Here is a 102,048-nt window from a genome sequence, read left to right on the forward strand (position 1 = left end):
AGTCATCAGTGCCATGCCCATGGGGCGATTCTTTTTGAACAGTGTCTTTGTGGCTTTAACAAGTACATTCTTCCAAGTTTTTATATGTGCAATGGCAGGATATGCCTTTGCAAGGATTGATTTTAAAGGTCGAGAAGTCCTTTTCTATATTTATCTAGGCACTTTGATGGTGCCATCACAAGTGACTTTAACACCGCTATTTATCATTATGAATCTGTTTAAATGGACGAATACTTATCAAGCACTTATTTTACCGGGTATGTTTAGTGCTTTCGGTACTTTTCTGATGAGACAGTTTTTTAAAGGGATTCCAAAAAGTTTAGAAGAAGCGGCCTTCATGGATGGCGCTGGGTACATCACCATATTCTTCAGGATCATTATTCATTTGGCAAAACCAGTATTTGCAACACTTTGGATTTTTGGATTTATGGCATCATGGAATAATTTTCTGTGGCCATTGATCATAACCAGTGATACTGCTCATATGACATTACCACTGGGACTTGCAGCACTTCAAGGCAGATGGACAACGGATTGGAACGTACTTATGGCAGGTACTGTGATCAGTATATTCCCAATTTTATTTGTCTACATATTCACACAGAAGTATATTATCAAAGGCATGACTCACACTGGGTTAAAGTAATGGAGGGCAAACAAATGAAGAGATTTTTTATGAACGGTCATTCTAACCAAAAATCTGATATAAATCAAAGCACTCAATATCCAAAGTGCTTTATCGGATTACTGATCTTAGTGATGTTAATGGGTATGTTATCAAGCTGTACACAGAAGGCAGTGGACACAAATGAACCTACAGCAGAATCAACTAGCCCAAGTGCATCCGCGGCAACCAATACACCCGAAGCTGAAAGCACTAAAGCACCCATTGAAATTAAATACATGACTTTTTCAGCAGCACCTGATCATCTTGAAGACCTCGACGCCATGATTGCTGAATTTGAAAGTCAAAATACAGACATTAAAATCACTTACGAAACCTATTCTTTTGCAGACTATTTTACCAAATTACAGACGGTAGTAGCGTCTAAAACAGCACCGGATACGTTTGAACTCAACTACGAAAATTTCGTCACATACGCTTCTAAAAAAGCACTCTATAACATGGACGATCTCATGAAGGCAGATACCGATTTCGACAGTAGCATATTCAACAGCACAGCACTCAATGCCTTTAGATACGATAACAAACAATACGGATTAGTCGAAAGTTTTTCGAATGTGGTTTTCTTCTACAACAAGGACTTGTTTGACAAAGCAAATCTTGATTATCCAAATGAATCGTGGACTTGGAAAGACGAACTCGCTGCCGCTCAAAAATTAACAGATGCAGATGCCGGTATTTTTGGGACTTATGCGCCTGTTCAGTTTTGGGAGTTCTATAAAACCATTGAACAAAATGGTGGCAAAATCTTCAACGCCGATAAAACCGAAGTCCTCATAGACAGTAAAGAAAATATCGAAACCTTGCAATGGATGATTGATAAAATCGAAAAATATCACGTATCGCCAAGTGATGCTCAAATGAGTGGTCAATCTGATGGGGACTTGTTTAGGGCAGGGAAAATCGCAATGCTCAGAACCGGCATTTGGATGTTTGATTCATTCAAAGATGCAGACTTTGCATGGGATATCGCACTAGAACCTGGCAACACACAAAAAGCACACCATTTCTTTGCAAACGGCGTGGCCATTTCTAAAGATACTAAAAATGCAGAAGCCGCATGGAAATGGGTAAAATTCCTAACTTCTAGTAAAGAAGCCGCTCAGATCAGAGTGGACTCAAGTTGGGAACTTCCAGCATTAACAGATGAAACCTTGCTCACCTCATATTTAGAAAAAACGCCTCCTGAAAGTAGAGACGTGGTTTTTAAAGCACTGGATACTTTAGTGGTCCCACCAGTTATCGGCAATTGGAACGAACTCACCGATCTCGTTGGCAAAGAACTCGATCAAGCCAAATTAGGTCAAAAAACACCTGAACAAGCGCTTAAAGATGCCAAAACAGCCATTGAAGGCATCCTTGAATAAGCACTAAAACTCATGCGATCCCTTAAAGGCTGTCAAAGACATTGATGTCCTTGGCGGCCTTTTTTAGCAATCTATTTTGGAGGCACATAAATGCATAAAACATACTATCCAACAGGCAATGAATATGTATCATTGCCGATGATTAATGAATCCTGTGAAATTGAAAGTATCAATTATTTGAGTATGAGAGACCGTGGTCTAATCGAAATCTGTGGAGATCCCTTTTTAAAACCTGTCATTTTAATAGAGGGCGTAGAAAAACCTCTGGAAAACATAAAGTGGGCAAGAGCACATTATTGGATTCCCACTTTTACTGCAAACATAGGCACACTTCAAGTAAAAGGCGCATATATCGCGCCACTTGAACGCAAAGGCTTTATTTTAAGATGGACACTTACAGATGAGACTAAAACCATTGACGGCCATATCGGTATCAAAGGACATTTCTCAAAAGTACTCCACAGCATTAATGAGTCCAAGATCATCGAAGGTAAAAAACACGTTTATCACAGTTTGTGGAATCAAAATCTGATGTTTGATTTTAGAACGGGCATCACTTTATTTTCATTTGGATTTAAGACCGATGATGGGTTTGATCATATTCATTATACAGAAGAACCCATGGACAGTCCTTTAAACAGTGCCATTAACTTTGAACTCTATAAAGCTTTTTCAATCGAAAAAGGCCACTCTCAAACCGTTGACATTTACTGCGGCTTAGGCCTTGAAGAAGTGGGTGCCGCAACACAGGCTATTGAATTTCAAAGAGAAACAACGGATGGACTCAAAGCAGAACTCTGCGAGTGGTTAAAGGCAAGAACTCAAATCATAGGGGACGACCACTTGATGACGCTACTGAATTTAAATCAGTTTTTTAATTACTTTTATGCCTCTGGCAAAACCCTAGATACAGAAGAAATGATTCTATGTACTTCCAGAAGTCCAAGGTATTACGTCAGTGCCGCTTATTGGGATCGAGACAGTTTGCTCTGGAGCTTTCCAGCATTTTTAATGATGGACTCTAAAATCGCAAGGCATGCACTGGAGTATGTGTACTCTAAGCAAATCCGAAATGCAGGGATACACAGCCGTTATATTGACGGGACAATACTTGAGCCTGGATTTGAACTCGATGAACTCTGCGCCTTTATATTGGCCTTAGGACAATACTTAGAGCACACAGAGGACTTTACGATCTTAGAAGAATTTCAAGTAAAAAAGGGCATTCAAATGCTCTATGAAAAATTAATGCTTGAACGTCATCCAGAGATTGAGCTCTATAAAACTTTTCTCATGCCAACAGATGACATGCATACTTATCGTTATTTAACTTACAATAACGTTTTAGTCTGGAAAGTTTTTGGTATTTATGAAAAACTCTTTAAATACTACGGTCAGAGCGAACGTGCTCAAGAGGTCATAACGCGCATGAACGCTTTAAAAGAAGCCATCTTTGAGCATCTCATTGTCATAAAATCAGATCAAAAATGCTTCGCATGGAGTGGTGATCTGAATGGTCATCATGATTTTTACGATGAACCGCCTGGCAGTTTGACATTACTTGCTTATTATGGATTTGTAGATGCAGAAGATGCTATTTTTAAAAATACGCTTAATGCGCTCTATTCAGATGCGTTTCCACATTATTTTAAAGACACTACATTTGAAGAACTTGGATGTTCACATGCAGACCATCCTTGGATATTAGCCATCAGCAACAGTCTGCTCAATGGCAGAAAAGAGATCGCCTACGACATGCTCAGAAAAACGAAAATGGACCATTATATCGCATGTGAGAGCATAGATGAACATTCAGGCCTTCCCACCACAGGTGAACACTTTGCAACCTGTGCTGGATTCTTAGCCTATACGATTTACAAATCATGGAGGACAACAAATGACAAAACGATATCCTGGAATTGGAATAATCGGGAGTGAGAGGCTCTCGGGCATCTATGGCATGAATGAAGGGATCATCGATGCAAAAGGCACTGGTATTCAGCATCTATTTTACGACACTTTTGATGTGGATTTAATTCACAGCGCCTGCACACTCATTAAAATTGGTGACACGCTTTACTACGGTAACCGTAAAGAAACCAGATCCGCACATCAGGTCCATATGCACCCTAGCATTTCAGAAATACGAGAAGGCTTCATCATGACAGATCTCTTTAACCAAGACCAAATTCAAATTACAAATCAAGCTTATGGGTTTGATGAGGCTAAACTAGGGTTTGAAACGACTCTTAAGAACAGGCGTCATGAGCCCCTCGATATCGAAGTCTATACCTATCTCATATTGCGAAATACAGCACACGTATCGGCTAAAATTATGGAAAATCAAGTGATCGCTAATATAGGGACGGCATTTATAGGTGTTAAAGTAGGCTCTGAAGATGGTTCTGAAGACGGCTCAAAGGCATATCTCATAGAAGAAAGCCCCACTGGATTTTTATACAGAACCACCAATGCAGTGCATTACGATGAAAAATCATCACATCCTCTTGAAACTTCAAATATGGTAGGCGTGCTCATCGGCCATCCGATGCGCATTATGCCCAATGAAACCTATACCTTTATGTGGGGGATCGTCTTTGAAAAAAGTGAACGCGCAGTAATGGATGCACTGAAGGTCTATCCTGTTCGTACGGCGCAAAGTATGGCTCAAACTTACTGGAAATCCTATTTAGAAAGTGGATACCCCTGTGAGCGTAAAGCCTACGAGGACATCGTCAATATAAATCAAATCGCCATCAAATCTGCAACGATTAAGGGATTTGTACCTGCCGATTTAACAGGTCATTATTTTTCTGAAGGGTTGCCCTCTTATTATGCACGAGATTCTATGATGGTGGCACGCGCTTTTCTGCTCTCGGGTCATCTCAAAGAAGCTAGAGAAGTCATGGTTTATCTCTACAATCGAAAGCGCAAAGCTTCAGGTGAATTTTATCAAAGATATAACGGTAATGGCGAACCTTCAGAAGGTGCTAATAATAGCGTCTTTCATCAGCTGGATTCCATTGGCTATTTTATGAAAAATGTCTACGATTATTACAAAATTACAGGAGAACTTTTAATCAGTCCCAATGCTATTAAGAGTCTCATGGACGCCTTATTGAATTGTGAAAAGAAAAAGGGGATGATTGGCCCAGAAGGGGGCGTTAACGAGGGTGTCTATGGTCCCGCGTTTATCACCTCTTCCAATATGTTCATTTATGGAGGTGTGAAAGCCAGTATTGAATTAATAGAAGATGGCCTTTATAAATCCCAATTGGAAACGCTGTGCAAAGAAATCCTTGAAGGAATTGAAAACACTTACTTAGAAGGTGAAGGTTACCAATATGGCTATGTGAGTTATCACGACGATCTGGTTAAGAAATACGACACACCTGTTTATTTTGGGTTGCTCTACGGTTTTGAAAACACTGAGCATATGAAAAGCACACATCAATCCCTTTTAAAAAATGCCGCTTATTTTGAAGATGGCATAGGCTATAGCGAACAAGAATATCATCACGGTCCTTGGATTTTTAACACTGCTGCCTGTGCTGAATATGCGTTTCTAACAGGTGACCTCAACACGTACGAAAAAAAATACCATTGGATCACTGAACACAGCAACCGTTATGGTCTGATGCCAGAAGCCATCTCAGCAGATGATGAAAACAGTTGTTTTATCAACCCCTTAATCTGGCCGTGTGCCGAATTCGTATCTGCAAGCTTTATCAGAACAATAACATCACCAACCCTAACAAAAGAATTATGAGGTGAATACAATGATGCATCCGTTAAATCAGCTCTTTGATTTTTTATATTATGAATGGATGAATGACACAGAGCACAGTGAATCCATTTTAAAAACAGCATTATCAGAACCCCCTATCGAAAGTACACTTTTAGGGCAAGGCGTTTTACTATTTATGGTCTCTGAATTCATCAGGAAAAATCATCGCGTAGAATATCTTCAAAATCCGAAAGTTCAAGCGATCGTGCACGTGCTACTTGAAAGCTGGGAAAAAGACACTACCACGTTGTTGACTCTTGGAAGCGTCTATGGAGGCCTTCGCAACATAAACTTGTATTTAAAGCAAGATCAAATCAGTTTTACTTTAAAGAAAATGAAAGCCTATGTCTTTGAAAATTATATTCGAAAAGGACAACTCTGTAGCAATATTGAAAAAACACAGACAAATCCCGAAATGTTACTGGTTTGTGTCCCATTTGGCCTATTTGAACCCGAAGACTTGGTCTTTGTCGAAGCGGTAAAAGCCATTCAAAGCCATTCACATGATGAAAAACGCACTGAGACCGAAATGCTACTTTTGGCTTGGTATTATTTAGACCAAGGGACACACAGGATTACAAGGGATATTCTCAAGCAAATTGCTGAACCTTCTTCATTGTATCAACTCATCTTTAAAAAGCTTGAAGCACTGGGGAAGGTCAATGAAAGATTCATCCTACATGTGCCCTATGGCAATGGCAATCGCTATGAACCCAGAGAGGATGAACGGTTTCCAAAACAGATTAAAGTAGGAGACCCAGTGACCTTTAAAGTCATTGCTTTCCCATTGAAAATGGATGATCCTGTGGTACTCGTTTGCAAGGATACTAAAATCACGGGAAAAATCATAGATCAAAAATATTGGCAATTCCAAGCAGGTCCCTTTAGGGCAGGCGAGACCATCTCGTATTATTTTCACTTTGATAACACACCTGATGTCCTTACTGAAATTTTTAAATTTGAAGTATCGGCTGAAAAACATTTGCACTTGAGCGAAGTCATCGGAATCCAGTTTAATAAGCCTACAGTGACACCAAAGACGACAGCCTCTTGTTCTGAAACATCGGGTGTCTTACAAGACCATGTAATGCTAAGGACAAATGATTTAGTACTCAAATTCCAAATTGGAGATCACGGTGTTCTAAGCCTAGATGCCAGTATGCTAAACACAGACTCCATCAAGTGGGAATCTCCTCCTAAAAATCCACTCATTTCACTTGAAAAGGGCGCATACCGATTACAGCTGAATTTGGTAACCAATGCTTTTGAATACACACAAGCTGATAAGATCCTCTTAAAAGCCACAGATAAGAGTTGGCTCAAGTACACTCAAAATCAAGGACAAATCATGACCTTTACAGGTGAGTTTAAAAATCAAAAAGAAAAATTCTATGGCTTTGGAGAACGCTATAATGCGCTGAATCAATCCGGTCACACACCTGATAACTTCGTCTATAACCAATACAAAGAACAAGGGCTCAGAACTTATATCCCGATGCCTTTTTTCACAAGTGATCATGGTTATGGGCTGCTTCTAGACACCACTGCCTATTCCACATTTGACATGGGTGAAAAAAACCCCGACTCTTATTCGATAGCAGTAGAATCTAGTGAAATGGCGCTAAAAATAATCCCAGGAGATTTTAAAACCGTCATTTCAGAAAATGCCCGCCTATCCGGTTATCCTGTGATGTTGCCAAAATGGGCTTTCGGACCATGGATGTCTAGCAACAACTGGGATAGCGATGATGAAGTGCGCAAACAAGTCTTAAAAACCATGACACTGGATATTCCCGCCACAGTTTTGGTCATTGAAGCTTGGAGTGATGAAGCCACATTTTATCTCTTTAACGATGCAAAGTACAGCGAAACAGCAGGGGGAAATGCGCCTAAATATGAAGATTTTGAATTTCCAAGTTGGGGCAGATGGCCTGATCCCAAAGGCCTTGTAAAACATTTACACGATCACAATCTCAAATGCATACTTTGGCAAATCCCAGTGATCAAACATATTTCAAGTCTGCACCATCTTCAAAAAGAAGCTGATGAGCAGTATTTCATAGAAAAAGGTTTTGGCGTTTTAAATGAAGACGGCACCCCTTATCGAATTCCAGAAGGTTGGTTTAAAGACAGTTTACTCATGGATTTCTCAAATCAAGAAGCGACGAATTGGTGGTTTAAGAAAAGACAATATCTCATTGACGACCTCGGTGTAGATGGTTTTAAGACAGATGGCGGCGAATTTGTATTCGGGAGGCATCTGAAATTCAGTGATGGTCGGACTGGAAGTGACATGCGCAATGCTTATCCCAACGCCTATATAGGTGCTTATTATAAATTTGCTCAGCAAAATAGTGGGATTACGTTTTCAAGAGCTGGGTATCGTGGGGCGAATCAATTTCCTGCACATTGGGCAGGAGATGAACGTTCTAATTTTGACGCCTTCAAAAGAAGCATTCTTGCTGGATTATCCTCTGGTATTTCAGGGCTGCCATTTTGGGGTTGGGATTTGGCGGGCTTTAGCGGCGATGTTCCCACCGCTGAGCTCTTTATAAGAGCCACTCAAATGGCAACCTTTTGCCCTATTATGCAGTATCATGCAGAGAGCAAAGGGGAGCTCAATCAAGATCGAACGCCATGGAACATCTATGAGCGCTCCGGTGATCTGCGTGCCATAACGTTCTATCGCTATTATGCAAATTTAAGAATGAACTTAATCCCATATATCTACAGTGAAGCTCTAAAAGCTTCTCGAACAGGGCTTCCGATGATGCGCGCCATGATCGTCGATTTTGAATCGGACCCTAACACCCATGAATTATGGGATCAATATATGTTTGGTGAAAATCTTTTGATTGCTCCTGTCATAAACGAAGGCGAAAAAGCACGCAAGGTCTATTTTCCAGAAGGCAACTGGATTAACTTTTTCACAGGAAAGGAGGTAAAAGGTCCTAAAAACGTTCAAGTTCCAGCATCCCTAGAGGCAATTCCCGTTTATGCCAAAGCGAATACAATCATACCGCTTAATCTAGGCGATACCTTCGAATGGGGAGACACCATCTCCAACGAACTCAATGCTTATAAGCATCTTTGTTTTAGAATTTTTGGAGAACCCAAAGCGGTATATTCTTTCGAAGATGATTTGAATACTAAAATCAGTATTCAGATCAAAAAAAGGGCGATGCTTGAAATTGAGGTAGACTCTAATCTAAAACCCCTCTGTTTAATTTTTGACGAAACTGTGACAAAGCTTAAGGTGAACGGGGTCATAAAAGCGTGTAACCTATTGGCATTTGAAACCCACAACATAAACATAATCGAAATCTAAACGGTTAAACCATGATTTCAACGATTGAAAGGCGGTTATTATGCAATTGAAAATGAAAATGAAAAAAATCATCGCATTGTTAATGGTCGTGTTACTTATCTCAAGCTATTCGCTGGCATTTGCAATTGACGGCGTTTGGCATAAACCCTACGGCATTGACTGTATTTATCTCACTGAAGAAACTGAAAGACTACCGAGAGACCCACAGGCAGGTGAAAATGTTTACGTAAAATTGAGCACTTGGCCACAAGAAATGGGGCAGTCTACATGGATTACATGGCAAAAGAATGGCGTCGCTCAAACACCAATAGGAGGAGACTGGAAATACAACAGTGGTAACAATACTTACTGGGAAGTGCCAATGGGCAGCTTTCAAAAAGGCGATCAAATTGAATACACTGTGCACGCCAATAAAGACGGTGCAAATGAAAAAACAATAGGGCCCTTTAACTTCACCGTTACAGGCTGGGAGCATCTGTCTAAAATCAACGCCTTCACAGATTACAGCAGTGGCATAGAACTCACTGGACAAGCGAACACGGGCACTTTCACGCCTAAAATGAACATTACTTTCCAAGCCGATGATATCTTTAGAGTGAAATTATCCCCTATGGGTAATACAATCACGGATACAGGGCTTAATAACTATACGGTAACCGACCTAGGCAGTCTCATAGAAATCACCACTTCAAAACTAAAGTTAAATATCCAAAAAGACCCTTATAAGCTTAGCGTCTATGATGCTACAGGTACTCTGATCACCTCTGAGTACGATCCTAATATCAACAGAAACATCGCATGGCTTACAGATGGCGTTAACAAAATTGATAAAGTTGAAGAGAACTTCGTAACACCATCAGATGAGGCCTTTTATGGATTTGGCGAACACTATGACCAGATCAATAAAAGGGGGCAAAATGTAGATAATTACATTTACAATCAATATAAAAATCAAAACGAAAAGACGTATTTGTCAGTGCCTTTCTTCATCAATTCCAAAGGCTACGGCATCTACAATAATTCGACTTATTACGCTCAATTCAGACTTGCAACAGATCGAAGTGACCTCTACAGCATTAGAACCAATACGGGTTCCAAGTCAGATGCCGTCTTAGATTACTATTTCGTGTATGGTGACGATTTGACCGATGTTGCAGCCAATTATACTGAAATCACCGATAAACCTGTCTTACCGCCTAAATGGGCATTTGGACTCTGGATGTCTGCTAATGAATGGGATAGACAATCCGAAGTGTTAAATGCACTTGATCTTTCATCGCAATACAACATTCCTGCCAGTGTAGTCGTGCTTGAACAATGGAGTGATGAGAGTACTTTTTACATTTTTAACGATGCCCAGTACACACCAAATGATGGCAGTACAGCTCTAGGCTACACCGATTACACCTTCCCCTCTGCGAGCAAATGGCCTGATCCTAAAGCGATGACCGAAGCCATTCACAATGCAGGGATGAAACTGCTCTTATGGCAAGTGCCTATAGAAAAGGCCATGGACGTCGCACATACACAAAAAGATAATGACGAAACTTATATGATCAGCCAAAATTATGCGGTCTCAGATGGCCTCGATGGGCAATACAGACTCCCAGATGGCAAATGGTTTTCGCATAGCTTGCTTTTAGACTTTACCAATCCGAGCGCTGCCAATTGGTGGCTTGATAAGAGAGCCTATCTCCTTGACGATATTAAGATTGATGGGTTTAAAACAGACGGCGGTGAAATGGTCTGGGGCAGAGAGGTCACTTTTTCAAATGGTAAAAAAGGGGACGAGATGCGAAATGTCTATCCTAACTTTTACTACGGTGCCTACTACGACTTCGCCGCATCAAAACGCCCAGAATCCATGACATTTTCAAGATCAGGAACCACTGGTGCACAAAAATATCCAGGCTTCTGGTCGGGGGATATGGAATCCACTTTCTATGGTTTTAAACAGGCTTTAAATGCGGGATTAACTGCCAATATTTCTGGCGTACCTTTCTGGAGCTGGGATTTAGCAGGTTTTACTGGTGATTTCCCATCAGCTGAACTCTATAAGAGAAGTACTGAATTATCTGTATTTTCACCCATTATTCAGTTTCACTCAGAAAAAGCAAATCCAAGCGTTTCAGAAGAAAGATCCCCTTGGAATGTGGCATCAAGAACGGGGGACAGTTCCGTCTTGACTCATTTTAGCAAATTTATGAACATCAGAATGAACCTCATGCCTTACATCTATACAGAAGCAAGTCATACCAGTACCAGTGGCGTTCCAATGATGAGAGCAATGGTACTTGAAGCGCCTGATGAAACTCAAACACATGAGCTCAATGAACAATACATGTTCGGCGAAAACTTACTCATTGCACCTGTGGTAAATGAAGGCGAAACCAATAAATCCATTTACTTACCAGAAGGCGAATGGATTGACTTCTTCTATGGCAGTCAAAGACCTGGTGGACAAACAATTCATTACTATGCAGATGTGAACACGATCCCTGTTTTCGTAAAACAAGGGGCTATCATACCGATGAATCTCAATGCAGATTACGAACTGGGGGGAGTGATTGGCAACGACCTCACAACCTATAACAACCTCACTTTTAAAGTTTTCCCTCATGGCACATCCCATTATCAATGGTTAGATGATATTGGTGGCGGCATGAAAACGATTTCTGCCACAGAAAATTATGCAGCTCAAACGGTGAGCATCACTTTACCTGAAATCACTCAAAAGAGTACTTTACAAGTCTTCACCACAAAACCAACCTTTGTTAAAATTGAAGGGACTGCATTGACAGAGTACACCACTCTCAATGCTTTAAAAACAGCAAATGAGGGCTGGTTTTACAATGCAGAAGCTTTAATGACTTATGTTAAAACTCAAAGTCATACAGGGAATGCAACGGTTTTATTAGAGGGTGTTCAAAAAAATTACTACGAAGCAGAATATGCCACTCAAACCGCAGTGGGCACCAATACAGATCACACGGGATATACAGGCACAGGCTTTGTGGATCAATTTGAAACCGTAGGCGATGCCGTGTCATTCCAAGTAAATGTAGACACCAGTGCCAATTATGCACTTGATCTCAAATATGCATCAGGATCAGCAGAAGGCACAAGAGCCTTGTACATCAACGGCGTTAAAACGGCAGATTTGACATTTCCCCAAACAACCAATTGGGATACTTGGCAAACTATCACTGAATCCATCAATCTCAATAAGGGCATAAATACCATTAAAATTCAATACGATACAGGCAATGCGGAAGGGATTAACTTAGATCACATCGCACTTAAACAAGGCGACGAGCCTTTGGCGGTGGAACAGCTTGGCAACCTAAAATCCGTTGAATTGACAGGTGATTTATTGACACTAACTGTTGAAACTGGCAGTCCTTCTTATGACGATATTTTAGAACTTCAAGTTTGTGCGAATGACATTTTAAAAGTCAACTATAGACCCAATGGTATAGCGCCAAGTGCAGATACGCCTGTACTTACCCCCAATAAATCATGGGAGACTGTGGGGGCAACGTTTGATACAGTCTCTGACCCTATGGTCATCACCACTACCGAGATGAAAATTGAAATTTCTAAAAATCCAGTAAGAGTAAAAGTGCTCAAACCAGATGGCACGATTCTCTTTTACGAGCCTCAATCAGGCGGTGTCAATAGCAAGAGCATTCGCTTCGTGAGAAATGGCACTGACGACCTCTACGGTTTACATGGTTATGATTTCCTAGGCGGATCTGGAGATTTGCTCAGAAATGACACCACTCAAATTGCAGATGCGGGCTATCAAGGTGACGCCGGTGCGCCACTGATCTGGAGTACCAATGGCTACGGCATTTTGCTCGATGCAGATGGTGCCTATCCAGTCACTGAGACGAGTTCGAAGAAAATGGAAATGTACTATGGCGACTTTGACAAGAGAAGATATGAAAAAAAAGATGTGGAATACTATGTCATGGTGGGAGACCCTAAGGATATCATGAAGGGCGTCAGTGAAATATCCGGTAAAGCACCACTTTTACCCAAATGGGCACTTGGCTTTATGAATACAGAATGGGGTATCGACGAAACAGAACTCCGAGATGTGGTCAACACTTATCGCGCTAAGAACATCCCCATAGACAGTTATTCAATAGACTATGACTGGAAAAAATGGGGTGAAAGCAATTATGGTGAATTCAACTGGAACACCGATAACTATCCCTCTGCTGCAACGACCACCCTTAAGGCCGATATGGATTCAAAGGGCATTCATTTAATCGGTATTATGAAACCAAGAATTGTTATTGAAACAACTGATGGGACAACCACAACGCAAGCGATCGATGCTGAAGCAGGTAACTACTGGTATCCAAGTGGTAGTCAATACGATGATTACTTTAAAGGCATACCTGTTAGGGATTTAGATTTTTATAACGCAGATTTGAGAACATGGTACTACGAGCATCTGAAACCCGCCATTGACAAGGGCATCGCTGGCTTTTGGAACGATGAAATCGGCCGCGTTCAAGCGGGGAGCTATGACTTCATGTTCGGTCCATTTCAAGGCCTTCATATGCAACAAGCCATTTATGAAGGTCAACGTCAATACACAGATAAAAGAGTATTCTCAACGAACCGAAATTTCTACCTTGGCGCACAGCGATATGGCTACACCACTTGGTCAGGTGATATCGGCACCTACTATACCAACCCAACTGCAGATGTGGGCATGCAAGAACAGAGAGAAAGAATGCTCGCCACCGTCGCACTCGGACAAAGCAAATGGGGGATGGATACTGGTGGTTTTAACCCATCAAGTTTAGAACCGACACCAGAACTTTATTCCAAATGGATGCAATTCAGTGCTTTTGCACCTATATTTAGAGTTCATGGTAACTTAAACCACCAGAGACAACCTTGGTACTATGGTCGTACCGCCGAAGAAGTGGCCAAAGAGGCTATTCAACTCAGATACAAATTAATGCCCTATATTTACGCTTATGAATGGGAGGCTTATCAAAATGGGGTTGGTCTTGTAAGACCTCTGATCTATGATTATCCAGATGATCCTGCAGTAAAAAATCACGTTTTATCATGGATGTTCGGTGAGCACTTATTGGTATCTCCAATGATGGAGGAAACAGGGAGTTCAATGAATATTCTGCTCCCTGCTGGCAATTGGATTGACTACTTTAGAGGCACTAAGTATTCTGGTAACCAGACCCTCACTTATGCCCTTGACGGCGAAACATGGACAGATATCCCACTATTCATCAAAGAGGGTGCCATTATACCCAATCAGAAAGTGCTCGATTATACAGGCGAATCAACCGTAGATCAAATAGAAGTTGATGTATTTCCGAGTACAACCAGATCCAGCTTTACCTATTATGATGATCATGGGGACAACTATGATTATGAATCGGGGACCTATTTAGAACAACAAATGGAAGCACAAGATCAGGGTTCAAATGGCTTTGAATTTAAAGTTGCTGCAAAATTTGGGACTTATAATTCAAGTGTAAATCACTACATGATCAAACTTCACGGGAAAGCAGCAACAACAGTGACGAGCAACGGCACCGCTTTATCTTACTATTCAAGTTATGATGCCTTGAACAGCACTTCTGGAGAAGGTTTTGCCACTGGAAAAGATATATATGGTGATGTCACCTATGTCAAATTAGAAGCTGGCGCAGTGTCAGATAAAGTGCTTATGGCAACGGGAAATGCCCTCGTCACAGACACTAAACTAAAATATGAAGCCGAAAACGCTTCACTTTCGGGCAATACCACTACCACGACGGCAAAAATAGCGACAAATCATATCGACTATTCAGGTACTGGATTTGTGGATGGCTTTGAAAATCAAGGTGCAAAAGCGACTTTCTATGTAAGCACAAGGCAGGCTGGTGATTATGATATCGATTTACGCTATGCCAACGGCGACAGTTTCGATAAAAGCCTGAGCCTCTTTGTAAATGGCATCCGTATCAAACAAACCACATTGCCATCAACCTCAAATTGGGATACTTGGAACACGAAGACAGAGACACTCCCATTAACTGCAGGCAATAACATCGTAAGTTATGAATACTACAGCGAGAGCGGTGATTCAGGCAATGTCAACTTAGATTCAATTGAAGTGCCATTTGAGCCATCGGTAATCAAAGTGGAAGCTGAAGCCTCTCTATTACTCGGCGGTGCCAGTGTCAATCAAAATCACTACTATTATTCAGGTGAGGGCTTTGTGGAAGGCTTTAACACGGTAGGGGCTTCCATTACCACACAAGTCCATGCAACCTCTGCAAGCAGCTATAAACTCAATCTGAGATATGCAAACGGCACCGGTTCTACCCAAACCTTAAGTGTAATCGTAAATGGCATTGACTTAGGCGACTTATCGCTTGAAAGTCCCTCTATGGATTGGAACCATTGGCTCAGTGAAGAATATGATGTAAACTTACAAGCTGGTATAAACACTATTGAAATCAAATATGACAACACCAATACAGGACAAGTAAATTTAGACCGCCTATTGATTGCTCAGGCTTCCGTATTGACACCAGAATCAGAGCGAAACCTCCTAGACAATGGTGACTTCGAAAGAAGTACAAGCTATGCGAATGCATGGGCAGAGTGGCATCCGTCTGGACAAGCAATAGCCTTTGGTGTAGATGCAGGGACGACGATCATTCCGATAGAAGCTGCATATACAGGTTCCATGAGGGCGTATTTCCACAGTGCAAGTGCTTATGAACAAAGCATTAAACAATCCAACCCAGTGGCAAATGGTACTTACAAAGTAGAAGCTTGGGTTAAGATGAGCAATAACACACCGATCGCGGGGCGAATGGAAGTGACCAATTATGGTGGCAGCGACCAATATTATAACATCTCCAACACAGGACAGTGGCAGTATATCAGCCTAGATAACATCGTGGTCTCAAGTGGCAGTTTAGAGGTGGGCTTTTACGTAAACTCTTCTGGAAACACCACACTGCTCATAGACAATGTCAGTGCGACTAAAAAATAAGACTTTTTAAATGAAAGATTAATATCTTTATATGCCCCAAAACTCTAAAAATAAGTTATGATAGAGGTATCATACATGGAGGATCAGACCAATGAAAAAAGAAGATATTAATCAATTTGAACAATTCGTAGATGAAGTCATGAAGACCTATGAAGGTCAGGGCATTGGCGTGATAGGCTTTGATCAAAATTCTATTCTATATGAATATTATCAGGGGCATAGAGATGTTGAAAAGGAATTACCCATCAATCGCGATACCATATTTGGTATCGCCTCTATTACGAAATCTTTCACTGTGATTGCCATACTTCAACTTGTGGAGAAGGGCATCCTTGATCTCAATCAGCCCATTACGACTTATATTGAATCCATAAAACTGCCTGAAGGTCGCATCCCAACTGTTGCTCATCTTTTAAGCCATGCAGGCGGGTTCTATCCACAAGAACGATTCTTGATGAAAGATGTGGCCAAAATACTGGGCATTACAGAGGGTACAGAACTGAGTAAAAATCATGAACTTGCAAATAAAGGCATCGAAATGCTCGTGGAACGCATAAATGAAATGAAAGATTTCACTGGTGCATTAGGGCAGTACCATAGTTACAGCAACTTTAGCTTTGGCCTTTTAACAGAACTCGTTCAGCGATATGGTGGAGAAGCGCACTACACAGACTACATGGAAAAGCATATTTTGGAACCCTTAAATTTAAGAAATACATTCTTTGACTTCAATAAAACGCACAATGAAAAAAACATCACCAGACTCTATGAAAAAGTGGTCGATCATTTGAATGTCACAGAGGATTATGAGGACATGGGATTTGTACTTCTCGGTGGTGGGGCACTTAAGTCAACACTTAATGATATGATGGCATACACAAGACTTTATTTGAATGAGGGTCACTACAATGGCAAATCGATATTATCTGAAAAAGCCATCCAAAGCATGACCATTCCAAGAGTGTCCTACAAGCCTTTTGAAGGATATGGTTACGGCCTTGTTTCTGGTAAAATCGGCGAAACCCTATACGCAGGTCATAGCGGAGGCCTCACTGGAGTTTCCAGTTACTTTGCCTTTACTAAAGCAACACAAAAGGGTATCGTCATTCTTTGTAACACAAGCAACGTGCCTGTATCCGCCATCGGTATTGCAGCCATAAAGCTTTTAAACGGTCAAACCCCTGACTGGCATCAAATGGATATTATGGGCACTGACTGGCCAAAAAATGTCATTGAAAATACAATCGGCATATATGAAAGTGCTGAAGGCACACGCATTGAAATTAAAAATGATGAAACTGGAATCGCTTGGTGCTCAGGAGAGGAACGTCTCCAAATGACTTTAATAGATGAGGATGCGGTATGGGTTCATAATAAAATAATCGCAAGCTATACCCCTATTTTACGTGATGACCAAGGAAAGGCAACTGCCGTGTATTCAGGATCACGTATCATTAAACGAAAGGTTTAAATATGAATCATAACGCAGAAAAACTTCAAATACAAATTGCTGATTTAAGTGCACTGTACAGCATTATTGAAATCATGAATAAAGTAACCCTGCATTTACACGATCAAGGCATAAATCAATGGGATTATCCTTGTGAGACAGCACCCATTGAATCCGATATTCTGGAAAAAAGTGTTTATCTTGTACTTTTAGACCAAAAACCTGTTGGGACTTTTTCAATAAAATCTACAACTTTATTAAACTCAACCGTGATAGAACCCGAAAATCTTTATCTGTATCGAATTGCACTTTTACCCGAAGTACAGGGCCAACACCTTAGCAGACAAATCATACAATTTGCTTGTAACCGCGCCCATAGCACTAAGATGACTTTATACCTTGACTGCTGGGCAGGGAATCAAAAACTGATCGACTTCTACACAAAAGCAGGTTTTAAGTCACTGGGCATTTTTCCAGAAGAAGATTATAGCATCCATATCTTTATGTGTTCCAGTGAAATAGGCGTGGCAATAAAAGAGACAGGTCTTTCCATAAGCCTTGAGTACTTAAAAAATTTCACACGATGTGGCTTGATCATAGGCCTTTTAATTTCTATTTATTTTTTTGCAAATGGCCTTTTAGAGGGCAAAATAAGTATTGCAACCAGTAAAACTGAATATGAAGGGTTCCGTGCATTGTTCATCATTTTCGTATTTATACCAGTAGGAATGGCACTAAATGGGCTCGTTTGGGGATTGATTTCATACTTCCCCTATCTGTTAGTGAGAAAGATAACGGGCCTCCTCTTTTTCAAAGCAAAATGAACCCATTATAATTCATTTATTTTTAATTTCTCCTAATGATATGCTCATTTATGTCGATATACTTATTAGAAAAGGATGGTGACATTATGAGAATCTCAACACAAATGCAAAATGAGAGCATGTTACAAATGCAAAGCAGTGAATATTATAAGAAAGCAACTCAAACAGAGAACGATACCAAGACCAATAAAGACAACAACGAAATTAGTCTTGGCAACGATTTAGTTGTCAAAAAAGACAAGGATACCCTCATTCTTTCTAAACTCGGAAAAGACAAATCCAAAGAGGTATTACAAGAAATTCCATTAAACTCCAAAGCTGGCGCTGCATTAAGTGAATACATAAATTCAAGTGATACAGCAACGGCCAAAACAGAGTATGAAAAGGCACTTGACGAAATTAATAATGCGAACAGAACGATGAGCCTTGCAAATTATCTATAAGCATAAAAAAACAAATAAGCCATTTAATCACTCATGATTTAAACAAGTAGGATCTATATTGAAATATAGGTCCTATTTTTCATTACTTTTAGGCCCATTGTTTCAAATGTTAATTTGCTGTATTATATTAATATATTGAAATGTGAGGAGCTTTTTTATGTACAGTAGAAGTAACACAAGAAGTTTATATTTTTCAGATCGAATTAAGAAAACTATGGAAAGTATATTAGAGTACCCATTTGCAATCATTGAAGCACCTATGGGATACGGTAAAACAACTACGCTTAGAGCGACTCTTTCAAGGCCAGAAATAACCCTGTTGTGGCAAAAAATCCACGATGACTCTACGACTAACTTTTGGAGCGATTTTTCAAATTTATTCAACCCTCTTGATCCTGAACTTGCACAGAATTTGGATATGCTCGGACTTCCAACAGACAGTTTATTACTTAATCAAGCCGTCAATTTCTTTGTTAAATCCACCTTTAAATCTAAAACCGTAATTGTCTTTGACGATTATCATCTATTAGAAAACCGTACGATTAATCGATTTATTGAATATCTAGTGACAAATGAAATTGAAAACTTATTCATTGTTTTATCGGCGAGGTTTAGTGAATTTGAAAGGTTAGAAGAATTTGAGCTCAAAGGCTATCTCAAGCATATTTGTAAAGAAACCTTTGAGTTTAGACCTGAAGACATTATGGCGTATTATAAACTCTGTGGTCAATCTATTAAGTCAGAAGATGCCCATCGCCTTCATACCTATACGGAAGGTTGGATTAGTGCACTGTATCTGTTGATGTTAAATTTTGATGCAGACGATCAGTACTTGGATTCTACGAATATCTATTCTCTCATTGAAAAAATTATTTACTTACCCCTTAGGGCAAGGTATAAAGCGTTCTTGTTAACCCTGTGCATCTTTGAAAGATTTACACTTAATCAAGCTCAATTACTATGTGACGACGCACATGTAGACACCCTAATTCAGGAATTAGTGCTCAAAAATGCCTTCATCACATATGATGCAGATGAAAAGTATTATTACATGCACAGTATCTTGAAAAGTTTCTTAGAAACACAGCTCGAACATAAAGGGCCCCACTATAAACAAAGTTTATATATAAGAGCAGCCCAATGGTCAATTGATAACGCACAATATCTTACGGCTATGTATTTTTCTAATTTGGCTGAAGACTACACCACTTTGATGAAATCTATAGAACTGGACAGAGGCCATAGTTTCAATAGTGATCACAAAGAACTTATGATCAATTATATTGAACACTGTCCATTAGAAATCAAAAATCAATTTCCTCTTGCCATTTTGATATATCTGCGAAGATTATTCACCTACAATAAAATGGATTTATTCAAGAAAAATGTGGGTGAGCTTGTCGCTAATATACAGACGATGTCTGAAAGTGATCAAGTCTATAAAAATCGGATTTTAGGTGAATATGAATTAATCATGAGTTTCACAGGTTATAACGATATTGAAAAAATGTCTGCATTTCATCAAAGAGCGTGTACACTTTTAACAGAACCCTCAGTCATTTTGGATAATAAAGCGAGCTGGACTTTTGGATCCCCTTCAGTTTTATATATGTTCCACAGAAAAACGGGAGAGCTCAAAAGAGAAGTAGATGTGATCAAGATCGCCATGCCTTACTATTACAAGCCCACAAGAGGACATGGTATGGGTGCTGAATATATGATGGCAGCTGAGCGATACTATTTACTTGGGGATTTTGAAAACGCTGAAATACTCACACATCAAGCTTTACAGACTGCTACAAATTCACTACAACACGGTATTATGCTTTGTGCAGTTTTTCTTCAAATTAAGTTATCTCTTATAAAAGGCGACTTTTTAGCCGTACAGATATTATTAAAAAAAGTAAGAGATGAAATCAATAAACAAAAGCTATACCTTTTTATGCACACTTTAGATATGTGTGAAGCCCAGATCTTTGCATCTCTAAATATAAAAAAAAGGGTTCCGCTATGGATATCAAGAGGAGAGCTCACCAGTACAAGATTGTTTTTTCCGACACTGCCTTATTTGAATATGATTTACAGTAGAGTGCTTATAATCAATGGAGAATATCTAAAACTCTTGGGCAATGCAGAACACTTTTTAAATATCGCTTCTGTTTTTCCAAATATATTAGCACAAATATACACACATATTTATATTGCGGTTGCCAATAAGCAAATATCTAGACATGGTGAATCACTTGATGCCCTAAAGAAAGCATTAGAGCTCGCTATACCGGATCAAATTCTAATGCCCTTTGTTGAAAATTCTGATTTTATAAAACCTATACTTGAAGAACTTCGTACTCAAAGCATATACGTCTATGAAATTGAAAACATCTTAGAGTTGTATAAAGTTTATCAAAAATCCCTAAAAGGGATCATCAAAGAGCACTTTACAGAAAATGCGCCTCAATTATCGGAGCGCGAAACAGAAATTGCATTACTTGCATCCAAAGGTTTTTCTAACAAAGAAATCGGAGCAAAGCTTTTTATATCACCAAACACCGTTAAATCACAACTCAAAAGTGTATTTGAAAAGCTCAATGTGAATTCACGTGCATTGCTTAATCAATATTTCGAGGCATGACGAATTTTATAAAAAGATTCAAAAGATCACCCTATGGGTGATATAAATTCAAATAGGTCCACTATACAATAATAGGTATAGTGGATTTTTTTTATAGCATTAATTCTTGTAGCAGGTGCACTTTGCTTGCGATAAAGCGTTAGACGAGAAGGATTCAAAATAATGTAAGTTAGGAGGATGTGATATGAGTTATATTCAATCCGTTATGCCCAAAGAAAACTATTGCATTGAGGTATTTCTAGACAACGGGAGCTGCATCATCTTAAATTTAGAAAGCAGATTAAAAACCGTTCGATTTGGAATGCTCTCTGATAAAGCGCTGTTTAATCAAGCGACCACGGATGGAAGCTATATTCGGTGGAATAATATGTTGGAAATATCTGTAAATGAAGTTTTTCAATTGGCACAAAAGTAAATTAAAATTGGAGGTATGGGAATGAACGATCAGAAACACAAGAAATTTTTATCGATCTATTTGATCATGATGATGCTAATCGGATTGTTTAGCGGTGCAGGATTACAACCTACATTTGCGGGGGCACCTGAAGGTGATTTTGGGTTTGATTCAAGCACAGGGACAATCACTTCGTATAGTGGGGCAGGAGGCGATGTTGAAGTGCCTTCAACTATTGGAGGCGTAACCGTTACAGCAATTGAAGGCTATTCATTTCAGAATAAAACCACAATTACAAGCCTTGTCATTCCAGCTTCTGTAAAAACAATTGGAGATATGGCCTTTTATGGCTGTAGCAATTTGAAGACCATTACATTAAACGAGGGGTTAGAAACACTCGGTACTTATGCGTTTTCAAACACTGGAATAGAAGATATTATTCTGCCAAATAGTGTGGTATCTATGGGCAGCGATATTTTTAGGGATTGTACTGCTTTAAAATCAGTTGTACTATCAAATGGTTTAACGACACTGCCAAACCAAGCATTTCTTGACTGTAATGGCCTTGAAACCATAGTACTTCCAAAGGGCATCACAGATATAGGCACATATGCTTTTGGCAATTGCTATGCTCTAAAAAACATTAAATTGCCTTCAACATTAGAATCTATTGACGCCAGCGCATTTTCGAATTGTACTGCGCTTATAGAGATCACACTTCCAGCAGCGCTAAAAACAATTAGCGGTTATGCTTTTGAGGCAACAACTTCTCTTAAAGCTATCTATTTTGAAGGCAACTACCCAACAGTTGTAAATGGTTACTTTAGTGGATTAGCAACTGGTGTTCATTTCTATTATAAGCATGACAATACTGGATTTGCAGTTGGCAATAGCCGATATGTGCCACTGTATCGTTTGACAACTGAGACAACCAGTGGTTCTAGTATATCCGTAGCGCCTAATTTAAATCCTAATATCGATCAAAAATGGTTTACAGAAAGCACGAGTATCCAATTAATAATGCTTCCTGAAGCGGGAAAACAATTTAAAAGAGGTTCATTACACTACATGGACGGTACAATTTCAATACCTATTGATTCTACAATTGTTATGCCCAATAAAGATTTGCATATCCTCGGCGAATTTATGCCAATTGCTACAACCTCTTATGATGTCACAATAGGCTCAGTCACAGGTGGTAGTATAACCAGCAATCTATCAAATGCCTATCTAGGTGAAATCATAAATCTCGTGATTACGCCTGAATCCGGTAAAAATTTAGTTGCTGATTCTTTAAAATATATGGCTAATGGTACAGAACAGCTCATAACAGGTACTAGTTTCATCATGCCAAACGGTCCTATAACGATCAGCGCATCATTCGCATCATCAGATTTCATTTTTGATACTTCAACTGGAACCCTAACAGGTTATGTTGGTGCTGGAGGTGCTGTAGTCATTCCATCGACAATCTCTGGCATGCCTGTTGTTGCAATCGGTGATAATGTATTTGAGAATCAATCTAATATCACAAGTGTAACGATTCCAAATAGTGTTAAATCCATTGGTAATGCCAGTTTTAGAGGGTGTTCAGCATTGATTGACATTACTATCCCAGAAGGGGTTACAACAATGGGGCATAATGTATTCACAAATTGCTATGCATTACAAAGTGCCGTATTTCCCGAAAGTCTTACCACTCTTGGAGCAGGCACATTCTATTATGATAATAGCTTAAAATCATTTGATTGGCCCGCATCACTGACGACAATCCCAAGCAGTACATTCTCTTATTGTTCTGGTCTTAAGGATATAACAATACCTGAGGGCGTTACAGAGATTGGGCAAAGTGCATTTTATTATACTGGCTTTGAAAGTATTACTTTTCCTGCATCACTTATCACTTTAAACGCTTATGTTGTCAGTGATATAAGCAACTTAAAATCCGTTATTTTTAAAGGCGATGCACCTACTGCCACTACGCTTTCATTTGATAATTCAAATTCTGAATTAACGCTTTACTATCTAGAATCTGCAAGTGGTTTTACGAATCCATGGCTTGGACTGGATACAGCAGTCTATAATCCAACAGCAACCTATACTTTAACTTATGATCTAAAGGGTTCAATTGGTACGCTTCCAGCAACTATTACGTCGCTACATTTTGGAGATACTTTAGCGGTTTCAGCACAAGGTGATCTTACGAAGGGGACTGATACTTTCAAAGGCTGGAACACAATGCCTGATGGCACTGGAGACAGCTATGCAGTTGGCAGTATGGTTACAATGAACAATAAGGACATGACGCTTTATGCAACTTGGTTAACAAATTATTCTATTGCCATAGAGACTACAGAACACGGAAAAGTGGAAATACTTCTTGATAAAGCTATAGAAGATACAACTATTTATATTGTTATTACACCTGAAAATGGGTATAGACTCAAAGCGGGTTCCCTTAAATACAACGATGGCATTAAAGATTATATTATTACAGAGTCAAAAATGCCTCCGAAGCCACAAAAAAAATTATCAAAAGTTGAAATCCCGCCAAGTGGATACGCTTTCCAAATGCCAGCAGCAAATGTCACTATTTCAGCGGAATTCGAGGATGAAAATATATTATTTGATTTTGATGAATCCACTGGGACGATTACAAAGTATCTAGGTTCTGAATCCAACGTTATAGTACCCTCTCAAATCAATGGAGCAATTGTAAAGACTATTGGAGAAAGAGCATTCGTTCAAAAGAATATAAAAACAGTAACCCTCTCAGAGGGCATCACAAAAATTGACAATTTTGCTTTTGCAGGGTGTTTAAATTTAAGAGGTCTTACATTACCAGAATCATTAACTGAAATTGGAAATGGCGGTTTTGTGGATTCCTGGTCACTAAGTGCAATAAAATTTCCAGGCGCAGTCATTAAAATTGATTCAGAAGCATTTGCAGGGGCACAAGAATTAAAAATTGCACGTTTTGAAGGTAATGCACCCGCTGAATTCGCATCAGATGTATTTAGTAATGCAAATCCTGATTTTAAAATCATTTACGATTCCAACAAAAATGGTTTTGATACAAATGGCTTTGAAAACTACAATTGCTATACTGAACAATCCATTAATGGAAATGATGCCGTTGCATCTGATCTGAGCACTTTAAATATTATATATACATTATCCTTTGATAGTGCAGCACTCGCTAATGATGAAGTAGGTGGCTCTGTATCAGAAACAAGTGATAACGTTCAACATAACCTCTATTTGCCAGTAGTAGGCGTAACCTCAGGTTCAAGTATTGTTTGGCAGTCAAGTAATCCAGATGTTATTGCAACAAACGGTAAAGTAACCTGCCCAGCATTTGAAAGTGGAGATGCCAATGTCATTTTGACTGCCACTGTGAGCAACAACGGCGTAAGTGATACCAAAACATTTGACCTAACTGTCATTAAAAAAGATCATGTAGCAACTTATGTATCTATTGGCTTTAACAATAACGGTGGCACCACAGAAGCAAATCCAGAACTTGTTACAATTGAATCTGGTAAATCAGTTGAATCACTTCCAACAGCACCGACTAAAAGGGGTTATACTTTCTTAGGATGGAATACTATGGCTAATGGTTCTGGTACAGCATTCTTAGAGAAAACCATCGTAACTGCTAATATAACCGTATATGCACAATGGCAAGTCGTTGATAATGGTCATTCTAATCATAATGACGACAAAGAAAAGGATAATTCTCCATCGACACCTGCAACGCCTGCAACACCTGCAACACCTGCATCTCCAGCATCTCCTGCAATGCCAGCATCTCCTGCAACACCTGCAACGCCTGCTACTGGAAAAAATAATACAACTTCTATCACTGAAACATTGACTTCAGAAGCCAAAGTAGATTCAAACGGTAAGGCAACAGCATCTGTAACAGAAGCTCAAATGAGCGAATCTGTGAAGAAAGCTTTAGACAGTGCAGGAAAACTCGGCAACGGCACAAAAGCTCAGGTCGAAGTAAAATTGACAGCTACACCTGATGCAAAAGTTATCGAAACTTCAATGCCTAAAACGACTTTTGACAACATCGTAAACAGTGAGATAAACACCTTAAAAATATCGTCTTCAATCGCCAATTTAACTTTTGACAGTCAAGCTCTAAAAACTATGTCTCAAAATGGTGTAGGAGATGTCAACATTACAATCAGTAAAGTAGACACAAGCACTTTAAATGAAACTACACAAAAAACAATTGGGGATAGACCTGTATTCGACTTTACAGTCACAAATGACGGCAAAAAAGTTTCTCAATTTGGCGGCAATGTCACTGTGGAAGTGCCTTATACACCTCTAGCAGGTGAATCAGCAGATGGATTAGTCGTTTACTATGTCAACGATAATGGGGAACTCGAAATGATCACCAGTGGCCGTTACAATGCTGAAACTGGCACCATCAGTTTTACAACAAATCACTTCTCTCAATACGTCGTAGGCTATAATAAAATTGAGTATACGGATGTATCACCAGAAGCATGGTACTCTAAAGCTATTCATTTTGTTTCTGCAAGAGGCATAGCTTCTGGTACAGGAAACGATCAGTTTTCTCCAAATAGTAAGTTGACAAGAGGTCAACTGCTCGTTATGATCATGAAAGCTTATGATCTAAAAGCAGAAGAAAACTCAAAAGACAATTTCTCAGATGCAGGAAACACTTATTACACGGGTTACCTTGCAGCAGCTAAAAAACTGGGTATAACAAGTGGCGTAGGGCACAATCAATATGCACCTGAAAAAGAAATTAACCGACAAGAAATGTTTACAATGCTCTATAATACTTTAAAAATATTAGACAAATTACCACAAGTCACAAATGAATCTGGGCTTGAAAAAATGAGTGATCAGGCTCAAGTGGCACCATGGGCAAAAGAAGCCATGACACTATTCGTAAATGCAGACATTGCAAGTGGCAGTGCTGGTAAAGTACTCCCTAAAGATTCTACGAGTAGAGCTCAGATGGCACAAGTCCTATACAATTTAATGACCAAATAAAGTAACTTTATAAGCTGTATTTTATTTTCATACAAACGGCCACAATACAAATGAGTTTAAAAAGTATTGTGGCCGTTTTTTTTACAGCTTCGAAGGATCAAAATCATCGCATAATTTATACTTATTCTTAGGTCTACCCAAATTACCGTAAATCGGAATAATCTCTAAAAAATCATTTTTCTCAAGATATTGAATATAGCGATGTACCGTCTTATAGGCAAGATTGACCCCTGCTGTGATATCCTCAAAAGTGACCTCCGCGTTTTGCTTCACCAGAAAGTCTGTGACATGTCTAAGCGTGGCTTCACAAATGCCTTTTTCTAAGTAAACTTCTTCTTTTTTAGCAGTCATCTTTTTTTGAATCTCATGAATTTGAAGATTGACTTTAATCCGTGAAATTAAGTCAGGTGCTTTTATGGGCTTTATCGAGAAGTCCGTTGCACCTACTGCGATGAACTTGTCACAAGTCTCTTGCTGTTCATCCACTGTTAAGACTAAAATGGGCAGATCCGCCTTTAAACTTCGCAATTTTTTTACAGTGGTTAAACCATCCCAACCCGGCATATGATAATCCACAATAACCATATCGAGCAATTCATTTTTTACAATTTCATAGCCTTCTTGTCCACTGGTAGTAGTCATCGCCTCATAATCACAAAAATCACAAATCTCTTTTAAAGTAAATAAAATATCGGGTTCATCATCGATGATCAAGATTTTAATAGGTTCTAAGCTGGACATGTTATTTCTCCTTTTTCTATAATGGGTAACTTCACAATAACTTGAGTGCCTATGCCATATTGACTTTCGATTTGAATAGTACCCTCATTTTCATCGATGGTTTGTTTGGCAAAGGGAAGCCCTAGACCCGTGGTGTTGTTGGTGGAGTACCCGATTTGCCAAATCTTATTGAGATCAACTTCAGCGATGCCCATGCCATTATCTTGAATGACGATTACGACATCCTCTAAAGCCTTAAATATATTGAGCTTTATTACTTTTTCGTTTGTGACACACGGCGCTAAAATGGCATTCTCTATTAAATTAACCAGTGCTCTTGCGACTCTGATCTTATTGACATAGAGTGCAGGGATATTGTCTTCAATAGCCGTCGTAAACTGTATATGCTCATCTTCAACGGGAATCTGTGCCCTTATATAACTGATCAGTGCTGAAACCTCTATCCACTGTCTGGAAGTCCCATATAAAAAACTGGAAATCATTTCACTCATTTTGACAACAGCTTGATCAATTCGATTGCCATAGGTTTCTATTTTATCCACATCTTTAGCTAAAGCCAGTAATGAGCTGAGGCCTCGAATGGTTGCAAGTGGCGTTTTTAAATCATGAGCAAGCGCATTGATTTCTTGATAGATACGATTGTCCATAATCTTGTTTTGCATGGTCTCCAGTGCTATGGCCCTTTGATAATTTTCCTCTGCAATGCTGAGATTTGTCATATACATTCTAAAAATCATTGCCGTCATAAAGGAAGACAAAAACATAGGCACAATAAAGGCGAAACCAATGGAATTTAAAATATAGGTGTTTTGCAAGTAGTCACTGGCAATCTTAATGCTGATTGGAATGTCACTGGTTCCCGTCCTGAGACCTGCAAAAATCGGCATTACATTTAACCATTGACTAAAGAAGAAAACCTGAAAACCTATAAAAATCCTTGGCATCATGATTCTTGCTTTATGCTTCGTCAAATAGACCAACCCTAGAGTGATCCATAGCGCAACTAACGAGGTCACCAGCTCTGAAGGTTGATGGAGGAGGGTAGACCAAGCGGTTTTACCCAAAACAAAGCAAAAGCCTAAAATCAAATTGTGCACCTTTAAAGAAAAAGCAATCCTACTGTTGACATATGCCAGCAAACATTCGAAACTTAAATAAAAAAGCAGATTAGGAATGGTGTAGAGGATACAACTGGCCATTGCCGCCAATATTAAAAAGCCACTGTCGCCAGAATGAATAGACTGTCTAATCTGAACGATGATATCAAAAAAATAGGTTTCAGTTAGCTCAGGTAAAATAACCGCCAATGCAAGTAAAATGAGAAAGCAACGCATATATTTGGGAGATTGAGCTGTTTTAATAGACATGGATTGCCTCCCGCTATCTGAAGGCCGCAGCCAGCGGCTTCGTTAAATCGTTAATCGAATTTATACAGGAGATTGGCGTTTCTTTTTTGCCCGCAAGTTCTGTTAAAAATTGATCATAATTGCCACTGTTTGTGGTGATAATATAATTTGCATACTCACAAGACAGTGTTAGCAAAGCATCTGTTTCCTCATTTCTACGCGCTTTTCCACCAACGTAGACGACAATTAAGGGCAGCTTTTGACTAACGCCCTCGTCAATTAAAGTTTTCACACGCTCACATTCATCATCAATTTTTTTATCATGTAAGTTCAGCCCGATTTCGCTATAGCCAACGACGATTACAATGGAGCTGATTTCAGTTAGATCACTTGGCGTTGCCTCGGGCATAAAAAGATTGTTAAATCTGAGTTCATTGGCTAAATCTTGTAAAATATAAGTGTCTGTACTCTGCCCAGCCGATGTAATCAAAAGCATATTATTTGAAAAGGGCTTTGAAAGGTATGTACTGGACAAATGATGGACTTCATAAGCCGATTTTAAGTAGTAAATAGAACACCATACAATGGCCATGCCGATCATCATCATTACGGGTTTTCTGAGCACTTTGAGTTTTAACATATCAATACTCCTTGCTTAAAGAAACATGATTTAAAGGTTCTACACCACTGATGTTTGTCACATAACCACTGACGTTTCGATTGATGCCAATAGTCGGAAGTGTGTGTACTAATGGAATCGCAGGCGTGTCGATACTGACAAGCTCTTGAATTTCTCGGTACAAACTGTTTCTAAACGCTTTATCTGTGGATTGGCGCGCAAGTTTAAGCAAATTATCGACTTGGGGACTGTTGTAAAAGGCATAATTGCTAATCGTTCCAGCAACGGTATTCTCCGAAGAAAATAGATTGTAAAGAAAGTTATCTGGGTCGGCCACATCGCCATTCCAACCCGCTAAAATCATATCATAGTCACCATTTTGACCCCGCTTAAGCACTTCTTCCCACGGTTTGGTCTCAACGATGACTTTAATATTTGCAGTGGCAAGGCTTTCCTGAATAAAACGGGCTAAAATTGCAGGCTTTGGAAAATAAGATCTCGGTTCTTCCATGACCAATAACTTGATCTCAAACCCATCCCCTTTTTCAACACCTTTTAAAAGATTTCGAGCCAATTCAATATCAAAAGTTGTCGATTTTATATTTTCATTATAACCCCACAAGATAGGGGGGACAAATGTCGTTGCCGCTCTAGAAGAACCATCAAATGCAACCTGTATCAGCATTTTTTTATCAAGGAGATGTGCAATGGCTTGTCTGACCGCTTTAATCTTTAAAGCTTCATTATTCATATTCATGGAAAGGTATCCAATATTAAAAAAAGACCGATTGGTTAATAAGATCTGATCCGAATTCTTAATAAGTGCTATATCTTCATAAGTCAGATTGTCTGCGATCAAAATTTCACCACTTCTCAGCTGACGAATGCGCTCTTTAGGATCGGAGATGGTTTTAAAAACAATATGACTGACTTTGGGTTTTTCAGCCCAGTAATTGTAATTTCGCTCTAATGTGATTTCACCGTTTTCAGCCCATGATTTAAACACAAAAGGCCCCGTTCCCACAGGTTTATATTTTAAATCTTCATTGTATTTCATAATCGCCTCTGGACTTGCAATTCCAAATGCAGGCATCGCCAATGTACTCAAAAATGGCGCATAGGGTTTGGAGAGCACAATTTCAACAGTGTCGCTTGAAAGTGCTTGAACACTCTCAACAATGCCAGGAAAGCCCCCAAAATTCATATTCCAGTAGACGAAATGTCCTGCATGATAAGGACTGGTGGAATCCATCCACCTGTTAAAGTTAAAAACCACCGCATCCGCATCCAGTTTGGAACCATCATGAAAAAAGACGTTTCTTCGGATTGTAAAATGCCAGACGAGGCCATCTTCACTCACGGACCAATTCTCAGCTAAGGAAGGCTTTATCGTCACGCCGGTTTGATCATAAGTCACCATATTATCATAGAGGTTAACTGTGACACGAAGCGATTCTTGATCTGTAACAACTGCTGGGTCCAAAGCGATTGAGCCACTCGTACGCCCAATGGTCAATACACGATCCGCCTTTGGAAAACTGTTAGAGATCAAATTTATGATATTAGAAGCATCTTCTTTGACAATATGACCGAGCACATATATGATCAAAGCGGTAAGAATGCCTATGCCGATCCATTTCAAGTCTTTCAAAGGGAAATAACCTCCTGCGTGGTAAAATCAACCTTAAAATTTACAATATACGTCTCTATTATTCTAACAGAGATCAATTTTCTTTTAAAGAAATTTAATATATTTGTGAATTATTTGAGAGAAATAAGTGATAAAAAAGCTTATTTGTTACCAAATTGTTATAATCTCTCTAAGGCTTATGCCAAGATTATATTAAGGGGGATTAAAATGTTCAAAAGAATTTTAGCAATTACATTAGTTATGATGATGATGTTCAGCTTAACAGCTTGTGGTGGTCAATCGACACCTGCTGCTGGAGAACCAGCAGGAACAGATGCAGCTCCTGCAGATGCGCCAGCTACTGCCGAAGCCGCTTTCCACATCGGTATTGTTACGGGTACTGTATCACAAGGTGAAGATGAACTCAGAGGCGCAGAAGCAATGATCGCAAAATATGGCGATGCAAGCGATGGCGGTATGATCAAGCATGTTACTTATCCAGATAACTTCATGCAAGAACAAGAAACCACTATTTCAACAATTGTTGGACTCGCAGATGATCCATTAATGAAAGTAATCGTTGTCAACCAATCTGTACCGGGTACAAGTGCTGCATTCCAACAAATCCGTGAAATGTATCCAGATATCCTTCTTCTTGCTAATTCACCACAAGAAGATACTGCAATGATCGAAGCTGCAGCTGATCTTGCAATTGATCCAGATAACGTCAACAGAGGCTACTTAATGATTCTTGCAGCTAAAAAAATGGGCGCTAAGAGCTTTGTTCATATTTCTTTCCCAAGACATATGAGTATTGAACTTTTATCGTTAAGAAGAAATATCATGGAAGAAGCTTGTAAAGATTTAGGTCTTGAATTTATTTCAGAAACTGCACCAGATCCAATGAGTGATGTTGGTGTTCCTGGCGCGCAACAATTTATCCTTGAAAAAATGCCTGCATGGGTTGAAAAATACGGTAAGGACACTGCGTTCTTCTGTACTAACGATGCACATACTGAACCTCTACTCAAAAGAGTTGCTGAACTGGGCGCAATCTTTGTAGAACCAGACTTGCCATCTCCTATTATGGGTTACCCAGGCGCATTTGGAATCGACTTAAAAGAAGAAGCAGGCAACTGGCCAGCAATTTTGAGCAAAGTTGAAGAAGCTGTCGTTGCTAAAGGTGGATCTGGTAGAATGGGAACTTGGGCGTACTCTTACGGTTACACGGCTACTGAAGCTTTGACTGAGTTTGGTAAAAACGTCGTTGAAGGCACGATGTCAAAAGATTCGTTTGATGACGTCATGGCATGTTTCGATCTTTACACACCGGGTGCTGAATGGAATGGTTCTTACTATCTTGATCGTGTAAGCGGCGAAGAAAAAACAAACCATATCATGGTATACCAAGACACATATGTATTTGGACTTGGTTATTTAGGAAACTCTAAAGAAGTCGTTCCAGAAAAATATAAAGAAGTAAAATAAACACTAAAATAATGTAATGCACCTCCATTGGCAAAGTTGATAACAAAGCAGTGATGATTTGCCACGGTTTTGCCAATGGGGTGTTATTTAAACCATTAACGCATCGCATAATTGCACGTAAAACAGAACAGGGGACGAGAGGTGAATACATTGTCAAACGAAAATATTTTACTGCGCGTAGACGGCGTAGGAAAGGAATATGATGGCAACAGAGTTCTAAAGGATGTCAATTTCACACTTGAAAAAGGAAAAATTTTGGGCCTTGTAGGCGAAAATGGGGCAGGCAAATCCACGTTGATGAAGATTTTATTTGGCATGAATGTGATTGCTGAAACTGGTGGCTACGAAGGTTCTATTTATTTAAATGGAGAAATGATTAATTTTAAAGATCCAGTTGATGCACTGAAAGCGGGAATCGGAATGGTGCATCAGGAATTTTCACTGATTCCAGGATTTACAACCGCTGAAAACATACTGCTCAATATGGAAAAAACCAAAAGTAGTGTCCTCTCTAGACTTTTGGGCAAAAGACTCGAAACCATAAATATGCCTGAGATTCGAAGAAGTGCTCAAAAAGCCATCGACACACTTGGCGTTAATATAAATACAGAAACTTTGGTTTCAGAAATGCCAGTAGGTCACAAACAATTTATAGAAATTGCCCGAGAAATTGATCGTGATGACGTTAAATTGATCGTTCTGGATGAGCCTACTGCTGTGCTCACAGAATCTGAGGCCGAAATACTACTGCATGCCATGCGCAAACTTGCGGATTCAGGCATATCGATCATCTTCATCTCCCATAGACTACATGAAATCACGTCAGCATGTGATAAGATTGTGGTTTTAAGAGATGGTGTCGTGATCGTTGAAAAGCCTGCTGAAGGGGTCAACATCAGACAAATTGCAGAATGGATGGTCGGTAGAGAAATAGAGAAAACCGCTGAAGTCATTCATCGAGATGTGGAGACACAAACACAGAAAAATGATGATATCATCTTTGAAGCCAAAAATCTCTGGGTGGATATGCCTGGGGAGACCGTTAGAAATGTCAACTTCAAGGTGCGAAGAGGCGAAATACTTGGTATTGGCGGCTTAGCAGGCCAAGGTAAATTGGGGATTCCCAACGGCATCATGGGTTTGTTTGAGACTGGAGGCTCTATGATCTTCAACGGCAAACCACTTGCCATTAACAACACACTTGAAGCTCTGAAAGAGGGGATTGCCTTTGTTTCAGAAGATAGGCGAGGGGTTGGTTTACTCCTAGATGAACCGATTGATTGGAATATCGCTTTTAATGCCATGCAAGTACAAAACAAATTTCTCAAGCGCTATTTAAACGGTCTTATCAGTTTTAGAGATGAAAAGGCCATGAAAACAGTTGCTCAAAAATATATCAATGAACTTGAAATCAGATGTACCAGTGAAAAGCAGCTCTCTCGAAATCTATCTGGTGGCAATCAGCAAAAAGTTTGTCTAGCGAAAGCATTTGCAATGAATCCAAGTTTACTGCTCGTGTCTGAACCGACGCGTGGTATCGATGTTGGCGCGAAGAAACTGGTGCTCGATGCCCTGAGAAAAGACAATGAAGAAAATGGTACTACTGTAATCATTATCTCATCAGAACTCGAAGAACTCAGAAGCGTTTGTGATCGAATCGCCATCGTGTGTGAAGGTCAAATTTTTGGCATTTTGCCACCTGAGGCTGAAATAGCTGATTACGGAATGCTCATGGCAGGTGAATATAAAATAAGTGAAGGTGGTGATAAACAATGGCAGAGGTAAATAAATTTATCAAAAACTTTGGATGGCCGAGAATCATCATTGGATGCTTTTTGCTCGCTTTGTTTATTGTAGCGCCAATCTTCGGTGTCAGAATAGACACTTCTTTAAACGATGTCATTGTAAGGTTTGGGATGAGTGCCGTTATGGTCTTGTCCATGGTGCCTATGATCCAATCCGGTTGTGGCCTCAACTTTGGAATTCCAGTTGGACTCGTGGCGGGTATGCTCGGTGCGGTTACAAGTATAGAGCTTGGATTCGTCGGCATCTCAGGGATACTTGTTGCTTTTCTTGTAGGTATTTTAGCCGCTATTGTCTTTGGTTTTTTATACGGTCAACTCCTAAATCGCGTTAAAGGCGATGAGATGATTATTGCCACCTATGTGGGCTATTCATTCGTTTTCTTTATGAATATGATGTGGCTGATCTTGCCCTTTAGAAATCCAACAAGTGTTCAAGGCTTTAAAGGTGAAGGGTTACGTGTCACCATAAGTATTCAGGAATACTGGTTCCATAAAATTAGTGACTTTTTAGCCATTCCGATCAGCAAAAACTTTATATTGCCCACAGGGATGATTCTTTTCTTTGGTTTTATGGCACTGCTTGTCTGGGCGTTTTTTAAGACCAAGACAGGCACCGCTATGACCGCTGTAGGATCGAATCCCGATTATGCAAGAGCTGCTGGCATCGATATTGATAAAATGAGAGTTATTTCAGTTGTGCTTTCAACTATGATTGCCGCAGTGGGTATTATTGTCTATCAACAGAGCTTTGGTTTCGTCCAAATGTACAACTCACCACTTGCGTTTATATTTCCATCTGTGGCTGCAGTGTTACTTGGCGGTGCTTCTGTCAATAAAGCCAGCATTGCAAATGTTATTATAGGCACATTCTTATTTCAAGGGATATTGACCATGACACCTTCGGTCATCAACAGTGCGATCAATATTGATGTTTCTGAAATCATTCGGATCATCGTTTCAAACGGTATGATCGTCTATGCACTGACACGGAAAGCGAGGTAAGCGATGAACATGGATAAAAATAAAATGGGCAAGCTCTTAACAGCGAGTGCAGTCCCTATGCTGTTCCTCATAATATGCTTGTTTGCGATTCCGCTATCACAATTCTCGGGCTCGTATCTTTTAAACAACATTGTCACTCGACTTGTAAGAAACTCATTCCTCGTATTAGCGCTTCTTTTACCTGTAATGGCAGGAATGGGCATCAATTTTGGTATGGTTTTAGGCGCAATGGCAGGTCAAATCGGTTTAATCTTCATTACGGATTGGGGTGTGGAAGGTGCACTTGGATTAATCCTTGCTGCGATTATTTCAACACCGATTGCCATGGTCCTCGGTTATTTTGGAGGGCGTGTTCTAAACCGTGCCAAAGGGCGTGAAATGATTACTTCTATGATGCTGGGGTTATTTATCTCTGGTATCTATCAATTCTTTTTACTCTATGTCTGTGGTTCACTGATCCCTTTCAAAACACCAGGCATGCTCTTATCAAGAGGTTATGGCGTTAGAAATGCGTTGACCTTAAATGTCGCTAAAGGCTTCGATAAACTCCTGTTCATAAAAATAGGGGGCGTCGGTATCCCTGTGGGCACTTTTATGATCATAGGACTCATCTGTCTTTTCACGGTTTGGTTCAGAAAAACCAAACTCGGTCAAGATATGAGAGCTGTCGGTCAAGATATGCACGTTGCCAGTACTGCTGGTATTGCCATGGAGAAAACAAGAATTCAATCTATTATGATTTCAACCGTTTTAGCGTGTTATGGTCAAATTATATACCTTCAAAACATTGGAACACTCAATACGTATAACGGTGCAGATCAAGCGGCTCTCTTTGCGGCAGCAGCATTACTCGTAGGCGGCGCAACCGTATCAAAAGCAACTATACCAAACGCTATAATCGGTACTGCACTTTTTCACCTCATGTTCCTCGTGATGCCAATGGCAGGGAAATACATCACAGGTCAAGCTATGCTGGGCGAATATTTTAGAATGTTCGCTTCCTATGGTGTCGTTACACTTGCACTTGTGCTTCACTCATGGAAGAGACAAAAAGATAAGGATATGGACCGAAGTCAATTCAGAATAGCGGTAATTAATCCTCCAGAAAGCTGATATTTGCGTTAGACGAATTTCATAACAGCACACTAAATCCCCCTCATATGGTCTGATGGGGATTTTTTATAGCATTTGGCGTCAATGCGTATTCGCTTTGATCATTGACGATCCCTGATATGTTTAATATAATTTACTCAACTTTCCAAAGCAAAAACCAGTAAAGGATTAGGGTGCATTCTATTGAAACATACGATCAATCACAACAAAGAACTCTTTCAAAACAAACTCCAGAAATCGGTTAATAAGAGACTCTTTTTACTCATAAGCATTGGCTGCCTTTTATTTTCCGTTGGGGTTTATATTATGAACTACAGCGTCAACCAGTCCAACGCAACGCAGCATTTAGAAGCGCTGGAATCAGAATTTATCAGAATCCACGATCACACAACTGAGTATCTTAAAAGCGATCAGGCTACTCGGCTCTTTAAACGTGTTCTCACACAAGACATCGGCCTGAATACACTCACACATTCTTTTTATGAGTTTGGCGTGGAAAGTGAAATTAAGAGCGATATGATCCTTACAGACAAGCAAGGCAATATCCTCTACACCTCTTTTAAAGAAGATGAAATCAATCTTCATATCAAACAATTCAACAAAGTGGTCTGTGAAAATGCGATCACTAAAGCAAAAAACGGGATCTACAATGCCATTTACTATTTAGGGCAAAATTATGCCAGTTATATATTTGCCGCACCTGTGTATGAAGAAGGGGAACTCATCGGCTTTTCCAATATTTATTTATCTGGGAATGAGTGGAATTATCGTCTCGCTGATTTTAATTTTAACACCGTGATCACAGATACCATGGGGAATGTCGTTATCAGCAGTCGCAAGAGTTTAATTCATAAGATCAACAAGTTCACCCCCGAGATCAGCAATCATATCTATAAGCAAAATAACGATCGCTATTGGGTCGCTTCAAAATACTTGAGTCGGTATAACGTTGTCATTTATTCACTCGTGTACTATCCAAAGAATTCATCCTTTTTTATAATCGGGTTAATGGTCATCATCCTCCTCGGCATCTCATGGTATCAACTGGCAAAGAAGATGACTCTAGCCATGGCAGAAAAAAACGCCGCTGCGGTCAATGAACTGGTAAAAGAAATTAAAATCATCCGAAAAGAAGATCGTGAATACCGCATCAAAATGAATACCAATGATGAATTCTCGGATGTTGCCGTTCAGATCAATCGAATGCTGGATAATGTCAAAGAACTCAATGAGAGAAATACCAACTTATTAGAACTCAACAATATTATAGAGCTCAAGCAATTAACGGCACAGTTTAACCCGCATTTCTTGTACAACACGCTTGAGACCATAAGATGCCTTGATTTTCAAGACCCTTCAGAACTTGATAAATTGATCACAAGGCTCACACAAATCTTGAGATACAGTATCGATAACAGTTGTAAAGACACACGCCTCATAGAGGATATGAAATATATTGAGGATTACCTTGAAATACAAATGGTCCGATACGGCGACCGTTTTAAATACAGTATCTACATTGATGAGTCCTGTCACCGTTTTATTGTGCCTAAACTTTTACTACAACCTTTGATCGAAAATAGCATCAAATACGGTTTTTTAAAGCGCATGGAAATCGAAATTCATATCAATATCTTTTTAAAAGATGATATACTACACTTGTACATTGAAGACAACGGTCTTGGTATGTCTAAGGAACAAGAACAATGGCTCCGTGAATCCCTAAAGCAAGTTGAAAACACCACTGCTCATAACGGCCTTCACAACATTGCTCGTAGACTCTATTTAAGTTATGGTGAAGGTAGTCGGATAGAACTTTATAATATGATTGGTGAAGGTCTCGGGATCATGATTTATGTGGTTCCAAATACCAGGAGGTAAACCATGTATCAGATTTTAATTGTGGAAGATGAAGATATCATCCGTAAAAATTTAGTTTATTACATGCCTTGGAATGAACTCGACTGCCTTGTTGTGGCAGAAGCGCGTAACGGTATTGAAGGCATAGAAGCGATTAAAAAACATCAACCCGATATTGTCATCGCAGACATCAACATGCCCATAATGGATGGGCTTAAAATGATAGAAGAAACCTGCGATCGATTTGAATATGTCTCTATTCTACTGACCGGTTATTCTGATTTCAACTATGCAAAAGAAGCCATAAAACACGGTGTTATAGAGTATCTGTTAAAGCCTCTTGTTACAGATGAAATGAAAGAAGCTATCGCACGCGCAAAAGTACAATGCGATATCAGACGCGCATATCTTGGAAAGCAATATAAGACGGACGAACTCAAAAATACAGCTTTGCTCAAGGATTTTTCTGTGGATGCCACAGAGGATAGCGTTGTCAAAGATATGCTTCAATATATCTACGATCATTATCATGAAAAGATATATATTCAAGATTTAGTCAATCATCTCAATTACAGTGAATCCTATCTCAATGCTAAATTCAAGGAAGCCATAGGGACTACTTTTATAGAATATTTAAACCGCTATAGAATTCAAAAAGCATTAAAATTGTTAAATGAAGGTGCCCATAAGATTCAAGAAATTGCCTGCAGTTGCGGTATAGGGGACTATAAGTATTTCGGGATCGTCTTTAAAAAATATATGGGGTGCTCACCTAAAGAGTATTTAAGTGAAATCAAATCATATTCATCTTAAGGACAATGATTAATTTATGGAGGTGTATAATGCTATATAAATGAGCGCCATTCTTTTCTGAAGGGGGCTCATTTTTGTATGGAATATTATCTATTTGGCTTTTATTTTAGGTATCTGATCCTCTTGAGGATTGATATGATTAAAGTAATCAAATCCTAAGGGGGAAAATTTTATGAAAAAAATGTTAATGTTAGTCGTTTTGAGTTTACTCGTCATCATGATGACTGCTTGTGGCGCTAAGCCAGCAGCAGAAGCACCAGCACCCGCGCCTGAAGCAACTCCAGAAGCAACTGCACCAGCTCCAGAAACGCCAAAAACAGGTGGCAATCTCGTGGTTTACTCTCCAAACAGTGAAGGTCTTATGAACGCAACAGTGCCACTATTCGAAGAAAAATACGGCATCAAAGTGGAAGTGATTCAAGCGGGTACAGGGGAACTTATTAAGAGACTTTCATCTGAAAAAGACGCACCCTATGCAGACGTTATGTTCGGCGGCTCTTTTTCACAGTTTTATTCTAATGCAGAATTATTCCAAGATTACATTTCACCAAACGATGGCAATGTCATCGAAGCTTACCAAAATACAACAGGTTACACAACAAGCTATGTTTTAGATGGCAGCTGTTTAATTGTCAACAAAACGCTATTAGGCGATATCGAAGTAAAGGGCTATAAAGATTTATTAAATCCAGAATTAAAAGGCAAAATTGCAAGTGCTGATCCAGCAAACTCATCTTCTGCATTTGCTCAACTTACGAATATACTTTTAGCAAACGGTGGTTATGATAACGATGGTGCATGGGCATATGTCAAAGACCTTTATACCAACATAGATGGTAAAGTCATGGGCAGCTCAAGTAAAGTCTACAAAAGCGTCGCAGATGGTGAGATGGTAGTTGGTCTTACTTATGAAGATCCTTCTGCTGGTCTAGTGCGCGATGGAGCCGATGTGGCGATCGTTTACCCAGAAGAAGGTACTGTCTATTTACCTGCAACGGCTGCAATCGTAAGCAACTGTGAAAACCTTGAAAATGCAAAATTATTCATCGACTTTATCATCAGTGAAGAGATTCAAAATATATACGGTACCACTTTAACCAACAGACCTGTAATCGAAGGCGCTGAAGTGGGCACTTATCTAACACCTATTTCTGATATTCATGTGATTACTGAAGATATTCCATATGTAAATGAAAATAAATCAAGTATCGTTGAAAAATACATTGATATTTTCACAAGCATTGGTTCCAATTAGAGATTGGTTTTAGGAGGACAGCAGTGAGTAAAATAATAATCAAAGATGCTGTAAAAAAATACGGTGACAATGTGGTCGTCTCTGGCCTCAATGTGGAAATAGGGGACAACGAACTGTTTACCTTACTCGGCCCTTCTGGCTGTGGTAAAACCACCTTGCTCCGTATGATCGCTGGTTTTAATTCCATCGAAGGTGGCGATTTTTACTTCAATGAAAAACGAATCAATGATATGGCACCAGAAAAGAGAAACATCGGCATGGTGTTCCAAAATTATGCGATTTTTCCTCATCTAACTGTTCGAGAAAATGTAGAATTTGGACTTAAAAACCGTAAATATGATAAAGCTTTAATGACAGAAGAGACAAACAAGTTCTTAAAAGCCATGCAAATTGACGCATTTGCTGACAGACTTCCTGAGAAACTCTCAGGAGGTCAACAGCAGAGAGTTGCACTTGCAAGAGCACTTGTCATCAAACCCGATGTGCTTTTAATGGATGAACCCCTGTCCAACCTCGATGCAAAACTCAGACTTGAAATGCGTCGCTTTATCCGAAAGATCCAAAAAGAAGTGGGCATTACCACTGTCTATGTGACGCATGACCAAGAAGAAGCCATGGCCATCAGTGATAAGATCGCCGTGATGAAAGATGGTGTGATTCAGCATTTAGGAACACCAGAAGATATCTATAAAAGACCTAAAAATGCTTTTGTCGCTAATTTTATCGGGACATCGAACTTTGTAAATGCAAAATTAAAAGCAGGTAAAGTGTGTTTTTCTGACGAATATGAAATTTCCATAGAAGCCCTTAAAGATAAAAAGGACCAAGATTTAGTGGTTTCTGTAAGACCAGAAGAATTTGTCATCGTTCAAAATGATCAAGTGGGCATCCGAGGCATCATAAAAGACACTTCATATCTTGGCATGAACACACATTACTTTATAGAGCTCAGTGAAGACAATACGGTTGAAGTCATTCAAGAATCAGCAGATGCACTCATTCCAGATAATACGCCGATTTCTTTACAAGTAAAGTCTCATAAAATAAACATTTTTGATGAAAGGGGAAGTGAGAATCTTCTAAGGTGTGATTCATTTGAAAGCGCATAATAAATTTCAATTAGACATTTGGGGATTTATTACTTTAAGTGTTCTGGTTCTATATGGTTGCTTCTTGATTTATCCCCTTGGTAACTTAATGAAGCAAGCTGTTTATAATGCTGAAACTGGCGTTTGGACACTGGATTACTTTGTGAAGTTCTTCTCCAAAAATTATTATTTCACCACATTGTTTAACAGCTTTAAAGTATCCCTTGCCGCGACATTTTTTTCGCTTGCACTCGGTGCGCCTTTAGCTTATATCTATACCATCTACGAAATCAAGGGCAAAGCCATTTTGAACATCGGCATCATCATTGCATCTATGTCCGCACCTTTTATCGGTGCTTATTCTTGGATATTGCTATTAGGCCGAAGCGGTGTCATCACAACATTCTTTAAAAATATGAACATTGAAACACCTACCATTTATGGTTTTTTCGGCATTTTATTTGTATTGACACTACAGCTTTTCCCACTGGTATTCTTGTATGTAAGAGGGGCGCTTAAGAACATCGACAGTTCCTTGATTGAAGCCAGTCAAAGCATGGGCTGTAGAGGGGTAAAACTCTTTGCAAAAATAATTATGCCACTTATCGTACCGACATTATTAGCCTCTGGGCTTTTAGTCTTCATGAGATCTTTCGCAGATTTTGGGACACCTATGCTCATCGGTGAAGGCTACAGGACATTCCCCGTGACACTTTACAACGAATTCATCAGCGAAGTGGGGGGAGACGATGGTTTTGCCGCGGCCATCGCCATAATTGCCATTATGATCACCACAGTGGTTTTCTTACTTCAAAAGTATATCGGAAGTCGAAAAGCTTTTTCCATGAATTCGCTTCATCCTATTGAAGCCAAGAAGATTACAGGCATTCAAAACATCATTGTGCATATAGTGGCTTACATTCCCGTTTGCATCGCTATATTACCACAGCTCTATGTTTTCTATACGTCTTTTAAAAATACCAAGGGCATGATCTTCGTGGAGGGGTATTCTTTTAACAGTTATGTCAGCATGTTTGACAAGCTTGGCAGAAGTATTCAAAACTCCATTATCATACCGCTGCTCGCTTTAATTGCGATTATACTTTTAGCGGTACTGATTTCATATCTTGTGGTCAGAAGAAAAAATACACTTACCAATACCTTGGATATCATCTCCATGATACCGTATATTGTACCAGGTACAGTCGTGGGTATTTCATTACTCACTGCCTTTAACCAAAAGCCACTTTTGCTCAGTGGCGGTATTTTAATCATGGTGATTGCACTGGTCATCAGGCGTCTACCTTATACCATCAGGTCTTCTGTTGCCATATTACAACAGATTCCGATGTGTATCGAAGAAGCGGCCATATCACTGGGCACACCTAAAATGAAGGCGTTTTTCAAAGTGACAGTGCCTATGATGCGTGCGGGTATTTTATCCGGTGCCATATTGAGCTGGGTCACTATGATCAGCGAATTATCCACTGCGATTATTCTTTACACTGGTAAAACCAAAACACTTACTGTGGCCATCTATACGGAAGTTATACGTGGTAATTACGGGATCGCTGCTTCACTGTCAACCTTGCTGACGCTATTTACAATTTTATCATTACTGCTCTTTGCGAAGATTAGTAAAGGCAAGGATATCAGTATTTAAGCCGTAAATTCAATAAACGCTCTATAAGTTAAAGTGCATCTTTGGGATGCACTTTTTTTTGCATGCCCCTATATTTATCATTCCCATTTGGATGGTATTAATGTATAATTGAGGTGATCTCCATTGACACACTAGAAAATTCAGCGAGGTATATATGTTAGAAAAAAATTTATTGCAACGTAAAAACATATCTAAAGCACTTGCCAATGCTTTAGATTACCCACTTACATTATTGATTGCACCGATGGGGTATGGCAAGACCACCGCTACAATTGAATTTTTTAAAACGGCTGACAAAACCCCTTACTGGTTCCATTTTGAAGCAGATGAGCATTCTCCTAAATTCATCTGGGATACCTTTTCGAGGCAAATTAAAATGATCGATGAGGCTCTAGGGGAACTTTTTAGAAACTTGGGGTTTCCATTCTTAACCCCTCAAAGAAACGAAGTTTTTTCAATATTACAAGCGATCACTAAGACAAAACCGATACATATAATCATCGATGATTATCAATTCAATAAGTCTACGACTTTTGACGAATTCATCGAACTATTAGTGCGTGCCGACATTTACAATCTCCACCTTTTAATCCTTTCACGCTCAATGCCTAACCTTAAAATTGAAGAACTTAAGTTAAAAAACAAGTGCTGTTGTATCACACAAAAAAGCTTTTTATTGTCCTCTGCTGATGTGGGTAAACTCTTTCGCATTAATCACATTCCAGCTGGAAAAGATATTATTTTAAAAGTTCACGAGCAGGCTGAAGGGTGGATTTCAGTTGCACTTTTACTGATGCATAAATATCAAGAAACTGGACAAGTGGGTTCAGTTGAACCTATTGAAACCTTAATAGAAAGTACCCTAATGACCAAGCATCAAAACGAACTTGAAATTATAGCACTTTTAGGTATTCTTGACAGCTTCTCCATGTCACAACTTGCGTCTATATTAGGACAAAACACCGCAGCACTGCTTATCAACAAGCTTCAAAAGACAGGCACCTTTTTAAGGTATCATTCAGAAAGTAAAAGGTATACGATCCATCATATCTTTCAAACTTATTTATATGAATATGAATTTCAAAGATTACCGCAGGCACTTCAAAGAACATATTATGCTAAAACTGGCCTATGGCTCGTGGAAAACAACTTCATAATTGAAGGCATCAAATGTTTGACCAAAGCAGAAGAATATGTACAAATACTAAAAGCCTTTGAAAAAGGTTCTATAAGGAAAATGTACGATCACGACCCCGATGCGATTATCCATATCATGGAGCAAATGCCTCAAAAGCTCAAATTTGAACATTTGCTCGCTTACTTATGTTACTTACATTTTCTAATATCTTCTCATGATATTCCCCATGGGGCAAGACTGCTACATGAACTTGACGCTAAAGTAAAAAATGATGAAATCAATTTTGATTGCACGGGACTGAAGATAGAGGGTGAAATCGAATTTTTGAAAAGTCTAATGGCTTATAACGATATTGAAACCATTTTTGCCAGACAAAAAAAAGCCTACGCGATTCTAGGCGGCAGTTCAAAGACCACTAAACTTGACAAAATGCCATGCTCTGGTTCGTTTAGTGTATTATATTTATATTATAAGCAAGAAAATACTTTTAAACAGACCGCTGAATCTATTCAAGACAATATTAAGTATTATGAATTACTTGCAAATCGAAAAGGGACTGGCCTAAAATATGCCGTTATGGCCGAATACTTTTTAGAAATAGGCCATATCGAACAAGCGGAACTCTATGCTCAAAAGGCCATTATAAAAGCGGAAAAGCTCCCACAGTTTGATGCCTTAATCTGTGGTACCTTTACGCTCTCAAGATGTGCCATTGCAAAAGGGCAGATTGATAAAGCAAATGAACTGATGAATCGTCTTACGGCAGAGCGGTCACCCAAAACCACGTCATTATTCTATTCATCAAGAAGTCCATACTTTTTAGCAATGGATGCACTGCGTTTAAAAACAGGCCAATTCGAGGTGCTCAGTGAGCCACTCAAAAATAATGAACTCAGCGCTCATCTGTTCTTTTTCCAGAGCAAAGGCCTTGGCTTTATTCTCTACGGCCAATATTTATTACACGAAGGCAAATACATTGAACTTGAATTGCTCTGCGAGGAAATGAACACACTGTTTTCAGAATTTAATAACCTCATGGGATACATTCATGCCTACATTTTAGAAGCCATTGCAATGGCTCAGATCTATAATTTGAATCAAGCAATGATCCCATTCAAAAAGGCGATTGCCATTTGTAAAGGGGATCATATTATCACTTCATTTGCTGAATATGGCATATGGATATGCCCCTTATTAGAGCACTTTATCACGATAGAAGGTGAAACGCCTTTTTTAAAGGAACTCCTTTTAAAATCACTTCAATATGCGGAAATCCTAAAAAAATGCCGTCATCAAAACATGCCCTTGCGTTTAACCTCAAGAGAACTTGAGATTATGGCACTGCTCAAAACGGGAAAGAGCAACATTCAGATGGGTACTGAACTCTTTATCAGTGAAAGCGCGGTCAAAAAATTGCTCTCCTCCATTTATAGTAAACTCGGTGCTAAGAATAGAACACAGGCCATTAAGCTTTACAACGATCAGCTTGAAGAATACACCGACATGCGCTCTTAATGATTTTCTTCAAATTGTAAAAGTATACTTTCGGACAGTACTCATTATTTTTAAGAGAAGGTATAATTATCTTGTATCTAAAACTTAGAAGTACATATTGAAAGGAGACTTATCATGAACGCAAATTTAACACCAAGCATTCAAAAAATGCTGAAAATGGCTCAAGAAAATCCAGCTTTTAAAAATGGATTATCTGCATGTACAACAAAAGATGCTGCAATGACATACTTAAAGTCAAATGGTATTATGGTCAGCAGTGACGAACTTCAATCATTTGCCACAAGCCAAGCAAGCAGAGCGGATGTGAATAATAATGTAGGCACTTGTTATGTACACATTTAAGCACTAAATCATCCAAGGAAAGGGAGGGCATAACATGCTCTCCTTTTTCAATCCATACAGAATAATCGAGGTCATCAAAATGAAAAAAGACACCTATTTCATACTGGAAAACGAAAATTGCAAAGGGGAGACATTCTTTTACGCACCACTTAAGGCCTATTGTGAGCTGATAGACAACTCTCAAAGGGAAGAAAGTGTTCAAAAACACATTCAAGTGATTTCAGAAATTGAAAATGCGACTATAGAGTGTGTGCATCTTTTGCCCCCTAATTTATTTCTCACACTGACCAATAAATGTAATCTTAACTGTAAATACTGTTATGCAGGTGCTCTTGATGGAGAAGCGTGTGATGTCACAAAACCCATTTTAAAAAATGCGATTGATACTTATTTGACAAAGATAAGCGAAAGACACCTAGAGCACTGTCATATTGGCTTTATGGGCGGTCGTGAACCCACTTGTGCTTTTGAACTCTTAAAATTTGCTGTGAACTATGCAAACGAAATCGCTGAAAAAGCGCATATTACCCCCACTTATTCTATAGTGACTAACGGCTTTTACAGCCAAGAAGTTTCAGAGTTTATCTGCAATCACATCCATAAGCTTTCCCTGTCGTTTGATGGTCCTGAGTTCATCCAGAACTTTCACCGACCAGCGCCAAGTGCAACAGACAGTTTTAATCGAGTCTTCCAAAATGCCTTAAGTTTAAAAAAATCCAAAGTAAAATGGCAAATTCACGTCGTGGTAACCGCATATAATATTAATCATTTGGAAGAAACTATGGCTTTTTTTAATGCACATTTTCAGGGTACACAAATCGTTTTTGCACCTATGGATCAGGCTGATCACAAGGGCCAAGTCATGCCGCCAAGCCCTGAACTTTTCCATGAAAAACTTGAGCAAATTCAAAACAGATACTTAAATGCCGCAATAACAGTGGAACGCGATTTAAAGACACTCAAAGACTACGCTTGCGCTTCGGTCTCCAATCAAGACTGGTATATCTCTGAAAAAGGCATTATAGAAACTTGTATGCGTTCATCACATTCAAAAGATAATCTCTTTACCATCGGTTATTTTGATGAAACCGAAATTAAATTTAAATTGCTTCCCCAAAAAATAGAAGCCCTGAAGCAATTTGATCTCAATCAGCAAGAAGATTGTCAAATCTGTTTTGCAAAATACCTCTGTGGAGGGGGCTGTCCGTATTTAAGAAACAACGGGGCTTGGCATTGTGATCTCATAAGGGTCTATGCGAAAACAGCCATTATTCAGCAATATTACGAAAAAGATCTGAAAAGACATTTATGCGCTTTACTCGATTTTGATAAAGAATAAACCCCTAATTTCTTTAATGGACAAATCGGTGCATAAAACCACAGGAAAATTCGAATAGGACACTCTATAATAAGGGTATGGTTTTGCACATACCAATATTTGCACATACAATTAGAGGAGGTCTTATGAAAAATAGAAGAACAACAAAAGCACAGTACATCGAAATATCGGGGTCATCGTATGAAATCGGTGCACAAATGGGTAAGTTATTACCTCAAAACGCGGGGATCATAGCGCCGTCAGAATCCATGCCAAAAGTCATTTTGGACGAAGCACTTGCGTTATATGATGCGTATTGTCCAGGCCTTACAGATGAACTCAAGGGCTACGCAGATGCCACAGGTGCAACACTGGGTCAGCTTATCTTTTGCGCTATGACATATCTGAGACCGAGCTGTAGCGAAATGGTTTTCTTACCAGATCTAACAGCAGAGGCACATGTACTTTTAGCACGCAGCTATGAATTTGCACCACAATTTGAAGACTTTAGAGTTATTAAGCTCTCGCCAACAGGGAAGTATGCGCATATTGGCGGTTCAATTGCCGATTTTGGTCGAAGTGAAGGCTTAAATGAACATGGCCTTGGCGTATGTATGACATCCTGTGGGTTTCCCGTAAGCAATCAAAAAGAAATGCGCTCCCCAGCATTTAAAGGGCTCCAGTTTTGGGCAGTGATCAAAGCACTTCTTGAAAACTGCAAAGATGTAGAAGAAGCACTTAACTTTGTTCAGAAGATGCCCATTGCCTATAATATCAATCTTTTAATGGCAGACGTATCGGGGAGGGCAGTTCTCTATGAAACTTTGGATGGTACCTCTGCTTATGTAGAAATTCATCAAGCAGATCACTCTAATCCCAATTATCTTCACGCCACCAACCATCCTGTCTTAGAACCCATGCGTTCCAAGGAACCTTTTGCCATGAATAATTCAGTTGTACGATATCAGACAATTGATGCATTTATCAATCAAAACGATAAACACAGCGCCGATCAGATTAAGTCGTTCTTACTAACGGACTATCCACAGGGACTTAACTGCCGTGGATTTGATGAGTTCTTTGGAACGATAAAGAGTGTCGTCATGGACCTAAATGAGCTCAGTTTTGAAATATGCTGGGCAGGACAAGCACTCAACGGCTGGCAAAAGTATGCGCTTAAAGGTTCTAATAAGGAAGAGACCGCTCCCCCGATCACTTATGAAATTGAATACGACAACGCACCCTCTGCCAGTGGCTTTTTCGATCGCGTGCCCCTCAAATAATCTAAAATGCGCTTACGGATAATACGCGATCCAGAATAGGGTATAGGATGCAGGGTATAAAATATAGGGTTCAGTATTAGGATTCATGCGAAACTGACTTTTGACACTCTGACGATTTAAGGTATAATAATTATAGTAAGCATCTAAAAAGATTTCTATATTTAACATAGGAATCTTTTTTGTGTCTTTCAATTTAATGTGGAGATTAATTATGGAATGGATTCAATCGCTAAATACAGCCATAGATTATATTGAGGCTCATCTCCTTGATACTTTTTCTGTAAACGATGTCGCTTTAAAAGTACATATTTCAACCTACCATTTTCAAAGGACTTTCAGCATGCTCACTGGCATTAGCATGGGCGAATACATCCGCAACAGACGGCTTTCATTGGCTGGTCAAGCCCTCACACAAAAGGGCTCTAAAGTACTGGACGTGGCGCTTACTTACGGCTATGAAAACGCAGAGAGCTTTTCTAAAGCCTTCGAAAGATTTCATGGCATCAAGCCAAGTCACGCTAAAAAACAAGGGGCTGTGTTAAAATCCTATAATCGCATGCTGATTAAACTGGCCATAGAAGGTGGGAATATCCTTGAGTATCGTATTGAAAAAAAACCTGCATTCAAAGCGGTTTTAACCCCACATGTATTTGAATCAGATACCTGCATGCTTGAAATTCCTGAAGTATGGCAGACTTTTATGAGACAATTCAACGCACATGGCGTATGTGGCGAAATGGGCGTCCGGATATTCGATCAAGAAGCGTCGAATAAATTTACCTATGGTATTGGATGCCATGAAAAATGTGTAAATAACGTTCCCAGTGGCTTTGCGGTTTATGAGATTCCCGAGTTCACATGGGCTGTTTTCCCTTGCACTGGCCCCATGCCTGAATCGATACAAAAGATGTGGTGTCGTATCTATACTGAATGGTTGCCTCAAGCTAGGTACCAGTTTTTTGATGAATACGACATTGAATATTACACCGAAGGGGACATTCATTCAGAAAATTATGAGTCTGAAATTTGGATTCCTGTGGTTAAAAAATAGGTCTAGCGGAGAGTGAAGGTGCGTGGAGGGATTAATGCATAAGAACAAACACAACAATACAATGAAGCGTATCGGTATTTTAGCGGGTATGGGCCCAAGATCCACAAGTCCATTTTTGGAAATGGTTTTAGATGAATGTCAAATTCAATATGGTGCAAAATACGATATCGATTATCCACATATGATGATCTATTCGTTGCCAACGCCTTTTTATATCGACCGTGAAGTGGATGAGACTGCCCTTAAAAATTATATTAAAACAGGTTTAAATAATCTCGTTGAGGCTGGTGTTGACATCGTTGCAATACCTTGTAACAGCGCACACAAATATTTTGAAGCAATTACAGAGGGTGTTACCGTGCCCGTCCTTAATATCGTGGATGAAGCCCTAGACGCCATCCCTGAAAACTCAAAAGTTGCAATACTCTCAACAGAACTCACCTTCAATTCAGGCATTTATCAAAAGGGAATCTCTGCCAAGATGTGTACTCTAATACACGAGAGCGAATGGCAGCAATCCGTAAATGCCATCATTATGAAAATTAAAGCAAATGAAGACATTAAAGAGATTATAGGGTTATGGCATAGGCTAGAGCGCCAATTGCTTGATGCTCAAATTGATTTTGTCATTTTAGCGTGCACAGATTTGAACGTCCTGTTCGATAAAATAGATTTAAAAATTAAAATCATTGATACTTCTAAGAAACTCGCTCAAGCCTTAGTGAAAAATTACCTATTATTAGAATGATCGAATTCCAAATTTGAAAACCAAAATGAATCAACTTTTAGATGGGAGGACTACTGATGGCACTTTCTAAACGCTTCTTTTTATCACTTTTTATTCTGGCAATCCTTTGTATCCCCGTGGCTTGCTCAAAAAGTATTCCTGAAGAAAATGATATACACGAAACTTATTTGAAAATTAATGACACGATCAAAAGTACTGAATTTATAAATTTCGATTTCTATGACCTGTTAACAGAACTCTCACTTGAGCCAGCAGAAGTTTTTATAAACGAGTTTAATGTCAATATTGATCAAGATGGCTACATAAACAGCTTTAACATTTCCTATGCTGTAATCGATTCGAGTCAAGTTATGACAATGATGTACCGCCGAAAAAATGATTTTTTTAAGATTTTAGAAACTACTTTAGACGCTCAACCTGTCATTATAAACGCAAATGTTGAAGTTTTTAAATTTGCTGATCTTAATCTTAAAGATTTAGCTCAACACTATGCCCACTATGATTCATGGGAACTACAATTTAAAAAAATAGCCCGAGGTGCAGAATTTTTCATTTACGGCTATCCGATTGAAAAAGAAGATGAGCCCTATACTGTAACTGTCGATGATTCACTTTTTTAACCTGGAGGCATTTTTATGATCATTGAAACGAAGCAAATCAATTCTAAATCTATCGAATGGACACTAAGAAGTGCTCAGAAGAGTGACGCGATGGCGCTAGCAAAACTACGTCTTCAAATTGACAGTGAAACAGAATTTCTAGACCGCGAAGTAGGAGAGGGCGTCTTAACAGAAGCAGATTTTATAAAAATTATTGAAACAGACAGTTTAGATGCAGGGCATCTTTTTCTCGTTGCAGAATTTGAAGATGAACTCGTTGGCTTCACAAGATGTGAACGCAAAGTTTTAAACCGTTTTAACCATCAAGCTGATTTTGGTATCTGTATTTTAAAAGACTATTGGGGATACGGTATAGGCAGACATCTGATCCATGCAGTGTTGACTTGGGCCGATGAAACGCACATCGAAAAAGTGGTGCTCTCTGTAGTTGAAGCCAATGAATCCGCTATCAAGCTCTACCAAAGTGTTGGCTTTAAACAAGAAGGCCTTCTCATTAACGATAGAAAACATGCAGAGGGTCGCTATTATAACACGGTTTTAATGGGGCGTATGAGATCGAATTGATAGGAATGAAGGCGAAAATTTTAGTTGGAGGTCACATGCGACTATTGGGAATGCCCACACTGATTGAACTTGATACACTTGAAGACAATGTTAAACTTTGTAAATCTCTCGGCCTTGACTTTGTTGAAATCAATATGAATCAACTTTTATGGACAATATCGCTTCTTTTTCTAATTTTATAAACGCGCAACTCGAGGGCCAACCTCTTCAACTATCAAAGCGTATACTCAGTCCGCTTCGCTACCTTCGTAACACTTGCACAATCCTATCGGATTGCATTCAGTGGGCGTTTGGACTCCCACTGAATTAGGAATATGTCCCCCCACTTAGAGAAGTGGGGGGACATCTCCTCAAGGGTTATATAGAGAATACAGGCATTTATGATGCACCTTTCATTACAACGGCACTGAATAGATTACTTGAGAATAAACACATCAACCTCACTTGGGACATCGGTCACGATCACTCAAGCGGATTTGCCGATCAAGCCTTTCTTGAGAAAAATATCAAGCGTATTCAACATTTCCATGTTCATGATGCCATTGGCAAATCAAATCATTTAACGCTTTTTGAAGGTGAGATTGATATAGAATACTTCCTGACTTTATCAAAACAAAATGAGGCCACTGTTGTCTTCGAAACAAAGACCATTGAAGCGTTAAAAGAATCAATCTCAAGATTGAAGGTGCGTGGGGAGATTCCCCTATGGCATGCTTGAGTATGCCATAAGGCAGTTATCGATGCTTTAAAAAAAATAGCTCAAGCCTTAGTAGAAAATGATCTATTATTAAGGTAATCCAGTTCCAAATTTGTTATAATAAATAAGCTAAGTATTGGAAGAAGTCTTGACAATATAGAAAGGCAGGGTGAACCCGCTTATGACACGGAAAAAATTTTACATACTTTTATCGTTTGAGTTACTCTCGATCATACTTTTAACTGTAATGAATCATTTAAACCTCAACTCAGCCACTTTTAACGCTTCTGAAATCAAAGTCCTATTGGGAGGCTTTATTTTATTCTCTGGACTCATCCTTATAATATACATTGGAAAAACAAGATTTGATCAATACCTCCAAGATTTCAGTCCAGCATATGCTCACTTTTATAAACTTATTATGGCAGAACTTGATGCACATGAAATATCTGAAGAGACCCAAAAAATTATTGCTCATGACCTCATTTCATTTATAAAAACCCGATCAGAGAACGAGGCTGATTATGCCTATTCCAAATTTTTCAGGCGTGATGATTACGACTCTACTGAGGATCCAAGTTTTCAAATATTGAGTCATCAAATCATCTCTGAATACAAGAGAAAAGAAAAGCTTATTGGCTTTTTAAAATTTATAAGTCTAGTGGCCTTTTGCCCTGTGATCTTCGCCTCTATTTTAAATCGATTTAATTTTGGCCCCTCATTATTCGAAGTTACAGCCAATCTTAAAGGTTTTATCTATATCCTTTTTGTTGTGTTGGTGCTCCTTCCGCTCGAAAAATGGACTTCCTTTAAAGATCGAAAAGAATTTGCCTTTTTCTTAAACATCATTTTCGTAATTGCATTCTCTAAAATCAGTTCTTCTTCGTTTTCAAACCTCTTTTTAGAAGGGCTCATGAATAATCAGATAAAACTCATCCCCAATCTATATTTTTTAATAGGGTATCTGAGCGTCTCTCTATTATCCTATGCAACACAATATGCCATTCGCAGAAATATTATTAGATCACTTTTAGGCGATGGATACTTGGAAGTAACCATATGATCCGTTTAAATCAAGGATGACACACTGGAACTGGGAAAAGATAACACGCAGCGATAACCATCACGATTTTGATTTGGCGTATGAGAATACAGTAAAACAGAGCGAATCCTTTATCTTTAAGAAAATATTTAAAAAAACGTCGTATTAGGGGGAAATATATTATGGGGTATAAAGGCACATTGAGATCACTAGAGGCTACAATGAGAGCAGCAGAAAGAGATTCCAAACGTAGACAACGAGAGTTTGAAAACAGAGAAAAGCAATTGCAAAAAATGCAAGAACTTGAACGCGCTAAATTTGAAGTAGATCAATACGAAAATGATTTAGAAGTTAAGACCTCACTTCACAAAGAAATAACTGGCTATAATTGGAACGACATAGGGCATATTGAAAAACCAGTGGAACCTTTGTATTTGAAAAATAGAGAAGAAAAGGCGAGATATGCATTAGATACATATAAGCCTAGATTCATTGATAAGATATTCAAAAAAGAAGAAAAAAAAATCGAAAAAATGAAAATAGAACTGAAAAATGCTATGCTTTATGACAAAAATGAATATGATGAAAATTATGAAACGTGGCAGAAAAAGCTTGAAGAATACGAAAATCTACATGCTATTTATCTAAGAATTTCAAGCGGCGATAGAACAGCATTTAAAACTTGGGTTGATTTATCAAGTCCTTTTGAAGAAATTGAGGCATTAGGAACATCCATAGAAATTGATTACATGAGCGATTCAATTAAAGTGTATATAGATACTTGTCCTATTGATATTATACCACAGGTATCCAAGTCGCTGTTAAAGTCAGGAAAGTTGTCCGAAAAAAGTATGTCAGCAAGTAAACGTAACGCACTTTATCAAAATTATGTTGCTAGCGAATCCATTCGAGTTGCAAGGGAGCTATTTGAAATGATTCCTGTGAATGAAGTTGTGATTAATACAAAAATGAACTTACTCAATAAGTCTACGGGTTACCACGAAAATTGTATAATATTGTCCGTTTTTTATGTGAGAGAAACACTCAAAAAAATAAATTATGAACTCATTGTGCCTTCAGAGGCACTATCAAATTTTATTCATAATATTAATTTTAATAAAACTACAGGATTTGATGCAGTAGATGCTATTGAAAAATAATGCATTTAGAAGAGGGCTTCTATTGTGGCAGAATTGCAGAAAGAGGTGAACAACGCGAGGGCCAATTTTACATGTACGTAATTCGTGATGAAAATGACGCTTTTATCGGAAGGCTTAATCTGCAAATGATGCATTCCGAGCATTCAACAAAAGCTGAATTAGGCTATAGAGTGGATTCCGAAAAACAAGGCAAGGGATATACAAGCCAAGCAATAAAACTTATTTTAAAAGAATTTTTGAGCACTACAACGTCAACGAAGTTATTGCAGGCACTTCAAAAGACAATATCCCTTCACAACGCGTACTTGAAAAAAATGGATTCAAGCAAATTGGAGAAGAAAAAAAGGTGATGAAGGTCAATGGTAAATGGGTTGATGGGTTTTTATATGCCATTCAAGAATAATTAGACAGAAAAAGAGGTGTTTCAAATGATATCCATTTACGATTGGAATACTCACAGAGGAGGAACCAATGATATTAACAATGGAAAATATGATAAATATTATTCAAATAATTATAACGCTGATTATTGCAATTCCAACTGGTGGATTTGCTTTATATCAATGGTATAAAGCAAACAAGGTAAGACGAGCAGAATTTATAAATCAAATAATTGAGAAACTGAGGTTTGATAAGGATTTTGTAGAAATTGTTTATCTTATAGAGTACAATCATGACTGGTATAATGGTGGGTTTCATAATGGAGCAGATGGTTTAGAATTTAAAATTGATAAACTTCTATCATACATGACTTATATTTGTTATCTAAAAAATCATAGAATTATTAGTAAAAACGAATTTTCAATATTAGAATATGAAATTTATAGAACCTGTGAATCACCAAGTATACAAGCGTACTTATGGAATTTACATCATTTCTCAAATAAAAGATCCCAAAGGTGTACTTTTGATGGATTGATAAAATATGGTAAAAACAAAAAGATTATCTGTATTGACTTCGATAACAAAAATAGCACTATTTTCCAAAAACATTTAAACTTTTGAACAACTATATATTTTATACAATCTTTGGGAAATACCATTTAAAAAAGGCTATCGTATGTACTACGTATAACTCCGAACTTACGCCATTGCCTATTGTCATGCCTTTTGCGAAAGAGCGTGCAAAAGCCCCGCCAACTTGCCGCTGTGGCGTCAAGCACGGCAACGTCGTAAGTCCGTCTCTCGTTAGGCAAAACATTTTTCAATGGGTTTTGGATAAGACAATGAGTTCAAAATATAGTATAATATTTAATAGAAAGAGGTGAATGGAATGGATACTGCCAAAGATTATATCCATAAGCTGATAGATGAATTATCAGAGAAAGAGCTACCCGAAGTTCTTGATTATATTGAATATATAAAATCTAAAAAATTGAAAGAGAATTATCAAGATTTACAAGATGCAAGCCAGTCAAGTATGTCATTTTGGGAAAATCAAATAGACGATGAGGTGTGGAATAATGTATAAACAAGGGGATATACTATTAGTACCAATTCCATTTTTAGATTTGACAGCAACTAAAAGAAGACCAGTCCTCGTTATATCTAATGCTATTTATAATAGTCGAACCGAAGATATTATTGTATCTGCAATTACATCAAATATAAGAGGAACTGATTTTGAAATAGTATTTGATGCTGAAGATATGCTAGAAGGAAACCTTCCAAAAATTTCATGCATAAGACCAGATAAAATATATACACTATCAAAGAATATTATTGTAAAGAAATATGGTGTGTTATCCCAATTAAAGGTATCAGAAGTAAGCCTGAAATCGGAAGAGATAATAAGTAATTAACCCGCAAGGGTTTTTCTTTTAATAAAGAGTACATAAATAGAGAAAAAACATTAAAGTTAATTTCAAACGAAAAATGCAACGCCTAACATTAAAATAATGTTTCTAAAGCACACAAAAAAATAAACCTCAAGGAGGCATAAAATGTGATTTAGGAATATTGTGTCTCCCAAAGATGCGTCACCATTACCTCAATGTGCTCTTTAGGTTTTTTAAAACAGATTTTGAATAAACGCCTTACAAAAGGTAAAAATGAGATTGTGAATCCATGGAAAAATTGATACAATTACATAGATTCCCATTCCCCATGAAAGTACATTCAATCATTTGGACGTGTAAGAATCTATTAAGTTTCAAAAGCTTAACCTGCACCAATATGTGGTGTAGCCTCTTGCATGACAGTATCACAATTAGAAGGTTCTAAAGGGCATTTTGAACACCTAGAAAAATCAAGGCGCATAAATTTGACTAGAAATGGCCACACGATGAGTATACTGACATAAATTGACCAGACACCTTTAAAAAGTGCAGGTTATCAAATCATTACCCATTAATAAGTAGGTTAGATTTAAGTGAAAAAGTGGGGCATTTCAAGTTCTACTTGACAATCAGTACTTGCAACCCTAACACTTAATGGTATGGCTGAAATGCTCAAACGCAATTATTGGACGAACCGAGTGGGAACCATAGACAGTACAACTTCGATAAAGTGAATATAACCGTTTATGCAGATGATTTTTTCATAACCGTAAGAAAGAAAGAACCGCTAGACATGAACCTATTCAAGTATCTATGGAACTGGACAAAACGAAGACATCCCATGAAGTCAAAAACAGGGAGAATGAAACGATACTTCGCTCAAATTGGTGCAAGAGATTGGATATTCAAGTCAGAGAGCGCACAGCTATTACTAGCAAGTGATTTCAAAATAAGCAGACACACTTTAATCAAATATCCATATCTCAAAGAGTATGAGGCATATTACCAGAAACGGAAGGCACTGAAAATGGTTAGTTATAAATAACTTAAGCCGTATGACGTGAAAGTGTCATCTACGGTTCATGGAGGGAAGAGGGTGTAAATCCTCTGACTTACCCGACTTTCAACGTTAGTATTTGAGAAAATAGAAGAGGAGTTAATCATGGGAAAATATACAAATTATATTATACTTACAATATTTATAGTTTTTTTGGGGGATATATTGTATCTGTCAACTGGCAGTGCACTTTTATCAAACTGGGGGCCAGTAATCATCACAGCTATAATAGTCGGTTTTAGGTTAGCGAAAAGTAATGATAGTCATGAAAGTACTAGGAGAAAGAGTTTACAAATCTCATTGTATGGTGGAATACTTAAGCTAGTACTTAGTATTGTAAAAGTGAAGGGATTAACAATGTTAGCGGCAATACTAATACCATTAATTTATTCATTGATTATTTACTTATTCATACTAATAAGTATTAGGGGCTTTAAGTTAAAACAGTAAAAATATTAGTAAACACGTTGAGATATCACCTAGCATATAATAATGTTTCTGATGCGCACAAAAATAACACCTCAAGTCACACTTTTCAGTACATCAGGAACGTCCTGTTGGATGAAACCGCATACCATTACCTTGAATCAAGCATCGTGACAGGAAGAATGAAACGATACTTCGCTCAAATTGGTGCAAGAGATTGGATATTCGTCAGAGAGCTCAAAGCTTTTGCTGGCGAGTGATTTCAAAATAAGCAGACACACTTTAATGAAATCCCCATATCTCAAAGAGTATGAGGCATATTACCAGAAATGGAAGGCTTGCTGACCGCTGAAAATGGTCCCTTATAAATAAATTGAGTCGTATGACGTGAAAGCGTCACGTACGCTTCTTAGGGGGAAGAAGAGGAGGCAATATCAAGTCTACGATTAGATTGAATAATGAGTATATAGGTGGATTAACTGGATTAGAAAGTTTTACTTATGTAATAATTTTGACATATCTGCATGAATCAAAATTTGTACGAGATAAGCATTTAGAAAGACGTCCAAGGAATTCTCCAGAGATGCCTTTGGTAGGCATATTTTCTCAAAGAGCCAAGGATAGACCTAATCCTATAGGGGTAACTGCTGTGAAGATTGTCGAGGTAGCTTCCGTCTATTCCGTCGCATAACATAAAGTAAGGTTTTTTGAATCACACAAAAACATCTCAAGTCACACTTTTTTGCACCTCAAGAATCTATTAAAAGTTGTAAGAGTGCTGGAGAAATTATTGAGATAAGGTAGGTTGTAATTATGATAATTAGTGCAAGTAGGAGAACAGATATTCCCTCATATCATTCAGATTGGTTTGTTGATCGCCTTAAAGAAGGTTATTTGTATGTTAGAAACCCTATGAACTTTAATCAGATATCAAAAATATCACTTAAACCTGAAGATGTTGAATGTATAGTTTTTTGGACTAAGAATCCAGAACCGATGTTTAAATACTTAAAAGAATTGGACGATTTTAATTATTATTTCCAATTCTCTTTGACATCATATAATAACAAAATTGAAAAAAATTTGCCTCCTAAAAAATTTCTAGTTCCAGTATTTAAACGATTATCTGAGATTATTGGTAGCGAAAGCGTTATTTGGAGATATGATCCCATTCTGTTGAGTGATGATATCGATATAGAATATCATATCCATAATTTTAAATTTCTAGCTGAAAAATTGAGTGGATATACAGAAAAATGTGTGATAAGTTTTTTAGATGAATATCCTAAAATAAAAAAACAATTAAAAGACAATTGTATTAGAGCACCCAGAGATGAAGAAATAAATGAAATCGCTTTAGAATTTTCTAAAATAGCCTTAGAAAATAAAATCATTCTCGAAACTTGTTCCGAAAAAATCAGCTTAGAAAATTATGGAATTTCACACGGAAAGTGTATTGATGATGCGTTGATCAGAAAAATTTCTGGATTATTTGGAGAAGTTTACAAAGATGGGAATCAAAGAGAAGAATGTGGATGTGTGAAGAGTATTGATATTGGTACATATAATACGTGTTTGAATGGTTGCATATATTGCTATGCAAATTATACAAAAAACATTAACTTGGAAAATCATTTTGGTTCACCTTTATTACTTGGTGAAATTGACGGCAATAGTAAAATAACCGAAAGAGAAACTGAGAGTGTGTTCACTACTCAAATAAGTATAGATAACTTCTTATAACATAAAGTAATGGTGGGACCAGAGCTTGAAATAAAAGTAGGTCAAGGCAAAGAGAGAGGTTCGAAGATTTTGAAAGATATAATTGTGGAGGAAGAAAACAATAATGATAAAACCAGCAAGACTAAAAAAGGGCGATAAAATTGCAATCGTCAGCTTATCATGGGGCGGTTTGGGCGATGAAGCATTTATTCACAAGTACCCTATTGCGAAACAAAGATTAGAAAATGATTTTGGTTTACAAGTCGTTACTATGCCTCATGCCCTTAAGGGAAGTGGTTTTGTAGCAACGCACCCAGAACTTCGTGCAAAAGATCTAATGGATGCCTTTGAAGACACTTCTATTTCTGCGATTTTTTGCGCTATCGGCGGAGACGATACCATACGTACACTTCCATTTATCAATTTTGAGACCATTCGCAATAATCCTAAAATATTTATGGGCTATTCAGACAGCACGATTAACCATTTCATGATGTATAAAGCAGGGCTTGTTTCTTTCTATGGACCCTCTGTTATGTGTGAATTCGGCGAATATGTAAAAATGTTTGACTATACCGTATCTGCTGTAAAGGATGTATTGTTTGGTGAATGGGCACATTATTTGCTTGCTTCAAGCCCTGAATGGACTGATGATTATGTTTTATGGAATGAAAACAATGTCAATATCCCTCACAAACTAAAAAAAGATACACACGGATACGAGATCATTAACGGTAGAGGCACTGTTAAAGGACATCTACTGGGTGGCTGTATCGATGTTTTTATGATGGCCATTGGAACAAAAATTTGGCCATCCATCAACGAATGGACAAATGCAATCCTGTTTATTGAGACAAGCGAGGATAAGCCATCTCCTGATTTTATTAAGTGGACTTTTAGAAATCTTGCAGCACAAGGGATCTTAAATGTTCTAAAAGGGATTATCGTTGGAAAACCACAAGGCGAAAAGTATTATGAAGCATACAAAACTGCAATTACTCAGGTGGTCTATACTGAAGAGCATTTGCATGAATTGCCTATAATTTATAATGTGAATTTTGGTCATGCCAAGCCGATCGGCATACTGCCTTATGGCATTATGGTAGAATTAAACTGCGCAGATAAAACGATTGTTTTTTTGGAGAGTGCAACGCTAGAGGTGCTATAATGCAAAAGATCAAACTTGTCTGTTTTGATTTAGATGATACTTTGATAAGAGAAACGCACTCTGTTATGATACCTTGTATAATCAATAATAAGGAAATGGAACATAACCTAATTCAGCAAAAAGAAATATCTGGAACATTGGATTATATTACCGCTGATTTTTTACGTGCAGAACTACTATGTGGCCTTGAAGAAACCAAGATAAAGGAAGGCTTTTTACAATTGGCAAAGCCTTTACAAAATATATCTGAAACAATATCACAACTTCACCAAAATAACATTAAATGTATCGTCGTAACGGTTGGTCCAATTCAAGTTGCAAAAGTTGTTAGCGCACTTTGGGGATTTGATTCATATTATGGTAGTGAATACGAAGTGCTGGATGGCATGTTTACAGGTAAAATAACTAAATATGTAAATTCAGAACAGAAAATTGAATGCCTAAAAGATTACTGTAGCAAAACTCATATTGATCCCAGTGAATGTATTTCTGTTGGAGACGGCGCCACAGACATTCCCGTATTCAAATTTTGTGGAAAATCAATCGCTCTAAATGCGTCAGAAAAAGTAAAAAAAGAAGCAACCTATTGGATAGATACAAGTGATTTGTTGGAAATATTAAAGGTAATTATATAACTCTTCAAACATAAAGGCTGTAGTGAGGTGAATTTTATTGCATAGATTTAAAGAACTTTTTATGACGTATTATGATTTTTTCAGGGGCGAAATTACTTACGAAGAATTTCATAGTTTTTTTAGAAGAAAAGATATGTTGCTCATCCAGTTTGTATGTCTTCTATCATTTCTGTTAATTATGGGTTATATAAATGATATGCCCTTATACGTGGCAATTGGTGCCTCCATAGTATTGGCTTATGGGATTTTGCTCCAAACAAAAGCGAAGACCATCAAAGAGCAGTTTATGTACAGTGCACTGTGGGCGATTTCGAGCTTTATTATTATTGTTCTAATTTTAATTATTGCAGTTGAAGTGTTTGGATTTATGAATTAACAAATGTTCAGTGATATCATAGTTAGGCAAAAGAATCAATTACCAACAAATAGTATGGAGGTTGCATATGAGTAAAGTGAAAATTGAAAATCCTAAAATATTCATATCTTATGCATGGGGAACGGAAGATTATCAAAATAAAGTTTTATCATTGGCAACAGAATTATCGAACGACGGGGTTGATGTACAACTTGATAAATGGTCTTTAAAAGAAGGAAATGATACTTACGCTTTCATGGAACAATGCGTTGCAGATACGAGTATTACTAATGTCTTAATATTGCTTGATAAGCAATATTCAATAAAAGCAAATTCTAGAAGTGGAGGTGTTGGAACCGAGACACAAATTATTTCGCCAGAAATATACAATAAAACTCAACAGGATAAATTTATTCCAGTTATTTTTGAGCGGGATGAAAACAATGAAATACACAAACCCACATATCTCAAAGGATTACTACATTTTGACTTATCTCTCAGCGAACAATATGATAATGAATATCAAAGATTAGTAAAGCGATTGTATGGAGTTGAAATTTTTCAAAAGCCTGATATTGGTAAAAAACCATCTTGGGTCGAAACACAGGTTACAGTAAGCACAAAAACTAGAAATGCCCATAGTATTTTAAAAACTAATATAACCTCGAGAGTTAAAAATGAGCAATTTGCTATGTTTCTCTCAAATATTAAGGATGAAATTGTAAGTTACACTTACAAAAATGATTTGCCTAGATTAACGTCAGAGGATCATTTATTGGCTTACGAAGGCATAAAATCAGTGCGTGACGAGTTCTTAGAATTGATGAGATATATTTCATTTGTTGACAATGCTGAGCATTATGTATCTAGTATGCTTGAAGAGACAATAAATACTGTTAAAAAAGATAATGGAATATTAAAAAATATTAAACTCACTCTTATACATGAAATGTTTTTATATATTATAGCAATTTTTTATAAAAAGCAGAATTTCGAAGGAATTTCTTACATTTTAGGGAAAACATATTTTGCGGATGATTACTCAATTAAAGCTGATAATTTTAATATTTTTTACTTTCATAATGAACAATTAGATGAGGCAGTTAACAAACGTGATGATAAAAAATACTACTCTGGCACAGCTCAATATTGGATAGAAAATATAAATATCGAAGTATGCTCGAAGAATGAATTTACCGTTGCGGATTTACTTTGCTATAACTATTCAATTTTTGGTGCAGATTATCACTATAATTGGTTTTGGTTTCCAATAACATATATCTATAGTGGCAATGATATGTCATTGCTGCGTACTTTAGCAACTAAGATGAAATCATTAGAACATTTTACTAAAACAACTAAGATCTTCGGTTATAATACTGTTCAAGACTTTAAACAAAAAATTGTTGAAATTGAAGCGAAAATTGAAAAAGGTGAACTAAATAAATACAGATATTCAGATTCGTTTGATAATGCACCTTTACTATGTGACTATATAAAGACAATAGAATTAGGTACATTAAAATAACTTAATATCTGAATTAGTGTATACAATTGATTCCATCGCCTAACACGTCGGTTACCTAAATCACTCAGATGTCACAGCCCTTGCAGTGCAAGGACTTCGCCACTTTTCCTAAGGGAAAAGGAGTGACTTCGGTAACCGCGGGAACGATGCAAGACGTTATCTGAAAAATTTTAGGAGAATTAAATGCAAAATATAAATAATGAATATGAAAATATTGCCAAGAGCAAAGGGGAAATCATACAGTCATATACAGAATTACTGGAGAAAGTATCTGATTTAGCTTATGATTTTCCAAAACATATATTGTATTTTAGGGGTCAAAAATATGATTATACTACCCTTGATGGAAGAACCACATTGTATCCATCGATATATAGAGGTTTTCTTTCAAAAGATGAAATTAAAGGACGATTTAAAATATTAGAGGGCTCATCAAAAGCACTTATTGATGTTTCCAAGAAATATAGTTTAAAAGGTATCTCTGAAATGAGAAAAAAGAAACAAATTTTGTGGAGTATTTTACAGCACTATGAAATATGCGATACCCCTTTACTCGATATTACTCATTCTCTGAGAACAGCATGTTCATTTGCACTAGAAAATAATGACGACTATGGATACGTCTATGTGTTAGCAATGCCGTATTTGACTAATCGGATTACATATAATTCGGAAGAAGACTTGCTGCTGGTTAGATTGCTAAGCATTTCACCACCTGCTGCTAAGCGCCCATTTTATCAAGACGGCTACGTTGTTGGAACGCCAGATGTCACCGACAATTATGAAAGAAAAAATGAATTAGATGTTGTAAATCGCTTAGTCAGTAAGTTTAAAATCAACAATAGTCAAATGTTTTGGGGAAATGTTTTTTCTCCTTTGAGCAATGAATTTATGTATCCCAGTGATGATACTTTTAGACAAATTCAACAAGAAGTAATTGAGTTAAGAAATAGAGGCTTTTATGACAATACCATTGGTGACTTTCTAAAATTGTGGAATGAATTAGAACGAGTCGTTAAAGGGCGTTCTAATTCAACTGAATATGCTTCAATAAATGTAGCCTATAAATTACTTAGTGATTCTAGCGAGCTGTTAAAAAAATATCACTCACAGTTTGACAAAGTAAGACAGTTTAGAAATGATTTAGTTCATGGAAAGACTAAAGGAATTGATGAACTAGAAATTGAGAAAAACATTATCATTTTACGAGATTTATTAGATGTTATTGATCAGCAAAGTTGAAGATAAATGTATGCTCTGTATGCGATGCTGTAATTTTTGCCCTGAATCAGCGATCCTGACTAAAGAATAACCAAAATACAACTCAAGCGAGGACTAAATCATTGAAGAAAATATATATCATCGGCATTGTAGGTGCAGGCAAAACAACATTTTCAAGAAACTTATCCCGAAAGCTTAACATCCATCCCTATGAAATAGATGAAATCGCCTATAAACAAACTGAAAAAGGTAGACTTAAGCAAAGTGATGAAGAGCAGATTGCAACATTCAAAAGGATTAATGAAAAGCACATCTGGATAATAGAGGGCACTTATAGACCTAGTTGTCAGTACTTATTAGAAAATGCGGATACCATAATATTTCTAGATCCACCACTGTATGTGAGAAAGATAAGAATCATCAAGAGATTTCTAAAACAGCAACTGGGTATAGAAACCAGTCCTTATAAATCAGACCTAAAAATGTTAAAGGCCATGTTTAAATGGACTCATGATTTTGAAAAAAATAGAAAGGATTTTGAAATGCTGCTAAAAACATATGGGTCGAAATTAATCGTCATTCGCTCGCGACGTGAACTCAAAAAAGTCTTAGAACAAGATTGCTGACAGGGACGTGCCCATAAATACATATGGTTATGCACATTTTAATGCATTTTTAATTTTTATTTGCTCTGTAAGTTTGGTACAATTGATATAGCTTTAAAGTCTCAAATTCCACAAGTTGAACGCCCCTCTGCCCTATGATGCGTTTACGGAAATTATCCGATACAACATACGATAGAGGGTTCCTGTGAAACTGGATTTTGACACTCGAACAACTTTATGAAGACACAGATATCACCGACTCGGAAAGCAGGTTAAATACATGAAAGACAAGCATTACAACACTTTTACCATGATAGGCCTAATTGCGTTAATCTGCCTGAGTACTTATTTATCGTATAAAGTGGTTCATCTTAATAGGGAATCTAGAGCTCTGTATGATACCGTTCATGAATTAGCTTATAGAGTAGAGGCACTTTCAGAGCAAATAGATCAATTAGAAAAGAAAGATCAACGCGTTCAAAATGCAAATTACAATGTGACTACAGTGGAGAAGGCAGAGACAATCCTTGGCAGTATTCAGTTTACTGCCAAACTCAATAAAATCACTGAAAATCAAAAGATCACCCTATTATACCGTCCTTCCAGTTCATCGGAATGGTTAAAACAGCCTATAGTGGTCAACGAAGGTCACCTAGAATCCAAATTTGAGTTGCCCTATACAGACGATTACGAACTTCAGATTATGTTCGAACAAGAAGGGGAAACTTTTTACGAAACACTTCCAAATTTGGACCTTCATACAAAATTAGACCATATGTTTTCTAGACACATCAACATGCATAAAGTCACAGGCAACAAAATGGAGTTTGATGCGCAAATTGTACTCTTTCAATCCGATTTTGGTGTGAAGCTGGATTCTGCTCTATGTCACATTTACTACAAGGATCAGCTTCAAAAAACTTATGATGTGATCCAAGAAACAGAAGCGGGAACTCAAAAAGAACCGCAATTACAAATGGAGCACCAAGATGCAGACTTTTGGTTTATCAACAAGAGTTACGCATTTGAAAATATCAATGATTTTAATCCTGAAAACATCAGAATCGAACTCCTATTAACCGATACTTTTGGAAACACGTATTTGACAAATTTTGAATGATACCCCCGATTAGAAAAGGTGGCGCAAATGAAAAAGTTAGATGTTACCAAAATGATATGGATTGCTTTTACAATTTTACTTTTTGTTTTATATCTGAGCAGCAATGTCGCACTCAAAGAAGCACGCAATCTCAATATCACTTTAAATGAAGCATTATTGACTCTGAAAACCAGCTCTACGGCTCAAACAGATCAACTCAATGAATCTGTGATCAAATTACAAGACGAATTAGACGCACTTACAACAGAACACAGCACACTATCACAATCCTATGAGGCACTGCTCATCAAATTGCCTATTATCGATGAATTTGAACTTTCATTAATCGAAAAAATGGGGATTACAGATCCCAACCAACTCTCTGAAGACTTAATGAATAAACCTGAGCTGATTCCATATGAAGGTGTATTGGGTGGCACAATGGCGTTTACTCAAGTTTACCTCATCAGTGATCAATGGGCATTTGCAAAATTTGAAGATGGACATATCATGGGGAGCGGGCTTTATCAGTATAAAGTAGGCAGTGATCATAGCATCACATGGGAATTGGTCAAGGCTAATCTTTATTAAGTTTAAGAGGTGAACGCCACAATTACAGATTGATATCAATAGAATCTAAGGAGTTTATTAAATGACCAAGAGACCCACACTCATTTCTTTTATTGCGTATATTAGCATCATCGCGGGTATTGCATCCTTTTTAGGCATTTTCTTTATGGGCTTCAGTACTCAAGAACCAATATCAAACAAGTTATTACTTCTAGACTTAATCTACAGTATACTATTTATGAGTACGGGTTATTATCTCTTAAAAGATCGAATCCTCGGATGGCAATTAGGACTCTTTAACCAATTACTTAGCGTCACAAAATGCTATGGCGCTTTAGTCTACATATTCATCAATATAAGTAGAATAGATTTTGATACAAATCACATTGGAGAGTATCTATTTAGATATGCCATTAATGCCCTCATAAGCATGGGCCTTGTTTATTATTTTCTAAATTTGAAAACGCTTAATTTTTTTAAGATTGACGGTAAAATTAAAATTTTAACACTTCAGTACGCCATTTTACTATCCTTTGTTTTCATTTCCATTCAAATTGTGACACATACTATTTCACTTTAATAAAGAAAAAAGCGACGGATTTTCAATAGAAGCGTTCAATAATGTTAGATTGCCCTTAAATTCGGGTAACATTGTAATATCCATCTTTCTCAAAAAAATCGAAACTGAATTGTTAAAGGTCTATCAAATTGTGTTGGGGGTGTCAAAATGAAAAACAAGCTTGTCATTACGGATCGAAAAATTCATAAAGTTAGTGTTGTCAATCAAAGTATTGAGCATTTGTGGTGGCTTTGGACCACTCATGAAGGCCTGAGAAAATTATTTGGTGCAGATAATAGAGTTGAACTAGAACCCTTTGGCGCCTTTGAAATTTACTTTAATGAGAATGAGGCTTCTGGGAATCAAGGCTCAGAATCGTGCCAAATTTTATCATACCTGCCCTACGAAATGCTTTCATTCACGTGGAATGCGCCCCCTTATAATACAGTTGTCAGAAATCACGCTTACAAAACTTGGGTCGTTGTGAAATTTAAAGAAGTCAATAATGGCTATACGGCTGTTACGTTGACGCATTTGGGGTGGCCAGCAGGTGAAGCTTGGGATGAAGCACTTACTTATTTTGAAAAAACGTGGGGAACAGTGATGAAGCGCATGGAGACCATTAGCGCAGATACTGTAGATCCCTCTTCATTTTTTATCAAAGATCAAGATGGCAAAATGATTGCCATTACTTGAAATAACGCAAGACGAAAGGAATTTTGATGAATCATATGCACAGCACAGATATAAAAACAATCGCTGATACCTTTAAGACGGACCTTGAGAAAGGATTAACCCCTCAGCAAGCACAAGAAAATCTTGTTACCTTTGGAGAAAACAAATTAGAAGCAACTTCTAAAAGAACACTTTTTAATATGATTATGGATCAGTTTAAGGATTTTACAGTCATTATTTTAATCATTGCATCCATTATATCCATTGCACTGGGTGAAATGGTGGATGGCATCGTCATCATTGGTATCGTCATCTTGAATGCCGCACTTGGCACTTATCAAGAAAATAAAGCAAGTAATGCCCTTGATGCACTAAAGTCCATGGCTTCGCCTAAGGCGAAAGTCTTGAGAGATCAATCCACTCAAGAAATTGATTCCAATCTTTTAGTCCCAGGAGATATCGTATTGCTGGAGGCAGGGGATTATGTGCCTGCTGACCTGAGACTGCTTGAAAGCGTTAATCTTAAAATAGACGAATCCGCTCTGACAGGTGAATCCGTGCCTGTTGAGAAAGACACGCATGCATCCGTATCTGAAAAAGCACCTATCGGCGATCGGATTAATAGTGCCTATTCAGGGACTATAGTGACTTATGGTCGAGGTAAGGCCATCGTCGTCAATACCGGAATGAAAACTGAAATCGGTCATATTGCCACTATGCTCAACGAAGCGCCAGACGATTTGACGCCACTTCAAAAAAAACTTGCTGAATTTGGAAAGCTTCTCGGCATAATCTGTATCGTCGTCAGCGTTGTCATCATGGGCCTTGGACTGCTTAGACATGAGGATTTACTTGAAATCTTTATGACTGCTGTTTCACTTGCCGTAGCCGCAATTCCTGAAGGTTTGCCCGCGGTGGTTACCACTGTATTGGCACTGGGCATGCAAAGAATGGTAAAAAGAAATGCGATTATGAAACGCCTAAGTGCGGTCGAAACACTTGGGAGTACAACTACAATCTGTTCTGATAAAACAGGGACTTTGACTCAAAATAAGATGACCGTTCAGAAAGTATACGCCAATCATAATGAGTACGATGTCAGCGGAACGGGTTACACTTTAGACGGTGCTATCGAGGGTGATACCGATAATCTCAAAATGCTCCTATTAAGTGCAACGCTTTGTAACGATGCCCTCATACAAGATGCAAAATGTATTGGGGACCCCACAGAGGGTGCTTTGGTTGTGCTTGCAGAAAAAGCAAAATACAGTCATGTGGCGTTAAGAGCATCTATTCCTAGAATAAACGAGTATCCTTTTGATTCCGTAAGAAAATTGATGACCACGGTCCACCAGATAGACGAGCAACTTGTAATGCTTACAAAAGGGGCACCAGATGAATTAATCGCTAGATGCTCAGAAATTTTGATAAATGGTAAAAAAGAAATTTTGACGGATGATTTAAAAGTCAATTATTTGGATCAAAATAAACGCTACGCTGAACAGGCACTAAGGGTTATTGGATATGCCTATAAAACGCTTCCACAAGACTATACATTAGAACAAGAAGAAAGTGATATGATCTTTTTGGGGCTTACAGGTATGATCGATCCGCCTAGAACTGAAGCGATTGATGCAATCGCCACTTGTAAAAAAGCCGGAATCAATGTGGTCATGATCACAGGAGATCATATCATCACAGCCAGTGCCATCGGTGACAAACTTGGCATCTTAGATCAAGCGCATCGCGCCATAGAAGGTGCAGAAATCAATGAACTCAGTGATGAAGCGCTCATGACTCTGGTTAAAGATGTCAACGTGTATGCACGTGTTTCTCCTGAGCACAAAGTTAGAATCGTCAATGCGATACAAGCTACAGGTCACGTTGTGGCCATGACCGGAGACGGTGTAAACGATGCCCCTGCACTAAAAAATGCGGATATCGGTGTTGCCATGGGCATTACAGGCACGGATGTAAGCAAAGAAGCTGCCGATATGATTTTAACGGATGATAACTTCGTGAGCATTGTCAGCGCAGTGGAAGAAGGGCGTATTATTTACAGCAACATTCGCAAATTTGTAGGCTTTTTACTCTCCTGTAATGTAGGTGAAATATTAATCATCTTCATCTCCATGTTGGCCAATTGGGGGGTGCCACTGGTGCCGATCCAATTACTTTGGGTAAACCTCGTTACAGACTCTTTTCCCGCTTTTGCTTTAGGGGTGGAAAAAGGCGAGAAGGGGATTATGGATCATCCCCCTCGAGATAAAGATGAACCTATCGTCAATAAAAAGATGGGTGTCGCTATTATTTTTCAAAGTATTGGACTCATGTTTGCCGTCTTATCGGCATTTAAAATTGGAATGTCGATTGCGATTCAATCGGGAGCAAACGATCCTTTACTACTTGCCAGAACGTTTGCCTTTATGACACTTATTTTTGGAGAGATGCTACGTGCGTACTCCGCTAGGCGCGAAGATCAGTATTTGTGGCAATTTAATCCCTTTGGCAACAAGTATTTAAACATCTCTGTGTGCATTGCGATAGGCCTTTTATTTGTGGTGGTCTATACGCCGTTTTTACAAAATATATTTAAAACGACCTCCATTAGTACTGAAAACTTTTTGATGATCTTAGGCCTGAGCTTTATTCCAACAGTCTTTGGCGAATTTTCAAAATTCATTATCAAGCGCATGAAGTAGACAGTAGACCCGTGAGGTCCCCCTATTAGACGAAAACTAAAAATAGCTTTGAGACGTCACAAAATCTCAAAGCTATTTTAATGAATTTTTACTACTTTTTTAAGAACTTAATCCAATCAAAAGATTATAATGTAATGAGTAAAGCGGATCAATAACGCACACGATTTCGACCGTTTGTTTTGGATTCATACAGTTTGTCATCTGCATACTTAATCATTTTATCAGAAGTATCACAAGCTTCAGAAAAACTCGCCACACCAAAAGATGCCGTTATTTTTATGGATAGCTCTTGATAAATAAAAACATGTTTAAAGAGTATATCCCTAAGTTTTTCGGAAATTTCGATAGCCTCTTTTACATTGGTTTCAGGCAGTAAAATGATGAATTCCTCACCACCCCAACGTGCGACAGAATCTATACGCCTCACATTTTTTACAATGATCTGTGAGACTTCTGTTAGGATTAAATCACCACCACCGTGACCATAGATATCGTTAACGGCCTTAAAGTGATCTAAATCAAACATTATAATAGAAATGCCCTTTTTATATCTGGCATGTCGCTCTATTTCTCTTTGAAATAATTCGGTGAAATAAGTTCTATTGTAAAGTTTTGTGAGACCATCTGTACGAGAAAGTATCAGCAATTCTTCAAGAAGAGAACTCTTTTCAGAGATATCTCTTAAGACGGCAGTCATTTCTAATTTTCCATTGACATAAATTTTGGAAATAGTGACCTCAAGTGGCACTTCAGAACCATCACGCCTTAAACCGGTTATCGCAGAACGCTCTTGCATAGGTCTTGAAGTAATTGTAGATTTTTCAAAATGATGCACATAATCCACGTGCTTCTCTCTAAACCGAGCAGGGATTAAATCCGTTAAAGGCGATCCCACTGCAGTTTTAGAATTTATCCCGAAGATTTCACAAGCAGCTTTGTTGATCATCATGATATTTTGCTCATCATCTACGGAAATAATACCATCATAGGCAGATTGGACAACCGCTTCATATCGGTTATTGACTTCGCTTAACTGTTTTTCAAGTATTTTTTTCTCAGTAATATCAATACAGGTGTTGATAACACGCGAAGGAGGACCCTCTTCAATTAAAACAGGTGAAAAAATAGAACGCCACCACTTGGTTGAAAATTTATATTCATAAATAAGTTCTATTTCTTTAGAGAGCATTGATTCAAGCGCTTCATTCATGAGTTTAACAATTTCATGAATATTATAACTTGGGAATATTTTTTTGATCTCTTGATTTAAACTTTCTTCAACAGTCCCTTTCATTAAATTTTCATAGATTTTATTGGCCGATATCAATACAAACTTGCCATTTTCGGAATCTTTTTCGTAAATTGCAAAGCCTGCACCGATGCGCTCAATAGAATCCTTTAAAAGTTCATGATTTCCATTGTTAAACATAGGGCGTTCTCCTTTTTAGAATTAACAGTTCAAGTTTATTTATCCCTATTAATACCCAAAATTATTGCTACTATGCGATTATAACCTTATTGGATAATCGTTATTCATGCACACATCGGAGGTTCAAAATGAAAAAAGTATTACCACTATTTTTAGGACTTTTACTTTTGGTTGTATCGGTATATCTTTTTATGCCCGTACTTTCCTTTAATTTTTTACAATTGCCATTTATACTGCTCATCGTCTTTTTTGTGCTTTTTTTAACCACGCTCATCGGCGTGAAACAAGCTGAAGACGTAGGATTTAAGCAAAAGATCACTGGCGGTTTATTTATCATTGTACTTGTTTACATGCTTGTTGCACTCATCGGTTCATCATCATTTTTCACTTGGAAGACAAAGCTAGGTGAACTCAACATTAAAGAAATCAGCACTTTCGATGAATCTGTTCCCAATGTCGATATGCAGAATCTCGTGATTCTCGATGAAGACGACGCAAGGCGTGCTTCTGAAAAACTAATTACTGAAAAAGACCCTTCCATGGGCAGTTTGTTCCAAATCGGAGAAGGGACGTTAAGTGTTGTCAACGATAAACCTTATTGGGTATTTCCTATGGAGTACAGAGGCTTCTTTAAGTGGATTTCAAATCGCGGCGAAATTCCAGGCTTTTTAAAGGTCAGTGCCACCAATTTCAACGAAGCAGAGTTCGTCTCTTATAAATTTGCAGTTTCACCTACAGGCTACCTTGGCGATGATTTAAAAAGATCGCTTTACTTTCAATACGGTCAGTACGGCTTAACCGATTTCTCTTTTGAAATCGATGATGAGGGCAAAGGCTACTGGGTTGTCACAGCTTATACGCATGACACCTGGATTTCGACAATGAAAGTAGCTGGGACGATCATCGTTGATCCTGTCACCAAAGAGATGGTCTATTATCCTGTGAATGAACAGCCAAAATGGGTGGACCGTGTGTACTCCATGGCCACGTTTGACACTCAACTCAATTGGTACGGTAAGTATATAAACGGTTGGTGGAATCCTTCTGATGAAGGTAAACTCACAGATACTGAGGGCAAAGGCTATGTCTTCAAAGACGGTGAAATTTACTTCTATACTGGCCTTACCAGTGTAGGTAAAGACAGTGCCACAACAGGCTTTGTCATTTACAATCCTAGAACTGGGGAAGCTTACTACAACCGAATCTCAGGTTCTATTGAACAAAAAGCGATTGGTCTCATGGAAGAACTTGTTCAAAATGCAGGCTATAAAGCAAGCTATCCTTATCTACTCAACATCAATGGTGAAGCCACTTATTTTTCTACCCTGAAAGGGAATAGTGGGAATGTCGTTGGTTATGGGTTCGCTTCGGTACAAAACTATAAAGCCGTTGCTTGGGGCAAAACATTAAGGGAAGCGCAAACAGAGTATAACAGAGCCTTGTTAAGAGAAGGGGGGACAAATGCCTTATCTGACCAGACGCTTGATTTAAAAAATGCAAAAGGTTTAATTTCAAGAATAGGAACGCTCACAGAAGGGTATTATATCATTAAGCTTGAAAATGATGATATGCTTTACGTTGTGAACTCTGAGCAATTTCCAATGGTTTCGTTAAGTAGTGCAGGAGACCAAGTTACGATTTCACATCTTAAAGTAGATGATACGGGTAAAATTGACGCCATAGATTATGTAAATCATAGTATCAAGTAAATTTATTTTAGGAGGAATGGCTATGAGTAATGATTTAATTAAGCATCATAGAGTGCCTACATTATTGACATCACGACTAAGATTAAGAGCTATAGAAACAAAAGATGCACCTTCTATATTCGAAATGAGATCTAATCTGGAAAATATGAAATTTGTTAAAATGTCACCTTATGAAAATACCGAACGCGCCCTTAAATTTATAAAAAATGTTGAAAGTGATATGGATCATGGCAAGGTTTTTTATTGGGTGCTTGAACTCGAGGGTTCACTTGATGTCATTGGCACCATATGCTTATGGTCATTTTCTAAAGATCGCAAAAATGCTGAAATTGGATACGAGCTGCTGTCCACTATGCAAGGGCAGGGCTATGCCGATGAAGCCTTAAAAGCGGTTATAAAATTTGCTAAAAATGAGCTTATGCTCAAGCAAATTGATGCCGTCTCACATGAGGACCACAGCGCCTCATTAAAATTACTGACCAACAACAATTTTACTCTATTAGGATATTTGAATGAAATTGATCCCTCCGTAAAGCATGGTGAGAAAATGAAACTCTATTCCATTACATTGTAATGGATAAGGGTTTTGATATTGAACTAAACTAAACTAAGAGCCTAAGCGTCATTATTACGCATAATGACGCTTAGGCTTTTGTGTGATATTTACCAAATGCGTATTCATCTATTTAACGCATCCATTTTACAATTACAATTATGGCTCAATATATGGTAAACTAGTAGTGCACAAACCAAGTCTGGTTAGAGTGTCAAAAGTCAAAAGTTGAGCAATTCTCTACCATTTAAACTAACGACAGCAGAGGTATAACCATGAGATATGAAGGCACTGTGTATAGACCCCCAAGTGAATCCGATAGCTTAATTCTGCAAGTGACCATTGGCTGCGCTTATAATAAGTGTACATTTTGCAGTATGTATAAAGACAAACAATTTAGAATGCGTTCTGAAAACGAAATCTTTGAAGATATTGAAGTTGCCAGAAAAATGTACCCTTATGTGGACAAATTCTTTTTAGCGGATGGCAACGCACTTGTGATGCCTACCGAAAAACTCAGCCGTATTATCGAGAAAATTAAAACGCATTTTCCGGAGTGTAAAAGAATTGGCATCTACGGATCATCTTCGGATATTCTTTTAAAATCAAGTGAAGACTTAAAATATTTAAAGCATCTCGGGGTAGGCATTATCTATATGGGCATCGAATCTGGATCAGACCAAGTTTTATCCCTTGTTAAAAAGGGGGCCACGGCCAATCAAATCATTGAAGCAGGACAGAAAATTATGTCACAAGGCATTTTACTTTCAACAATGATCATCTCTGGACTTGGCGGTGAACCCTTATGGGAAGAACATGCCCTTGAATCTGCTAGAGTCATTAATGCGATTGATCCCGACTACATCGGCCTTTTAACGCTTTTGGTCGACCCTCATGCGCCACTTGCAGATGAAATTGATCAAGGCAAATTTGAAGTCCTAAAACCCATAAATGTTCTTAGAGAAACCCTTTTATTGGTGCAAAATATTGACGTGAGTCATGCGCTCTTTAGGAGTAATCACGCCTCTAATTATGTGGCTTTAAGAGGCGTTTTCCCCGAAGATCAAACAAGAGTTTTAGGACAAATTGAACGTGCGATAGAATGCTATCGAGATGAAGATTTATCGGATCACAATAGAAGACTTTAACAGGGGCATCTGTAAAATGGATTAAGCATCCATCTGCTGATCAAGCACTTGCTTCCACGGCAATCGATATACCATGATAATGCTTATCATCAGAACAAGTGAGACCAAAAGGCCACCTTCTGGTCCAAATGCTCCCCCTGTAATAAGGTCTGCACCCACTAAATCGGTCTGAATAAAGCTGCCTGCATCCATTGTATTGCCACTTACTTCTAACCCGAATAGACTGCCTTGTGCCCAGTTCCATGCACTATGAGCCCCACAAGCGCCCCATAAATTTTCAGTTTTGAGCGCATATAGACCGAAAAAAAGACCTACTAAAATGATATTGATGATCGCTATATAACTCACATGCTCATTTAGCAGATGCAAGGCACCAAACAGGGTAGAGGAAAAGATCAGTCCAAACGGCAAGTTATATCTTACTATGAGTACATTCATCAACCACCCTCTCGTCAGTATTTCTTCACTTGCACCTTGTATGAGCCATCCTGGTAGAACGATTAATATACTTGGAATGGCTAAGACACCCACGGTTATACTTGGATTCTGTGATACTTTTGCCTGTCCCGTAACAAACATCAGGATCATAACAGCGGTAAACATCACAAGACCAATAATAAAACCCTTGATGTAGTTTATCAACATATTGTTTCTATAGAATCCAAGAGTTCTAAATGTACGTTTTTCAACAAAATGAATCCAAATAAACATCAGCAATATGGACATACCACATGTCAGTGTCAAAAGCAGGGCTGTACACAATGCAGCATTAGATATGTATGCTTCTACAGAAATGAAAAGCATAAAACCCAAAATCTGCCCTATAAATATAATGACAATTGCTAAAATAGGGGCCAAAATAAAATTGGGTAAAAACTTTGAACTTGAAGTACTTTGAATGAGTTTGAGTTGATTTTTGTCCATAATATACTCCTTTAATTTTTAGTATTATAACCCTTGATGAAATAGGATTGCGCAAGGGTTACGAAGGTAGCGAAGCGAACTGAGTATACGCTTTGATCCTCAGTATAAGTATATCATTACTATAGATTATTTTCGATATTTATAAATTTAACCAATGTTAGGAGAAAAACATGAGTAAAATAGCAGTACTTGCTGAAAAACCATCTGTTGGGCGAGATATCGCCCGTGTACTGAATTGCAACAAAAAAGGAAATGGTTGTATTGAAGGGGACAAGTACATCGTCACTTGGGCACTTGGCCATTTAGTCACCCTTGCGGACCCAGAAACCTATGACCAAAAGTACGCCAGCTGGAAACTTGAAGATTTGCCAATGCTACCAAGTCCCTTAAAACTTGAAGTGATTAAGCAAACGGGTGGACAATATAAAGCCGTCAAAGAAATCCTTCTGAGAAAAGATGTCAGTGAAATCGTCATCGCAACAGATGCCGGTCGTGAAGGCGAATTGGTTGCAAGATGGATCCTTGAAAAAATAAATTTTAAAAAGCCCATTAAACGCCTTTGGATTTCTTCTGTAACGGACAAGGCCATCAAAGAAGGCTTTTCAAAGTTAAAAGAGGGGAAAGCCTATGAGTTGCTTTACGCTTCAGCAAGAGCGCGTTCTGAAGCAGACTGGTATGTCGGTATGAATGCCACGCGCGCATTGACGTGTAAATTCAATGCACAACTCTCCTGTGGTAGAGTCCAAACGCCAACCCTTGCCATGATTTCCAAAAGAGGCGATGAAATTCAAAACTTTAATGCCAAGCATTACTATGGCATCAGTGCCGTTTCAAACGGTTTAAAACTCACATGGTTTGATGAAAAGAACAATGCGCAGAGTTTTGATGAAAATCGAATCCAAACGCTCATAAATACTTTAAAAAACAAAAATGGCACGGTTCAAAGTGTTGAAAAATCACTTAAGAAGACCTATTCTCCCGGATTGTATGACCTGACAGAACTTCAAAGAGATGCGAATAAATTATACAATTTTTCTGCTAAAGAAACATTAAATCTGATGCAAAAACTATATGAAGAACATAAAATTTTAACGTATCCACGTACAGATTCCAGATACATTTCACAAGATATCGTCGCTACTCTGAAAGATAGGCTTAAAGCCTGTGGTAATGGCGATGTGGCAAAGATTGCCTTTAGGCTGACTAAAGAACCTATCCTCGTTTCAAAAGCCTTTGTGGATGATTCTAAGGTTTCTGATCACCATGCCATCATTCCCACGGAACAAGCCGTAAATCTCTCAAAACTGACCAGTGATGAACGCAAAATTTATGATCTTGTGGTCAAACGCTTCATTGCGGTCCTATTGCCACCCTTTGAATATGAGCAGACAAGTCTTGTCGTGACCATTGAGAAGGAAAAGTTCAGAGCAAAAGGCAAAGTCATCTTAAAACAAGGTTGGAAAGAAGTCTACAACAATTACTATGAAGACGATGTCGCCGACGATTCCCTTAAAGAACAAATTTTACCGAGCCTCAAGAAAGGGGATACGCTTAATATCAACGGTGTTCATCTGACAAAAGGCGTCACTTCACCACCGCCCTTATTTACTGAGGGCACGCTCCTTACAGCGATGGAGCATCCAATCAAAAATATGCCCTACGGCATAGGCACTGTTGCAACCCGAGCGGATATCATCGAAAAATTGCTTAATAGTTTTTTGATTGAAAAAAGCGGAAAGTACCTCCAAATTACCTCTAAGGGCAAACAATTGCTTCAGCTCGTGCCACCAGTGCTCAAATCAGCAGAACTCACCGCAGATTGGGAACAAAAACTTGAACTAATTGCCACAGGCAAGCTCAAAAAAGAGCAATTTATAAATGATATCAAAATGTTCTCAAAAGAGAGTGTTCGAGATATCAAAAACAGTCAAGAAACTTTTAAACACAACAATCTCACCAGAGAAAAATGTCCTGACTGTGGTAAATTCATGCTTGAAGTCAGTGGCAAGAAGGGCAAGATGCTCGTCTGTCAAGATCGTGAATGTGGTTATAGACGTGGTATATCTAGGGTAACCAATGCAAGATGCCCGAACTGCCATAAAAAACTAGAACTCAGAGGCACAGGGGAGTCACAACTCTTCGTCTGTCCATGTGGCCATAAAGAAAAAATGTCCGCCTTTAATGAACGCCGAAAAGAAGCTGAGAATAAAGGCAATCAAAAAGACGTACAGAAATATCTTCAGGAGCAAAAGAAGAATTCCGAATACGTCTCACCGCTTGCAGATGCACTATCAAAGTTGAAACTTTAAGGATAGGTATTGATGGTCAATACTTTTAACATCAAAATGGAGTGTCTTGAAAGTCCAATGTACGATTGGGCCTATACCCACACCAAGTATCAATGTGCCAATACCGACCTTCGCACCTAACATAAAACCAATAATAAGGACTGTGACTTCGATACTGCTTCGAATGAGCCCCACCTTTTTATTGGTTTTTTTAACGAGTCCAACCATTAAGCCATCTCGAGGGCCACTTCCAAAGCCAGCGCCCATATAAAAGAAGGTCGCAAGCGAAATGACAAACATGCTAAGCACCACCATGATTACGCCACCTGAAAGTGTTGTCATTTTGGGAACGATGTTATTGCTTAATAAAAAATCTACGATGGAACCAATGCCAAGTACATTGACCACTGTACCAAAGCCAATCTTAATCCCCATAAAATAATTGATCCCCAAAACGATAATCCCAACAGCAATGGTCGCTTGTCCAAAAGTAATTCCAATCACATTGGATATGCCTTGATGAAAAGTTGCCCACGGCGCAATGCCGATATCCGCTCTCATGGAAATCACAATACCAAGTGCATAAAGAAAAATGCCAAAGAAGAGTCTCATAATTCTCATGCTCATTTTTTTAACGTTCATTCATTACCTCCGTTTAATCTAACGCTTGCTTGATCATTCAAACTTTAATTTATTATAAGGGCTTGCGTATAGAACAGTCAAAAATAAAGTAGAACAATTTTACTTTTTTCATATAGAACAGTAGAACAGTTTGTATTATAATAGAAGTGTGCCCTCAAATTCATCGTAATCGTCAGGAGAGACCTATGAAAATAACCCTTGATCGCAATAGCAAAACGAGCTTAAAACAGCAGTTATATGATGAGTTTGAAAACCGTATCACCTCTGGGATACTGACATCCAATACGCCACTGCCCTCTATTAGAACAGTGGCAAAATCATCTGAAATCAGTCCTATGACCGTTGTAAAAGTCTATGAACAACTTGAAAATAAAGGCCTAATCTATAAAATTCAAGGCAAGGGCAGCTTTGTAGCAGACAATAAGTTCATATTAGAAGAAAAAACAGAGCTGATTAACGGCCAGTGGCAAGATAAAATTCAAGATTATGTGGTTCGAGCGGGCTTTACGCAGAGAACACTCCGCTATAAAAATTCAACAAGCTACAATCTTGGAACGGCTTCCTTACATGAAAGATTTTTACCCACACAATATATAATGGATCACTTCCTAATGCAGTATGACCTAAAAAAAATGATCAAGCACCCTCCAGTAGAGGGGTATCCCGCTATGATCGAGAAAGTCTGTCAGTATGTAGTGGACAAAGGGATTGAATCCAGCTCTGAAAATGTGGTCATCACAAGTGGCTCTCAATCTGGTATCAACTTGATTGCACAAACCTTCATTGCACATGGTGATGTGGTTGTAATTGAGTCTCCCTCTTTTCCAGGTGCGATAGACGTCTTTAAAAGTAGGGGCGCTCAGATTTTAGAAGTGCCAATGACGCCTAAAGGCATCGATGTCAATGCCCTTTTGGTGATTTGCGAAAAACACCCCGTTAAACTGCTCTATACCATGCCGAATTTTCATAATCCTACAGGGTATTCTGCACGATTTGATGTGCTTCAAGAGGTGATCGCACTCGCTCGGGAACACAACTTTTTAGTGCTTGAGGATGACTCGTGGGGGGATCTATACTACGATCGCTTGGAACGGCCACTTAAGAGCATTGACGACGAGGGGAGAGTATTATACCTCGTTGGATTCAGCAAGACATTAGGGCCTTCATTAAAGCTCTCTGCGATTATTACGGACCCCATACTGAGGCAAAAATTAGTCAATGCCAAATCGAGTATTGATTCTAGTGCACCTTTGCTCAGTCAAATTATTGTGTCATCATACCTTGGCGCTGTGGCGCATAAACAACATTTGATTTGGGTGAGACATGAGTTGAAAGCACTTATGACACGTGTAAAAGCACATATTGATGCCATAGCGCCCCCATATCTCAAAGTGGCTTATCCACATGGCGGATTGGTCCTCTGGATGACTTTACCACCTATTTTTGACTGCAAGCTCTTGTATTACAAACTCATGACCGACGAAAGCATTACAGTGCTTTTGGGTGAACATTGCTATAGCAGCATCAACGGCAATAATCAATTTAGAGTTTGTTTTTCCTATGAAGAAGAGGCTCACGTCATCGAGAGCCTCACTAAAATAATCCATATGATAGAAAACTTATATCCACTTATGCAGAGGTGTTCACAGTCTCCAAACACTTAAATCACGCTCTTTTTCACCTTATGCCCTTGATACTGTGAAATAAAAATAGAAAGGACGATTAGAGATAGCCCTACCGTTTTAAGCATCGTAATGGACTCATTTAAAAACAAACGCCCAATCAGCACTGAAACCAATAATTCCAATGTAGAAATGATCCCCACGATGGAAAGATCTATTTTTTGACCAAGACCTCTGAAGTATGAAAAATAAGCAAATGCAGCTGGAACAAGTCCCATCGTCACAGACAAAGCCATGATATCCAGCTTTGAAAACAGCGTTACAAAATCATGGCTAGGGACGAATGGCGTTATCGCCACTGTTCCAAATACAAAACTATAAAAAATAACCGTCAAGGGATCATAACGCTCAATTGCAATTTTACTTGTGATGGAGAGCATCGCATAAATAACCGCCGAAAGCAAACCTAGCAAGATCCCTTTTTGATTCATATGAAGTGCCGCCAGATGACCCCCTGTTATTGCCATAAACGCGCCTAACAAGCAAACAACAAGGCCTATTTTTTTAAAAGGGTTTAAAACTTCTTTAAAAATCAGCCACGATAGTATTGTGATTAAAACAGGGGCTACATAGAGTAAAACCGCTGCTGACGCCACGCCAATAATCTCAATCGTTTTAAAGTAAATCAGATTAAAAGCAGCCTGAGTGAAAATACCCATGAACCCCATCATCAGAAGCCCTTTTAAATCCACTTTAAAGCAATTTCCAGACTTAAGTGTCATTATAACCGCCAAAATCAGAGCCCCATAAAACAGTCTAGTAAAGACGATCGCTTCAACGGAAAGGCCCATACCACTTAGAATTTTAACAAAGAGACCGATTGTCCCCCAGAATACAGCGGCTATTGCAACGCTGATATACCCATTATTAAAAGATGTCATCTTAACCTCATTTCTCAACCCGCATGCCATTTACAGTGATGTGTGGTTTATTTTATGCCGCCTATTCCTTTAGCAAAATATATGCCAATGCGCTTGGCCTCCGTTCACCCAATGTTTTAATAAATCTGTTTTACACACATTCCAAATGCTCAACCGGTTCCTTCCCAGTTCATTAGAACTAAGTCTCTTTTGACTTATTTTCTATTTGCATCGTCTTAAAAACAGTACATTTAAGTTGTTTTTGACTTGAATATATTTATATTTAAGTTATAATTGACTTGAAAGGAGTGATCACATGAAAAATATAGCGCATCATGACTGCTTTTATAAAAGAATTTTAGAAACATCACACGATGAAATATGGGTTTCTGACCATGAGGGTAAAACGATATATTGCAACAAAGCTTTCGAGCGAAATTATGGGATGAAACGTGAAGAAATAATGGGGAAGACCGCTATGTATCTCGTGGAGAATGGCTATTCTGATCAAACGCCTATAACAGAAGTTTTAAAGTCTAAAAAGCCTTGCACGCTTCCACAAAAAACCGTCACAGGCATAAATTTAATGATCACTGCAACCCCCGTTGTCAATCGTCAAGGGGATATCGAATTTGTTGTGGCAAACACCAGAGATATCACAGAACTTGAGCAACTCAAACGCGATATGACCACTCAGACAGATCAATTGGATCGATACAAGCAGGAAATTGATGTGATTCGCAAACAAAATGTTTTTCAGCCATCACTCCATCAATTTAAAAGCCATACGATGACAAGATTATATGAAACGATAGAGAGAATCGCCGCTACAATGGCGACGGTTATGATACAAGGAGAGTCGGGCACAGGTAAAACGGAGATTGCTAAATTAATCCACCAGAGAAGCCATCGCGTCGAGGGCCCCTTTATCACCATAAATTGTTCTGCTATACCCAATGAATTATTTGAATCCGAGTTCTTCGGATATGAATCGGGGGCTTTTACAGGGGCAAAAGCTAAGGGTAAAAAGGGCTTGGTTGAACTCGCGGATAAAGGGACACTCTTTTTAGATGAGATCGGCGAAATTCCCATCCTCATGCAATCTAAATTACTTCAATTTATACAAGAACAAAGCTTTACAAAAGTTGGCGGTGACAAATTGTGTTCTGTAGACACTCGGATCATTGTCGCAACGAACCGAAACTTATTAGAACGCGTTCATGAAAAACTGTTCAGGGAGGATCTCTATTATAGGCTCAGTGTCGTTTCAGTAGAGCTGCCACCTTTAAGAGAACGCAGAGAGGACATCGATAGCTTGGTACAGTACTTTCTAAACAAATACGCCTCAGATTACAGTGTCGAGAAAAAAATGACTGCAAATGCGCTAAAGCACTTAAAACATCACACATGGCAGGGCAACATACGCGAACTTCAAAATTTGATTCACAATCTCGTCTTAATGACCACAGGGACCGTCATTCAAGTCTCAGATCTACCACCTTCAATGCTGGTGGATATTGCCCCTAAAATGGATGACATCGATCTGGATCATATTGTTTCACTGTATGAAGGTGCCATTGTTAAAGCCTGTTATGACGCCAGTAAAAGTTCTTATAAACTTGCCAAGGCTCTAAACATCTCTCAAAGTAGGGCCATCAGATTGATTAAAAAATATGTTAAACCTACAATAGAAGATTAAAAAATAGAAGATTAAAAAATAGAAGATTTAAAAACACCCTGTTCTCTAATCGGATTTTGATTAATCCTTTTTGAACAGGGTGTCTTTATTGTGAAGCATTCGTTTTATTGGTTTCTAATTTTTTCATAGAGTTCAGAGAGGTATTCATATCGCTCCATTTTATAAAGCAAATCCGCTTCTAATTGCGCTTTACTTGCCATCAACTTATTGAGTTTCACAAAGTCATGAGCATATGTCATCATTTCAGATTCAAGTGTTTCAAGTTCACTTTCAAGTGCTTCGATTTCAGATTCAATGATTTCGAACTCTTTGTTTTCTTTGAAAGTAAATTTGAGTTTAGCTTGTCTTGGCTTATCTTCAAATGTCTTTTTCTCTGCACCTTTTGACTCATTTGGCGAGATCGGGGATAAGACCTGATAAGCCTCTGACTTTTTAAATTCTGTAAAGTCAGTATAGTTTCCAGTATGTTCAATGATTCTGCCATTGCCTTCATACGAAAAAATACGATCACTGGTTCGGTCGAGGAAGTAACGATCATGGGAGATTGAAATAACAGCGCCATCAAAATCATCAATATAGGATTCTAACACTTTCAAGGTATCGATATCCAAATCGTTCGTCGGTTCATCCAGAAGCAGTACATTAGGCGCTTCCATAAGAATTCTCAAAAGGTAAAGACGTCTTTTTTCACCCCCTGATAGCTTGCTGATATAACTCCATTGTAAATCGCTATCAAAGAGGAAGCGTTCCATCATTTGCGCTGCTGAAATCTTGTAGCCTGTACTGGTCTCAATATACTCCGCATGTTTTCGAATGTATTCCACTGCTCTGAGATCGTCTTCTAGGTCGTCCGTACCTTGTTCAAAGTAACCGATCTTAACGGTAGGCCCGATATCGATGAGCCCTGAATCTGGCTCGAGAAAGCCTGCGATCATCTTAAGCAGAGTCGATTTTCCAGCACCATTATCACCAATGATCCCAATGCGATCGTTCCTGAGAACCGTGTAAGACAGATCATTAACGACAATTAAATTTCCGAATTGTTTATTTAAGTGCTCGATTTCGATGACTTTTTTACCCAATCTGGATTGTCCTAGGGGAATGTCTAGACTGTCCATATCTAAATTTTTCTTACTATCTTCAAGAATCTCAAATCTTTGAATACGCGCCTTTGCTTTAGTGCTCCTCGCTTGAACACCTGCACGCATCCAAGCGAGTTCAGTCTTGTATAAATTCTGTCTTTTGCGCTCGACGATATTTTCCATGGCTTGACGTTCGATGCGCTTTTCAACAAAATAACTGTAATTCCCCTGATAGCTGAATAGGACGCCCTTATCGAGTTCAATCGTCTTATTCACAACACGATCTAAAAAGTAACGATCATGGGTAATCATTAAAAGAGCCCCTTTTCGATTTTCTAAATGTTCCTCCAGCCAATCAATCGTGCTGTTGTCCATGTGATTGGTGGGTTCATCGAGAATCAAAAGATCACATGAAGTTATGAGCGCGGCGGCTAAGGCAACCCTTTTTTGTTGCCCTCCTGAAAGAATGGCCATTTTGTCATGAAAACGGTGAATGCCAAGCTTTGTGAGTATCATTTTAACTTTGCTTTCAATCTCCCAAGCGTCATGCGCGGTCATTTCTTCCGTTAACTTTGAAAGTCTAAGTTGAGATTTTGCATCCTCTGGGTTTTCATCTAAAGCTTCTAAAACCGCTTCATATTGCTGAACGATTTTAAGCACTTTCGTATCACTTTTAAAGACTTGCTCTATAACGGTTGCTTCAGGGTCAAATTCTGGATCTTGCGGCAAATACTCAACCGTCAAGTCCGACTTCCTGAGAATATGCCCCGTGTCGGGTGTGTCTAAACCATATAGAACCCTTAAGAGTGTCGTCTTGCCAGTACCATTTACACCGATAATCCCTATTTTATCACCATCATTGATTGAAAATGAAATATTCGTAAAAAGTGGTTTTTCACCATAGCTCTTTGATAAATTTTCTATTGTTAGAATTGTCATTATTGCCACCTTGTCGTTTGCTATTTTATAAACTCCTTTTTATTATAATCATAAAATAGACAATCGTCCACAAAAGAGCGCTTAAAATACTTGATGATTGTTTGGCAATACGTTATGATATATAGTAATCGAAAGTACGTTCGGGACATTCAGGTTTATTTATAAGTGCAGGAGGATCAGGTGAAAAATAAAGTATTTATGGCCTATTTAGCGGTTTGTTTTTTCTGGGGCTCGACATATTTAGCCATTAAGATAGGTGTTACAGATATGCCCCCGATGTTTTTTGCGGGATCTCGTTTCTTAATTGCAGGCAGCATCATGTTAACCTATGCCAAGTTAAAAGGGTTGCCGTTTCCTAAAGGATTCAAGTCCATTAAAGGGTTATCCATTGTGGGCATTTTGATGCTTTTAGGCGGTAACGGTCTTATTGTCTATGCTGAACAATGGGTTGACTCAGGGGTAGCCTCTATGATGGTTGCCACGATGCCTCTCTTCATAGCACTTCTTGAGCGCTTGTTAATTCGCAGCGTCAAGCTTAGCAAATTGGGCTACTTTGGCTTATTAATTGGTTTTTATGGCGTCTATAGATTAATTACACCTAGTGGCTTACATCAGGGCATGAATCCCACATATGTCGGCATTATTTTACTTGCCACTTTTCTATGGTCCTTAGGCTCTGTCTATTCTAAAATGGTGGTATCAGAGGGTTCTATCGTTAACAACATCGGTATTCAAATGCTTTCCGGTGGCATCGGCCTCATGATCATTTCCGTATTAGCAGGCGAACTTTCAAGACTTACGCTGTCACGTTCTAGCTTAATGGCTTTAGCGTACTTAATCGTCTTTGGATCCATCGTGGGGTATAGCAGCTATATTTATGTCCTTGCACACTGGCCCGCAACGAAAGCAGGTACTTATGCCTACATAAATCCTATGGTCGCCATGATTCTTGGTTTTTTCATTCTAAACGAACCCGTTACCATTCAAATGGTAAGTTCTATGATCATCATATTATTAGGCGTATTTGCTGTTCAGCGCTCAAAAATACAAGTTTAAATGTTTTTAAACTTTATAGTCCGTTAGAGTATCAATTTAATTTTGGAGGAACCTATGATTTTCAAACCTAATCAAATCAAGAATATCGCCATTATCGGGATTATACTCATTTTACCAGTTTTCATCAGCATGGTACTCCCAAATGTGGACCAGCGCATCATCTTTGGATTACCAACGATTATATTGGTCATGTTCTTAATCAAATGGCGCAGTAAGTTGCAATACGAAATAGATAACGATCACCTTGTCTTAGTCAGCAGAGATGGACGTAAAGTCATTCCAATCGTTGAAATAAAAGAAATTCACCTGCGTCACTGGCTTATATCTCCTGTGACTCAATACTTTGTTCTACATCAAGATAAAGAAATTGAAATTGCAAAGGACTTAGTCAATGAAAAAGGGGAGACTGTCATTGATGTTTTAATCAAACGCTATGGCATAGATGTCATTAAAAAAGGCAGCGTTAAAATGATTGTGAAGAAGTAATTAATTGGAGGTGCAAAATGAATTATCCCTGGCTTAACGATTATTGCAGTCAGAAGAAGGGCTGCGAGCATGATTTTAAATTAGAGTGGGGAGTAGACCGCTATATGCTCCGTGGTAAAATGTTCGCCATGGTGGGCGGCGATAAAACAGGCAAACCCATCATCACTCTAAAAGGAAATCCTATGGAGAACCTCGCTTTACGTGAAACTTACCCCGATATCATTCCAGGTTATTATATGAACAAAGCGCACTGGAACTCTGTTTACCTTGAAGGGTCTGTCCCAGATGAATTGCTTAAAAAGCTAATTGATGAATCGCATCAATTGATTTTGTTGAGTCTTTCTAAAAAAGTGCAAAAGGAATTTGAAGCATTATAACCGCAAACAAATATGCTAAAGCAGGCATTGGTTGACATAATGATATTACGTTAACCAATGCCTGCTTTTTAATGCTTCTATGCCTACGCTTACTCTCAATGCCACCCTTACAAAATCATTAATACTTCAGGAAAACTACAGATTTCTGTGGTACTCTAAAATAGAGGTGAACCTCGCTTTGAGTTCAATCGAATTTTTTTTGTTTTGGCATAGCCATAAATGGTCATCAGCACTGAACGCCCCTTCAACCTTTGCTCAACTCTATTTAGATATGAGAGCTCTGCTCTTTTTTGCTCAAGCTTTACTCATCGGCATTTTCATAGGCTGTATTTTGATTTTAATAGGGGGCTTTAGTAAAGCGCCCTCAACCTTTAGGGACCCATCGACAGAGCTTTGACTCCGTCCAATCCAGTAAGCCAAACAACGCGCTCCCCATAAAACTAATGGTGACGATCCCTGCGAACATAGCGGCATAATCGAGTTTCAACCAACTGTCCATGATAAAAAAGCCGATGCCGTATTGCGTAGCAAAGTTTTCTGCAAAGAACAAGACCGAAATACTGGTGCCGACACTAATTCTAAGCGATGTAAAAAGGGCGGGTAAAATTGCAGGCACAATCACGTGTCTGTAGATATGACTTGACTTAGCACCCAGCGATTTAATGGCAATAAAATAGGAAGGATGAATCGCCTTTACACTGTCTCTAACCGAAATGACGATTTGAAAAAAGAGAATCAAAGCCACAAGTGTTATTTTTGAAGCATCTCCCAAACCCAATAAGAGCATCAAAAGTGGCAAAAATGCGATTTTAGGCACAGGATAAAGGGTATAGAGGAGTGGGGTTACCACGCGGTCTAAAACTTCACTTCGTGCCGTGAGAATGCCTACGGTGCTCCCTAAGATCACAGTGATGACGATTGCGACTAATATTCTGTAAAGGCTGACACTCATATGTTTTATGAGCAAGCTAAAATGAATCACCATGTACTGACCCGTTAAAGCAGGGGATGGTAAGAAGTTTTTATGGACAATCCAAGTTGAAATCTGCCATAGGATTAGAATTAAAACCAAACTATAGAGGAGGGGCTGTTTTTTCATATTGATCCTCCTTTAAAAGCTTTCTGATTTCAATACATTGCTCATAATAGGCTTCATTTTCTCTTGCGAATGCCATATTAAAAGTGGGATTTAATAGCACATGACTCAAAGTCCCCTCATCAGATAAAATGAGAATATGCCGTCCTAAAAGCACAGCTTCTTCTATACTATGCGTCACTGTAATCATGCTCATTTTGGATTGATTGAACATGGACAGTACATCTTCTTGAAGCTGCTCTCTTGTCAGTGCATCTAGAGATGAAAACGGTTCATCCATAAGCAATAAATCGGGCTCTACAACCCATGAGCGGGCAAGCGCAACGCGTTGTTTTTGCCCCCCGCTCAATGTCGATGGAAAATCTTCTAGGTGTGCCTCTAATTTAAGATGTTTTAACATAAACATCGCACGTTCACGCGCATTTTCAACCTTAAGGGATTCAAGTTCAATAGGAAGCAACACATTTTGAAGCACGGACTTCCACGGAAAAAGGCCATAGTCTTGAAGGACAAGACTTTTTTTAAGAGGTCTCGTTGCGATTCGCGAGCCTTCCACAGTCGCTTTGGGAGATAATAAATCTGCTATGGCATAGAGCAGAGTCGTCTTGCCACATCCCGAAGGCCCTAATACCGTATAGGCGTCATTCGCTCTGATGTCCAGCGAGATTTTGTGAAGTGCGGATCTATTGGGATAGTGAACCGATAGGTCTTTTACAACCATGACTAAATCAGATTTCATTTTCATTTCTCCATATTTTATGATGTGGGTTTTCTACATCAAGTGTTTCTAAAATTCGGCCAACGCTCATATCAATGCTTTCGGCAAGTGTCTGTGGTTTGTTATAAAATGCAGGAACAGGTGGCATGATCTGAACGCCAAGGCGGCTGAGTTTGAGCATGTTTTCAAGGTGTATAGGGGAAAGTGGTGACTCGCGCGTAACCAGTACGAGTTTACGCTGTTCTTTGATCATCACATCAGCGACTCGGGTCAATAAATTTTCAGATAGTCCAAGTGAAATTTTTGCAAGTGTCCCCATACTGCAGGGGACGACCACCATGGCATCCGTTTTAAAGGAACCACTGGCAATCTGCGAGAATAAATTCTCATTATCGTAGACAAAGAGTCTTGCATTTTGAGCGATTTCATTTTTAGAAAGACTTTGATAATGCTTTACTAAAGTCTTAAACGATTGATCCAACTCGTATGCACAGACCTTTTCACCATTTGATGTCGCCACCAAATGCACCTCATGACCCAGAGACAATAAAGACTCTATGATTCTATGCGCGAATATACTGCCACTGGCACCTGTAATGCCAACAATTATTTTTTTCATAATGCCTCCTCATTTAATCAAGTGCCCCATTTAAAATATAAAGACGTCAATCATTGTCACAGAAAGTAACAACATCGATATGATTTGATTGATATGATATGAAGCAAAATTCATCTTTTCACGGTGAGAAGGTTCTACCATGTAGTGTTCAAGCACCAAAAGAATACCGCTTAAAATCACGCCTATCATATATACAATACCCAAATTCGTTATAAAATATAGCGCAATCAGTAGGATCCACATCATAAAATGAAATAGCCTTGCAATCCATAGTGCTCCATGATAACCAAAACGCGCTGGGATAGAAAAAAGCCCTACTGATCTGTCAAATTCTATATCTTGTGTCCCGTAGATGATATCAAAACCGCTAACCCAAAGCGTTACGATTGCCGCAAATAGAAACGGCACCAGACCAAAGCGTCCAGTCACAGCAAGCCAAGCGCCAACAGGGGCACCTGCACATGTTATGCCCAAGATCACATGACAGAGCCAAGTGAACCTTTTGGTATAAGAATACAAGGTAAAAAGGCCCAGAGCAACAGGGGATAGTAAAAAACACACACCATTGATCTGAGCTGCTGAAAATACAAATAAAATATAGCAAGCGATTGTAATATAAAGTGCTTCATTGCGTTTAACACTTCCTGAGGGAATATGTCTATGCGCCGTCCTTGGATTCTTGGCATCATATTCTGAATCGACATAGCGATTCAGTGCATTGGCGCCATTTCTGCCTGCAAATAAGGCGAGCATGATCCAGAAAATCAAGTCACCCGAAGGCAGTCCATCTGCCGCGAGGAACATCGCCATAAGCGCAAAGGGAAGAGAAAATAACGTATGCGAAAACATCACAAGTTCGCCATATGTCTTAAGTTTGCTTTTAAGTTGACCCATCCTATTATTTAAAGCCATATTCTGACCACCTGCGATTCACTTTTTCTACGATTTCAGCACTCATTTCGATATCATCTGGCCAAGGTCTCATCAACCCGTCTTCCGGTCCTTTTTTTGTGGCATCTAATCCCACAAAGAGAGTCCCGTCCGTTTTTTCTATGCATATCAAATCACGCATAGGGTCTATGTTGTTGAAAATCTTCCACGATACCGTTGAATAATCCGTCGGATCAATCCATTCGTCGATTAGAATGACAACAGGTTTTGAATTCAGATCCTTCGATTTTGAACTCAAGTACGCTTGTGCTTTTAGCCCTTTGTCTTTAGAGAAGGGGAGAATTTCAACGCAATTGGACATAATAAACTCAAAATCCATCTGATTAAATTTTCCATCTGATTGTTCAAGCGGCAACTTCTGTGTCGCATCGATACCGAGTCTAAACCCTTGAAAGGCTCTATTAGAAGCGTGGTCCAGCGCATCAAGCGGCCCTTCAGAAATCACCAGATGATTGGTCCTTGTAACCTGATGCGCCATGGCCATGACAACTGCTTTATAATCATGAACATCCACAGTCTCATCCACCACGATGATCATCTTGGTATACATCATCTGGCCCATTCCCCAAAGTGCATACAAGACCTTATTGCCGTGTAGCGGAAATGCCTTTTTGATGGAAACAATCGCACAATTATGAAAAACGCCCTCAAGCGGGAAGTCGAGGTCAACAAGTTCTGGGCATTGAATCTTCATAAGAGGCAAGAAAATCCGCTCAGTGGCTTTCCCCAAATAGCAATCTTCCATCGGCGGCTTACCAACAATGGTCGTCGGGTAAATTGGATTCTGCTTACGTGTCATTTTCTCTATATGAAATACAGGATAGTCATCAGACAACGAATAATAACCCGTATGATCTCCGAAGGGGCCTTCGCGTCTGCGCTCTTCTAAATCAACATATCCCTCAAGTATAAATTCTGCATGTGCAGGCACTAAAATATCATTTGTAAGACATCTTACAAGTTCTACTGACTTTCTTTTTAAGTACCCTGCAAAGATCATTTCGTCTATCATCTTAGGCAGTGGTGCTGTGGCAGCGTAGAGGGTCGCAGGATCACATCCAATGGCCACTGAAACCGGCATTTTCTTACCCAATCTGCGATACTTTTCATATATGACCTTGCCATCTTTATGGAGATGCCAGTGCATCCCTGTGGTTTTCTCATCGTAAACCTGAAGTCTGTACATGCCCACATTTTGTTGACCCGTCTCTGGATCTTTCGTAAAGACAAGCGGTAATGTGATATACTTGCCACCATCTTGAGGCCAGCATTTTATAATGGGTAAAAGATTGAGATTCGGTTCTTCGACAACTTCTTGACACGGTGCATGTTTTACTTTCCTCGGGAATATAAAAGGCAGCGGTGCCAATTTAGGAATCGATTTTATTTTGCCCTTTAACGTCACATATGCGCTTAGGTCCATATAATCTTCAATTTGCGCCGCAATTTCATCAAGCGAACACACACCTAGACCCAAGTTCAAACGCTCATAGGTCCCCATGGTATTGATCACAAGCGGGAAAGGCGATCCTTTTACGTTCGTAAATTTCAAGGCCTTTCCATATTGTTTGGATACGCGATCTGCGATTTCTGTGATCTCAAGTTCAGGATCAACTTCGACCTCAATCGTATCGATTAAATGCCGAGCTTCTAAAGCTTGTAAATATTTTGGTAAATCTCTATATGTCATACCAAACCCTCCAATTCACTTAAAATTGTAGCTATTTTAAACGCTAGTGTCAACTAAACTATAGTTGTATGACGATTCTGTAAACTAGTCACCTCAACATAGATATGCTAAAATGTAGAGGCAGTGAAGCAAAAAAATAGAAATCATAGAGAACTGCGTAGGAGGAATTGAATGAAACGTTTATTATCTTTACTATTGATAGCGGTCATGCTCTTTGCCTTATCTGGTTGTGAAGCCAAAGGTGTTGACGAAAATACCGCTGCCGCTAAGAAAACCACAGAAGCACTCTTACCAACACTGAGGATTGGGGTCATGTCTGATGTGGGTGCCATCCCATTCATCATCGCTAGAGAACAAGGCTTTTTTAAAAGTAGAAACTTACCTGTGGAAATCACAGTTTTCAGAAGTGCCCTAGACAGAGATACCGCACTTCAAACAGGTAATCTAGACGGTGTCATGGCGGATATGCTTACGATCCTATTCTATAACGAATCGGGATTCAGTGCTAAAATGATCGGGGATACTTATGGCAACTATAAGTTGATCACTTCGCCCAGTTTGACAAGTGCTGATTTTATGGCTTCAGAATCACTCTCCATTGGACTTTCTTCCAACACAGTGATTGATTTTGCCACTGAAAATATCGCGGTATCCAAATCGTTCACTTCTAAGCTCAAAAAAATTGCGATACCGCAAATGCCAGTGAGACTTGAAATGCTTAAAGCAGGTGAATTACAAGGGGCTACCTTACCAGATCCACTGGCCTTAGCCGCTATGCTTGAAGGCGGTGCTTTAATCGGCAGTACTGAAGAAATGGGCTTATACCCAGCCATTTTTATAGTTTCTGACACCGCTATAGCTGAAAATTCTGCGAGCATCAAGTCACTGTATGAAGCCTATAATGAAGCTGTAGATTATCTTAACGCAACCCCTAGTTCAGCCTATTTTGACCTTTTAATAAATGAATTAGGTTTCCCTCCCGTATTGGCTGACCAGTTTGAAATGCCAGTATTCGAACATGTGAAGGCCCCTGACCAAAATACTTTTGAGGCGACATCAGAGTGGATGAAGGCAGGGGGGCTAATCCAAAAAAACTTTAGCTATGAAGACTTAACAGATTTGGAGTTTATTTCCGAGCAGTGATGCTTCGGCTATAAACTCATATTTTAAGAAAGAAGAGGGCATACCACATGAAGAAATTATCCTTAAAGAGAAATAGCATTCAGTTTCGTATTCCTTTCTTCATTTCAATTTTCGCGCTGATCTGTGTCTTAGTGACCGGATTATTTTTGCAACTCATCTTTAGATATAAACTTGAGGACAATATCGAATCTAAGAATATGATTATCTCTGAAATGATCTCCAATGAATTGTCACTCTATCTTGAAAATGCAATTGATACCGTCATTACTGCCGCGAACTTTTCCTCTCAAAGTAGTGGTGATTTAGACCAGATTAAGAGCGAAATTTTTAGGATCTATGACAATTTTAAATATTTTGATTTGATTTTCTTCATGAATCAAAAAGCGCAGATGGTCTTTTCAAAACCTTCCAACGAAAACGTTCAAGGCAGACTCTATACGGATAGGGACTACTACTGGGATATCATGGGCGATGAAAATGAATCCACCATCAGCGAGTTGCTCGTCAGTAGCGTTTTAGGCAAACCGCATTTCATAACAGCCGCACCTGTCAAAAACAAATCGGATGAAATCGTGGGCTTAATCGGTGCTGGTATTCCCCTTGGCAATATTGAAAAAATACTAGAAGATGTCAAACTCGGCTTTAACGGCAAACTCTGGATCACAGATGCTTCTGGAGCAATTGTTATACATCCGGATTACCATATCGATCAAGAACTCATTCCAGTGTCGCATTTAGGCATAAAAGCCTATGATCACAGTCCTGAAATCTTGGATATTTTAAAAAACCACCACAATATAAACACTCGGTATAAAATTGGAGATGACGATTACTATGCCTCTATCACCTTTTTAAAAGATTACAATTGGATGATTGTCGTCGAGCAAAATAAGAGTACGGTGAATCAAGAAATTTTAGACTCAACAAACCAACTGGTGATCATTCAAACCGCAGTGTTGCTGTTTGCGCTCATAATGGGTTTAGTTCTAGCCAGATGGATCACATTGCCGATCAAACAGTTGGTCCAGCAAGTTCGCGCTCTGCCAACCACTTTAAAATACAATGAAGGCATTAGTGTCAACGCCAATGATTCTGACAGCAACGAACTCTTAGAACTCAGCCACGCCTTTGTGGAAATGGGGCTAAATCTGAAAAACAATTTATCTGAACTTGAAAGTTCTGTAATAAGTGAAAATAGAATTCAACAATATCTTAAAAACATCTTAGCCAGTGTACACAGTGGTATCATCGTTGCAGATTCCGAATATGAAATTACGATCTTTAATGCACAGGCCACTAAAATAACAGGTTTAAGTCAAGAATCGACAATTGGCCATGATTTCTTTGAAATTCTAGAAACTTTAAAGTTAAATGTGAAACAAGAAGTCTTAAATGTCATTCATTACGATCAACAAGTAACTGATTTAGAAAGTACCTTGACGGCAATGCCAAATAAAAGCATCGCCATCAGTTATACCTGCTCAAGAGTAATCGACCCCTCTGGCAATTATCTTGGGATCGTGCTACAATTCAGAGATATTACAGCCATGAAAATTCTCGAACAGGAACTTCGAAAAGAAGATCGAATTCATACAATAGGAGAGCTATCCGCTTCAATTATTCACGATATCGGCAATCCTCTCGCTGGCATGGCAAATCTGATCGAGCTTTTGAAAGATAAAGAAATCCATGCGGGTACACAAAAAGAAGTGTTGGATTTACTCAGTGAAGAAGTTAACGATCTCAACATCTTGGTCATCAACTTTCTCGACTTTGTGAGAAGTTCTAATCTACAAAAGGGACCTGTTGATCTCATCAAAATCATTAAGAGCAGTTTAGATTTGTTAAAAGGTGAAATGGATACCAAGCGCATTAGATTGATTAAAAATATACCAAGTGATCCCATAATTCTAACACTTGAATCTAGAAGCATCAAACAGGCCTTAATCAACATTTTAAAAAATGCAAGTCAATCCATAGAGGATAAAGGGTCTATTATCATTGTCATTACGGAGAGCGAAAAGCATGTGACTTTGTCAATTGAAGATACCGGCAAGGGCATGAGCGAAGAAGTCATTTCAAAACTCTTCTATCCTTTTTACACCACAAGAGAAAATGGCACAGGATTAGGTCTGTTTATCGCGTATAACGCGTTAAAGGAAAATGGCTGTACGCTCACTGTAGAATCCGAAGTGGGAAAAGGCTCCATTTTTAAAATAAATTTTAAGAAGGATTAATTCAATGAAAATTCTCGTGATCGATGATGAAAAAAGCATACGTATTTCACTCACTTTAGGGCTAAAGAAACTGGATGCCATCATCTTGAGTGCTGAAAATGGTACCGATGGCTTAACCCTCTTTAGAAATCATAATGTGGATTTGGTGATCCTCGATATAAAATTGCCCGATATTTCAGGTATCGAAGTTTTAAAGCAAATGAAACAGCAAAATGAAAATTGTACGGTAATTATGATGACACATTTAAGCGAAGTAAAACTCGCTGTTCAAGCTATGAAACTCGGTGCACATGACTATTTTACAAAACCCTTTTCGCTTGAAGAAATGCTCAATGCCATTAAACAATTGGACAGCTATATAAAAGAAAAAGCACTTCTCAAGAATTCTAATGAGACGCCCAACCAAATTATCGGTGAATCCAGCGCAATTGCTGCGATCATAACGAAGCTCAAGAAGCTTTCTAAAGTCCAATTTAGGACTTGCGTTTTAATAAACGGTGAAAGTGGTACGGGTAAAGAGCTGGTCGCAAAACAAATTCATGCGATTTGTACGCCTGATAAGCCTTTTGTAGCCATTAATTGTGCTGCCATTCCAAAACATTTACAGGAAAGTGAGCTCTTTGGACATGAAAAAGGGGCCTTTTCTGATGCCAAAAATCAGCGCATTGGTCTGCTGGAGTACGCTGAAAATGGCGTTCTTTTCTTAGATGAGATCGGGGATATGGATATTGAGCTTCAAGCAAAATTATTGCGCGTTTTACAAGAAAAAAACTATCGTAGAATTGGTGGTAATTCTGAAATTGCCTTTAATGCCATGGTGGTCGCTGCAACAAACAAGGATTTATTGGCAGAAGTTGAAGCCAATAATTTTAGAAAAGACTTATTTTATCGATTAAATATCATCCCGATTAATGTGCCACCACTGAGAGACCGCAAGGAAGATATTCAGATCCTTATCGCTCATTTTATTCAGATGTACAATCAACTTTTAGGCAAAAACGTCCATGGTCTTTCAACAGACATGCTCGCATTATTTCATAAATACAGTTGGCCTGGTAATATCAGAGAACTTAAAAACATCATAGAGCGCCTTATGATTTTAAGTGATTCGGACGAATTGTCCATGGATGAACTCCCCTATGAACTCAGTGATGAGGATTCAAACGGGAAAGGACATCTCAGTCATTTAGAACTCGCTGAACACGAAGCCGTATTAAGAGCTTTATCCCAATACAATTGGAACATCACAAAAGCGGCTGAAGCACTTCAAATTTCAAGATTGACTCTTAGACGTAAAATAGACAAATACGGCATATCGAATCGATCATAAAAAATGAGTTGTTAGTGAAAAAAAAAATTAATGAACCTACTCAAGATAGATAAGCGGTAACAATATTATCAGTGCTGATAATATTGTTACCGCTTATTTTGTTTTCTAAAGAATACCTATATTGAAATTTCAACGTTTCTCGTCATGAAGTCATTGGCATCCATATTGCGTTATTAACTTGTGTAAAACTAATTTTAAAATAGGAGGCGTTTATGAAACAAGCATTAGAGGGATTAAAGATACTCGATATGACAAGAGTACTTGCTGGGCCCTATTGTACAATGGTTCTAGCCGATTTAGGCGCCGATGTCATCAAAATTGAATCCCCTAAAACAGGGGACGATTCAAGACAATTCGGACCCTATATACATGGCGAAAGTGCTTACTTCATGAGCATTAACAGAAATAAGAGAAGTATGACATTAGACCTTAAGAATCCAGAAGCTAAAACTATTTTTTTTGAACTCATTAAAACGGTTGATGTCGTCGTTGAAAATTTCAAGCCAGGAACAATGGAGAAATTGGGTTTTGGATATGATGTGCTTAAAGAAATCAACCCCAAATTGATCTATGCTGCAAGTTCAGGTTTTGGGCACACTGGTCCTTATAGCGCTCGTCCAGCATATGATGGTGTCGTGCAAGCTATGGGTGGCATCATGAGTATTACAGGAGAACTCGGTGGAAAACCGACTCGAGTCGGCCCATCCATCGGTGATATTACTGCTGGCTTATTTACAGCAATTGGCATACTTGCTGCCGTGAATCATCTCAATGCAACTGGTGAAGGTCAAAAAGTAGATGTAGCCATGCTTGACTGTCAAGTGGCGATTCTCGAAAATGCCCTTTCACGTTACTTTGCAACGGGCATATCACCAAAGCCCGCAGGCAATAAGCATGCGTCTATTGTGCCTTTTGAACCGTTTGAAACATCAGACGGCGAAATCATGATCGCTGTCGGGAATGATAACCTCTGGAAAAAATATTGTGCTGAGATTGGCCATGAGGAACTGATCCTCGATGAAAGATTCTGTACAAATCCTCAGAGAACTGCTAACTACAACGAATTGAGACCCATCCTTGGCACTATTATGAAATCAAAGTCTACAGATGAATGGTATGTCGATTTAACCAAAGCGGGCATCCCCTGTGGACCGATTAATAACATCGAGATGATCACAAAAGATGAACAAGTCAAGTTTAGAGATATGATCGTTGAAGTGGAGCACAAAGTTGCAGGCACAACACATATTCCTGGCATACCGATCAAAATGAGTAAGACACAAGGGTCTATAAATAAGGCTGCACCTGTACTCGGAGAAGACACATTTGAAATATTGAAAGAACTGTTAAATTATTCAGATGAAAAATTAGAGCAACTTAAAGCAAATCAAGTTTTTTAAAAGGAGGGGCAATATGGAGATTTATGGTTTAGGTATCGTTGCATTTTGTATGTACGTGGGTTCATTTATCGGCTACTTCATCGGTGAAGCGCTTGGCATTTCAGGTAATGTTGGTGGCGTTGGCTTTGCAATGCTAATACTCATTTTGTTAAGTAATTATGTGGAAGAAAAAAAAGGCGGTTGGTCCGAAAAAACCCAAAATGGGATCTATCTTTTAAGTGCACTCTATATCCCTATTGTTATTGCCATGGCAGGGATTCAAAATGTTGTAGCCGCATTTACTGGTGGTGCCATCGCTTTTGTAGCAGGGGCTGTTGCGACTATAGGTTCTATGTTTTTAGTGCCACTCATTGGCAAGTTGGGCTCAAAAGAATTCGAAAAATAAGGAGGGGCTATTATGATATTAGAAATCATTTCTACGTTATTTACAAAATTTCCTTTGGTAGGTGCTTTTGGGGCAGTTGCTTTGATTATGTTAGTTTCTTATTGGTTTGCTAACCTTATTGGTCAAAAGAGAATGGGTTCTGCAATTGCAATTGTTGTTGCATTACTTCTCGCTTTTATAGCGGGCAAAGTTACAGGGGGTTCAAAAGGCATTGCAGATATCACTTACTTTTCAGGATTTGCGTTATTAGGAGGCGCAATGTTTAGAGACTTTGCCATTATTTCTACGGCATTTGGTGCTAAACTTGAAAATCTTAAAAAAGCGGGGCTCCCTGGTGCCGTTGCACTTTTAGTAGGTGTTGCATTCTCCTTTATTGTAGGTTCAGTGATTGCATATGTAATGGGTTATCACGATCCTGTGGACGTTGCAACGATTGGCGCAGGAACGGTTACTTTTATTGTCGGTCCAGTTACAGGAACAGCTCTAGGTGCAAGTTCAGAAGTCATTGCACTCTCTATCGCTGCTGGCGTGGTTAAATCTGTTCTTACGATGATTATTACGCCTTTTATAGCGAAAGCAATCAAACTCGACAATCCAACCACAGCCATGGTTTACGGCGGTTTAATTGGAACGACAAGCGGCGTTGCTGGTGGTTTAGCGGCAACTGATCCTAAATTAGTTCCATACGGTGCAATGACGGCAACATTCTATACAGGCCTCGGCAGTTTGTTATGTCCGTCAGTTGGTTACATGTTCATAAAACTATTTTTGTAAAGTGCCCATATAAAATAATGTATATAAATATATTATAATGTATATAGATATGTTATATTGCACTTAGATATTTTATATTGTATATAAAAAGGTTATATTGCACTTGCTTTGACAATGGTACAATGCATATATAATGATTGATTCTTTAGAGTCAATCATTATTTTATGCACAAATAAAGCTAAAGGAGGTATTCATTTGAGTGAGAAGTTAGAACTGCTTAAAAAGAATAAAGAAAGATTAATGGCTGGCGGAGGTGCAAAGTCAATTCAGAAACAACATGATAACAACAAACTCACAGCAAGAGAGCGTATTCATTTGCTATTTGATGAAGGGACTTTTGTAGAAATGGATGCATTTGTTAAACACAGGTGCACCAATTTTGGTATGGAGCAAACGGAAGCGCCCACAGAAGGGGTCATTACAGGTTATGGCAAAGTGGATGGCAGATTGGTTTATGCTTATTCCCAAGATTTCACCATTATTGGAGGCTCACTTGGTGAAATGCATGCGGCAAAAATCTGTAAGGCAATGGATGGCGCATTAAAAGTAGGCGCACCAATCGTGGGGATTAACGATTCCGGTGGCGCTCGAATTCAAGAGGGTATCGATGCACTTAAGGGCTATGGTGATATTTTCTTTAGAAATACGTTGGCATCTGGTGTCATTCCACAAATCACAGCCATTATGGGCCCATGTGCTGGTGGTGCTGTCTATTCCCCAGCCATTACAGACTTTGTATTCATGGTGAATAAAACTTCTCAAATGTTTATCACTGGACCACAAGTGATCAAAACGGTTACAGGGGAAGATGTTACAGCAGAAGCACTTGGCGGCGCTATGACACATAACTCGGTCAGTGGCGTCTCTCAATTTATATCTGAAACAGACGAAGCCTGTATTACTGAAATTAGAAGATTGTTGAGCTTTTTACCTTCCAATAATATGGAAACCGCGCCTGTTTTTCAAACGGATACAGATCCAAATCAGATGGATGAAAGCTTAAACAGCATTATTCCAGACAGTCCTAACAAACCTTATGACATGTTCAACATTATTAAATCCTTGGTGGATCAAGAAGACTACATGGAATACTTGCCACATTATGCAAAGAATATCATCACTTGCCTCGCAAGAATTAACGGTCATTCTACTGGTATTATCGCAAATCAACCCAGTGTTCAAGCGGGCTGTCTCGACATCAATGCCTCTGATAAGGCAGCGCGTTTTATCAGAATGTGCGATGCCTTCAATATCCAGATTCTCACCATTGAAGACACTCCAGGTTTTCTGCCAGGCACAGGACAAGAATACGGTGGCATCATCAGACATGGCGCAAAAATGCTTTACGCTTACTCTGAAGCAACAGTGCCACTTGTCACTTTAATCACTCGTAAAGCCTATGGTGGTGCTTATATTGCAATGGGATCAAGACACTTAGGTGCTGACCTCGTCCTTGCATGGCCAACTGCTGAAATCGCAGTAATGGGTCCTCAAGGTGCTGCTAATATCATCTTTAGAGGCGAAATTAAAGATGCTAAAGATCCAGTGGCAACAAGAGCAAAAGTGATTCAGGATTATACAGATGAATTTGCAACACCTTATAAAGCAGCAGAAAGAGGTTTTGTAGATGATGTCATAGAACCATCAGCGACTAGACCAAGACTTGCAGATGCCTTCGATATGTTAGCGTCTAAAAGAGAAACGAGACCTGCTAAGAAACATGGCAATATTCCTTTATAAAAAAAAGAGGTGAAAAGATGCAAATTTTAGAGAATTTYAAGCATGCTGGAACCTTCGCAGAGATGACTTTAGGCGATAAAATGGTGGCAACGCTATATGTGAT

82 protein-coding genes and 1 pseudogene (1 of these 83 cut by a window edge) are annotated in these 102,048 nt (G+C 38.6%); 68 read left to right on the forward strand and 15 right to left on the reverse strand.

What is annotated here, in order from left to right; translation table 11 throughout:
* The 12 genes from F3D3_RS14950 to F3D3_RS15005 all read left to right on the forward strand — a co-directional run.
* Nucleotides 1-646: the 3' portion of a carbohydrate ABC transporter permease gene (locus F3D3_RS14950; RefSeq protein ID WP_139132110.1), read on the forward strand. Its footprint begins 179 nt before the window's first position; only the last 646 of its 825 coding nucleotides appear in the window; its start codon lies beyond the left edge, outside the window; its stop codon occupies nt 644-646.
* Nucleotides 647-660: 14 nt separating this feature from the next.
* Nucleotides 661-2,052, forward strand: coding sequence for a sugar ABC transporter substrate-binding protein (locus F3D3_RS14955; RefSeq protein ID WP_175438394.1), 1,392 nt, complete (start codon nt 661-663; stop codon nt 2,050-2,052).
* 90 nt (nt 2,053-2,142) lie between these two features.
* Nucleotides 2,143-3,990 carry a glycoside hydrolase family 125 protein gene (locus tag F3D3_RS14960; RefSeq protein ID WP_069875185.1) on the forward strand — a complete coding sequence of 616 codons (1,848 nt, stop codon included), beginning with the start codon at nt 2,143-2,145 and terminating at the stop codon, nt 3,988-3,990.
* Nucleotides 3,950-5,821, forward strand: coding sequence for a hypothetical protein (locus F3D3_RS14965; RefSeq protein ID WP_069875187.1), 1,872 nt, complete (start codon nt 3,950-3,952; stop codon nt 5,819-5,821). Before F3D3_RS14960 ends, F3D3_RS14965 begins: the two co-directional genes overlap by 41 nt.
* 10 nt (nt 5,822-5,831) lie before the next feature.
* Entirely contained in the window at nt 5,832-9,167 is a 3,336-nt protein-coding gene (locus F3D3_RS14970) for a TIM-barrel domain-containing protein (protein ID WP_069875189.1), read from the forward strand.
* A 40-nt stretch (nt 9,168-9,207) separates the two neighbouring features.
* Nucleotides 9,208-16,203, forward strand: a complete 6,996-nt coding sequence (locus tag F3D3_RS14975) for a TIM-barrel domain-containing protein (RefSeq protein WP_069875191.1) — start codon at nt 9,208-9,210, stop codon at nt 16,201-16,203.
* Nucleotides 16,204-16,294: 91 nt separating this feature from the next.
* The gene (locus tag F3D3_RS14980) at nt 16,295-17,674 is read left to right on the forward strand and encodes a serine hydrolase (protein WP_069875193.1); all 1,380 of its coding nucleotides are present in this window, start codon (nt 16,295-16,297) and stop codon (nt 17,672-17,674) included.
* Nucleotides 17,675-17,676: 2 nt separating this feature from the next.
* Nucleotides 17,677-18,477, forward strand: coding sequence for an N-acetyltransferase (locus F3D3_RS14985; protein WP_069875195.1), 801 nt, complete (start codon nt 17,677-17,679; stop codon nt 18,475-18,477).
* Nucleotides 18,478-18,563: 86 nt separating this feature from the next.
* The gene (locus F3D3_RS14990; protein ID WP_069875197.1) at nt 18,564-18,920 is read left to right on the forward strand and encodes a hypothetical protein; all 357 of its coding nucleotides are present in this window, start codon (nt 18,564-18,566) and stop codon (nt 18,918-18,920) included.
* Between the two features lie 157 nt (nt 18,921-19,077).
* A complete protein-coding gene (locus F3D3_RS14995) occupies nt 19,078-21,552 on the forward strand; it encodes a LuxR C-terminal-related transcriptional regulator (protein ID WP_069875199.1) in 2,475 nt (824 codons plus the stop codon).
* 184 nt (nt 21,553-21,736) lie between these two features.
* Nucleotides 21,737-21,967, forward strand: coding sequence for a DUF2442 domain-containing protein (locus F3D3_RS15000; protein ID WP_069875201.1), 231 nt, complete (start codon nt 21,737-21,739; stop codon nt 21,965-21,967).
* Nucleotides 21,968-21,988: 21 nt separating this feature from the next.
* Nucleotides 21,989-26,986, forward strand: a complete 4,998-nt coding sequence (locus F3D3_RS15005) for a leucine-rich repeat protein (protein WP_069875203.1) — start codon at nt 21,989-21,991, stop codon at nt 26,984-26,986.
* 81 nt (nt 26,987-27,067) lie between these two features.
* On the opposite strand, the gene F3D3_RS15010 is transcribed toward F3D3_RS15005, so the two are convergent.
* From F3D3_RS15010 to F3D3_RS15025, 4 genes are read right to left on the reverse strand one after another with little or no spacing between them, the layout of a single operon-like run.
* On the reverse strand, nt 27,068-27,727 hold the full coding sequence (locus tag F3D3_RS15010) for a two-component system response regulator (RefSeq protein WP_242877148.1): 660 nt from the start codon (nt 27,725-27,727) through the stop codon (nt 27,068-27,070).
* On the reverse strand, nt 27,715-29,094 hold the full coding sequence (locus tag F3D3_RS15015; RefSeq protein ID WP_069875205.1) for a sensor histidine kinase KdpD: 1,380 nt from the start codon (nt 29,092-29,094) through the stop codon (nt 27,715-27,717). The genes F3D3_RS15010 and F3D3_RS15015 overlap by 13 nt, the downstream gene beginning before the upstream one ends.
* Nucleotides 29,095-29,107: 13 nt before the next feature.
* A complete protein-coding gene (locus tag F3D3_RS15020; RefSeq protein ID WP_069875207.1) occupies nt 29,108-29,713 on the reverse strand; it encodes a DUF6305 family protein in 606 nt (201 codons plus the stop codon).
* Between the two features lies 1 nt (nt 29,714).
* Complete coding sequence (locus F3D3_RS15025) at nt 29,715-31,343, reverse strand: ABC transporter substrate-binding protein (RefSeq protein ID WP_084389078.1); 1,629 nt, start codon at nt 31,341-31,343, stop codon at nt 29,715-29,717.
* A gap of 207 nt (nt 31,344-31,550) precedes the next feature.
* On the opposite strand from F3D3_RS15025, the gene F3D3_RS15030 reads away from it, so the two are divergent.
* The 13 genes from F3D3_RS15030 (at nt 31,551) to F3D3_RS15090 (ending at nt 49,005) form a co-directional block, all read left to right on the forward strand.
* A complete protein-coding gene (locus F3D3_RS15030) occupies nt 31,551-32,810 on the forward strand; it encodes a DUF3798 domain-containing protein (protein ID WP_069875209.1) in 1,260 nt (419 codons plus the stop codon).
* 141 nt (nt 32,811-32,951) lie between these two features.
* On the forward strand, nt 32,952-34,595 hold the full coding sequence (locus F3D3_RS15035; protein ID WP_374700076.1) for a sugar ABC transporter ATP-binding protein: 1,644 nt from the start codon (nt 32,952-32,954) through the stop codon (nt 34,593-34,595).
* On the forward strand, nt 34,583-35,617 hold the full coding sequence (locus F3D3_RS15040; RefSeq protein WP_069875212.1) for an ABC transporter: 1,035 nt from the start codon (nt 34,583-34,585) through the stop codon (nt 35,615-35,617). The genes F3D3_RS15035 and F3D3_RS15040 overlap by 13 nt, the downstream gene beginning before the upstream one ends.
* Nucleotides 35,618-35,626: 9 nt before the next feature.
* On the forward strand, nt 35,627-36,730 hold the full coding sequence (locus tag F3D3_RS15045) for an ABC transporter (RefSeq protein WP_069875338.1): 1,104 nt from the start codon (nt 35,627-35,629) through the stop codon (nt 36,728-36,730).
* A gap of 183 nt (nt 36,731-36,913) precedes the next feature.
* On the forward strand, nt 36,914-38,611 hold the full coding sequence (locus tag F3D3_RS15050; protein WP_069875214.1) for a sensor histidine kinase: 1,698 nt from the start codon (nt 36,914-36,916) through the stop codon (nt 38,609-38,611).
* A 3-nt stretch (nt 38,612-38,614) separates the two neighbouring features.
* Complete coding sequence (locus tag F3D3_RS15055; protein ID WP_069875215.1) at nt 38,615-39,403, forward strand: response regulator; 789 nt, start codon at nt 38,615-38,617, stop codon at nt 39,401-39,403.
* Nucleotides 39,404-39,575: 172 nt separating this feature from the next.
* On the forward strand, nt 39,576-40,658 hold the full coding sequence (locus F3D3_RS15060; RefSeq protein ID WP_069875219.1) for an ABC transporter substrate-binding protein: 1,083 nt from the start codon (nt 39,576-39,578) through the stop codon (nt 40,656-40,658).
* A gap of 23 nt (nt 40,659-40,681) precedes the next feature.
* Nucleotides 40,682-41,767 (forward strand): ABC transporter ATP-binding protein, encoded by a 1,086-nt coding sequence (locus F3D3_RS15065; RefSeq protein ID WP_069875221.1) that lies wholly within the window; start codon nt 40,682-40,684, stop codon nt 41,765-41,767.
* Nucleotides 41,754-43,409: an iron ABC transporter permease gene (locus F3D3_RS15070; protein WP_069875223.1), complete on the forward strand. Its 1,656-nt coding sequence runs from the start codon at nt 41,754-41,756 to the stop codon at nt 43,407-43,409. Before F3D3_RS15065 ends, F3D3_RS15070 begins: the two co-directional genes overlap by 14 nt.
* Nucleotides 43,410-43,563: 154 nt before the next feature.
* Entirely contained in the window at nt 43,564-46,062 is a 2,499-nt protein-coding gene (locus F3D3_RS15075) for a LuxR C-terminal-related transcriptional regulator (RefSeq protein WP_069875225.1), read from the forward strand.
* 114 nt (nt 46,063-46,176) lie between these two features.
* Nucleotides 46,177-46,404: a Nif11-like leader peptide family natural product precursor gene (locus tag F3D3_RS15080; RefSeq protein WP_069875227.1), complete on the forward strand. Its 228-nt coding sequence runs from the start codon at nt 46,177-46,179 to the stop codon at nt 46,402-46,404.
* Between the two features lie 79 nt (nt 46,405-46,483).
* The gene (locus tag F3D3_RS15085) at nt 46,484-47,743 is read left to right on the forward strand and encodes a radical SAM/SPASM domain-containing protein (protein ID WP_175438395.1); all 1,260 of its coding nucleotides are present in this window, start codon (nt 46,484-46,486) and stop codon (nt 47,741-47,743) included.
* 125 nt (nt 47,744-47,868) lie between these two features.
* The gene (locus F3D3_RS15090) at nt 47,869-49,005 is read left to right on the forward strand and encodes a C45 family peptidase (RefSeq protein ID WP_069875231.1); all 1,137 of its coding nucleotides are present in this window, start codon (nt 47,869-47,871) and stop codon (nt 49,003-49,005) included.
* Between the two features lie 12 nt (nt 49,006-49,017).
* On the opposite strand, the gene F3D3_RS24210 is transcribed toward F3D3_RS15090, so the two are convergent.
* On the reverse strand, nt 49,018-49,173 hold the full coding sequence (locus F3D3_RS24210; protein ID WP_175438396.1) for a hypothetical protein: 156 nt from the start codon (nt 49,171-49,173) through the stop codon (nt 49,018-49,020).
* 43 nt (nt 49,174-49,216) lie between these two features.
* Between F3D3_RS24210 and F3D3_RS15095 the strand changes: the two genes are divergently transcribed.
* The 27 genes and pseudogenes from F3D3_RS15095 (at nt 49,217) to F3D3_RS15220 (ending at nt 70,987) form a co-directional block, all read left to right on the forward strand.
* Entirely contained in the window at nt 49,217-50,056 is an 840-nt protein-coding gene (locus F3D3_RS15095; RefSeq protein WP_069875233.1) for an AraC family transcriptional regulator, read from the forward strand.
* 34 nt (nt 50,057-50,090) lie between these two features.
* Nucleotides 50,091-50,804, forward strand: coding sequence for an aspartate/glutamate racemase family protein (locus F3D3_RS15100; protein ID WP_069875235.1), 714 nt, complete (start codon nt 50,091-50,093; stop codon nt 50,802-50,804).
* Nucleotides 50,805-50,860: 56 nt separating this feature from the next.
* A complete protein-coding gene (locus F3D3_RS15105; protein ID WP_069875237.1) occupies nt 50,861-51,424 on the forward strand; it encodes a hypothetical protein in 564 nt (187 codons plus the stop codon).
* A gap of 15 nt (nt 51,425-51,439) precedes the next feature.
* A complete protein-coding gene (locus F3D3_RS15110) occupies nt 51,440-51,988 on the forward strand; it encodes a GNAT family N-acetyltransferase (RefSeq protein WP_069875239.1) in 549 nt (182 codons plus the stop codon).
* Nucleotides 51,989-52,023: 35 nt separating this feature from the next.
* Complete coding sequence (locus F3D3_RS24215; RefSeq protein WP_175438397.1) at nt 52,024-52,170, forward strand: hypothetical protein; 147 nt, start codon at nt 52,024-52,026, stop codon at nt 52,168-52,170.
* A 152-nt stretch (nt 52,171-52,322) separates the two neighbouring features.
* On the forward strand, nt 52,323-52,706 hold the full coding sequence (locus F3D3_RS15115) for a TIM barrel protein (RefSeq protein ID WP_069875240.1): 384 nt from the start codon (nt 52,323-52,325) through the stop codon (nt 52,704-52,706).
* A 226-nt stretch (nt 52,707-52,932) separates the two neighbouring features.
* Nucleotides 52,933-53,748 (forward strand): hypothetical protein, encoded by an 816-nt coding sequence (locus F3D3_RS15120; RefSeq protein WP_175438398.1) that lies wholly within the window; start codon nt 52,933-52,935, stop codon nt 53,746-53,748.
* Between the two features lie 161 nt (nt 53,749-53,909).
* Nucleotides 53,910-54,887, forward strand: a complete 978-nt coding sequence (locus F3D3_RS15125; RefSeq protein WP_069875244.1) for a hypothetical protein — start codon at nt 53,910-53,912, stop codon at nt 54,885-54,887.
* 71 nt (nt 54,888-54,958) lie between these two features.
* Nucleotides 54,959-55,152: pseudogene (locus F3D3_RS25220) on the forward strand (GNAT family N-acetyltransferase); the annotation flags it as partial.
* A 21-nt stretch (nt 55,153-55,173) separates the two neighbouring features.
* Nucleotides 55,174-55,290 carry a GNAT family N-acetyltransferase gene (locus F3D3_RS25225; RefSeq protein WP_374700077.1) on the forward strand — a complete coding sequence of 39 codons (117 nt, stop codon included), beginning with the start codon at nt 55,174-55,176 and terminating at the stop codon, nt 55,288-55,290.
* Between the two features lie 68 nt (nt 55,291-55,358).
* Nucleotides 55,359-55,892 (forward strand): hypothetical protein, encoded by a 534-nt coding sequence (locus F3D3_RS15135; RefSeq protein WP_069875248.1) that lies wholly within the window; start codon nt 55,359-55,361, stop codon nt 55,890-55,892.
* A 268-nt stretch (nt 55,893-56,160) separates the two neighbouring features.
* The gene (locus F3D3_RS15140; protein WP_069875250.1) at nt 56,161-56,358 is read left to right on the forward strand and encodes a DUF2281 domain-containing protein; all 198 of its coding nucleotides are present in this window, start codon (nt 56,161-56,163) and stop codon (nt 56,356-56,358) included.
* Entirely contained in the window at nt 56,351-56,689 is a 339-nt protein-coding gene (locus tag F3D3_RS15145; RefSeq protein ID WP_069875252.1) for a type II toxin-antitoxin system PemK/MazF family toxin, read from the forward strand. Before F3D3_RS15140 ends, F3D3_RS15145 begins: the two co-directional genes overlap by 8 nt.
* 1,138 nt (nt 56,690-57,827) lie before the next feature.
* Nucleotides 57,828-58,172, forward strand: coding sequence for a hypothetical protein (locus F3D3_RS15155; RefSeq protein ID WP_069875255.1), 345 nt, complete (start codon nt 57,828-57,830; stop codon nt 58,170-58,172).
* Between the two features lie 421 nt (nt 58,173-58,593).
* Nucleotides 58,594-58,839, forward strand: a complete 246-nt coding sequence (locus tag F3D3_RS25230; protein ID WP_374700078.1) for a TrmO family methyltransferase — start codon at nt 58,594-58,596, stop codon at nt 58,837-58,839.
* A gap of 122 nt (nt 58,840-58,961) precedes the next feature.
* Nucleotides 58,962-59,891, forward strand: coding sequence for a DUF1848 domain-containing protein (locus tag F3D3_RS15165; RefSeq protein ID WP_069875258.1), 930 nt, complete (start codon nt 58,962-58,964; stop codon nt 59,889-59,891).
* Nucleotides 59,892-59,994: 103 nt separating this feature from the next.
* A complete protein-coding gene (locus F3D3_RS15170) occupies nt 59,995-61,038 on the forward strand; it encodes a S66 peptidase family protein (protein ID WP_069875260.1) in 1,044 nt (347 codons plus the stop codon).
* Nucleotides 61,038-61,673: an HAD family phosphatase gene (locus F3D3_RS15175; RefSeq protein WP_069875262.1), complete on the forward strand. Its 636-nt coding sequence runs from the start codon at nt 61,038-61,040 to the stop codon at nt 61,671-61,673. The genes F3D3_RS15170 and F3D3_RS15175 overlap by 1 nt, the downstream gene beginning before the upstream one ends.
* A 61-nt stretch (nt 61,674-61,734) precedes the next feature.
* Entirely contained in the window at nt 61,735-62,049 is a 315-nt protein-coding gene (locus F3D3_RS15180) for a hypothetical protein (RefSeq protein ID WP_175438399.1), read from the forward strand.
* A gap of 67 nt (nt 62,050-62,116) precedes the next feature.
* A complete protein-coding gene (locus F3D3_RS15185) occupies nt 62,117-63,556 on the forward strand; it encodes an SEFIR domain-containing protein (protein ID WP_069875266.1) in 1,440 nt (479 codons plus the stop codon).
* A gap of 183 nt (nt 63,557-63,739) precedes the next feature.
* A complete protein-coding gene (locus F3D3_RS15190; protein ID WP_069875267.1) occupies nt 63,740-64,798 on the forward strand; it encodes an FRG domain-containing protein in 1,059 nt (352 codons plus the stop codon).
* Between the two features lie 101 nt (nt 64,799-64,899).
* The gene (locus F3D3_RS15195; RefSeq protein WP_069875269.1) at nt 64,900-65,403 is read left to right on the forward strand and encodes a hypothetical protein; all 504 of its coding nucleotides are present in this window, start codon (nt 64,900-64,902) and stop codon (nt 65,401-65,403) included.
* 259 nt (nt 65,404-65,662) lie between these two features.
* On the forward strand, nt 65,663-66,502 hold the full coding sequence (locus tag F3D3_RS15200) for a hypothetical protein (RefSeq protein WP_069875271.1): 840 nt from the start codon (nt 65,663-65,665) through the stop codon (nt 66,500-66,502).
* A 27-nt stretch (nt 66,503-66,529) separates the two neighbouring features.
* Nucleotides 66,530-67,072, forward strand: a complete 543-nt coding sequence (locus F3D3_RS15205) for a hypothetical protein (RefSeq protein ID WP_069875273.1) — start codon at nt 66,530-66,532, stop codon at nt 67,070-67,072.
* 61 nt (nt 67,073-67,133) lie between these two features.
* Nucleotides 67,134-67,631, forward strand: coding sequence for a hypothetical protein (locus F3D3_RS15210; RefSeq protein WP_069875274.1), 498 nt, complete (start codon nt 67,134-67,136; stop codon nt 67,629-67,631).
* Nucleotides 67,632-67,778: 147 nt separating this feature from the next.
* Complete coding sequence (locus F3D3_RS15215) at nt 67,779-68,306, forward strand: SRPBCC domain-containing protein (protein WP_069875276.1); 528 nt, start codon at nt 67,779-67,781, stop codon at nt 68,304-68,306.
* A gap of 26 nt (nt 68,307-68,332) precedes the next feature.
* Nucleotides 68,333-70,987 carry a calcium-translocating P-type ATPase, SERCA-type gene (locus F3D3_RS15220; protein WP_069875278.1) on the forward strand — a complete coding sequence of 885 codons (2,655 nt, stop codon included), beginning with the start codon at nt 68,333-68,335 and terminating at the stop codon, nt 70,985-70,987.
* 148 nt (nt 70,988-71,135) lie between these two features.
* On the opposite strand, the gene F3D3_RS15225 is transcribed toward F3D3_RS15220, so the two are convergent.
* Nucleotides 71,136-72,416 carry a sensor domain-containing diguanylate cyclase gene (locus tag F3D3_RS15225; protein ID WP_069875280.1) on the reverse strand — a complete coding sequence of 427 codons (1,281 nt, stop codon included), beginning with the start codon at nt 72,414-72,416 and terminating at the stop codon, nt 71,136-71,138.
* 128 nt (nt 72,417-72,544) lie between these two features.
* Between F3D3_RS15225 and F3D3_RS15230 the strand changes: the two genes are divergently transcribed.
* From F3D3_RS15230 to F3D3_RS15240, 3 genes are all read left to right on the forward strand, one after another.
* Nucleotides 72,545-74,125 carry a hypothetical protein gene (locus F3D3_RS15230; protein WP_069875282.1) on the forward strand — a complete coding sequence of 527 codons (1,581 nt, stop codon included), beginning with the start codon at nt 72,545-72,547 and terminating at the stop codon, nt 74,123-74,125.
* Between the two features lie 22 nt (nt 74,126-74,147).
* Nucleotides 74,148-74,699: a GNAT family N-acetyltransferase gene (locus F3D3_RS15235; RefSeq protein ID WP_069875284.1), complete on the forward strand. Its 552-nt coding sequence runs from the start codon at nt 74,148-74,150 to the stop codon at nt 74,697-74,699.
* 254 nt (nt 74,700-74,953) lie between these two features.
* On the forward strand, nt 74,954-75,826 hold the full coding sequence (locus F3D3_RS15240) for a radical SAM protein (RefSeq protein WP_069875286.1): 873 nt from the start codon (nt 74,954-74,956) through the stop codon (nt 75,824-75,826).
* Nucleotides 75,827-75,847: 21 nt separating this feature from the next.
* On the opposite strand, the gene F3D3_RS15245 is transcribed toward F3D3_RS15240, so the two are convergent.
* Nucleotides 75,848-76,750 (reverse strand): CPBP family intramembrane glutamic endopeptidase, encoded by a 903-nt coding sequence (locus F3D3_RS15245; protein ID WP_069875288.1) that lies wholly within the window; start codon nt 76,748-76,750, stop codon nt 75,848-75,850.
* Nucleotides 76,751-76,920: 170 nt separating this feature from the next.
* Here F3D3_RS15245 and F3D3_RS15250 point away from each other — a divergent pair, with 170 nt between their 5' ends.
* Nucleotides 76,921-79,059, forward strand: a complete 2,139-nt coding sequence (locus F3D3_RS15250) for a DNA topoisomerase III (protein WP_069875290.1) — start codon at nt 76,921-76,923, stop codon at nt 79,057-79,059.
* Here F3D3_RS15250 and F3D3_RS15255 read toward each other — a convergent pair.
* Nucleotides 79,042-79,680, reverse strand: a complete 639-nt coding sequence (locus F3D3_RS15255) for a YitT family protein (RefSeq protein ID WP_069875292.1) — start codon at nt 79,678-79,680, stop codon at nt 79,042-79,044. The two genes, F3D3_RS15250 and F3D3_RS15255, sit on opposite strands and share 18 nt — an antisense overlap.
* A 185-nt stretch (nt 79,681-79,865) precedes the next feature.
* On the opposite strand from F3D3_RS15255, the gene F3D3_RS15260 reads away from it, so the two are divergent.
* A complete protein-coding gene (locus tag F3D3_RS15260; RefSeq protein WP_069875294.1) occupies nt 79,866-81,344 on the forward strand; it encodes a PLP-dependent aminotransferase family protein in 1,479 nt (492 codons plus the stop codon).
* On the opposite strand, the gene F3D3_RS15265 is transcribed toward F3D3_RS15260, so the two are convergent.
* Nucleotides 81,341-82,243: a DMT family transporter gene (locus F3D3_RS15265; protein ID WP_069875296.1), complete on the reverse strand. Its 903-nt coding sequence runs from the start codon at nt 82,241-82,243 to the stop codon at nt 81,341-81,343. The genes F3D3_RS15260 and F3D3_RS15265 overlap by 4 nt on opposite strands.
* A gap of 295 nt (nt 82,244-82,538) precedes the next feature.
* Between F3D3_RS15265 and F3D3_RS15270 the strand changes: the two genes are divergently transcribed.
* Nucleotides 82,539-83,921 carry a sigma-54-dependent Fis family transcriptional regulator gene (locus tag F3D3_RS15270; protein ID WP_069875298.1) on the forward strand — a complete coding sequence of 461 codons (1,383 nt, stop codon included), beginning with the start codon at nt 82,539-82,541 and terminating at the stop codon, nt 83,919-83,921.
* A 104-nt stretch (nt 83,922-84,025) separates the two neighbouring features.
* Here F3D3_RS15270 and F3D3_RS15275 read toward each other — a convergent pair whose 3' ends face one another.
* Complete coding sequence (locus F3D3_RS15275; RefSeq protein WP_069875301.1) at nt 84,026-85,942, reverse strand: ABC-F family ATP-binding cassette domain-containing protein; 1,917 nt, start codon at nt 85,940-85,942, stop codon at nt 84,026-84,028.
* Between the two features lie 180 nt (nt 85,943-86,122).
* Here F3D3_RS15275 and F3D3_RS15280 point away from each other — a divergent pair, with 180 nt between their 5' ends.
* Genes F3D3_RS15280 through F3D3_RS15290 form a run of 3 tightly spaced genes read left to right on the forward strand, consistent with a single transcriptional unit; the run spans nt 86,123 to nt 87,861 of the window.
* The gene (locus F3D3_RS15280; RefSeq protein ID WP_242877149.1) at nt 86,123-86,998 is read left to right on the forward strand and encodes an EamA family transporter; all 876 of its coding nucleotides are present in this window, start codon (nt 86,123-86,125) and stop codon (nt 86,996-86,998) included.
* A 54-nt stretch (nt 86,999-87,052) separates the two neighbouring features.
* A complete protein-coding gene (locus F3D3_RS15285) occupies nt 87,053-87,484 on the forward strand; it encodes a hypothetical protein (protein WP_069875303.1) in 432 nt (143 codons plus the stop codon).
* A gap of 17 nt (nt 87,485-87,501) precedes the next feature.
* A complete protein-coding gene (locus F3D3_RS15290) occupies nt 87,502-87,861 on the forward strand; it encodes an MmcQ/YjbR family DNA-binding protein (protein WP_069875305.1) in 360 nt (119 codons plus the stop codon).
* A 364-nt stretch (nt 87,862-88,225) separates the two neighbouring features.
* On the opposite strand, the gene F3D3_RS15295 is transcribed toward F3D3_RS15290, so the two are convergent.
* From F3D3_RS15295 to F3D3_RS15315, 5 genes are read right to left on the reverse strand one after another with little or no spacing between them, the layout of a single operon-like run.
* On the reverse strand, nt 88,226-88,960 hold the full coding sequence (locus F3D3_RS15295; RefSeq protein WP_069875306.1) for an ABC transporter permease: 735 nt from the start codon (nt 88,958-88,960) through the stop codon (nt 88,226-88,228).
* Nucleotides 88,935-89,696, reverse strand: coding sequence for an ABC transporter ATP-binding protein (locus tag F3D3_RS15300; RefSeq protein WP_175438400.1), 762 nt, complete (start codon nt 89,694-89,696; stop codon nt 88,935-88,937). The genes F3D3_RS15295 and F3D3_RS15300 overlap by 26 nt, the downstream gene beginning before the upstream one ends.
* On the reverse strand, nt 89,686-90,294 hold the full coding sequence (locus tag F3D3_RS15305; RefSeq protein ID WP_069875309.1) for a UbiX family flavin prenyltransferase: 609 nt from the start codon (nt 90,292-90,294) through the stop codon (nt 89,686-89,688). The genes F3D3_RS15300 and F3D3_RS15305 overlap by 11 nt, the downstream gene beginning before the upstream one ends.
* A gap of 30 nt (nt 90,295-90,324) precedes the next feature.
* On the reverse strand, nt 90,325-91,206 hold the full coding sequence (locus F3D3_RS15310) for a UbiA-like polyprenyltransferase (protein WP_242877150.1): 882 nt from the start codon (nt 91,204-91,206) through the stop codon (nt 90,325-90,327).
* Nucleotides 91,193-92,935: a menaquinone biosynthesis decarboxylase gene (locus tag F3D3_RS15315; protein WP_069875311.1), complete on the reverse strand. Its 1,743-nt coding sequence runs from the start codon at nt 92,933-92,935 to the stop codon at nt 91,193-91,195. Before F3D3_RS15315 ends, F3D3_RS15310 begins: the two co-directional genes overlap by 14 nt.
* A 171-nt stretch (nt 92,936-93,106) precedes the next feature.
* Here F3D3_RS15315 and F3D3_RS15320 point away from each other — a divergent pair, with 171 nt between their 5' ends.
* From F3D3_RS15320 to F3D3_RS15350, 7 genes are all read left to right on the forward strand, one after another.
* Entirely contained in the window at nt 93,107-94,078 is a 972-nt protein-coding gene (locus F3D3_RS15320; RefSeq protein WP_069875313.1) for an ABC transporter substrate-binding protein, read from the forward strand.
* A gap of 47 nt (nt 94,079-94,125) precedes the next feature.
* Nucleotides 94,126-96,315 (forward strand): PAS domain-containing sensor histidine kinase, encoded by a 2,190-nt coding sequence (locus tag F3D3_RS15325; RefSeq protein WP_069875314.1) that lies wholly within the window; start codon nt 94,126-94,128, stop codon nt 96,313-96,315.
* 4 nt (nt 96,316-96,319) lie between these two features.
* Nucleotides 96,320-97,645: a sigma-54 dependent transcriptional regulator gene (locus F3D3_RS15330; protein ID WP_069875316.1), complete on the forward strand. Its 1,326-nt coding sequence runs from the start codon at nt 96,320-96,322 to the stop codon at nt 97,643-97,645.
* A 212-nt stretch (nt 97,646-97,857) separates the two neighbouring features.
* Entirely contained in the window at nt 97,858-99,045 is a 1,188-nt protein-coding gene (locus F3D3_RS15335; RefSeq protein WP_069875318.1) for a CaiB/BaiF CoA-transferase family protein, read from the forward strand.
* Between the two features lie 13 nt (nt 99,046-99,058).
* Nucleotides 99,059-99,430 (forward strand): malonate transporter subunit MadL, encoded by a 372-nt coding sequence (gene madL / locus F3D3_RS15340; RefSeq protein ID WP_069875320.1) that lies wholly within the window; start codon nt 99,059-99,061, stop codon nt 99,428-99,430.
* 12 nt (nt 99,431-99,442) lie between these two features.
* Nucleotides 99,443-100,204 (forward strand): malonate transporter subunit MadM, encoded by a 762-nt coding sequence (gene madM / locus F3D3_RS15345; protein WP_069875322.1) that lies wholly within the window; start codon nt 99,443-99,445, stop codon nt 100,202-100,204.
* Between the two features lie 241 nt (nt 100,205-100,445).
* Complete coding sequence (locus F3D3_RS15350) at nt 100,446-101,945, forward strand: carboxyl transferase domain-containing protein (protein WP_069875341.1); 1,500 nt, start codon at nt 100,446-100,448, stop codon at nt 101,943-101,945.
* Nucleotides 101,946-102,048: the final 103 nt, after the last annotated feature.

The sequence above is a fragment of the Fusibacter sp. 3D3 genome, from assembly GCF_001748365.1.
In the GTDB taxonomy this organism is placed as follows: domain Bacteria; phylum Bacillota; class Clostridia; order Peptostreptococcales; family Acidaminobacteraceae; genus Fusibacter_A.

Bases quoted from the DNA above. Each gene is read 5' to 3' on its own strand.
- F3D3_RS14955 (WP_175438394.1), top strand. From the start codon at position 661: ATGAAGAGATTTTTTATGAACGGTCATTCTAACCAAAAATCTGATATA.
- F3D3_RS14960 (WP_069875185.1), top strand. From the start codon at position 2,143: ATGCATAAAACATACTATCCAACAGGCAATGAATATGTATCATTGCCG.
- F3D3_RS14965 (WP_069875187.1), top strand. From the start codon at position 3,950: ATGACAAAACGATATCCTGGAATTGGAATAATCGGGAGTGAGAGGCTC.
- F3D3_RS14970 (WP_069875189.1), top strand. From the start codon at position 5,832: ATGATGCATCCGTTAAATCAGCTCTTTGATTTTTTATATTATGAATGG.
- F3D3_RS14975 (WP_069875191.1), top strand. From the start codon at position 9,208: ATGCAATTGAAAATGAAAATGAAAAAAATCATCGCATTGTTAATGGTC.
- F3D3_RS14980 (WP_069875193.1), top strand. From the start codon at position 16,295: ATGAAAAAAGAAGATATTAATCAATTTGAACAATTCGTAGATGAAGTC.
- F3D3_RS14985 (WP_069875195.1), top strand. From the start codon at position 17,677: ATGAATCATAACGCAGAAAAACTTCAAATACAAATTGCTGATTTAAGT.
- F3D3_RS14990 (WP_069875197.1), top strand. From the start codon at position 18,564: ATGAGAATCTCAACACAAATGCAAAATGAGAGCATGTTACAAATGCAA.
- F3D3_RS14995 (WP_069875199.1), top strand. From the start codon at position 19,078: ATGTACAGTAGAAGTAACACAAGAAGTTTATATTTTTCAGATCGAATT.
- F3D3_RS15000 (WP_069875201.1), top strand. From the start codon at position 21,737: ATGAGTTATATTCAATCCGTTATGCCCAAAGAAAACTATTGCATTGAG.
- F3D3_RS15005 (WP_069875203.1), top strand. From the start codon at position 21,989: ATGAACGATCAGAAACACAAGAAATTTTTATCGATCTATTTGATCATG.
- F3D3_RS15010 (WP_242877148.1), bottom strand. From the start codon at position 27,727: ATGTCCAGCTTAGAACCTATTAAAATCTTGATCATCGATGATGAACCC.
- F3D3_RS15015 (WP_069875205.1), bottom strand. From the start codon at position 29,094: ATGTCTATTAAAACAGCTCAATCTCCCAAATATATGCGTTGCTTTCTC.
- F3D3_RS15020 (WP_069875207.1), bottom strand. From the start codon at position 29,713: ATGTTAAAACTCAAAGTGCTCAGAAAACCCGTAATGATGATGATCGGC.
- F3D3_RS15030 (WP_069875209.1), top strand. From the start codon at position 31,551: ATGTTCAAAAGAATTTTAGCAATTACATTAGTTATGATGATGATGTTC.
- F3D3_RS15040 (WP_069875212.1), top strand. From the start codon at position 34,583: ATGGCAGAGGTAAATAAATTTATCAAAAACTTTGGATGGCCGAGAATC.
- F3D3_RS15045 (WP_069875338.1), top strand. From the start codon at position 35,627: ATGGATAAAAATAAAATGGGCAAGCTCTTAACAGCGAGTGCAGTCCCT.
- F3D3_RS15055 (WP_069875215.1), top strand. From the start codon at position 38,615: ATGTATCAGATTTTAATTGTGGAAGATGAAGATATCATCCGTAAAAAT.
- F3D3_RS15060 (WP_069875219.1), top strand. From the start codon at position 39,576: ATGAAAAAAATGTTAATGTTAGTCGTTTTGAGTTTACTCGTCATCATG.
- F3D3_RS15075 (WP_069875225.1), top strand. From the start codon at position 43,564: ATGTTAGAAAAAAATTTATTGCAACGTAAAAACATATCTAAAGCACTT.
- F3D3_RS15080 (WP_069875227.1), top strand. From the start codon at position 46,177: ATGAACGCAAATTTAACACCAAGCATTCAAAAAATGCTGAAAATGGCT.
- F3D3_RS15085 (WP_175438395.1), top strand. From the start codon at position 46,484: ATGAAAAAAGACACCTATTTCATACTGGAAAACGAAAATTGCAAAGGG.
- F3D3_RS15090 (WP_069875231.1), top strand. From the start codon at position 47,869: ATGAAAAATAGAAGAACAACAAAAGCACAGTACATCGAAATATCGGGG.
- F3D3_RS24210 (WP_175438396.1), bottom strand. From the start codon at position 49,173: ATGTTAAATATAGAAATCTTTTTAGATGCTTACTATAATTATTATACC.
- F3D3_RS15095 (WP_069875233.1), top strand. From the start codon at position 49,217: ATGGAATGGATTCAATCGCTAAATACAGCCATAGATTATATTGAGGCT.
- F3D3_RS15100 (WP_069875235.1), top strand. From the start codon at position 50,091: ATGCATAAGAACAAACACAACAATACAATGAAGCGTATCGGTATTTTA.
- F3D3_RS15105 (WP_069875237.1), top strand. From the start codon at position 50,861: ATGGCACTTTCTAAACGCTTCTTTTTATCACTTTTTATTCTGGCAATC.
- F3D3_RS15110 (WP_069875239.1), top strand. From the start codon at position 51,440: ATGATCATTGAAACGAAGCAAATCAATTCTAAATCTATCGAATGGACA.
- F3D3_RS24215 (WP_175438397.1), top strand. From the start codon at position 52,024: ATGCGACTATTGGGAATGCCCACACTGATTGAACTTGATACACTTGAA.
- F3D3_RS15120 (WP_175438398.1), top strand. From the start codon at position 52,933: ATGAATCATTTAAACCTCAACTCAGCCACTTTTAACGCTTCTGAAATC.
- F3D3_RS15125 (WP_069875244.1), top strand. From the start codon at position 53,910: ATGGGGTATAAAGGCACATTGAGATCACTAGAGGCTACAATGAGAGCA.
- F3D3_RS15135 (WP_069875248.1), top strand. From the start codon at position 55,359: ATGATATTAACAATGGAAAATATGATAAATATTATTCAAATAATTATA.
- F3D3_RS15140 (WP_069875250.1), top strand. From the start codon at position 56,161: ATGGATACTGCCAAAGATTATATCCATAAGCTGATAGATGAATTATCA.
- F3D3_RS15145 (WP_069875252.1), top strand. From the start codon at position 56,351: ATGTATAAACAAGGGGATATACTATTAGTACCAATTCCATTTTTAGAT.
- F3D3_RS15155 (WP_069875255.1), top strand. From the start codon at position 57,828: ATGGGAAAATATACAAATTATATTATACTTACAATATTTATAGTTTTT.
- F3D3_RS15165 (WP_069875258.1), top strand. From the start codon at position 58,962: ATGATAATTAGTGCAAGTAGGAGAACAGATATTCCCTCATATCATTCA.
- F3D3_RS15170 (WP_069875260.1), top strand. From the start codon at position 59,995: ATGATAAAACCAGCAAGACTAAAAAAGGGCGATAAAATTGCAATCGTC.
- F3D3_RS15175 (WP_069875262.1), top strand. From the start codon at position 61,038: ATGCAAAAGATCAAACTTGTCTGTTTTGATTTAGATGATACTTTGATA.
- F3D3_RS15180 (WP_175438399.1), top strand. From the start codon at position 61,735: ATGACGTATTATGATTTTTTCAGGGGCGAAATTACTTACGAAGAATTT.
- F3D3_RS15185 (WP_069875266.1), top strand. From the start codon at position 62,117: ATGAGTAAAGTGAAAATTGAAAATCCTAAAATATTCATATCTTATGCA.
- F3D3_RS15190 (WP_069875267.1), top strand. From the start codon at position 63,740: ATGCAAAATATAAATAATGAATATGAAAATATTGCCAAGAGCAAAGGG.
- F3D3_RS15200 (WP_069875271.1), top strand. From the start codon at position 65,663: ATGAAAGACAAGCATTACAACACTTTTACCATGATAGGCCTAATTGCG.
- F3D3_RS15205 (WP_069875273.1), top strand. From the start codon at position 66,530: ATGAAAAAGTTAGATGTTACCAAAATGATATGGATTGCTTTTACAATT.
- F3D3_RS15210 (WP_069875274.1), top strand. From the start codon at position 67,134: ATGACCAAGAGACCCACACTCATTTCTTTTATTGCGTATATTAGCATC.
- F3D3_RS15215 (WP_069875276.1), top strand. From the start codon at position 67,779: ATGAAAAACAAGCTTGTCATTACGGATCGAAAAATTCATAAAGTTAGT.
- F3D3_RS15220 (WP_069875278.1), top strand. From the start codon at position 68,333: ATGAATCATATGCACAGCACAGATATAAAAACAATCGCTGATACCTTT.
- F3D3_RS15225 (WP_069875280.1), bottom strand. From the start codon at position 72,416: ATGTTTAACAATGGAAATCATGAACTTTTAAAGGATTCTATTGAGCGC.
- F3D3_RS15230 (WP_069875282.1), top strand. From the start codon at position 72,545: ATGAAAAAAGTATTACCACTATTTTTAGGACTTTTACTTTTGGTTGTA.
- F3D3_RS15235 (WP_069875284.1), top strand. From the start codon at position 74,148: ATGAGTAATGATTTAATTAAGCATCATAGAGTGCCTACATTATTGACA.
- F3D3_RS15240 (WP_069875286.1), top strand. From the start codon at position 74,954: ATGAGATATGAAGGCACTGTGTATAGACCCCCAAGTGAATCCGATAGC.
- F3D3_RS15245 (WP_069875288.1), bottom strand. From the start codon at position 76,750: ATGGACAAAAATCAACTCAAACTCATTCAAAGTACTTCAAGTTCAAAG.
- F3D3_RS15250 (WP_069875290.1), top strand. From the start codon at position 76,921: ATGAGTAAAATAGCAGTACTTGCTGAAAAACCATCTGTTGGGCGAGAT.
- F3D3_RS15255 (WP_069875292.1), bottom strand. From the start codon at position 79,680: ATGAACGTTAAAAAAATGAGCATGAGAATTATGAGACTCTTCTTTGGC.
- F3D3_RS15260 (WP_069875294.1), top strand. From the start codon at position 79,866: ATGAAAATAACCCTTGATCGCAATAGCAAAACGAGCTTAAAACAGCAG.
- F3D3_RS15265 (WP_069875296.1), bottom strand. From the start codon at position 82,243: ATGACATCTTTTAATAATGGGTATATCAGCGTTGCAATAGCCGCTGTA.
- F3D3_RS15270 (WP_069875298.1), top strand. From the start codon at position 82,539: ATGAAAAATATAGCGCATCATGACTGCTTTTATAAAAGAATTTTAGAA.
- F3D3_RS15275 (WP_069875301.1), bottom strand. From the start codon at position 85,942: ATGACAATTCTAACAATAGAAAATTTATCAAAGAGCTATGGTGAAAAA.
- F3D3_RS15285 (WP_069875303.1), top strand. From the start codon at position 87,053: ATGATTTTCAAACCTAATCAAATCAAGAATATCGCCATTATCGGGATT.
- F3D3_RS15290 (WP_069875305.1), top strand. From the start codon at position 87,502: ATGAATTATCCCTGGCTTAACGATTATTGCAGTCAGAAGAAGGGCTGC.
- F3D3_RS15295 (WP_069875306.1), bottom strand. From the start codon at position 88,960: ATGAAAAAACAGCCCCTCCTCTATAGTTTGGTTTTAATTCTAATCCTA.
- F3D3_RS15300 (WP_175438400.1), bottom strand. From the start codon at position 89,696: ATGAAATCTGATTTAGTCATGGTTGTAAAAGACCTATCGGTTCACTAT.
- F3D3_RS15305 (WP_069875309.1), bottom strand. From the start codon at position 90,294: ATGAAAAAAATAATTGTTGGCATTACAGGTGCCAGTGGCAGTATATTC.
- F3D3_RS15310 (WP_242877150.1), bottom strand. From the start codon at position 91,206: ATGGCTTTAAATAATAGGATGGGTCAACTTAAAAGCAAACTTAAGACA.
- F3D3_RS15315 (WP_069875311.1), bottom strand. From the start codon at position 92,935: ATGACATATAGAGATTTACCAAAATATTTACAAGCTTTAGAAGCTCGG.
- F3D3_RS15320 (WP_069875313.1), top strand. From the start codon at position 93,107: ATGAAACGTTTATTATCTTTACTATTGATAGCGGTCATGCTCTTTGCC.
- F3D3_RS15325 (WP_069875314.1), top strand. From the start codon at position 94,126: ATGAAGAAATTATCCTTAAAGAGAAATAGCATTCAGTTTCGTATTCCT.
- F3D3_RS15330 (WP_069875316.1), top strand. From the start codon at position 96,320: ATGAAAATTCTCGTGATCGATGATGAAAAAAGCATACGTATTTCACTC.
- F3D3_RS15335 (WP_069875318.1), top strand. From the start codon at position 97,858: ATGAAACAAGCATTAGAGGGATTAAAGATACTCGATATGACAAGAGTA.
- madL (WP_069875320.1), top strand. From the start codon at position 99,059: ATGGAGATTTATGGTTTAGGTATCGTTGCATTTTGTATGTACGTGGGT.
- madM (WP_069875322.1), top strand. From the start codon at position 99,443: ATGATATTAGAAATCATTTCTACGTTATTTACAAAATTTCCTTTGGTA.
- F3D3_RS15350 (WP_069875341.1), top strand. From the start codon at position 100,446: ATGGCTGGCGGAGGTGCAAAGTCAATTCAGAAACAACATGATAACAAC.